Origin of the sequence: Yersinia sp. FDAARGOS_228, from assembly GCF_002073315.2 — a bacterium.
Classification (GTDB): Bacteria; Pseudomonadota; Gammaproteobacteria; order Enterobacterales; family Enterobacteriaceae; genus Yersinia; species Yersinia intermedia.
This window is the reverse complement of the sequence record NZ_CP020409.2, coordinates 4,667,552-4,782,894: the sequence shown is the minus strand read 5'-3', so window position 1 is coordinate 4,782,894 and position 115,343 is coordinate 4,667,552. Positions and strand designations below refer to the sequence as shown.

Sequence of the window (115,343 nt, the reverse complement as noted above, 5' to 3'; positions counted from 1 at the left end):
GCGGAATAGAGCTTAAACGAGCTTCCGTTATCTCCAACGGCCACAACTCGACATCCTGCCCACTGCGAAATTCACAACGGGTAGTTTCACCAGGGGCAATATGGGTAAAGAATGAACTGCCGCGTAAAACGTTATACCCTTGAGTAAGGTCGCCTTCTTTAAGATTAGGCTTGAGTTGAATCACTCCCATTGAAGGCGTTGGTGAGTTGTAGTTAGGGTAGACGATATCTAACAAGCGCTGAGTGAATTTCGGGAACTCAGCATCAAGCTTAATTTGTGTCCTGGCAGATAAAAAGCAGAAAGACTCAATCAGCCGCTCGACATAAGGATCTGCCACCTCAATTCCACGCATACCCAACCGCCCAGCGATTTTAGGATGCTTATCAGCGAACTCTTGCGCCATTTCGCGCATAAATGTCAGTTCTTTATTATAGTAGTCAAGAAATTTGTGGTCCATTTACAGCCTCAATGATTATGCCTTTGCTGTTTATCTCTATTAGTTAAAATACGTTTATTTATATTAACTTATTTGGATTTAACGTATTCAGCACAGGGTAGGTAACAGCCTTTTTAATTTCGTATGTCAGTATTTATCAGTTTCGCGTGTCAATATTTGTCAATTTCATGAGTCAGTATGATAATATTGTTTTTCTTGCGATGTGATGAAGAGGTTTTTTATGTTTCGTAAACCATAATTAATGAGATTATTATTGCATGCTATGATTCCGGGCTCAACTCCCTTTAAAAAATCACAATGTAAAATTGAAGTGTTATTTTATTTATTGTTATAAATCAATTGCTTGATTTTTTTGTCTGGTAAGAATTTAGGATTTTTGCCTGAATATCGTATCTAATGACTTTGTGGCGTTTATTTATTCATTTTTTATGGGAATACCTATTTGTGGGAAATTTCCTACTGCTTATTTCCATTTTGCTTACTGGTGTGGTGGCTATATTCTTAATGTATTTGATTTTGTGATATATAATATGGGCTAAAATCTTAAAAGTGATTAAATTGAATAATTACGCTTTCGTTTTCTAACTCTCGCTATTATTATAGGCCCCAAGAAAATACGTATTGCTATTATTATATAATACTCCGCGAATATTCGTGGTGCGCATGTAGATATGCAGGCATATACCTAAAATACATTAGATGTACATACTGTTAAAAGACCAGGATAAACAACGTGGCTATTACGAGGAAAAACCTTTTCGGCAAACTGGATGCCACTCTTTTCAAAGGTATTGAAAGTGCAACGACAATTTGTAAATTACGCGGTAATCCTTATGTAGAATTAATTCATTGGGTTAACCAGCTTTGGCATCAGGATGATAATGACCTTAAACAAATTGTTCGTTATTTTGCTTTAGATGTAGATGCTATTGAACGCGGCCTGGCACAAGCCTTGGCTCGCCTGCCCGCGGGCGCCACCAGTATCTCTGATTTTTCATACCATATTGAACTGGCGATTGAGCGGGCATGGGTCTATGCCAGCTTAGAGTATTTAGACACACGCATTCGTGGCAGCCATCTTTTACTGGCGATGCTAACTAATATGGAACTGCGTCGTGCATTTTTGGCTATTGCCCCAGAGATGGAAAAAATTCCGCTGGAGCAATTAACCAGCGACCTGAACTTTATTACACAGTCGTCGCCTGAGGCGAGTGAAGCGGCTACCGATGGTAGTCCTATGTATGACGGTGCATTACCTGGTGAAGCCAGTAATGCGATGGGCAATAAAAGTCATGGGACATTGGCCCAGTACACCATTGACCTGACGGCACTGGCGCGTGAAGGTAAGATAGACCCAGTGCTAGGGCGTAATCATGAAATCAGTACGATGGTGGATATTTTATTGCGCCGTCGACAAAACAACCCACTACTTACGGGTGAAGCAGGAGTGGGGAAAACCGCAGTAGTTGAAGGTCTGGCTTTGGCTATTGTGGAAAATAAGATGCCGCCAGCATTGAGCCAAGTAAGTTTATTGGCTCTGGATGTGGTCGCCCTTTCTGCAGGTGCCAGTATGAAGGGGGAGTTTGAAGCGCGCCTAAAGAACGTGCTGGATGAAGCGGTGGCTTCGGAAAATCCAGTCATTCTGTTTATTGATGAAGTACATACTCTGGTTGGCTCTGGGGGTAATGCGGGGACCGGTGATGCAGCTAACTTATTGAAGCCTGCATTGGCGCGTGGTCAGTTACGGACTATTGGTGCGACAACATGGAGCGAGTTTAAGCGGCATATTGAAAAGGATCCTGCACTAACTCGTCGTTTTCAGGTTCTCCAGATTGAAGAACCTGATGAGAATACTGCAATTTCCATGCTGCGTGGTCTGACTCCGGCATTAGAGAAGCACCACGGTGTGTGGATTATGGATGAAGCTTTACAGGCTGCGGTGCGTTTGTCTCATCGTTATATTCCAGCACGTCAGTTGCCGGATAAGGCGATTAGTCTGCTTGATACGGCTTGTGCTCGGGTTGCTGTCGCGCAATTCTCACCGCCCAAAGAATTGCAACAGCTTATATTCCAGAGCGAAACGGCGCAAACCGAGCTTTCATCACTGGAGAAAGCGCAGCATTTTGGTAAAGAGCAGGGTGACCGCACCCAGCAATTACTGGTTGAGATTGCTGAGCATTCAGCCGCAGCAAACCAACTCGACCAGCGTTGGCAGGCAGAGCGCGAACTGGTCATGGAGATAACGACAGCAAGAGCTGCACTGTATGAGCTGGTTTCTGAGCCAGCGCCTAATGAAGAGAAACGTCAAGGGCATCAGCAGCAATTGGCTAAGTTGGAAGAGCAACTGTCTCAAGTACGCAGTGCATTGCCGTTAGTACAGACTGAAGTTAACGCGGCTGTTATTGCCAGTATTGTTGCAGATTGGACGGGTATTCCCGTCGGACAAATGTTGAAAGATGATATACGTGCGGTGATGGAATTGCCGCAACGTCTTGAAGAGCGTGTTATTGGTCAGTCCCATGCGCTGGTGCAATTGGGTGAAAATATTATGACGGCGCGGGCGGGTTTATCTGACCCAAGAAAACCGCTGGGGGTCTTTATGTTGGTTGGCCCTTCCGGTGTGGGGAAAACAGAGACCGCGCTGGCAATAGCTGAAAGTATGTATGGTGGTGAACAGAATATGATCACTATCAACATGAGTGAATATCAGGAATCGCATACGGTTTCATCATTAAAAGGTTCACCTCCGGGTTATGTTGGTTATGGTGAAGGCGGCGTATTAACCGAAGCAGTGCGCCGTAAACCTTATAGTGTGGTGTTGTTAGACGAAATTGAAAAAGCGCACCCTGATGTGCATGAATTATTCTTCCAGGTATTTGATAAAGGTCAAATGGAAGATGGTGAAGGGCGATTTATCGATTTTAAAAATACCATTTTGCTATTAACCAGTAATGTCGGTAGCGAATTACTCAGTAATTTGCTTGCTGATCCAGATACTGCGCCGGAACAAGATGGAATACTGAGCGCATTACAACCTGAATTGCTAAAAGTTTTCCCAGCAGCATTTTTAGGGCGCGTAACGGTAATTCCTTACTTACCGTTACAACCAAGTGCATTACAGCATATTGTAAGGTTGCATTTGGAGCGTATTGGCGCGCGTTTGAGGTCCCAGCATCAACTGGTTTTACAATACAGTGATGCTGTGGTTGAGGATGTTGTTGATCATTGTTCGGTGGCTGAAACCGGTGCTCGGATGCTTATTCGCTATATTGAGCAGAATATTACACCAGCAATTAGTCAGTTTATTTTACGGGAACAAAATATGATGCCTAATCAGATTGTTTTCGTCGATAAAGTAGAAGGTAAATTTTCAGTCTCAGTACTGAATGAATGTTGTAAAGGATAAAAATATTCATCTTAATTATATTTTGATTGTATTTGTTATCCACCGAAATATTTGCTTTTTCATGTAAATATGAATAGTAAAAAATAATAGATAATATCTGCTCATAGGTGCAGGTATTAACTATCCTTGTGTTTTTTTTAATAAAAAATGTTCTGGAAAGTAATCTAAAGGATGAAAGTAATGCGTAAAGTAAATCTAGCTGTATGTGCTCTGGCTTTGGCTGTTTCTTCAACAACTGCTTTTGCTGCCACAAATGGTACTGTTACCTTCAACGGTTTGCTGCAAGATGATACTTGCCAGATTGAAACTGGTACAGAAAATGTGCAGGTAACTCTGCCAACTCTTGCTACTAGCTCTCTGGCGAACCCTGGTGATGAACAGGGTTCTAAAAACTTCACTATCTCTGTAGTGGATTGCCCAGCAGCCGTGACTAAAGTTTCTGCTCACTTCAACGCAATCAACAGCGATGGTGTTAACGCAACTACCGGTAACCTGACCAATAGCGCTACTACTGGCGGAGCAACTGGGGCTGAAGTTCGTCTGTATAACATGGATAGCTCACAAATCCGTGTGGGTGATACTGGTGCAGCATTTGAGGTGACCCCAGGTACTGGTGCAGATCCTAAAGGCACTACTACTCTGTCGTATGCCGGTGGTTACTATGCAACTAAAGCAACCACTCCAGGTGCCGTGACTGCTAAAGTTCAATACGTACTGTCTTATAATTAATCACCCGCTGGGTGATAGGTTTGCGACCCATCTATAATTGGGTCGTTATACCAAAGTAGTGATAACAACTTGCTGCTAACTAAGGTTACAACAGCATCCATTAGTGGCGAGTTGTTATATCACCAGCCTTACAGTTCTAACTCATTATTATTTGGTAACGTGATGTTTTATAAAACGATTATTTTAGTATTGTCGCTGATTGCTGGCAACATCCCAACGTATGCTGCTATGACCATCAGTGGTACACGTGTGATATTTCCTGCCGCTCAGAAAGAAGTTAACATACGTACTAATAATAAAGGTGCAGAACCAGCTTTAGTACAAGTATGGGTTGATGATGGAAGCAGTAATACCAAAATTAATGATGTAAAAATTCCCTTTATGGTTACACCACCTGTATTTCGTGTTGAAGGGGGGAAAGGGCAGAGTGTACGCATGATTTATAATGGTATGGCATTACCACAGGATAAAGAGTCCGTATTCTGGTTCAACATGTTAGAAATACCGGCAGTCCAAAAAGAGAATAGTGATAAAAATAAACTTGAATTAGCTTTTCGTACCCGGATTAAAATTTTCTATCGACCAACAACCTTAGACAGTAGTAGTGAACAACAAAAAGAAAAACTGCAATGGGAATTGGTTAACGATAGTCAAAAGGGGCAAGGTGTGAAAGTGACAAACCCGACGCCTTATTATTTTTCTTTTGACTCAGGCGATGTGACTGCGGGTGGAAAGAAAGTGGAACTGAATACAGAAATGTTGGCGCCACATTCAACATTGGTATTTTATCCTAAGAATAAAGTTTCTGGCATTTCAGCTATGAACTACAAATTATTAAATGATTACGGTGCAGCGATTGAAGAGAACTTGTCCTTTGTCCAAGGCAAAGGAGTGATAGTTACAAAACAATAAAAATCTCGTTCGCAAGGTGAGCATATCGGATAGGAATCTGAGGTTCTTGCTATCTAATAGATGGTAATCCGTCGGTATTACAGGGAGCTTTTGCTCATGAATTATTCATGTATGATGCGCTACTTACAAAATAGAATTAATAATTTATTGAATTTACTCTGTAAATATTTTCTGAAATTTGTTGTTACGATCATAAGTACGATTTTTTTCTTAAATAAGAGCGTGATAGCTGCACCATTAGTGAATGAAAATAGTGATCCTGAAATTACATCTGTTGAGTTTAATGCTGACTTTATTCACGGATCAGGGGTAGATGTCGCGCGGTTTATGAATGAAAACCCAGTGCCACCTGGTACTTACAATGTAACGGTTTTTATAAATGACAAGATACGTGGAAAGTATAATGTTCGCTTTGAATCTATTGCAGGTGAGTCGACCGCTGAACCCTGTTTTAAATTGGAACAGCTTGATGAATTAGGTCTGAAGTTTGAACTGGATGGTTCAACAAAAATATCTGATACAGTAAAAGAAGCTGCAAAAGATCAGTGCTACAACTTAAAAAATTTAATTAAAGACAGCACAACGCGTTATAACTCTGGAGATTTTGAACTATTAATCACGGTGCCACAGTTTAATTTAGTAAAAAATCCTCGCGGCTATATTAATCCTAACTTGTGGGATGCGGGGGAGCCGGTAGGTTTCCTGGATTATAACAGCAACATTTATGGCGTTTTTAACGGTAATAAGGATAACGGGCCAAAGTCAAATTCCTATAACGGCAACATTGGGTTGATTGCCGGTGTCAATCTTGGTGAGTGGCGGTTAAGAAAACGTCTTAATACCCGTTGGAACAATACTGATGGTACGCATACCCAGAATTTGTATGGTTTTGCTGCCACCGATGTGACCTCGTTGAAGAGTCAGTTAACCTTAGGTGACAGTGATACCCAAGGTAATTTGTTTGATAGTTTTGGCTTACGCGGTGCACAGTTGGCATCAGACAACCGGATGTTAGCCGAAGGGCTTCGAAATTATTCGCCGGTGATACGAGGGGTGGCGGAAACCAACGCCAGAGTCACGGTGACTCAGCGGGGGCAGACAATATATGAAACGGTTGTAACGCCGGGTGCATTTGAACTGGCTGATATCGGTACGATGTCTTACGGTGGTGATTTGGAGATGACGGTGACTGAATCTGATGGTCGCACCCGTAGCCAACGAATTCCGTTTTCAGCACCGCCTATGTTGCTTTACCAAGGTGTATCCCAGTTTGATATTGCCGTTGGCCAATTAAATGACAGTACGGTAAATGCGCATCCAGCGGTTGTTCAAGGGGCATATCATTACGGTCTGGGTAACACATATACGCTGTATGGTGGAGCTCAATTAGCAGAAAACTATAGTTCGGTAGGGGTAGGTAATGCATTTAATACCCCGATGGGGGGGATTTCATTTGATGTCACCCACGCGAGAAGTGAATTGGCAGATGACCAGCGTTCATCCGGCAATAGTTACAAAATTGACTATACAAAATATGTGGGTGAGACCGATACCAACCTCACTTTAGCGGCTTATCGATACTCATCTCACGGGTTTTATACTTTTAGAGAGGCGAGTCTGGATCACTATGGCAGCTCTAATGGTAACGACGATATTGGTTTCCGGACTCGTAACCGTCTGTCAGTGAGTGTTTCACAGCGTGTAGCCGACAATATGGCGGTTAACCTAAACAGTAGTTTTTACAGTTACTGGGGAAATGAAAATGCTTCGCAGCAATATGCAGTGACCTTTAACCATTCACTGCGTTATTTCTCTTATGCGCTGACAGCAATGCGAACCAGTAACAGCAGTAACATTAGCAACAATAGTAGTAGTGATTATCAAAACAGTTATATGGCCTCTATTAGTATCCCGCTGGGTGGAAGTATCGTGAAGCGGCCATTGTTTAACACATTGTATTCAATGGCTAGCCATGATGACGCAGGAAATACGCTAGTGCAGATGAATGCCAGTGGTAGTCAGGGTGACCAGAATGAGCTGGGTTATGGTGTCGGGACGTCGTATAGCAGTGGTAATGAAACTGCTGCGAGTAAGACGGTGACCGGTAACATGAGTTACAAGACTGGAGTAGGCCAGTACGGAATGACGGCGTCAGCAAATAACAGCGCATCTCGCCAGTTGTCTGCCTCGGCAAACGGGAGTTTGGTGGCTCATCAGGGTGGCTTAACTATCGGCCCACGGCTTGGCGATGCACCTTTTGCCATCGTACATGCTGAGGGTGCTGCTGGAGCTAAGTTGTTTAACGGCAGCGGAGCGAAAATTGATAGTCGTGGCTATGCCATTATGCCATCGATGACCGCATACCGTGAAAATACAGTTGCGATTGATTACAAAGACTTACCTGATTCTGTAGATGTGTTGGAGAGCCAAAAAGTCGTGATACCGAGAACAGGGGCAATGATCCCGGTCACGATGAAGACCATTACTGGCGCACCATTGATACTTATTGTCAGGGATGAAAATAAAGAGTTTCTCCCTATTGGTACGGATCTATTGGATGCAGATGGTGTGAGTCAGGGGGTTGTCGGGCAAGGTGGTATGGCATTTATTCGCGGCTGGGGAGCAGGTTCACCACCACTGAATGTCATCAGGAATGGCGGTAAAGACACATGCCGTATTCATTCGGGCACGGAAGCAAACACTAAAGCGAAGACAGAAAGCACTCAAATAACGCAATTGGAGGTGGTATGTCTTCGTGGTTAAAAAGTAATGTTGTAGTGATATTTATCTCGTTTTTGCTATTGCTGGTTGTGGCTTTTATAGCACGCCAGCCCGCTCAGGCAGCCAGTTCATGCGCTGGAATGGCAGATTGTAAAGTTCAGGTTTCATTTACCGGTGAGTATTTGGAAGATACCTGTGAAATCAGTATTAATGATGGTTCGTCTTCCGAGTCAGTTTCATTACCGACTTTGTCGACAGCCGAATTAAAAACTGACAAAGCAGAGGCGGGTAAACAGCAATTTCAAATTGCACTGAGGAAATGTCCGGTAAATAGAACGGTATCATTACGCTTTATCGGCGCAGGTGCCACGATGCCGGATGCAACAACCGGAAATTTACAAAATGAACTTGGTAACGATTTTAGCAAAAATACGCAAATAAGATTAAGTAAAGCTGCAGGGCAACAAATGGTAGTTGGCGATGAAAATAGTGTACAGGAATATGTTATTTCCAGTTCAGGTGAAGATGTTACCCACTATTTTTTAGCGGGTTATTATGCAAAAGGTACTAATACGGTAACCCCTGGGCAGGTTAGAACAACTGCAAGTATTGAGTTGGTTTATAAGTAGGGGGAATACGATTAAATATTACTTTTTACATTTGATCTCTCCAATAGCGATTCAGGGTGCTTATCATCCTGATGATATTTACAATATGTTTTGAATAAAAGGCACATATGGTTAGCAAAAGTAATTCCCAAAAATTTATTGCTCGAAACAGAGCACCACGCGTACAGATTGAATACGATGTGGAAATATATGGTAGTGAGAAAAAAGTTGAATTGCCATTTGTAATGGGGGTCCTGGCTGATTTATCAGGTAAACCTCTTGAACCTTTACCTTCAGTAGCGGATAGAAAGCTACTTGATATTGACATCGATAATTTCGATGAGCGTATGAAGGCAATGAAACCACGAGTTGCATTCGCTGTAAAAAATACGCTGACAGGTGAAGGGCAATTGATGGTAGATATTACTTTTGAGAGTCTTAATGACTTCTCTCCAGATGAAATCGCTAAGAAAGTTGATTCTCTGTCTCAATTGTTAGATGCCCGTACCCAGTTAGCTAACTTGCAAACCTATATGGATGGCAAGGCCGGTGCAGAAGAATTGGTAATGAAACTTCTAAAAGATAAATCATTACTGGCAACACTGGCATCCGCACCAAAAACAGAGCAACCTGCTGTTGATGCTCAGCAGTAAGATTGATTAAGAAGAGAAGAATAATGTCTACTTTAGAAGCAAAGAATAAATCAGCCAGCGTAGCTACTGCGGCTGAATATAGCGATTTTAATTCGCTTTTGACCAAAGAATTTAAAGCGAAGTCTGAGCAGACCAAAGCTGCCGTTGAAGGTGCAGTTAAAACGTTGGCAGAGCAGGCACTGGCTAACTCAGTAACAGTTTCAGATGATGCTTATAAGAGTATTGCCTCTATTATCGCTGAAATTGATAGCAAGTTGTCTGAACAGATTAACCTGATTCTGCATCATCAGGAGTTTCAGTCGCTGGAAAGTGCATGGCGTGGTCTGCACTACTTAGTGAATAACACTGAGACTGATGAGAAGTTAAGATTGCGTTTCCTTGACATCTCCAAAGATGAATTACGCCGTAACATGAAGCGTTATAAAGGTGTGGCTTGGGATCAGAGCCCATTATTCAAAAAAGTGTATGAAGAAGAGTATGGCCAATTAGGGGGTGAACCATATGGTTGCCTGGTTGCAGACTACTACTTTGATCACACGGCACCTGATGTTGATTTGCTGGCTTCAATTGGTAAGGTTGCAGCTTCTGCACACGTACCATTTATTACCGGTGCTGCGCCTTCTGTACTGCAAATGGAATCTTGGCAGGAGTTATCAAATCCGCGCGATTTAACCAAGATCTTCACGCAGAACCTGGAATATGCAGCGTGGAACTCATTGCGTCAGTCTGAAGACTCTCGCTATATTGGTCTGGCTATGCCGCGTTTCCTGGCACGTCTGCCCTATGGCATTCGTACTAATCCAGTAGATGCTTTCCACTTCGAAGAGACTACTGATGGCGCTGATCACAGCAAATATGTTTGGTCGAACGCGGCTTATGCAATGGCTGTTAACATCAACCGTTCTTTCAAAGAATACGGCTGGTGTACTCTGATTCGCGGTGTAGAAAGTGGTGGTGTTGTTGAAGGTCTACCTTGTCATACATTCCCGACCGATGATGGTGGGATTGACATAAAATGCCCAACAGAAATCGCAATTTCTGACCGCCGTGAAGCGGAACTGGCTAAGAATGGTTTTATTCCACTGGTTCACAGAAAAAATACTGATTATGCTGCTTTCATTGGCGCGCAATCATTGCAAAAACCAGCGGAATACTACGACGCTGATGCGACAGCTAACGCCAATTTATCTGCGCGTCTGCCGTACCTGTTTGCCTGTTCACGTTTCGCCCATTACTTGAAATGTATCGTGCGCGATAAAATCGGCTCTTTCAAAGAGCGTGACGAAATGCAGCGCTGGTTGAATGACTGGGTAATGAACTATGTTGATGGTGACCCAGCTAACTCTTCTATTGAAACTAAAGCACGTCGTCCTCTGGCGGCAGCTGAAGTGATTGTTGAAGATGTTGAAGGCAACCCAGGTTATTACCAGGCGAAATTCTTCCTACGCCCTCACTTCCAGTTGGAAGGTTTGACAGTATCACTGCGTATGGTTGCTAAATTGCCTTCACTGAAAGATGTCGCGTAATTTAAGGTATTAATCCCAATTTTGGTGCTGTGAAATAATATTTCCAGTACCTATACCATTGGCGTAAATATCATTAAATTTATCGTATCAACAGTGAGATTTAAATTTCGTGCAATACATCGCACGAGGTCTAACATCATCCAATTTATTGAATGATGTTAAAACGACCTTTATAGGTAAAGTATTGTAATAGTCAATAAAAACTATTTGTAATGCTTATTTTCTAGGAAATGGAAGTGCTTCCGTAAATATATTGCGTGGGCCCTCCTACACTTGATGTTCTGCATCGAGTGATATTAACAAAAGTGCTTGAGAGGAATATTATGGCGCAAGATATGTTTATTAAGATTGATGGTATCGAAGGCGAATCTTTAGATGCTAATCATAAAAACGAAATTCAGGTGTTGGCTTGGAAATGGGATGTTTCTCAGCACTCTAATATGCACAGTGGTTCAGGCGGTGGTTCAGGTAAAGCAACTGTTTCCGATTTCTGCTTTACACATTATATCGATAAAGCTAGCCCGAATTTATTAAGCTACTGCTTGCTCGGTAAGCACATTAAGAATATCCAATTCGTGCTGCGTAAAGCTGGTGGCGATCCATTGGAATACCTGACTATCAAATTTACTGATGTGATCATCACTCGTGTTGATATGGCTGGTTCTCTGGAAGATGAAACTCGTCCGCGTGAAGAAGTTCGTTTCTCATTCACTAAGATGACTCAAGACTACGTTATGCAGAATGCTGAAGGCCATAAGTCTGGCGTTATTTCTGCTAACTATGATGTTAAAGCTAACCAGCAAAGCTAAGTCGTTGCTGCCTTAGTTTAGATATTAAACTTGCCACTTTAAACGGTGGCAAGTTCTCTCAGTAACAGGCTTTATCCACAATAGATGTAAAAGATGGGACATGGTACGAGTCATTGGCCAAATAATTAACCCAGCAGTGACTATATTATTGTGGATAAAGCTTAATATTTTTATTTGATTAGGCTGAGTATGAAAGAGAGTATCCGTCGTTTTAATCGGATTACACAATATTTTGTTGTGGCGTTAGCCACTTTATTGGTCATGGCATGTAGCTCGAAGCCTCAACCAGAAACGGTTGATAAGCTGGTGGTTGAGCTGACTACGACAAAAAATATTAATCCTAATAATAAAGGTGTGGCTAATCCATTAAGGATTTCGGTTTACACCCTTAAAAGCATGGATGAATTTAAGTCGAGTGATTTCTTCACTATTACCGAAGAAAGCACACCATCACTAAAGGAACAGATGGAGAAAGTATATGACGGAATCATGCTACCCAATGAGACGAAAAAAATAGAGCTGACGCCAAACAGTGAAGTCACTGCAATCGGCGTTGTTGCTGCTTACCGTGAAATTGAACAGGCAGATTGGAAAGCGGTTATAAACCCGTTACCCAAGAAACGTGTGCAACCCTGGTACAAAAAATTATGGTCAGGGAAAACAGAACACGATCCGATCGTGGAAGTGCGCGTTGAGCGCCTGTCAATATCAATTAAAAAAATGGATTAAGTCGTGAGAACTAACAAAGTCGTTTGGAGTGAGGGGCTTTTTCTTCGCCCGCAGCTTTTTCAACAACAAGAGCGTTATCTGGAATATTATGCCCATAAAAGAGCGGCAACTATTACTCCATTTTTTTGGGGATTCGCACAATATGAAATTGATCGCGAAGCGCTCTCCTATGGCAAATTAGTATTGCGTTCTGGGAAGGGGGTATTACCGGATGGTACGCCTTTTGATATCCCAGGTCATGCTGAGTTGCCTGAGCCACTGACCATTACTCCAGACCATTTGGGTAAGCTTATCTATCTGGCAGTTCCACTGCGGTTAGATAACAGTGATGAAACTATTTTTGATGAACACGATATGAGTTCACTGGCACGTTTTTACGCGTATGAAGCTAACCTTAGCGATACCAATGCGATCCGCCAGGGACCTAAGCCAGTGCAACTGTCGCGCTTGCGTCTCAAATTAGTTTCTGAAAATGAAATGACCGAATCTTGGATCGGTTTGCCATTAACTAAAGTTCGAGCTATTCAACCCGATGGCAGCGTATTGCTACATCTGGAGGATTATATTCCTCCGGTTACCGGCTACGCGGCAAGTTCACTATTATCAGAGTGGCTGATGCATCTGAATGGTTTGGTCAAAATGCGTGCGGATATGTTGGCTAAACGCTTATCAAATAGTGATGGTAAAGCTAGTGCCAGCGCAGAAATTGTCGATTACTTACTGCTGCAAATTTTTAATAAATATGAGCCGATCCTCGATCATTTGCGCAATATTCCTGAGCTACCGCCGATCATGTTATATCAGGAGCTAGCCAAGTTTTCCGGTGAGCTATCTACTTTCATTCGCACTAAAACGCGTCGGTCACGCCCTGCACCTGGATATGACCACGGTAAACTTTACTCATCAATTCGCCCGTTGGTAGATGATGTGCATGAGTTGCTTAATCAGATATTGGTGCGTGCGGGGCAGATGATCCCGCTTGACCCTAAAGGAAATGGTGTGTGGTCAGCCTCTGTGCTGCCTAACGAATTACGTTCATTCTCCAATCTGGTATTGGCTGTTCATGCGCAATTACCAATGGATGTATTACAGCACCAATTTTCAGTGCAAACAAAAATCAGCGCACCACAACAATTACATGAACTGGTGCGTTCACACTTGCCTGGTTTGGAATTACAGCGTTTGCCTGTGCCACCGCGGCAAATTCCATATAGCGCAGGGTATGTCTATTTTGAATTAATAAAAAGTGGGCCGTTTTGGGACAAAATCTCCAATGCAGGAGCTATTGCACTGCATGTTGCCGGTGATTTCCCTGCATTAAAAATGGAGCTCTGGGGGATTAGAGATTCATGAGTAACAGCAGTGAATTGAATGGAGGGATCTCCATGTCCCCCTTTGATCAAAGCAGAGATGCGGACACTAATCCGCAGGCATTGGGCCACTTCTTACTTGATGATCAAGGTACCTATACGGGTAGCCACGACAGTACAGATAACACTGAACAAAGCACCGATTTCAATCACAAAGCTGCCGGTTCTCATAGCTTCCAGCATTATGATACAGCCCAGCTTCGAGGTGAGAGTGTACAGCAACGAGTAGCAAAAGCCGTGGCATCCTCTACACCGTTATTGGAAGCCGCGCAGCCGCTATTACGTGCCTTGAGTGAAATGCCAGAAACGATAGCAGATGTTTCGCAGGTTCAGATTTTAAAAGATGGGCTAAAAAATGAGCTCACCTTGTTTAGCGTTGTCTGTGATGAAGCGGATATCTCATGGAAAAAAATGGCAATTATCCGCTATTGCTTGTGTACTGCATTAGATGAAGCGGCTCATACCATGTCGTGGGGGGTGATGTCTGGTTGGTCGCAAAGTAACTTATTGAACCATTTTGAAGGCGATAACGACGGCGGCAATAAGTTTTTCCTGTTAGTGGGGCGTCTTTCAATGAGCCCACACGAATATGCAGATTGTTTAGAGATATTGTTGCGAATTTTAGGGCTAGGTTTTGAAGGTCGTTACAGCATTATTGAAGATGGTGATCGGCAGTTAACCAAAATTCGTCAGGGGTTATTAACGCTGCTGCAAAGTACCAGAGATACGGTACCGTCGGCAATTTCGCCTCATGGCTTGGTCTCGCAGAAATTTCGAAAACGTCGTGGGATTTTTATTCCGGTTCGTGTATCGATGTTGCTATGTGGCTTCTTAATTGCTTCCACTTTTATTGCGAGCAAATATTTTCTCTCCGTACCTGAAAGTGACTTATTGAAGAGAATGACAGCATTGCAGCGCCCGATTATTACACAACCGCCGGTTGCTGTGCAGAAATTACGCCTGGCAGTTTTATTAAAAGATGAAATTGCCAAGCAATTAGTCAGTGTTGATGAAAAAACCAGCCAAAGCAAAGTTATTTTCAAAGGCGATACGATGTTCCAGGTTGGCTCGGATAAGGTCAGGCCGGAAATTATTAGTGTCATTGAACGTGTTGCCCAGGAAGTACATCGTGTAGAAGGTGCTGTTCTGATTGTGGGGCACACCGACTCAATGCCAATCAATAAGCCTGGCTTCCCCAATAACCAGGTGCTTTCTGAAAAGCGTGCTGCCAATGTTGCGCATTTTATGGAGAAAGCCGGTATCCCAACGGACAAAATTCGGTTTGAGGGGAAAGGGGATATACAGCCTGTTGGTAGTAATGATGATGCAACTGGGCGCTCACAAAACCGCCGTGTAGAAATATTTGTTAATTATTGAGATACAGAATGTCTTATTTGAATCGATTTCTTTCTGGTTGGATCATGAAACGAATATTGCTGGTTGGCTGCTTTGTATTGCTAGCCGCAGTAATATGGTTTTTAGGGCCTTTCCTCGGGTTTGGCGAGGCGCGACCGCTCGAAGGTTATGAATCCAGAATTATTTTCTTATTGGTGGCACTGGCTCTGTTATTGGGTTTTTGGTTTAACGTGCCCCGATTTATTATTTTTGCGGTGATCGCTTGTGCCGCAGTTTGGGTTATTGCTCCCTTTATATTGATTGGCGATGGCCATCCGATGGATGACCCTTTGCGCCGTGGTGCAATTATCGCCTTTATCGCTTTTATCACTATTCTTTATGGTGTATGGCGTTTTATGCGGGCTTTAGCGCTTAATCCTGCGCTATTGGATAACTTTATTAATCCGAAGAAAAATCAGCCGGAAGCGGGACCTGATCTTTCCGAAATCAATGCGATGATTCGTAATGGCATAAATTATGTGCGTCGCATTCATAGTGGGATCCCAACCTGGAAACGTTTCTTTGTTTCTAGCCATTGGCGTTCCGAGTTGCCTTGGTTCATGGTAATGGGCACTAAGAGTGCCGGAAAAACCTCTCTGATCCTGTCCTCAGGACAAGATTTTCCTTTACCAGAACAGTTGAATCGCGTTGGTAAAGAAAATTTGCCTACGTCTCATTGCGAGTGTTTATTCTCCAATGATGCTCTGTTTTTAGATACTGCTGGTAAATACATTGATGAGGGTAAAGAGAACCAGATTGAATGGAATGGCATCTTAAAGGCGCTTAAAAAGTATCGTCCGGTCAAAGCAGTTAATGGTGTCATTGTGGCCATTTCTGTCACTGATTTTTTGGGCAAAAGCAAAGCTGAGTTACTTAATTTATCTGCAACATTACGTGCCCGTTTAGATGATGTACGCGGTGCTCTGGGGGTTCGTTTCCCTGTATATGTCGTGATGACAAAACTGGATCAACTCTCTGGTTTTGATGAGTATTTTCGTAATTTAACCGCTGAAGAACGTGAACAAATCTGGGGGGTTACTTTTCCTTATAATGAGGAGAAAGGGCGCGCGGATATGGAGCTTGAACAGCGGATTAGCAGTGAGTTGACGCTACTTGAGAATCGAATCAGTAGCAACATGCATGTCCGTCAGCAGGAAGAATATTCCGTCACTGACCGTAAAGGTATGTATGCGTTGCCTCAGGATTTCAGAATGTTATCCCAGCGGGTCACTGAAGTTTTGCAAAATGTTTTCTTTGCATCGCGCTTTGATGAAACGAAATTCCATACCACGTTGCGTGGGATTTATTTCGTTAGCAGTTGCCAGCCTGCGAATATTGCGCTGTTAAATAACAGTACCCTTATTCAGAAGTGGCGCAATGTTATAGGCCATAATAAACCAGTATCCCCGGCGTCTATTTCTCTGAAAAACGAAGACGAAGGTCAGTTAATTAGTGAAGCTGCTTATGGAAAGCAATATTTCCTTAAGCAACTGTTCCGTGATGTGATCACCAAAGATGGGGATTTGGTGAGTTATAACCTTAAAGTGCAATCCAAATACCGTTTCCAAAATCTGTTAGGGCATATTGTCTGTATCGGTTTGGCAGTCTGGTTGGTGTGGGCATTCTTAATCAGTTTTCAGCATAACGATGGTTATTTACAGGCGGTAGGAACCAAGCTTGAGCAGTTAGAAAGCTCAGTTGGTCGCTATGTTAAAACTACCAATGAACAGATGTTACCGGCGTTGTTGAATGCCACCCAGCAGTTACCTGAATACGGTACGCTGGATGTAGAAAGTCCAGATCTTGAATGGCGTTATGGTTTATACACCGGCGGGGTAATATCTCGTGGGGCGAACAGTTTGTATCAGTTCTTCCTGCAAAAATATTTATTCCCAATGGTTGAGCATGAATCGGAAGTCGCATTAAAGAGCGCCATCAGCTCAATGGACAACGAAGCGGTATATTCCGCGTTGAAGACCTATTTGATGCTTACTGATGAAGAGCATTTTGATCAAGATTTTGTGGTTGATCAAGTGACGAACGCTTGGCAGAAAAGTGGAAAAATTGAGCCATATGAAGAGAAAGGTATTTTTGCTTCTCATCTAAACAGGCTTTTTACCCAGCAAGGGTGGCGGCAATATGGGCAACCCGCAGATAGTGAACTAATTAAACGGGCGCGAGCAATGCTGGCGGAGAAAACAGTCACCGCCAGGCTTTGGGATCGAGTTCAATCTCGTTTACAGGCAGAAGCTCCAGCCAATCTGACATTGCGCAAAATGGTGGGTGAAAACGCAACACAGGTTTTCACCTTGTCAGATGATGAGCTACTGCATGAAGGCGTCCCTGGGCTGTATACCCATGCCGGTTATCATCAGGTGGTTAAAAAAAAACTTACGCCACTGCTGATGCGACTTCAGCAAGAGGATGGCTGGGTTATGGGGCAAGCAGCGTCTACCTCACTTGATCCCCTGGCGCTACAGCAAGATGTACTGACAGCGTATTTAAAAGAATATACCAATTACTGGAAACGCCTCCTCTCTAGTGTGCGCCTGATTTCTGTTGATGCTGACAGTGGAGAGTATGCCGAAGGGTTGTCGATGGATATCGCCTTATTGAGAACACTCGTGGCAGAAAACTCGCCTTTACTCAATCTGGCAAAGCACGCAGTAAAAGAAACTACGCTGGTGGAGAAGGCAAAAGAAAAAACGCTGCTTGATGATGTAACAATAAGGAATCAAGGAAACCTAATTAACCAAGCTAAAAAAGTGCAGGAAAAGATCGCTTTCCGCGAAAATAAGCTGGTTCATGAATTCGTTGATAGCCGTTTTGACTCTTTAAGAACATTCGTCAATGGCGAGCCGAGTGAGACAGGTCGAGACAGTAATCTTTCGATTCTTCAAGGGACACAAATGAGCCGGGTCATCGGTGCACTAAACGATCAATATACCCGTTTGGTGGTGCTCAACAGTGCTTTTGAATATGGCGACATTCCTCCGATGACGAATGGTGGGGAGCGCATGGCAATTGAGTCACAAACTTGGCCAGATCCGTTTAGCAATATTATTGCGCCCTTGTTAACTGGGTCATCGCAGAAGTTTGAAAATAAAGTGATTAGCCAAACCTCGAAAGCCATTGATACGGGGATTGGTGAGATATGCCGTAATACCTTACAAGGGCGTTATCCGTTTGCTGATAGCAAAAAAGTTGTCAGTTTGAATGATTTTGAGCGCTTTTTTGGCGCTGGCGGTGCTGTGGATACTTACTTTAAGAAGAACCTGGAAAGCAAAGTAGATACTACAACGACACCTTGGAGATATAAAGGAAGTGCAAGTAGTGAAGGCCTGGCATTCTTTGAACAGGCGGCAGTGATTAAAAATGCATTATTTAATGGCAGTGAAGGCAGAAAAGTCGCTTTGGACTTTTCGGTATCTGTACGCTATTTAGCACCTTCGATAACGCAGCTTATTATGAATTTTGATGGCAATGTGGTGCGTTATTCCCACGGTCCAATCACACCTTCTTTCTTTAAATGGCCGGGTGTCCGCCAAGGAACGATGGTGAGTTTAACGGCTCAGCGTCAACAAGCATCGGCGATGCCGGACATTATGCTGCGTGGCCCCTGGGCGCTACTGAAATGGGCCGACATGGCTGACGCAGTAGAACAAGAGGCTAATGGTACGCAGCTCCTGACGTTTTTCATGGGCAAAGACCGCGTTGAACTGGAAGTTTCTGGTTTAACTTACGGCAATGAAAGTATTAGCGAACTGCTCAGAAGTTTCCAATGCCCCAGTGTAGCGAACGATAGTCCCAATGATATTTGGTGATTTGACCGTAAGTTAAAAATTATGGCTTTTGGGGAATACAGGTATGAAAAGGTAATGGAGTAAACCGAGTCATCATTATAAACGGATAATTAAATTAAACGTGTAATTAACATTTTGCAATATTAACCAGATATTAGGTATTAGTATGTCAAGGACAATAAAGTTGAGCAGCCCAGCTATGCCCTATTTATTGGGTGAGCCTGCGCTGGTACTGTCAAAGTTAGAAGGAGAGGAAGCCTTTTCGACTTTGTATTCGTATACCATCACGGCAAAGACACCGGCTAATCCATCTATTCCTTGGCAAACAGCCTCTAATGTTGATCTCAAAGCCTTAATTGGTAAAGAGATGACCATTGAAATGGAATTGGATGGTAATGGCCTTGATTATGTAAAAGGTGTAGGTAAAGGCACTCGTGAGATTTCAGGTCTGGTTGAGAAAGCCAGATTCATTGGCCGTGACGCTAATCAGGCGATGTTTGAAATTGTTCTGAGGCCTTGGTTCTATCTAACCGATTTAACTTCTGACTTTAAAATTTTTCAGAACAAAAATGTGGTAGATATTATTGATGAAGTGCTGGCTGATTATAATTTCCCGTTTGAAAAACGACTGGCAACCGCATATCCGATACTTGATTTTCAAGTGCAATATGGTGAGACCGACTTTAACTTTCTCCAACGTTTGATGGAAGAATGGGGTATTTATTGGTTTTTTGAGCATGATGATCATAAACAAAAATTAATTCTGGTGGATCATGTTGGTGCCCATAAACGTTATTTCAGCGAAGCCTATCATACGATTGAATATTTATCAGATGAGCCAAAGGCTGGTGAAGAATATATTACCCAATTCCAGACTCAAGAAACTCTGACAACAGGGCGTTGGGTTTATAACGACTATGATTTTACCAAGTCGCGAGCTGACATTCTGACGATGGACAGCAAGCCGCGTAAAACCAGTTTTAATGATCTTGAAATTTATCAATGGCCTGGGGACTATGACCAACCCGATATTGGTGAGCACCTGGCACGTGTTCGTATCGAAGAGCGTGGGGCATTGGGCTCGCGAGCTATAGGCTCTGGCGAAATTCGTGGCATCGTTTGTGGTACTAACTTTGAACTGCAAGGATTCCCGGTTGATAAAGCTAACCGCGAATACATGGTTATCTCCAGCCGTTTATCTGTTTTTGAAGTGGCACAGTTATCCAACGGAGATGAGTTTCGCTACGAAACCTCCTTCGTGGTACAGCCTGTCACCAAGATTTATCGTCATCCGCAGTTGACACCAAAACCAAAAACCAGCGGACCACAGAACGCCATTGTTGTCGGCCCACCAGGGGAAGAGGTTTGGACCGATGAATATGGCCGGGTAAAGGTTCGTTTTGTCTGGGATCGTTACGGTAAGAATACCGAGTCAGACTCGTGCTGGTTGCGGGTTAGCCAGGCATGGGCAGGAAATAGTTTTGGTGGGATTTATATTCCGCGTATTGGCCAGGAGGTTTTGGTTGACTGTATTAATGGCGATCCTGACCGTCCGCTAGTGAGTGGTAGTCTCTACAATAACGTTACGCGCCCACCTTGGGATTTACCTGCCAATGCGACACAAAGTGGCATGGTCAGCCGCACTATTGGCGGAGGGTTAAACAACTATAACGGCGTGCGGTTTGAAGATAAACCCGGTCAGGAACAATACTGGGAGCAGGCTGAGCGCGATATGGCGCGTTTAACGAAAAATGATGAAAAACAGATTATTGGTGCTAATGCTGATTTAAGCATCGGTGCTAACCGTAGTGTCATCGTTGGTGCTAATTCGACATCAACGGTCCTCGGTGCATCAACGCAATCCATCGCGTTAGCTTCTTCTATACAAGTAGGATTGGCGCGAAGTGTAGTGGTTGGGGCGACTCATGCTTTGAATGTAGCTTTGGCCAATGCGACCAATGTGGGCGGTGCTAACCTGACTAACGTCGGGGGGTACAACGCACTTTCTGTGGGGGGCGCTCATCAGGTAGCCGCTGGCGGAGCTGCGACATTGGTTGCCGGTGGTGCAGTGGCGATCGGTGCGGGTGGTGAGTTAGTGCTCAGTGCTGATACCATCAAAATTATCGGTAAGAAGAAAGTTATCATTCAGGGAGGAGAGATTCATCTTAACTCTGATGATTGTTGTGGCGGCGGTGGTGGCGGTGCAGGTGGTGGTTTAGCCGCACTTTCAAGTTTGGCTGGGCTTTTGGTATTGGATGGAGGAATTGGGCTACCGTTGCCATTACCGCCATTGCCGATACCGCCGGTCGAAACGCCAGCGCCGACTGAGACGCCAGAGCCGACGTTGACGCCAGAGCCGACGTTGACGCCAGAGCCGACGTTGACGCCAGCGCCGACCGAGACGCCGGAGCCGACCGCGACGCCAGCGCCGACTGCGACGCCAGAGCCGACTGAGACGCCAGAGCCGACTGTGACGCCAGAGCCGACTGTGACGCCAGCGCCGACAGTGACGCCGGAGCCGACTGTGACACCAGCGCCGACAGTGACGCCAGCGCCGACAGTGACGCCGGAGCCGACTGTGACACCAGCGCCGACAGTGACGCCAGCACCGACTGCGACGCCAGAGCCGACCGAGACGCCAGAGCCGACTGAGACGCCAGAGCCGACTGAGACGCCAGCGCCGACCGAGACGACAGAGCCGACCGAAACGCCAGAGCCGACCGCGACGCCGGAGCCGACCGAGACGCCGGAGCCGACCGAAACGCCAGAGCCGACTGAGACGCCAGAGCCGACCGAGACGCCAGAGCCGACCGAAACGCCAGCGCCGACCGAGACGCCGGAGCCGACCGAGACGCCAGAGCCGACCGAGACGCCAGAGCCGACCGCGACGCCAGAGCCGACCGAGACGCCAGAGCCGACCGAAACACCGGAGCCGACCGAAACACCGGAGCCGACCGAGACGCCAGAGCCGACCGAGACGCCAGAGCCGACCGAAACGCCAGAGCCGACCGAAACGCCGGAGCCGACCGAGACGCCAGAGCCGACCGCGACGCCAGAGCCGACTGAGACGCCAGAGCCGACCGCGACGCCAGAGCCGACCGAAACGCCAGAGCCGACCGCGACGCCAGAGCCGACCGCGACGCCAGAGCCGACCGAGACGCCAGAGCCGACCGCGACGCCAGAGCCGACCGAAACGCCGGAGCCGACCGCGACGCCAGAGCCGACCGAAACGCCAGAGCCGACCGAGACGCCAGCGCCGACCGAAACGCCAGAGCCGACCGAGACGCCAGAGCCGACCGAAACGCCAGAGCCGACTGAGACGCCAGAGCCGACCGAGACGCCGGAGCCGACCGAGACGCCAGAGCCGACCGAGACGCCAGAGCCGACCGAAACGCCGGAGCCGACCGCGACGCCAGAGCCGACCGCGACACCAGAGCCGACCGAGACGCCAGAGCCGACCGCGACGCCAGAGCCGACGAGACGCCAGAGCCGACCGGACGCCAGAGCCGACGAGACGCCAGAGCCGACCGAGACGCCAGAGCCGACCGAGACGCCAGAGCCGACCGAGACGCCAGAGCCGACTGAGACGCCAGAGCCGACCGAGACGCCAGAGCCGACCGAGACGCCAGAGCCGACGAGACGCCAGAGCCGACTGAGACGCCAGAGCCGACCGAGACGCCAGAGCCGACCGAGACGCCAGAGCCGACTGAGACGCCAGAGCCGACCGAGACGCCAGAGCCGACCGAGACGCCAGAGCCGACTGAGACGCCAGAGCCGACCGAGACGCCAGAGCCGACCGAGACGCCAGAGCCGACTGAGACGCCAGAGCCGACTGAGACGCCAGAGCCGACTGAGACGCCAGAGCCGACTGAGACGCCAGAGCCGACGAGACGCCAGAGCCGACCGAGACGCCAGAGCCGACCGAGACGCCAGAGCCGACCGAGACGCCAGAGCCGACCGAAACGCCGGAGCCGACCGAGACGCCAGAGCCGACTGAGACGCCAGAGCCGACCGAGACGCCAGAGCCGACCGAGACGCCGGAGCCGACTGAGACGCCAGAGCCGACCGAGACGCCAGAGCCGACTGAGACGCCAGAGCCGACCGAGACGCCAGAGCCGACCGAGACGCCAGAGCCGACTGAGACGCCAGAGCCGACCGAAACGCCAGAGCCGACCGAGACGCCAGAGCCGACTGAGACGCCGGAGCCGACCGCGACGCCGGAGCCGACCGAGACGCCAGAGCCGACCGAAACGCCAGAGCCGACTGAGACGCCAGAGCCGACCGAAACGCCAGAGCCGACTGAGACGCCAGAGCCGACTGAGACGCCAGAGCCGACCGAGACGCCAGAGCCGACCGAGACGCCAGAGCCGACCGAGACGCCAGAGCCGACCGAGACGCCAGAGCCGACTGAGACGCCAGAGCCGACCGAGACGCCAGAGCCGACTGAGACGCCAGAGCCGACTGAGACGCCAGAGCCGACTGAGACGCCAGAGCCGACTGAGACGCCAGAGCCGACTGAGACGCCAGAGCCGACCGAGACGCCAGAGCCGACCGAGACGCCAGAGCCGACCGAGACGCCAGAGCCGACCGAGACGCCAGAGCCGACCGAGACGCCAGAGCCGACTGAGACGCCGGAGCCGACCGAGACGCCAGAGCCGACTGAGACGCCAGAGCCGACCGAGACGCCAGAGCCGACCGAAACGCCAGAGCCGACTGAGACGCCAGAGCCGACCGAAACGCCAGAGCCGACTGAGACGCCAGAGCCGACTGAGACGCCAGAGCCGACCGAGACGCCGGAGCCGACTGAGACGCCAGAGCCGACTGAGACGCCAGAGCCGACCGAGACGCCAGAGCCGACCGAGACGCCAGAGCCGACTGAGACGCCAGAGCCGACCGAGACGCCAGAGCCGACCGAGACGCCAGAGCCGACCGAAACGCCAGAGCCGACTGAGACGCCAGAGCCGACCGAGACGCCAGAGCCGACCGAGACGCCAGAGCCGACCGAGACGCCGGAGCCGACCGAAACGCCAGAGCCGACCGAAACGCCAGAGCCGACCGAGACGCCGGAGCCGACTGAGACGCCAGAGCCGACCGAGACGCCAGAGCCGACCGAGACGCCAGAGCCGACCGAGACGCCAGAGCCGACCGAGACGCCGGAGCCGACCGAGACGCCAGAGCCGACTGAGACGCCAGAGCCGACTGAGACGCCGGAGCCGACTGAGACGCCAGAGCCGACTGAGACGCCAGTGCCGACCGAGACGCCAGTGCCGACCGAGACACCTACGCCTACGCCGACGGATGAACAAACTCCGCCGCCGTGATTCTGAGATAAAAGGGGCTCAGCATATTCGGTGTGAAAATGATCAGTCACGACGCACCGATATGCTGAGAACGGAATAGTTGTTAAACGGTAATTCTGCTAAGCGAGAGAGAATATGTTATGTGCAGCAAGAATGGGTGATGCCACCAGTTGCGGTGCTATATGCAGCGGTTCACCCAACGTATTAATTAATGCGCTTCCCGGTGCTGTTGCGGGTGGAAGCGCAGCATCGTCCTCGTTGGTTGGAATGACCTCGATGGTGACAGGCTCTGCAACTGTATTTATTAATAAGCTACCGGCAGCCCGAGTGAGCGATTTAGCTGGGGACGGCGCAGCCGTTGTCAGTGGTTCGCCCAATGTATTTATAGGTGGTTAACCGTCATGTTACTCGTATTAACCTGGCCGCATATGCCACAACAGTTCCAGCTGAATGATGCTATTACAGAGAAAAATGCTATCTGTTTTAGTATGGAAAAAGGGGAGTTTACTCCCCATTCTGCGGGAGATGGCCAAAATGAAATAAGGTTTTATCGGCATTCGTTTGCATCAATGATTATTAATCACAGCAACGATTTTATCTGCATGGTCAATGGTAAAGAGTTGGCTCCAGGTGAACACCACCCATTGTCACTAGGTGCAGAGATTAAGTTTGGCCATTTTGCGATTACTGCGAAGAAGGCCTGCGGACAAATTGCGAGCCAGAGTTTTACCGACAATCAGTTAATACTGGAGCAAGAATCGGTACTAGAGGCGACTGATCTGCCTGAAATTGAAGATATTTTATCTCATGGCGGTCATTATATCTCTTATCTTGATGACGGTAATGAGACGCTAGCTCAAGGGCTACAGGATCAAGATGTCTTGAAAAACTTGGCGCTGGAATATAAGCGGTTTCTTATGTGGGGTGAGCAGGGGCGGAAGTTTTCTGAAAAAGAGCAACTGCAAACAACAAAATTGTCGGCCAACGACGGTTTCTTGGAAAATATTAGAGAATGTGTAAAGGATAAAACGCTGACGGAATGTATTTTAGATTCAGGTGGACTTATTGAAAAAATCACCAAGGAATTAAATGTCATTGATTATCTTGAAACATCTCAAGGTGAAGAAAAAGTAGATTTGTTAAAATTGCTGGCACCGGAACATATTATAACAAAAGAAAAAAGTAGTGTGCCGGCCCTGGTATTTCAGGAGCTCTACAAGTTAGGGCTTGATAGCCATTTATAAATTTAATTATGGATGTAACCAAATTATGAATACAACCAATTTAAGTAACCTATTGAAAAGTAGTTCGTTAGCGGAAATACAAAATGATGTTATTAGCAAGTTGAAAATTAATCCAACAGATACTGATACTCGAGAACTATTATTCAAGCTTTATTGTCTTAATGGATTATGGCAAAAAGCGCTCTTGCAACTTGAAACACTCATTAAGTTAGTTCCTGACATGACTAAGCAGGCGGAACTCTATAAGAACTTGGTGTTAAGTGAAAAGTTGCGTGAAGAAGTATTGGCTGGGAAACGCGCTCCCGGTTCGTTGAGTGACGCTCTTCCTGAGTGGGTCATATTGATGCAGCAAGCTAATCATTGCTTGCATAAGGGGGATTATTCGCAAAGTGAGGAACTACGTCAACTAGCATTATCACAAGTACCTGAAAGTATAGGTGAAAGTAGTTCTACTGAGCCGTTTTCCTGGATTAGTGATAGTGATGGGCGAATCGGACCAGTTTGTGAGTTTATTAGTGCAGGTGGCTACCGTTGGGTTCCTTTTTCCGAAGTGCAATTAATGACGGTTTCCAAACCTAAAAATATCCTCGACCTGGTTTGGGCACCAGCACAACTTACCGTAAATGATAAAGTTTGGTTCGGCTACGTACCGGCACGTTATCCATTAGCCGTTGATGCCGATAATAACATCAGACTCGGTCTTAAAACTGAATGGGAACAACTGGCAGATACTCTTTATATTGGTTCTGGGCGAAAAATGTTCATCACCGACCAAAATGAATACGCACTATTCGACATTGAAGAGTTTAGGCTTAACGGACAGATGAAGTAATGGAAAAGAAAAGGCAATTTTTGCCTACCCTGCTAGAGCGCTTGCTTGATGATGACCCTAAAAAATTGCTTGAGCCTCAAGATAAATTTTTTTATGACTCACGCACTATGCGAAAACTGGTACAGAGAAATATTGCAGAGATACTAAATAATGCCAATATTGATGATCAACTTGATGAGCAGCGCCATAAGTGGGTAGCAAAATCAGTCTTAAATTACGGTATTGCACCATTGGTTGGGCGCTATTCAACCCCCTACAACTGGATGACGATTGAGCGGATTATTCGTGAAGCAATAATCCGCTTTGAACCGCGAATTATTGCAGAATCTCTGGTGGTGAATAAATTGCACAATGCAAGAAATGGCATTGCGCAATTTGAAATTAGGGGGCTGATAGCATGGAATCCACACCCTATCGATCTATCGATCGAAGGTGCATATGATTTTGAAACCAGTCAAGCAGAGTTAAGATCGTTTTGATCGACGTATAATGAGGCGCCTCGTTTTTTTTGCCGGAATTTTGTTGTGTTCTAATTACTGTGAAGTGAGAAATCATTAGGCTAATAAATATCTTATGGTGAGTTTAACATTGATAAAATTTCAATAATCTTATTAAGATATTTTCATTTACAGTGAGTATTCGCATCATGCGAAGTTTCTATGACCAAGCTGAAACTGAATTTTGGGGGATGTTTCCCAGCTTAATTATTTAATCTATTGAGCTGGCAATCTTATCTTTGAGACATGTTGATTGAGTAATATTGAACATAAAAGAATAGATTGAGACTAATGTGTTAGACAGCTTTCCTAATTATGAGTAGGTCTGTTTTTATTTGTAAGTAATAATATTATATTTAATTTCTATTATAGGGGTAATATAAAATTTATGAGTAACATAGAGCTGGATTTATCTTTAGTTGAAAAAGTTATTTATATTAACCTTAAAACGCGTCCTGATCGGGATGCCAATATTCAAGAGCTCTTACAAAAGTTTAATATAGCAAAAGATAAAGTCATTCGCTTTGAGGCAATAGAAGAGAAGCCTGGCTACTTGATTCGCACTGACTTCCATTAATGGCAAAAGATAGATGGTTTGGTATATATCCGAATTTGGGTTATCAAAAGGCAGGGTATAGTGATGTCCAAGGTTATAATACAAATCACGAATCAGTATTTTTGAAACCCTTGGCAGATATTTATGTGGGTGTTTACGATCCATCATCTAATATATAGTTAATTTTCGTTTTCAGAAAAAATCCAGGTCTCTCAACATATAGATGAGGCCTAAATAAAATCGACGGTAAGTGGGCTAATTTGCACCGACTGTCGATTTTTATCTTTCTTTGTTGTGACTAACTGATAGATTAATAAAGATAAATTAAAATAAACGGTTTGAATATCGATATATAAAATAATTAACACCTGACATTGGAAATTAATATTTTATCCATGATGTTAATTTTTAATTCAAAACCGTTTATTTTAATATAGTCAACTGTGTAGTGAGGTTTTTTACGAGTGAATTATATAGTCAGTATCTGAAGTATACATTTGAATTTCGCTTGTAGCCATATTTATCCCGTATATTAGACATGTAATGACTCACCGTCTTTCGGGTTATATTAAGATGTTCTGAAATACTTTGATAGTCCATGCCAATAGAGGCAAGTTCTAAGACCTGCCGTTCTCGTTTTGATAGCATCGGATGTGATTGAAAATTTAAATTCAATGGTGTGTTATCATCATTGTGCTTCTTAATCCAAAGAAAAAGTTTATTAAATATTGATGCTATCTCTGCTATAGGCGTGGTTTTACTAACCACGAAACGCGTCACTTCATTTAAGGTTTGATAATAAAGTGAGTCCATCTCGTATTGACAAAAAACGATAAGTGGGACGTTGTTTTCTAGGTTGTTAATTTTATTAAAAATAATACTTTGATTTTCTTTTGCGATACCATCTATATCGAATATCACAATATTTCCTTTGTTTGTATCTAGCTGGTTCATAAATCTATCGAAAGAAGAAAACAAGTGAGTTGTTATCTTATCTTTATTCCCCCCCATGTCTAAATTGTTACGAATTATAATTTGCAGTGAAAAAATAAATAGTGAACTCTGACTGAAAATAATAACGTCACTCATATCCTCTCCGGTTTAAGTGAAAGTTTAATCGGTATCCATTCCAATGGAATGAAATATGATAATTTTATACTGTTGATATAAATTGCGTGTCCCTATTATCAGAGGGATATAGGGCATTATTGATATGCCTGTGTGTCTGTGCTTAGATGATTATATGCGATATTTAAGTTCGTTAAAGATGTTTGATTTAGATCAAGAGACTAAGTTAAATCATTTAATTAGAATATAATCTTTATTTATGTGTTAAAATTAGAATATAATATTGTTTATGGTGTGAAATTTGTTTAAATAAGGTGGTTTTTATATGTATATTAGTGAAAAATACTTATTTAGATAAAAGTAAATTAAGTATCCCCCTACGGGAGAAGTTAGATCTGCCTACAGACGCTGTAATCCTTCGCCCATAAAAATATATTTTTATAAATAGACCTCCTAATAAGGTGGTTATTGAAAATAATTAGGTAAGATAGTTTTACATAAGGGAAGAAGAGTTTGATGATAGAAGAACGTCAATATTGAAAAGGCAATTAATAGAGCCGTATCTTTTCAGCGCGTGTTCTTTATATTCATCATAGTATCACTAAGAATCAAACAGCCCTTTACTTATCTATTCATAGATTCAACCAATTTCTTAAAGGGATCATGCTCATGCTCATGCTCATGCTCATGCTCATGCCTTTGTCGTAGAGGCATTTCACGGGTCGGCAAGCATGTTGGCACTGAGAATATTTATCGTTGTCGAGTGAGAATCTCGGTGTATCGAACGATAATCATCCAGAAGTTTTTTCGACAACGAATTAGATATATTTACTTACAAACAAATCTTTGTGCGATTGTAAATTATTTGTTGCAAAAAAGTGTATCCAAGGCTAAAACGGGGTATTGCTTATCAATCTTTATGAGCCACACTGTCCATAACAAATTTAAATGGAAACATTTTGCGTCTGAGATCATTCTCTGGAGTAGAAAATGCAATATAGAATGAGGATCCCCAAATGAGTGCTATCATCGTTGATGACCATCCATTGGCTCGTCTTGCCATCTTAAATCTACTGGAAAATGAGGGTATAACCGTTTCATCTGAAGCGGCTGATGGTGCCGAAGCACTGAAATTGATTGAAAGTACCCAACCCGAGATTGTTATCCTGGATGTAGACATTCCTATACTGAGCGGAATAGAGGTCGTTGATACGCTCAGAAAACAACGTTATACCGGCATTATTATTGTTGTTTCAGCTAAAAATGATATTTTTTATGGTAAACGTAGTGTTGATGCGGGTGCAAATGCATTTGTCAGTAAAAAAGGAGGGATCACAAATATTATTTCCGCGATTAAAGCTGCCCAGAATGGTTATAGTTATTTCCCATTTTCTTTAAATGGGTTCGTCGGGAGTCTGTCTTCTGAACAGGAAAAGCTGGAATCACTCTCAGTGCAGGAAATAAAAGTTATGCGCTATATTCTCAATAGTGCGGACACTGCGAGTATTGCCGCCGAAATGAATATTAGCAGTAAAACGGTTAGCACCTACAAAAGCCGCTTAATGGAAAAATTGGAGTGCAAGACATTAATGGACTTATTTTCTTTTGCCAGTCGCAATGGTGTTGGTTAATATCATGCGACAGCGATTTATAAGCATTTTATTATTACTAACTATGGTGATGTCATATGCTCATGCCGAAGTAGTGGAGCCTGTCGCGTTGGAACTGGCGGGCCAAAATGATACGATCTCTCCGACTATAAGGCTGAGTAATGATGACCTGCTTTGGTTGGCGAAAAAAAGTAAGTTAACCGTTGCTGTTTACCCTCCCGAACTTCCTCCGCTGGCATTTAATAGTCTGACGGGGCGTTATCGGGGAATGAATGCCGATTATTTAGGACTCTTGCAGAAGACCCTTAATACCAATATCGAGGTAAAGCGTTATCCTGATCTAGAGCAAGCCCTTGCAGCAGTGAAATCGCACCAAGTGGACCTAATCCTCACCCAGCAAACTGATCAGATGACGATTGACAGCCCTTTTCTGGCTTCCGGGCCGATGTTCAGTTCTTATCCAATGCTAGTGACCCGGAATGATGAAGCGATGCAACCGCTGCATACGGATAATCCCGTCAGAATTGCTATCGCAGGGACGTTTCCTTCCGAAGCATTTATTAAACAGTCGTTTCCTCATGCTCATATTGTTTCATTTGACAGTGAATACTCTGCCCTGGCATCGGTTGTCGATGGGCAGAATGACTATTTTATGGGGAATAATCTCACCGGAAATATAGTGATGACGCGAGATTTCCCTTATGCGCTGAGTGTGGTTAAATTCTGGAAAAGCCCGCAAATCAGTAACCGTTTTATAACGCTGGATAGTGAAACCCCGCTAATTAATATCCTTAATACTTTTCTTAGCATGGCAAGCACTCAAATTCATCATCAAGAAACAGAATTCTGGGTTGATGGTGTCAGTCCCTCATTTCTGTCAAAACCATTATCACTGACACCTCAGGAAAAACGCTGGCTAGAAAAAAATCCTAAGTTGCGAGTATTAATTAATCCTTACTATGCACCGTTCACCATGGTGGATGCCAACTCAGACATTAGAGGGCTTATTGGCGATATTCTTAATCTTATCCATTTGAAAACGGGCCTGGAGTTCGAACCCGTGATCGTTAGCTCCAATTCCGAAATGGCGAAAATCATGCTCAAAGGGAATTGGGATATATTGCCGACTACCACCTATAGTGTAGAGCGTGAAGATTTTCTCTCTTTTACTCATCCTTTTATTACAACGCCATTTGTCGCGGTGGTAAAGGATACTCCTAATGCCATTACCAAGTTATCGGCGGGCATGAAAGTTGCCATACCGGCATACCATACGTTGTCTGAGCGGCTAAAAAGAAAATATCCCAATATTGAATGGATTAAAGTCGATAATACCAGTGTGGCCCTGAATATGGTGGACGATGGGCGCGTTGACGCTTCTATCTATAACCTGCTTTCTGCCCGATATATGATTGACCATTATTACCCCGGCCAGCTGAAATATTTCCGTGTTGCTGATGAAGCTCCCGCGCTGATCAGTTTTGCGATCCCCCGAGGGGATAAAGAACTGCAGCAAATACTCAATAAAGCTCTGGACGATATTCCGCAAAAAGAAATATTACGTCTTGCCGCTAAATGGGCAAAAATGCCCAATGTCCAAATTGATACTTGGAATTTGTATAACACGCAGTTTTATCTGGTGATTGCTCTGGCTGCACTGTTGGTTTTCAGTAGTTTGTTGTGGGGACTTTATCTTTCACGTGAAATTCGCATGAGAAAAAAGTCGCAATCAGAATTGGAAACTCAGTTAAGTTTTCGTCAAACACTCTCTAATGCGATGCCGATGCCGGTTTATGTCATATCATTGGACGGGGAGTTACAAGATTATAATCATGCCTTTACGACGTTCTTTTCTCCGGTTCGGGGCGAAAATATCCGACCATCATTGTTTGATAATCGTCATCCACTGGCTGATATTTTTTCAACCCTTCACCATGACATTGAAAAAGGTCTGGCGCCGGGCGATGTTGTCGCGCATCACCTCATATTGAATAATGGCCAGGAAGACCGGCATATTTTGCACTGGCTTACCCTGTGCAAAATGCCGACCGATGTGTCTCCGACCATCATTTGTGGCTGGCAAGACATCACCGAATCGAAGCAATTAATGAAAGAGCTTCAGATAGAAAAAGACAAAGCCATTCAAGCCAACCGGGCTAAAAGCACGTTTCTGGCCAGCATGAGCCATGAAATTCGCACCCCGATCAGCACTATAATGGGCTTCCTTGAGTTGCTCTCAACCAATAATCAGAGCCCCGATGAAGAGAAAGAATCCATCCAATTGGCGTATAGCACAGCACGGTACTTACTGGGTTTAATCGGGGACATTCTGGATATGGAGAAGATTGAATCGGGTAATTTCGAGCCTTCTCCTGAATGGGTTGATATGGGCTCATTGATAACGAACACATTGAGAACATTTGAAGGGCTGGCAAAACAGAAACAGCTCCAGCTGACTTTTGTTAATCGGCTAGTCGAGGGGGAGTATTTGTGGCTTGATCCACAGGCATTCAGGCAGGTGTTAAGTAATTTCTTGAGCAATGCCATTAAGTTCACTCAACAAGGTAGTATTGAAGTGTATGTCGAAACCCAGGCTAAGAGCGCTACTCAGGTCCAGTTAATATTGCGTGTCACTGATTCGGGGCCGGGTATCAGTCAGGAAGATCAACAACAGCTGTTTAAGCCATTTAGTCAGACTTCTCACGGCAAACAACAAACTGGGGCCGGTCTCGGACTGATGATTTGTCGCGAGTTAACCTTGCGCATGCAGGGTGAAATTGAAATGTTTAGCCAACCGGGTCAGGGAACAACGTTAACCGTGACGCTAACACCAGAAGTCTCTCGCGAGGCTGTTATGGCTGCGCACACTCCTGAGCAGTTAGACAGCCCGCCTAAAAATCTCAATATCCTGATTGCTGACGACCACCCCAATAATCGGCTGTTATTACGGCGTCAATTGGATAAGTTGGGATATCACATTGATGAAGCTATCGATGGTATTCAGGCGTTGGAGTTAGTGAAACGCAATACGTATGACTTGCTTATTACCGATATTAATATGCCGAATATGGATGGCATTACCCTCACTCTCTATATCCGGGGTTTCGATAATGATATTGTTATCTGGGGGCTTACCGCCAGTGCACAGCCCGAGGAGAAAGAGCGCTGTCTCGCCGTTGGGATGAATTTATGTCTGTTTAAACCAGTTAATTTGCAACAGCTGAGATCGTCATTACGCTTGATCGAGAGTCGCCAACCAGCTTCCCGGTTAGCGGAGCTTGTTGATCTTGATTTACTGAAGACATTGACGATGGGGGATGACAAATTAATGCAGCAGATGTTAACGACATCCCAACTGGAAAATGACAAAGATCTGGCATTCGCTAAAGAAGCCGCGCGTACAGGGGATCGAGTTGCCTTGCAAAGTCATCTGCACCGTATTAATGGTTCGGCTCAAATTTTAGGTGCCACGGCATTACTTGAACTTTGTGAGCAGTTGGAGAACTACCCATTTACTCAGGCTCCAGACCCTATTATCGAAGAAGGATTACACCAATTGGAGCAGCAACTGAAAGAGCTTAGTGATGTGTGTATGTCACTCAGGACCTCGGTTGACATTTGATCTTAAATGCCCAGTTTAGTTTTTAACACTTCATAAGGTGTTTTTCCACCATATGCTGAATGGGGGCGATGACAGTTATAAAATGCCTCCCACTCTGCCAATTTTTCATGGAGGTCAACATCATCCGTATAATCGATAAGCTGATAAAATTCCTGTTTATCGGTCAGATGAGAACATTCTACTTTTCCATTTAATCTCGGTGTCGCTGGTTTGATATAAACATGCTCCATGCCTAACTCATGCACATACCAGTTAAATTTCGCCTGGAATTCATGACCATTGTCTATCCTGATGGTTTTTATTCGGAAAGGAAACTTATTCACAACGTAATCAATAAAATCAATCGCATTGACGTGATTATGGCGCTCATAAATTTTTAAGGCACGTATCCGAGTCGCATCATCAATTGCGGTATATTGAAAACGCTTAATCCGTTGACCATTAGAACTATTAAAAAACAAGAAGTTAACATCAACCTGTACATGATGCCCAGGAACCTGTTTCTCATAGCGCTTGAACAACGGTTTAGAGCGTTATCGTTGATTTTGTGGAAGTTGATTTAGTCTATTTCGAAGAAGAACGTAATAACATCCAGAGCGAGATACCTTGATATTATGAAATCGTAACAAGTACCACGATATTATCTGAGGTCCAAAATGGTATGTTGTGCGCAAGTAAATTATTTGCATAGTTTAAGACTTTTGTTTTGAACGCTATATCTCGCTTCGCTTTAACATTCATCATATCCAGACCTCCGGCTACAGTTAGAAAATACTAACTGTTCACCGAGGTCCAGACTTTCATAATCTATTTGCTCACTCCCTTGTTTATGGGGCAATCTAACGAGGTATTGTATCTATAGATAGAACTTGTTCTTCTATGCATTCTATAATTTTAGGATTATTGCCCTATTTAAATAGGGTGTATTCAGATGTTTCTTAATAAATTTGGCGCTCTGTGGGAAAACCCAATCGCCTTGAACGGAGGAGGTGATAGGTCAAGCAGGTAATGGCGGATACGGAGGAAATGCAGGTCGGCCGATTTCAAATGCAGGTCACTATTTGAACGTGGCGCGCCTTTGGCGTGAACTCGGCTGCATAGCAGCCGAAGTACTTTTCCCCTGCATTTTCTCGTTTTATACACTACTCCATGTATATTCCTCGCCCCGCAAAGCTTTTATTTTAGCATGATGACGGCTGGAGTCGCCTGATCGGAAAATACGTGCCTGGACCAAGCACAATAGGCATTCTTTGGTCACCCCAGTGCTACAACACGTCACAAGTGTTATTTTCCCTTTTAAATTAGTTCAGTTAGAAATAGATATTCCGTGCGATTTTGTCGGATAAGTATATTTTCCAACAGTACTTTTTTGAAATCCCTAAATGATATTTCTAATGATTGATGTTATCAGTGCCGCGCATCTGCTCCAGTACAAAGGGTACAGAATCTCGCAACGACGGATTTACCGTGCCGCTATGATCAAGCCCCGGGTATTCCCGAACCACAGTGACAGTGCCAGAAGCTTTGACTGCAGAGGCAAAACGTTGTTGCATCGCAGTAGGAACATTAATATCGTCTCCACCGATGCCAATGAACACAGGGTGTTCAATATGTAACGTCGGATATAACATTGTTTCAATTTGCGTTTCGAGTAATGTTTGCATGGCTGGTTTGAGGGTGTTGGCCGCATTCAGCGAATATCTGTTCACTTGTTCAGTGAGGGGCGCAATACACATTTCTCGTGCCTGTTGAAGGAAAGGCAGGGCCATGGGCTGAAAATAATTTTCCGCCTTCAGGTGGGGGTTCGTATCCTCGGCAGACAGATATATGTAAAACGCATACGGAATTTTAGGGTCTGGGCCGGTGGTCTTGGATGTACCAAAAACTTGTTGGACGGACGTTGTCGCATTAAAATAAGGTGTCCCGGTCACAACAGTCGCCAAGATATTCAGTTTTGGCGCATATGTTTTCTGATAGCCTGCGCTGGCAAATGCTGCATGCGCTCCCTGTGATTGTCCCACAAGTACCAGCCTATTTTGTAGTGGAAAAGCGCTCAGTGCAGCGCGAGCACTGTCAAGTACACTCCAAGCCTCGGCTCTGGAGTTCATATAATGGTGCAGCCCCTCCGATCCAAGACCGGCATAATCTGGTGCTACGACGGCAAAACCAAGAGATAGCCAAGTATTCAGGTACTGACTATCGCGGGGAGTTCTGGGGTTAAGTGACGGTGCGCAGTGTGTGGCTATACCGACAGTACCATGTGCCCATATGACAACAGGCCAGCCACCTTGTGGCGTTACGCCTTTGGGCAGAAATACTGCCGCGGTGTCTTCTCGCGGAGTTTTACCATCGACTCCACTGATGGAACGGTAGCGTATCAGGTATTGTCCACCGGCTTCCGACAGGCCATTTCTGGGTGGTAAAACAATTTTTTCTGTCACATTTGCCACAATATTATATTGTGCTTGTTCGGCCATAACCGGCACTGCTACCAGAGTGATGAGCGAAAACAGCAGAGTTCTTCCAGCATGTAAAAATAAGGTTTTCAGATCCACGATAGAGGTTCCTTTATTGCATATTTTTGAATCAAAAAATTTTAATGGTGATGTTTAGCTTGGGAGCTCTGATTGGCAGAGTTCGGTTCACCAGAGAAGCATATTTAGCCTTCAAAAAACCGTTATGTTTCTATGTACTATGATTAATGTGCTTTCTATTGGCAAATATCTGGCTTAGAGAAGGGTAATTCCAGAAAATTCAATCAAATTATGGTGATATAATATAAAAAATAATATGCTACCTGAATACCACAGAAACATATTTATCACCTTGTTGGGAGCTCTATCTGGTGGCTGCCTAAAAAATCGGCAGCACACCATTTTCTGATTTACTGCATTGATACGATAAGCTTACTTAGCAAGGGGGTACAAAAAAACAGTTAACATTATTCGAAAAACTCAACCTTACCACCATTTAAATGGTACATGCTTCCAACTATTTTAACCTTACCTTCTTTCTCTAACTTTTTGATTATTTCACTATTTTTACGTATATCATTCATTGTATTTTTAACATTGCTGATAGCTACAGCATCGACATACTTTTCGTTTCTGCCGCTTTTTTCACCATCAAATTGAGTCAATTCAATAGCAGGTTTAATTCTATCAAGGAGCCCTGTTAGATTACCCATTTCAACACCGTCTATAGCCCCCCTTACGGCGCCACAAGCAGTATGCCCCATAACCAAAATCACTTTAGCGCCAGCAGCCGCACAGGCAAACTCCAAACTACCCAGTAAATCATCATTAGCAACATTACCCGCTATTCTTGCATTGAATGCTTCACCAATCCCGGTATCAAAAATTATCTCCGCAGGAGCTCTGGAATCTATACAACTTAATATGACTGCTGCAGGATATTGACCATCTGCACTAGATTGTTTTTGCGCGAGATAATCATGCTGTTGCATCTTACCGGAAATAAATCGCTTATTGCCTTCTTTTAATCCATTAATTATCTGATCTGGTGTTAGTTTATCCCTTTCTTCCTGACTTAAAGATGCGGCATAAGATATTGTGGGTAAGCTCAAACCTACGGCACCAATAACACTAGCGGCAGTAATGCCCAAAGCTGACTTCAATACACTGCGTCGACTCTCAGAATGCCCCTCTTCTGTACAGCAATGTTTTATCTCACTCATACATTCTCCTAATATTATAAATACTGCTCTGTTAACAACTATATAGTTGGAATTTATAATGTAGCTGAACTTAGTCACATCAACAAATAATGTATAGCTGCACAAACTCGTGAAATGAATAGATTGCCTCGCCGAATGTTTTCAACAATATAGTTTATTTGGCTGAGTTATCTATCTATATATCTATCTATCTATATATTTATCTATCTATTGACCTACCCCCAGGATTAGATACAACGCTCAGTTAGTAATGTCGGATCCTTCACTTTCAGAATTACTCTTTCTCCAACCCGCCGTAAATTCAGACGGCGTCTGATAATTCAGCGTGGAGTGCGGGCGACACTCATTATAATCTTTACGCCATTCACAGATGGCTTTTCTGGCATGACTGACATCGCGGGACCAATGTTCATTCAGGCATTCATCGCGAAAGCGTCCGTTAAAACTCTCAATAAATCCATTCAGTGTCGGCTTGCCGGGCTGGATAAGCCTGCGCTCCAGTGCCAGCTCAGTGATGCGCCCTGATAAATGCGCATCAGTAGCCGGACGCTGAGCGTCATAGCTGCAGGTCGACAGGGATAAACCTATAAGTCTGCAGGCGCAACGTTGCGACAGACCGGTCGCATCACACATCAACACCACGGCTTCCCGCTTCTGGTCTGTCGTCAGTATTTTCGCTCAAGAGCCACCTGAAGCACCTCCTGATCCAGCATGGCTTCGGCAAGCAGCTTCTTGAGTCTGGTGTTCTCTTCTTCAAGCGACTTCAGGCGCTTAACCTCAGGCACCTCCATACCACCATACTTCTTACGCCAGGTAATGGGATGGACTACCTCCTCCCTTTGCGCTTAACTGAACAAAATATGTTCAGTAGGAGAGTAAACATGAATATCGTCTATCTGGGTATCGATCTGGCTAAAAATGTTTTTCAACTCTGTGGTTTAAACCAGGCTGGAAAACCCCTTAACACGAAACGCGTTGACCAAAAAATACTGTTTCAGACAGTAGCCAATATTCCGGCCTGCCTGATTGATATAGAAGCCTCAACGGGAGCATTTTACTGGCAGCGTGAGTTTGAAAAACTGGGACATAAAGTAAAAGTTATCAGTCCCCAGTATGTTAAACCTTTTGTCCGCGGGCAAAAAATGACGGCAATGATGCGTTGGCGATCGCTATAGCGCTGATGCAGCCCACGATGAAATTTGTCCCGCCAAAAAGCCCGGAGCAGTAAGATATTCAGGCTTTACATCGTGCAAGACAACGGATCGTCAATCATCGTACTGCGACAGTCAGTCAGATACGAAGGTTGTTGCTTGATCGAGGGGTCCCCATTGGTATCGCTGTCACAAGGGCCCGTCGAGCTATTCCTTTGATCCTCGAAGATGCTGAAAATGGGCTCAGTGCACGTATGCGCAGAACGATTGCGGAGCTCTATGATCGCTTTTTAGATCTCGAACGGCGTATAGGATTTTTTGATAAAGAGATCGACACCGTTTTTAAACAGTCTGAAGCCTGCCAGCGTATTGCTAAAGTGAAAGGCATTGGCCCCAAAACTGCCACAGCCGTTATTGCGGCGATTGGTAAAGGGTCAGAATTTAAGAATGGCCGCCATTTTGCTGCGTGGCTTGGCGTCGTGCCGCGTCAACACTAGAGTGGAGATAGACAGGTGCTCATATGACGAAAAAAGGCGACAAGCATCTACGGACCCTGTTTATTCACGGTGCCCGTGCTGTCGTCTGAGTGGCTACAAACAATAACGATGGCTATTTAAACCAATGGGTTAATCAACTAAAAGAGCGGCGCGGATTTAACAAAACGACCGTTGCAGTTGCCAACAAGAATGCCCGGATTATCTGGTCAATTCTTCGTAACGAGACAGAATATCGACCAGCAGTAATATGATACTTACCTTAAAAGTTGCAGAGTATTGAAAAATGGTAACAGGTTGCACCTGCACAATCGGAACCTGATTTTTATACAGGCCTTCGAGGCCGTCTAGTTGTTGAGGCGATTGTGTGCGGATTACCCATTTGGGCACAGGTATTCCTGATGCCGGATAGATGTAAGCAACAACCTAAAACCTGATTCAGTGCTTGCAAAACGGAGGTAGTCTATAGATGTAAAACGTGGCATCGGAAATGGCGTGCTTGCGGCAGAGTTCACGGGCGGATACCCCGGCTTCAGCCTTGCGGAGAATACTGATGATCTGTTGGTCGGAAAAATGCTTGTTCATGGGGATGTCCTCATGTGGCTTATGAAGACATTACTAACATCGGGGTGTACTAATCAACGGGGGCAGGTCAGAGGCTGAGAGGTAGTATCTGTGGTCAAAGCGACCAGAAATCTACCGGAACCCAAAAAGCAAAAAACCAGCCGCTAAGCTGGTTTCTTTAAATAGTGGTGCCCGGACTCGGAATCGAACCAAGGACACGGGGATTTTCAATCCCCTGCTCTACCGACTGAGCTATCCGGGCAACGGGGCGCATTAAACCGTATTGGCGGCAAGCAGTCAATGAGTTTCTCTTATAAAGGCGATCGGTTGCTCTCTTTTCATGCAAAAATAGTGAGAAAACTGTTGAGCAGTTAATTTTTATAGTGCATGTGAATATTTCATCTGCTTGATTTATAGCTTTTTTATTTTTCAGTCTGTTAAATAACAATAGCTTAGATATTCACTAAAAGTGCATTTTTATTGACATGCAAGGTTGAACCGGCCAGCAAAACATGCAATTATTGCGAAAATTTAGCGTTACTATTCATCTCTCTAACCCATATCATTTGGATTACGTAAGCAGGAGGCGGTTATGACAGTAGTAGACTATTCAATGCATAATGAGCGCTTCTCATGCTATTTCTCCTGTTGTTCTGCTGTTAAGTTCCTTGTTACTTTCATGCGGTAAGGCTATCTGTCGCTCACTGTTAGATATTATTAAAAATAGAGTTAAATCTCTGATTTTACTGATGTCTATTGGTCGAAGCGAAGACCAGTTAACTCGTTATTATAGCTTCTATTTGAGCTGATTATCGTGTGCGTAATAGATATCAATTTGCCGGCATCACATAAAATCTGCACCTTATGCGATGTCATATACATGCCAAAATGGCAGCCTCATACCTGACCGTTTGAGAGTAAGTGACATGACACTATTAAAAATAGCAACAAGCGCTCGTTTGGCTTCTTATATAGAAAGCCAGCGGGGAATGGTATACCTCAATCAAACCGATTTTACTGATGTTGCCGCTGTCGTGATGTCGGTTGAAGATGCGAATGCCGGTATATTGTCAAAATTGCATGATCTGGGTTTTGCTATTCCTACTTTTGTTGCTGTCACGGCACAACAGACGGTTTCTGCTGATTATTTGCCCCTGATTAAGGGGATTATTACGCTCGGCGAGGCAAACAAAGCTTTTTACAATGCTCAGGTAGAAGCTGCTGCCAGTGAGTATCAAAAAAATCTATTACCGCCATTTTTCTCAACATTGAAAAAATATGTCGAGATGAATAATTCAACTTTTGCTTGTCCAGGGCATCAGGGCGGCGAGTTTTTCCGTAAGCATCCTGCCGGTCGCCAGTTTTTTGAATTTTATGGCGAGACCATTTTCCGTTCAGATATGTGCAATGCGGATGTTAAACTGGGTGATTTATTGATCCATGAAGGTGCTGCCAAGGATGCACAAAAATATGCGGCTAAGGTCTTCAATGCGGATAAAACTTATTTTGTTTTGAATGGTACGTCGGCTGCTAATAAGGTGGTAACTAACGCCTTATTGACTCGCGGTGATTTGGTTCTGTTCGATCGTAATAACCATAAATCTAACCATCATGGTGCGCTGATTCAGGCTGGGGCGACACCAATCTATTTGGAAACTGCCCGCAATCCGTTCGGTTTTATTGGTGGTATTGATGCTCATTGTTTTGACGAGCGTTATTTACGCCAGCAATTGCGTGAAGTTGCCCCCGAACGGGCAGAAGAGGAGCGGCCATTCAGATTGGCAATCATTCAGTTGGGTACCTACGATGGTACGGTGTATAACGCACGTCAGGTGGTTGATAGTATTGGCCATTTGTGTGATTACATTCTATTTGATTCTGCGTGGGTAGGTTACGAACAGTTTATTCCGATGATGAAGGATTTCTCACCGCTACTGCTGGATTTAAATGAAAATGATCCTGGGATTATCGTGACTCAGTCAGTGCACAAGCAGCAGGCTGGTTTCTCCCAAACCTCGCAGGTACATAAAAAAGATAATCATATCAAAGGGCAAAAACGGCACTGTAATCATAAACGTTTTAATAATGCATTTATGTTGCATGCTTCAACTAGCCCGTTCTACCCATTATTTGCCGCACTGGATATTAATGCCAAAATTCATTCTGGTGACAGTGGCCGCCGTATGTGGATGGATTGTGTCAAGTTGGGCATCGATACCCGTAAACTATTATTAGAGCGCTGCTCTATGTTGCGGCCATTTATTCCTCCCACTGTCGGCGGTAAAAATTGGCAAGATTACGATACGGATATCATTGCTAATGACGCACGTTTCTTTAATTTTGTGCCTAATGAACGTTGGCATGGATTTGAAGGGTATAACCAAGACCAATATCTGGTTGATCCTTGTAAGTTATTACTGACGACACCGGGTATCGATGCCAACAGCGGCCAATATACTGAGTTTGGTGTTCCGGCAGCAATATTGGCTACCTTCCTGCGTGAGAATGGTATTGTGCCGGAAAAATGCGATCTGAATTCGATTCTGTTCTTGCTAACTCCGGCAGAAAATCCAGCAAAAATGGCGCATCTGGTTGATATGCTGGCTCAGTTTGAGCGCTACGTGGAGCAAGATGCTTTACTGTGTGATGTATTACCGACGATATATCGTAAGAATGAAGAGCGCTATCGCGGCTATACTTTACGCCAACTATGCCAAGAAATGCATGACCTCTATGTCAGCTATGATGTTAAACAACTGCAAAAGGATATGTTCCGCAAAGCCAGCTTCCCACCGGTGTTAATGAACCCGCAAGATGCCAATATCCAGTTTATCCGCGATAATATCGAGCTTGTCCCTATTGCCGAGGCTGAAGGGCGCATTGCTGCTGAAGGTGCACTACCTTATCCGCCGGGCGTATTGTGCGTGGTTCCGGGTGAAATGTGGGGTGGGGCGGTACAGCGTTATTTCCTGGCGTTGGAAGAGGGAATTAATTTATTGCCGGGCTTCTCGCCAGAATTACAGGGCGTTTATATCGAAAAAGGTGATGTAGAGTGGCGGCGTATCTTTGGTTATGTCATTACGCCGTAAACTGAGGTATTGTTAGACAGCCGATGAAAGTATCGGCTGTCTAACAAAAAATCATTACAAATTAGGAATATCAGTAACCTAAATAGCGCGCGACTAAAACTGTACCGGAAATCAGCAATAGGATATTTATTAATCGAATAAGCTGGTCGCGGCTTATCCCTAAACTGATTTTATTGGCGATAGCCAAACCAACTAGCATCCCCGGCACCAGCAGTAGCACCATCCATAAAATAGATAGATCCATATAGACCCCTGCCAGCGTAAATAAAATAACTCGCGTGAGGGTACTTAGGCCGATAAGCGTGGTCTGGGTGATCCGTAAATTATCTTTGCTAGCTATCCTGCCAGATAAATAAATAGCATAGATAAATCCGCCACTGCCAAACAACGCACTGAAGACACCGCCAATCAAGCCAAAAGGAATGGCTGCAACAGGTTTGAATTGCCCTTGTGGTTTACGCCGGCTGAGGGCATAAATGGCATAGAAAATAACAAATATGCCGAGCGCCAGTAGCAAAATATCGGGGCGAGTACGTAGCAGTAACGTCGCGCCGATCAGACTACCAATAATCATTAGTGGGACTAATCGCTTAAGTTCAGCAAGGTCGGCATGACGGCTATGGCGGGCCACATTGGTAATGGCTGCGAACATATCGACAATTGCCAATAATGGGACAATCTTAGCGACAGGAATAAATAGCGCCAATATCGGGCTGGCAATTAATGCAGAACCAAAACCTGTAATACCAAAGATTATATAAGCGATGACCATAGTGGAGAAGATTACCACCATTTCAAACAGGGTAAGTCCAAAGTCCATTTGCTCAATCTGCCGATAGTAGAGATAGAATGATTATCCATACTATAAACATTTTATTGCGAATGGTTGTTATTCAAATGTGCACTTTTGTCAGGCGATCACACTTTAGATATAAAAATGGCACAGGGGTTAGCTGTGCTATTCCAATTGTCCTTAAGAATTGACGTTGCAGATGATTTGCCAGCTACCTGCAACGCCAATTTCTTTGGCTATAAAATCCACTATCAACAAAATTAGTGGCGGCGATAGCTCTTCTGCGCGCTGTTCACTTTCACCAGATAACGGCGAGATTCACCAGAAGGGTGTTTAGTGGTCAGCGTTTGGAATACATCTCCAGGCGCCATATTGTTAATAATATTCACTGCCTGGATCTTATCGCTGGAGAATACCCGCAATACGCTACCTGCACCGCCGTTATAAGAGGTAATAACAGCATAACGCCGTGAGGTGGCATTCTGAATTCCGCCTAAATAGGTATTTTGCAGAATTGACAGATATGCAGTACCTGCATCAATATTATTTTCTGGATCAAACAGATAGCTACGGCTTGGTTGGCCACTTTTACCTTTCATTTTGAACACATCTCGCCCGGCAGTATGCTGCACAACTTGCATCAGGCCCAACGCATCAGAGCCGCTGACCGCATATGGGTTGAAGCTAGATTCTGTTTGCATAATTGCCAAGATCAATGACTCTTCGACGCCATAACGCTCCGCTGATTGGCGCACCAGTGGTAGGTATTTATGGGCGCGTTGATCCAGATGGTTAGGAACCAATTGCAAGGTGACCGACCAGATAACATGCAGGCCGGAAGTGCGTTTTTGCATTCTGGTTTGTAGCAGGTAATCAGCAAAATGGGCCGCACGCCATTCCCAGCGGATCGGCTGACCATTGTTATCTAGCACCTGCCCATAGAGGAACGGTTCTTTACTGATCTGAATATCGTTAACATCCGAATAGAGGTCGATAGAGCCGGGATCATCACCCATTAAAAGTGTGGTGATAATGGCCTGACGCAAGTGAGCCGCCGGATCTGTCGTGGCAATGGTTTCAACCGTAATCGTACCGGCATCGAAGTTGATATGGCTGCGGGTTTGATATTGATCCGTATACTTAACGTAATCTTTTGGCCCCGCGATTAAGACTTCTTTTAATCCCCAAATATTTTCAATGTTATGAGCAAATTGGCCCATTAAAATCTCAAAACCGTTGGTGTCTTTGACATAGGCTTCGTTTTCTGTTTGATTCTTATTGCCTGAGCAAGACACTAACAATGGTGCAATTACCAACAAAGCTAAAATTTTCTTCATCTTACAAGCCATATCTTGATGAGGCATAACAGCGGGGCCAGCGCAGACCCCGTGTGGTTACTTACTCGGTGGAGTATAACCTTCAATATGAACATCCTGCCCTTCGAACAGGAAGTTAACCATCTCCTGCTCTAGCAGTTTTCGGTCTTCCACATTCATCATGCTCAGTTTTTTCTCGTTAATCAGCATGGTTTGCTTGGTTATCCATTGTGACCAAGCCTCTTTTGATATTTCGTTATAGATACGTTTGCCGATTTCACCTGGATAGAGCTGAAAATCCTGCCCCTCAGCATCTGTTTTTAAAAAAGTGCAAAAAATCGTTCTGCTCATGCTAAATCCTCTTCTATGTTGCTATACCCTTCATACTTGAAGTTGCAGGGGGGTTAGCTATGTTGGTTACTCGGCTGTTTTGCCAACTGATGTAATAAACGTTCAACTGGGGCAGCCAATCCTACTGCGGGTGGTTGTGCTAAGTTATACCAGAGACCTGCACCATCATCCATGCATCCGCGGGATGATGCCGCATTCAACCACATCGGGACAATATCCAGATGGAAGTGACTGAAGGTATGACGAAAAGCAGTTAACTGCTGCAAGCCGCTGCTGGCAATACTCTGTTGCTGCAACCAACGCTCCAGTTCGGCTTGTTCAGCAAATTGTGGGAAGCAGAACAGCCCACCCCATAGACCTACTGGGGGCCGCTGTTCGAGCCATACCTGCGAGCCGTTTTGCATCAACAAAAAGTAAGCTGTTTTCTCTGGCAATGTCTGCTTGGGTTTTTTGCCAGGGTAGCGTGCCCAACTGTGATTAGCATAAGCCATACAACCGGTATTTAGTGGGCAAAGCTCACACTTGGGTTTAGAACGAGTGCAAACGGTGGCACCTAAATCCATCATCGCCTGATTAAACTGACCTACACCTTGGGCTGGCGTAACATCTTCACTGATTTGCCACAGGTGACCTTCGACTTCTTTTTTACCGGGCCATCCCTCAACCGCGTAACAACGGGCCAGCACTCGTTTAACGTTACCATCTAAAATAGGAAAATGTTTGCCTAACGAGAGCGACAAAATAGCCCCTGCGGTGGAGCGCCCAATCCCCGGCAATGCGAGAATCTCGTCAAAGGTAGTAGGGAACTCGCCTTGATGGCATTCAACAACCGTTTGGGCGGCTTTATGCAGATTTCTGGCACGGGCGTAGTAACCCAGCCCGGTCCATAAATGCAGAACTTCATCCAACGGTGCCGCTGCCAGCGCGCGGATATCAGGGAAGCGCAACATAAAGCGTTGAAAATAGGGAATGACGGTCGCAACCTGAGTCTGTTGCAACATCACTTCTGATAACCATACCTGATAAGGTGTTTTATCCAATTGCCACGGCAAGGTTTTACGGCCAAAGCGTTGGTACCACTCAAGTACCTCGTGCGCGAATTGTTGCGCTTGCATCATAAGTTGGTACCAATATCCGGCAGGTAATGAATTAGGGCTGGATTGCAGCATAGAGTTCTCACCCTGTAAACCCCCTTCGTACTTGAATCTACAACTGTGTTAGCGGCACTCACCCACTCGAATCCGCACCCGAATCACTGACTTGAATCGGCCACTTTGGTTATATCTACGTTATTTACTGCTTAATTTTGTACTTATGACGCCCAGAGTTGATAAACTACCGTATCTTTGCATAATGCGCGTTCACATACGCAATCAACAGACAGAAAGCACCATGATAAATGACGTCATATCCCCGGAATTTGATGAAAACGGCCGAGTCATGCGCCGTATTCGTAGTTTTGTCCGTCGTCAGGGGCGGCTGACCAAAGGTCAACAACTGGCGCTAGATAGCTACTGGCCGGTGATGGGCGTGGAATATCAGGCAACGCCGGTTGACATAAACACCTTGTTTGGCCGCGAAGCTCCGGTGGTACTGGAAATTGGTTTCGGGATGGGGACTTCACTGGTGACTATGGCTGCCAGTAATCCACAGCAGAATTTTCTGGGAATAGAAGTACATTCTCCGGGAGTTGGTGCTTGTTTGGGGTCTGCTCACGAGGCTGGGCTAAGCAACTTGCGGATCATGTGCCATGATGCAGTTGAAGTGCTGGAAAATATGATTCCAGATGCTTCACTGGATATGGTACAGCTATTCTTCCCTGACCCATGGCACAAAGCACGCCATAATAAGCGTCGTATCGTCCAGACGCCTTTTGTTGAATTGGTGAGAAGTAAATTAAAAGTGGGTGGCGTGTTCCATATGGCGACCGACTGGCAACATTATGCGGAACATATGCTGGAAGTGATGTCAGGTGTAAACGGATACCGCAACCTTTCAGAACAGAATGATTATGTTCCTCGTCCGGATTCGCGTCCGCTGACAAAGTTTGAATTACGTGGCCAGCGTCTGGGACATGGCGTTTGGGATCTAATGTTTGAGAGGAAAGAATAATGGCTAACAATCGCAGTCGTCGTTTACGCAAGAAGATGCATATCGGCGAGTTTCAGGAATTGGGTTTTTCCGTACAATGGTCCTTCCCTGAAGGGACTGGTGTTGATGTAATTGATGAAACTGTCGATGCTTTTATCGATGAAGTCATTGAAGCAAATGGTCTGGCATTTGATGGTAGTGGCTATTTGCAGTGGGAAGGTCTGATTTGCCTGCAAGAGATCGGTCATTGCACTGATGAGCACCGTGCGTTGGTTACTAAATGGCTGGAAGCTCGTAAGTTGAAAAATGTAGAAACCAGTGAGCTGTTTGATATCTGGTGGGATTGATCTTCCAGTTTAACGGCAGATAATTAATAAGGGCGCCTAAGCAGGCGCCTTTGTTTTTATCGGGCACGGCTAGTGGAAACTGTTACTGGGTTCTATTGGGAGCATCTTTTTGGCAAAAATTTTAGAGGTAGCAACAATCTTAAATAATGCCTTGCTGGCAGACATCTTGCAGCAGGTTCGCCCGCTGATTGGTCAGGGGAAGGTTGCTGATTATATTCCAGCGTTGGCAGAGGTCTCGGCAGATAAGCTGGGTATTGCTGTGTGTACGTTGGATGGCGAGATTTTTCAAGCTGGGGATGCTGATGAGCGCTTCTCTATCCAATCGATTTCGAAAGTGTTAAGTCTGACTCTGGCATTATCCCGTTACGGTGAGCAAGAGGTGTGGCAGCGGGTGGGCAAAGAACCCTCCGGCCAACCCTTTAACTCATTGGTTCAGCTAGAGTTAGAAAAAGGTAAACCACGCAATCCTTTTATTAATCCAGGGGCGCTGGTGGTATGCGATATGTTACAAAGTCGCTTGAGTGCGCCGAAGCAGCGGATGTTGGAAGTGGTGCGCCAACTCGTGAGCGATGATAGCATCAGCTATGATCCTCGAGTGGCCCGCTCTGAGTTCGAACATTCAGATCGCAACGCGGCTATCGCTTATCTGATGAAGTCTTTTGATAATTTTGATAACGATGTACTGACGGTGCTTCAGACCTATTTTCACTACTGCGCTCTGCGTATGAGCTGTGTCGAACTGGCTCGCTGTTTTGTCTATCTGGCAAACCAGGGGCGCAGTATTGGTGGGCATAGCCCGCTGATTACGCCGATACAGGCACGGCAAATTAATGCCTTGATGATTACCAGTGGCATGTACGATGGGGCGGGCGAATTTGCCTTCCGCGTTGGTATGCCGGGCAAATCAGGGGTAGGTGGCGGCATTATCGCTATAGTGCCGGATGAGTTGTGTATTGCGGTGTGGTCACCAGAATTGGACCATGCGGGGAACTCTCTTGCCGGAACTGCTGCCTTAGAGCTATTGGCACAGCGGATTGGCCGCTCCATTTTTTAAAACAGCGCTTCAGGAGTCTTATGTTACATAAAATGAACGCATTACGAACGGCAGCTCTGGCGGTATTGATGCTGACTGCTGGACAGGTGCAAGCTGAATATCAGTGCAGTGTAAAACCGCAGGATGATGTGATCATCAGCCCGCAATCTGTGCGGATAGTGGGGGCCAGCGGTAATTTGCAGATTTCGCCGGATGGCGATGTTACCCGTAATGGTAAAACACTGACGCTGACTGATGCGCAGCGCCAACAGGCGTTCCGTTACCAGACTGCATTGCGCAAAGATTTGCCGTGGATAGATCAGGGCGCGCAGCAGCATCTTGAAAAAGCACGAGTTTCTTTGGATAAAGTGATTGTTCAGCAATTGGGGAGCAGCAGTAATGTGCGTAACCGGCTCACCACATTGAATGATCAACTCAAGCAACAGATGAACCGTATCATTGAGAAACGTAGCGATGGTTTAACCTTCCATCATCAGGCCATCGATCAAGTAGAAAAAGATGGTCGCCAGTTAGTGCAGCAAAGTATGGGCGGTGTGTTGCAAGATAGCTTGAACGAGATGGGGGTTAAGCAGGCGACCAGTGGTAGTGGCGGTAATAATCCGTTGCAAGCGATTATGGGCAATCTGGGTGGGTTACAACAGGCTATTCAGAACGAATGGAACAATCAGGAACAGGAGTTCCAGCAGTTTGGCCATGAAGTCTGTGGGCGGGTGACGACACTGGAACAGCAGCGTAAGGATTTACTTAAGGCGCTGAACTAAATCCTCCTTGAACTTGAAGCCGCAGGGGGGAGCTAAAGCAGGTTCAGGTTGTGGGCTTCACCTGAACCTGCTTTTTTACGCATCAAGTTTACAAAAACAGTTCTAGCAGTGAGTTAAGGAATAATTTTCCTTTCTCGGTAATCTGCCAGTACTCCTCTGTTTCGATTAAATATCCTTTGGCCAATGCCTCGTCTAACTGTGGGCGAATGGTGCTTTCAGCCAGACCAGTGAAGTGGTAGAAATCTGCACGCGGTGCGGCTTCTAATAACCGGAAACGGTTCATAAAGAACTCAAAAGGCCGGTCAGCCGTTTCCACTTCATACTGTTTATCCAGATATTTACCCTGCATAAAGCCACGAGGATGTTTGGTTTTTATCGTCCGTAAGATACGGCCATCGCTAAAAGTGACTTTACCGTGCGCCCCGCAACCAATGCCCAGATAATCACCAAAACGCCAGTAATTGAGGTTATGTTGACACTGGTAGCCCGGTTTGGCATAAGCCGAGGTTTCATATTGCTGATATCCGGCAGCAGTAAGTAATTGATGCCCCTGCTGGAAAATATCCCATAGTGCATCGTCATCTGGCAGAACCGGCGGGCGTGAACTGAAACCAGTATTAGGCTCAATCGTCAGTTGATACCAAGATAAATGCGGCGGATTCAGTGCGATAGCTTGGCGCAAATCGTCCAGCGCCTCTTCCAATGTTTGATCAGGCAAGCCATGCATTAAATCCAGATTAAAACTACGTAAATTCAGTGAGGTTGCCAGCTCCGCGGCTCGTTTAGCTTCATCTGGCCCATGAATCCGCCCAAGACGCGTTAATTTCTGTGCGCTAAAGCTTTGTACGCCGATGGAGATACGGTTAATACCGGCGCGTTGATAGCCGCTGAAGCGGTCAGCCTCGACCGCGCCTGGGTTTGCTTCCATGGTGATTTCAGCATCGGCTGCAAGGGGGAGTCTGGCACGCACACCATCAAGCAGTTGTTGCATCGCTGCGGCGCTGAGTAAACTCGGGGTGCCCCCACCAATAAAAATAGTGCTGATTTCACGACCACTGGTCAGTGGTACGTCGGCATCAAGATCCGCTAATAAGTGTTCTACATATTCCTGATGAGGAACATCACCTTTCAGTGCATGAGAGTTAAAGTCACAGTAAGGGCACTTCTGCACACACCAGGGAATATGAATATAGAGACTGAGCGGCGGTAACTTAAGCATTACGTAGTGCATCCAACATCAGTTTCAGCGCCTGACCACGGTGTGAGACTGCGTGCTTCTCTTCACGAGTTAATTCTGCGGCGGTTTTACTCAACGCCGGGATGTAGAAAATAGGATCATAACCAAATCCAGCCGCACCAGCAGGTTGATGGGCAATCACACCCGGCCATTGGCCGTGAAATACTAAAGGTGTTGGGTCTTCTGCATGGCGCATGTAAACCAGCACGCAGTGGAATTGGGCGCTGCGTTTTGCATCGGGGACATCTTTCAACGCCACTAGCAGTTTTTCGAGGTTATCTTGATCACTGGCATCAGTACCCGCGAAGCGTGCGGAGTAAATTCCTGGCGCGCCACCTAGCGCATCAACAGCAAGGCCTGAGTCATCTGCGATAGCCGGTAAACCGGTAATTTGTGCGGCATGGCGCGCTTTTAATATGGCATTTTCGATAAAAGTTAAGCCAGTTTCATCGGCGGATTCTACGCCTAGTTCGGTTTGTGCGACGACATCCAAACCAAAATCGGCCAGCAAATTTGCCAACTCACGCACTTTGCCGGGGTTACCGGTGGCTAATACTATTTTTTGCATGGAGGGGATCCTGAATTTTATTAGAGCTGACAGTTATTCTTGCGGGAAGTCCCATCACTCGAGCAGTGCCGCAACTTCTGGTGGGATCTGTTGCGGGTTAACAATTTTGATCTGTTTGTGCCGCCCCAGTTCACCTTTTTCAATAACTACCTGACTTTTGGCTACCCGAAATTGTTTAGCGATAAACTTGATCAAATGGGTATTAGCTTGACCATCTACGGGCGGGGCGGTAATGGCGACTTTTAGTTCATCGCCATGTAACCCGACTATCTGATCACGGCTGGCTTTGGGCTGAATATATAGCCTCAAAACCAGCCCGTCCAGCAAGGGTGTTACTGCACTCACAACATAACCCAAAGCTCGCCTAGCATATCCATACCTAAGAAGTTGATCAGATACAGGATAAGAATAACGATCATCGCCGAAAAATCGATACCACCCATGGCCGGTAAGATGCGGCGAATCGGAGCCATTAAAGGCTCAGTCAACTGATACAGCAGATAGTCCATCGGACTGCGGCCCTGACTCACCCAACTCATCAATGCACGGATAATCATCACCCAGAAAATCAGGTAACCCGCAGCTTTAAACAGTGCTATAACACCAAACAGCAGATTATAAGGGTTGAGTGAGATTGCACCGCTACCAATCAGCAGCAACAGTGGGAACTTGATGGTCATCAGCAAGTATGCCAGCAGCAGTGATGCGCTGTCGATTGGCCCCATTGAAGGAATAATCCGACGCAGTGGGCCAACAATCGGCTGGGTGATTTTCACCACAAATTGTGAGAATGGGTTGTAGAAATCGCCGTGAACCCACTGCATCCAGATACGCAACAGCAGTACCATCACATACAGGTCAATGACCGTTTTGGCCAAAAAAGTCAGCGTTAGCATGAGTTGCTTTAGTCCTTATCCTTAATTTTGGATATACGCAAATAGAGATTCTATCACGTACTTTATACACCCCTATCTTAACGAGAAAGCAATAAGGGTAGTGTCGGATTTTGTAAATTTTGTCGTGGTTAGAACAGCTTTTCCATTTCTTTCGCTCGTTTGATAGCGGCTTGCATGGCGCTGGCAACAGTTGCGGATAAATGCTGCTCGTTAAATACCCTAATTGCCTCGGCTGTAGTCCCTCCTTTCGAGGTTACCTGCTCCCGCAGCGCCGAGAGTGGCAATTGCGGGTTCGCTTCCACGAGTGCAGTCGCTCCAGAGGCGGCTTGTTGTACCAGCAGACGTGCAGTTTCACTATCAAAACCTAACCGTTCGGCTTCCTGTTGCATTGCTTCCATAAACAGGAAGAAATAGGCTGGTGCACTGCCTGCTGCAGCAATAACGTTGTTAATGTCGTCCTCGTCATTCACCCAACAGACTTTACCCACTGCCTTCATCAGCGAAGCGGTAAAGTTGCGATCGTTTTGCGAAACCTGCTCCGGTGCATATAGGCCGCTCATCCCTTTACCCACCAGCGATGGGGTATTAGGCATAATACGCACCAAATTGAGTTTATCCCCCAAGAGCGCATAGAAACGTGAGACCTGAACACCCGCAGCAATGGAAAGTACCAGTTTGTCAGTGAAATCGACATTGTTTCGCAATGCCTGGCATACATCGGCCATTAATTGCGGTTTAACCGCTAAAACGACCACCCCGGCTTTTTGTGCCTGAGAGTTATTATCATCACTACTGATGACACCAAATTCAGCGGCCAGAGCATCACGATTTTTAGCGGAAGGCGCGCAAACGCTGATCATTTTAGCGGGATAACCACCGGCAACCAAACCCGCGATAATTGCGCGTGCCATATTGCCAGCGCCAATGAATGTTATGTTGCGATGTTGCATCAATTTCTCCTATGCCCTTGGTACTTAAAGCCGCAGCCCGAAGGTGTTAATTAACATTAGCGGCTCTGACGCCAATGACTTTGGGGGTTAAGCGCGGGTACCAAAAATGGCAGTACCAATACGCACTAATGTACTTCCGGCACTAATAGCGGCCGCCATATCATCTGTCATGCCCATAGAAAGCGTATCCATCTGAGGGTAGCTGGCTTTTAAAGTCAAGAAAGCCTGATTCATTTGTTCAAATACAGCCAGTTGCCGCTGGTAATCGCTTTCCGGTGCAGGAATAGCCATCAACCCCCTTAAGCTCAGGTTAGGCAGTTCGCTAATACTGGCTGCTAATGCGGGTAGCTCTGTTAAGGCAATCCCTGACTTACTTTGCTCATCACTGATATTGACCTGAATCAGTATATTCAGCGCGGCCATCGCTGCCGGGCGCTGAGTGCTTAGGCGCTGGGCTATCTTTAGCCGATCGACGGTATGGCACCAGGCAAAATTTTCTGCCACTAACCGGCTTTTATTGGATTGCAGCGGGCCAATAAAGTGCCATTCAAGATCGGTACTATGGGCGTTATTGGCAAAATAGTGGATTTTATCGACCCCTTCCTGCACATAGTTTTCGCCAAAAGCATATTGCCCAGCCGCGATGGCTTCTTCGATAGCGCTCACAGGTTTGGTTTTACTGACTGCAAGCAATGTCACTTCTTGTGGAGAGCGTGCGCAATTGTGTGCAACTGTTGCGATCCGCGCTCTGACATCCTGTAGATTCTGCTCAATTGTGCTCATATGGACCCAGGAGTTTGATATGGATTTCACCGGTCTGGATGATAAAGACACCGACCTGGATAACCCTGTATTTAGCGGTGGCACAGCTAAATGCATTGATTTAGAAAGTCCTGAACATACCGATGATGTCTTTGACGAACAGGACTTCGCAAATAAGGTGGCGGCTAGTGTAAATCATAACGCATCGGATCTGCACCTTTGTACCGGTTATCATCCGGTATTACGTATCGATGGTGCACTGAAAACCTTCACGCATTGGCCACGGGTGAGTGCCAACTGGCTCAATAAGTTCTGTCGGCATTTATTAAGTGAGGAGCAATATCGTCGATTGTGGCAAATGGGGCAGGTGGACTGCGCTTACACAACAGTTACCGGGCAAAGGCTACGGGCTAATATTTTTCAGCAGCAGCAGGGGCAATCGGTAGCTTTTCGTATTATCTCTGCGGCTTGCCCATCACTGGAGGAATTGGATGTCCCACCGATTATTCACCAACTCATTGAGCAAGAGAATGGGTTGATTCTGGTTACCGGTGCAACGGGCAGTGGCAAGTCCACGACATTAAGCGCGATGATTAGTGCCATCAATCAGCATCAGGCGCGTCATATCATTACGCTTGAAGATCCGATTGAGTTTGTCCATAGCAGCCTTTCATGTTTGATCCAGCAGCGGGAACTGGGGAGCCATACCCCATCTTTTAGTCATGCCTTAACTGGGGCGCTGCGTCAGGATCCCGATATTATTTTGTTGGGTGAGTTACGTGATCTGGATACGATTCGTTTAGCCCTAACCGCCGCTGAAACGGGGCATTTGGTGCTGGCTACGTTACATACTCGCACTGCAACACAGGCAATTGATCGGTTGGTAGATGTTTTCCCTGCGGCAGAGAAAGCCACTATTCAGGCACAATTGGCAGCCAGTTTGCGTGCCGTTATCGCACAAAAATTGTGCCATAAGGTGGGCGGTGGGCGCATAGCTGTATTCGAGATCCTGACACAAACCACGGCAGTCAGTCATTTGATTCGCGAAGGTAAAACCTATCAGCTAGCGAATGTGATACAAGCTGGTGCGCAATGGGGGATGCAAACTTTTGAGCAAGGGATGGCACAGCGGGAGGAACAGGGCGTATTGGCTGAGCATCATATTAGTCAATTAAGATAGAGCCGCTAACACCGCCACGGCTCCAAGTACGAAGGGTAATTATGCTGAAGGGATCTGCTGAGTAATACAGTGAATATTCCCCCCACCGAGCAGGATCTCTCGGGCGGGAACACCGGTAATGGCAAAGTCTGGGAACATCTTTTGCAACAGATCTTGCGCCAGCCCATCGGTGCGCTCATCCAACAACGGGTAAATAATTTGTTGGTTACTGATCAAAAAGTTGACGTAAGAGCCAGCCAGTCGTTCACCTGCAGTACGCGGAACTGCATCGCTGGATAGCACGTCGAAAGTCTCTTCTTCGGTGTTATACAGCGGGCCGGGAGCGGGTAGTTTCCAGATTTTTAGCTTGCGGCCTTTGGCATCAACCGCGTTGGATAACACATCAAAAGCAGCAACTGATCGTGCGTACTGTGGATCCTGTTGATCGTCGGTCCAATGTAGAGCAACTTCACCTGGGCGAACAAAGCAGCACATATTGTCGATATGACCATCAGTTTCATCGTTATAAACGCCATCTTGCAACCAGATGAAGTGTGTAACACCCAGGTATTCACGCAATAACTGTTCAATCTGCGCTTGATTCAGATGCGGATTGCGGTTTGGATTCAGTAAACATTCAGCGGTGGTTAGCAGAGTACCTTCACCATCGGTGTGAATCGACCCACCTTCTAATACCAGAGGGGCGCTGTAATGGGCATTATGCAGGAAGTCACTTACCTGAACGGCAACTTTCTCATCTTGTTGCCAGTTGGCATACAGGCCACCGTTAAGGCCGCCCCATGCGTTGAATTGCCAATCCACCGCACGGCGTTCACCGCTACCGTTAATCACCATTGTCGGGCCGGTGTCACGCATCCAGGCATCATCACTGGCCATTTCGACCAGTGTTACGTTAGCTGGCAGGGTTGCTTTAGCCTGAGCCATAAATTCGGCGGGCACGCCCATAAATACGGGGGTTGTGCCGCTGATGGCCGCAGCGACTTTGGCAAACGTCTGCTGAGCGGGAGCACCCTTGCCACGCCAGTTATCTTGACGATATGGCCACAACATCCAGACCGCATCCTGCTTTGCCCATTCGGCAGGCATAAAGAAGCCATCCTGTTGCGGTGTGCCGGGTAGGGCTTGTGAAGCTGAAACTTGTAACATCGCGTCTTGTGCAGACATAAATTATCTCCGGGTCTTGCCGTCAGAAGTCGCTAAAGCCTGATACATTTCCGGGCGGCGATCGCGGAACAAGCCCCATGAAGCGCGCTGTGCCGCAATCTCTTGCAAATCAAACTCATGCACCAAAACAGCTTCGTCTGTTTTGTTAGCCTGAGCCAGCAGAGCGCCAGTTTGGTCAGCAATGAACGAAGATCCGTAGAAGGTCATTTCCAGGCCCGCTATAAATTTACTTTTCTCGGTACCGATACGGTTAGACGCAATTACGGGTACCAGGTTTGCAGCGGCGTGGCCCTGCTGCACTCGGGTCCAGTGTGGTTGGCTATCGATTTCAGGATAGGCCGGTTCGGAGCCAATTGCGGTCGGGTAGAAGATAATTTCCGCACCAAGCAGTGCCAGACTACGGGCCGTTTCTGGGAACCATTGATCCCAACAGATGCCGACGCCAACTTTGGCATAACGAGTTTGCCAGACTTTAAAACCGGTATCGCCCGGAATAAAGAATTGTTTTTCCTGATAAGCCGGGCCGTTAGGGATATGGGTTTTACGATACACATCCAGCACTGAGCCATCAGCATCAATCATAACCAGCGAGTTATAATAAGCGTTGTTGGCTTTCTCAAAGAAGCTCAGCGGTAACACCACTTCCAGCTCGGCGGCCAGTTTGGCGAAGTGCTTAATTAACGGGCTATTATCCAGCTCTTGGGCCAGTGCATAGTGTTCCGGGCTTTGATCAATACAGAAATAAGGTGCGGCAAACAGCTCCTGAATCAGGATGATCTGTGCGCCTTTGGCGTGCGCTTGACGCACCAGTTTCTCAGCATTTTCAATGTTCTTAGGCAGGTCCCAAGAGCAAGCCATTTGAGTCGCAGCAACAGTCACTTTTGTCATGAGAAAACCTCAATAAATGTAAAAAACACCCGCATGGGGTGTGCAATATTTTGAGCCGCTGATTGGCATAGGTTCAGTATACAATCCTGTGGGCGCAGGTGTCACGATATGCGGGGGATTGTCAAACCAGACGGTGGAAACACAATATGCAGAACAGTAACCGAAGCTGAATAAAATCCGATTCAACCCGCCTGTTCATCAAACCAACTTTCCAGAATAATGACCGCAGAGGCGGCATCGACACTGCCTTTATCCAACGCACGGTAACCACCACTGTCGAACAAGTTGGCGCGAGCTTCTACTGTGCTGAGGCGTTCATCCTGTAAGGCTATTTGTACACCAAAGCGGCCATGTAAGCGGTTGGCAAATCTACGCGCGCGCGCGGTTAGGGGTTGCTCGGTGCCATCCATATTCAGCGGCAGCCCGACGACAACTAAATCAGGTTGCCACTCTTTCAGCAGTTTTTCGACTTTCTGCCAGTCTGGTGTGCCATCTTGCGCTTTAAATGACGTTAGCGCGCGGGCAGTGCCGGTCACTTCTTGTCCAATGGCTACGCCGATACTTTTAGTCCCAAAATCAAAGGCAACAATTGTACGATTAGCCATTAAGCGTGTCCTGCTTGCGGAGCAATATTAAAGATATTGATACCCAACTTGTTGGCTGCAGCCTGCCAGCGTTCAGCAATTGGCGTGTGGAACAGAATGTTAGTGTCAGCCTCAATCGTCAACCAGGCGTTGTCCAGCAATTCCTGTTCTAGCTGCCCCTGTTGCCAGCCTGCATAACCCAATGCCACCAGTAAATTTTTAGGTTGTTCTGGTGTCCCTAGCGTCTCCAGTACATCTTTGGAGGTGGTTATCATCGTATCGGGTGAGATAGGAATACTGGAGCCGAAACCTTCACGGGGTGAATGCAGGATAAAACCCCGATCCTCTGCCAATGGCCCACCGGCTAATACCGGTTTATCCAGACGTATCGCCGGGTCTCGTGGTGAAGGATTGATTTTTAGTTTTTTCAGCACGGTTTCTACTGTGAACTGCTCCATAGGCTTGTTTATCACCAAACCCATTGCGCCCTCTTGGTTATGCTCGCAGATGTAAATAACCGAGCGCATAAATTGAGGGTCCTGAAGTGAAGGCATAGCGATAAGAAAATGATGCTGTAAATTCATTATGTTATATAGGGGATTCGCTGAGTTAAGGGGTGAACTTTTGTCAGTATGCGGATAAATGCCAATAAAGTCACGGATCCCCTTCGTCCTTGAAGCCGCAGGGGTGTTGGCTGCGTTCACGCACCCGAATCACTTACTTGAGTAAGCTCATCGGGATTTACTCTCTTGCCGCCTACCTGCAACTCCAATGACTTTGGGGAGGATCCTTCACCCTTGAAGCCGCAGGGGTGTTGGCTGCGTTCACGCACCCGAATCACTTGACTGCGTAAGCTCATCGGGATTTACTCTCTTGCCGCCTACCTGCAACGCCAATGACTTTGGGGAGGATCCTTCACCCTTGAAGCCGCAGGGGTGTTGGCTGCGTTCACGCACCCGAATCACTTACTTGAGTAAGCTCATCGGGATTAATGAGCCTCATCCTTGAGGCTCACCCTGCGGGCTAGCATAACTGCTGTTCAAATCGGTTCCCGACCAATTTGTTACTCTCTTGCCGCCTACCTGCAACTCCAATGACTTTGGGCGGGGTATCCGGTTTATTTATTAGCTAACCGCACTTCAATTGCATCCATCAGCATTTTGGTGATGGACACATCCGGGAAGGCAGCTTCAATTTCGCGGATGCAGGTCGGACTGGTGACGTTAATTTCAGTCAGACGATCGCCGATAATATCCAATCCGACAAAAATTAAGCCTTTTTGCTTCAGTACCGGTGCGACAGCGCGGGCAATGGCCCAGTCGCTCTCACTAAGTGGACGAGCTTCGCCTCGGCCGCCGGCCGCCAGATTACCACGGGTTTCACCTTGAGCCGGGATACGTGCCAGGCAGTAAGGTACCGGCTCGCCGTCAACCACCAAGACCCGTTTATCGCCTTCTTTAATGGCGGGCAGGAAGTTCTGCGCCATGCAGAATCGGCTGCCCAATTCGGTCAGCGTTTCAATAATCACCGACAGGTTAGGATCATCTTGTTTCACACGGAAGATTGAGGTCCCTCCCATTCCATCCAGTGGTTTCAGAATGATATCACCGTGTTTTTGATGGAATTTACGAATGCGGTCTTTATCGCGGCTGACCAGGGTATCCGGGGTTAATTCAGGGAACCAGGCGGTAAACAACTTCTCATTACAGTCACGCAGGCTCTGCGGCTTGTTCACGACCAGTGTGCCCTTATCTTCTGCGCGTTCGAGAATATAGGTGGCATAGATGAATTCAGTATCAAACGGCGGATCTTTGCGCATCAGGATGACATCAAGGTCGTGCAGGGGGATATCCTGTTCAGCGCCGAAATTGAACCAACTCTCTTTATCCTGTTTTACGCTGAGTAGACGGGTACTGGCTCTGCCTTCACCGCCCTGTAAGTACAGGTCGCCCATCTCCATGTAATGCAGTTCCCAACCACGGCGCTGTGCTTCCAACAGCATGGCGAAGCTGGAGTCTTTCTTGATATTAATGGACGAGATTGGGTCCATTACGATGCCGAGCTTGATCATTCTTCTCTCCTAGTGGGAACGAATTTTATCCCAGATCACCAAACCGCACCTGTAAAGCAGTGATTGCGGTAAGCGCTGTAGTTTCGGTACGTAGAACTCGCGGACCTAGCAGGATATCAGTAAATCCAAGGCGCGAGGTCATGGCAATTTCATCGGCAGAGAGGCCGCCCTCCGGGCCAATCAACAAACGCACGTTGTTGAGTGTAGGGGGAAGGGTATTGATGCTGTTGCTGGCGCGCGGATGCAGGTTCAGTTTCAGGCTATCATCCTGCTCAGCACACCAGTCTGATAGTTGCATGGCGCTACGGATTTCCGGGATCCTATTGCGGCCACACTGTTCGCAGGCAGCGATAGCAATTTTCTGCCATTGCTGGAGTTTCTTCGCTAAACGTTCGCCATCAAGCTTAACCCCACAACGTTCAGAAAACAGCGGAGTAATCACATTGACACCCAATTCAATGGATTTTTGCACCGTAAATTCCATTTTCTCGCCACGGGAAATCACCTGACCCAAATGTAAGTTCAGTGGTGATTCACGGTCTTCCAATTGCCCTTCACCAAGCCGAACCAGCAGGCTTTTTTTATCTGAGCGGACAATTTCGGCGGCAAAAACCTGGTTGCTGCCATCAAATAATTGCAGGCTTTGGCCTTCAGTCATCCGCAGTACACGGCCTACATGATTGGCAGCTTCATCACTGAGCGCCAATTCGGTATTTGCCTGTAAAGGCTGCGGATGATAAATGCGGGGGATGCGCATGAGTTGCTCTGAGTCCTGAAACGAAAACGTTGACCAGTATACTAGATTAGCCTTTTCGCTGCTGGCAAGCCCGTTGTACATAAGGGTTATGATTACCCTGAGCTTTAGCCACCCGCTCATCACGCTGGCATTCCCAGTCCGTGACGGGATACTGGCGGTTCCAGACCTCAAATAGCTTGCTTTGTTGGCTGGAAAGTCGCAGTTGATACTGGTCACGCATATAAAAATAGGTGCGTGCAATTGCTCCGCGAGCACGTACTGGCGGCTCTGCCAGTTTATTTTTAAAATCGATTTTCATATCACACTGGCCGTATTGGCCCTGGCCGCCATTCCATTGGGAATACATGAAGTTACTGCGGTCACCATTCACTTCGCCAATAGCCGGTTGCAGATTGTGTAAATCGGTCTCTATCTGGCGATAGATGGGATCTTTAGTGCAGTTTTTGCGGCCACCTTGTTGCCAGCATTGGCGCTGGTGGCCAAATTGCCACGCTGGAACCACATGCTCCCACTCAATCCTTGCCGCTCGCTGGGCGTTTTTTCTTGGTTGATAGCCGCAGCTTTTTAGGTCAGGAATACCTTTTTTGCCTTGCCAATCAATTTTGCATCCGCAGTAAAAACTGCCGGGTGCATCCTGATTAATTTTTGCAGCGACCGCTTTAGCCTGAGAAAAGTTATTAATGCTTTGACTGTGACTGACCAGAGGAAGCAACGAGGGGGATAAAACCAGCAGGAATAGAATATTGCGTAACATATCTCAAAACAGCCCGATGATGAAAAGCAGGCAGGTTATAGATAATACTGATGGATAGCAAATTAACATGCTGTTTTATAACAAGTAACGCTAATTCCTAATAACTTTTTAGTGCGCTAAATTGCAGCTTTTCGCCACAGTTGCGGCAGCGATATTCACTCTCGCCACGTTGCACTTTATTGTGGCGGCGAATGGTTAAAGCGTGTTGCTGGCATTTGCACTGATAATTGAAGGTCTTACTGCGCACTGAGGCCACTTCAAACTGATGGGTGCGGCTGGCAGGGACTTGCAATACCTGCTCCATCATCCAGCGCCATTCTTTACCATGGGGGGCAACCCGGCCAAATTGTCGATACACCAGTAAGTGAGCCAGTTCGTGCGGGACGACCTCCTCGATAAAATCCTGCTGATTTTCCAGTAACAATACGGGGTTAAGGCGAATTTCGAAGGATTGCAGGTAAGCACTACCCGCGCTAGTACCGCGTTGATGGTAGTTGATTTTCGGCTCCGAATAGGCGGTACCAAGATGCTGATTCGCTAACTGCAATTTGTGGCGCAGGCAGCGCATAACGGCTTGCTGTAACGCGATTGGGATTCTTTGTGTACTCATATCGCCGAAGAATAAAACGGCCGATAAGCAGATGCAAGCCAGTAGGCAGGACTATTTTTAGTAGATTATTATATAAAAACATATAATATAAAAATATATAATGAAATATGATCATCCGAAGGGCTTATGAATAACCATCAAACGATCAGCATGGATCTTATGAGGCAAGCGGCAGCAGCGGCTTGTGATGTATTACGCATACTGTCGAATGAGGATCGCTTGCTCTTACTGTGTCAATTGAGTCAGGGAGAAAAAGCAGTCGGTGAATTAGAAGCCGCATTGGGGATTCATCAACCGACGTTATCACAACAGCTTGGTGTGCTGCGTAGTGATGGGCTAGTGAACACTCGCCGTGAGGGTAAACGTATTTTTTACTCAATTGCCGATAGCAAAGTTTTAGCGCTGCTTGAGGTGCTTTATCAGCTTTATTGCCCACAAGAGAAGGAGGCAATATGACCATCGATTGGATTAACTTTACCCCTTACAGTGCACTGGCCGGAGGGGCAATATTGGGTGTTGCAGTAACGTTTCTATTGTTAGCTACTGGCCGGATTGCTGGTATTAGTGGCATTTTGGGGGGCTTACTTCCGCCAAAAGCAGGAGATAGCGGCTGGCGGCTGGCATTCATCATCGGTTTGGTTACTTCACCTTTGGTTTATTCGCTGTTTACTGCGTTACCGGCTATCCAAATTGATGCCGGTTTGCCCACTCTGATTTTAGCCGGATTGCTGGTAGGAATTGGGACGCGCTATGGTGCCGGATGTACCAGTGGGCATGGCGTCTGTGGGCTAGCACGTTTTTCGCCACGTTCACTGGTGGCGACATTGAGCTTTATGTTTACCGGCTTTATCACCGTGGGGCTGGTTCGCCATCTCTTTGCTTAGGAACAGAATATGAATCTATTTTTCTCGCTGTTGGCCGGGCTGATATTTGGTTTGGGCCTGATAGTGGCAGGTATGACGAACCCTGCCAAGGTACTCGGTTTTCTCGACATCGGCGGTTTATGGGATCCGTCACTGGCATTGGTGATGGCAGCCGCAGTGGCTATCGCGACACTCGGTTTTACCTGGGCCAAAAAACGTAAAGCCAGTTTGCTGGGGCAGCCCTTGCAATTGCCAACCTCTAATCGTATTGATCGGCGGTTAATTGGCGGTAGCCTGTTGTTTGGCGCCGGTTGGGGATTGGCGGGGATATGCCCTGGGCCGGCGCTGGTATTGCTGGGCGCTGGGATGTTCAAAGGGGTTATCTTTGTCGCCGCAATGGTGGCGGGGATGGCAATATTTAGCCTATTAGAACGTGCTCGTTAGTGATAAAAAAACCCCGCCAGGCGGGGTTTTTGCTGTTCAACGCTTAACGGTTGAAACTTATTTCAAGCCAGCAGCCTCACGCAGCAAGGCGGCTTTGTCGGTTTTTTCCCAAGGGAATTCTTCACGACCAAAGTGACCATAAGCGGCGGTTGCTTGATAGATCGGATGCAACAGATCCAGCATCTGAATCAAGCCATAAGGGCGCAGTTCGAAGAATTCACGCACCAAGGTAATCAATTGATCCTCAGAGACCTTACCCGTGCCGAATGTTTCCACCATGATGGAGGTGGGTTCTGCCACACCAATGGCGTATGAAACCTGAATCTCGCAACGGTCAGCCAGGCCAGCCGCAACGATATTTTTCGCCACATAACGGGCAGCATATGCCGCTGAGCGGTCAACTTTGGATGGATCTTTACCGGAGAATGCCCCACCACCATGACGAGCCATGCCGCCGTAGGTATCAACAATGATTTTACGCCCAGTCAGACCACAGTCGCCCATTGGGCCACCGATAACGAAACGGCCTGTCGGGTTGATATGATATTTGGTGGCTGCGGTGAGCCACTCAACAGGTAGAACCGGCTTGATAATCTCTTCCATCACCGCTTCTTGTAAATCTTTCAGACTGATATCTTCTGAATGCTGTGTTGACAGAACAACCGCATCAATACCGACAATCTTGCCGTCATCATATTGGAAGGTAATCTGGCTTTTTGCATCCGGGCGCAGCCACGGCAAGGTGCCATTTTTACGCACTTCAGCCTGACGCTTTACCAAACGGTGAGCATAGGTAATAGGTGCAGGCATTAAAACGTCGGTTTCATTAGTGGCATAGCCGAACATCAGGCCCTGATCACCCGCGCCTTGTTCTAAGGGGTCTGAACGGTCAACACCCTGATTAATATCAGGTGATTGCTTCCCAATCGCACTTAAAACGGCGCAAGAGTTAGCATCAAAACCCATCTCAGAATTAACATAACCGATTTCGCGCACGGTTTTACGGGTGATCTCTTCGATATCTACCCATGCGTTAGTGGTAACTTCACCGCCAACTAATACCATACCCGTTTTGACATAGGTCTCGCAGGCAACACGCGCTTTCGGATCTTGTGCAAGAATCGCGTCAAGAACCGCATCTGAAATCTGATCAGCAATTTTGTCTGGATGCCCTTCAGAAACAGATTCCGACGTAAATAAGTGTTTAGCCATTATTTTCTTTACCTTGAATACAAGTGAAAAGTCACTGCATAGCGTTGGGTGCCAGACAACAGAAGCCTACGTTTGGTTAGGTCTTCTGGTACGTTGACGTTTTACAACGCCTCTTTAGGCAAAGCCTTTAGCAGTCGATCCCATTCGTACTTGAAGCTGCCTAGTTGTTAGCTGCGAGCAGTCTCCCGAGCCACTTACCTGGGTAAGCTCATCGGGCTGGTTCGTTTGCTGTCTACAGGCAACGCCAAGTTTTTTGGGCGTATAAATTTAGAAGCCTTGCATGATTTGTCGCACACGTAGCATTCTAGCAATTAAAATGTTTGGATGTATTAACATCTGGACGTCTATTTTAGGTCAGCTTTTACTCTTAATGCCAGCCCTTTTTGCATCAAGATATTTCTTACTTTGGTTGTCATGGTGTTTATTTACCGCTTGATACAGTTATACCCGTCATCTTTCAAGCTGCATGTGCGTTGGCTACACTCAATAGCCCGAATCACTTACGACAGTAAGCTCATCGGGATTATCTTGCTTGCCGCCTTCCTGCAACTCGAATTATTTAGGGTCTGCGCGCTATTTTCATTTTGCATTTTGCTCGCGTTATAGGTATAAACTGCGCGCGCAGCTTATTTGATATGCAATGATGAAGATGGCAGAAGATGACATTAGCTCATTGTTAGATTTGCAGAGTTTTGCACTCAGGTGCTTAACCGTGAATGGGCACGAAAATAGCGGCGTCATCGAACTGTTACTTAATCTGTCTATACCCAATAGATTTCAATATGCAGCCAATACCCCTGCAACTTGAAAGATGACGGGTCTATTTAAAGTCTTGTCCGTTCAATCTGAGCGGCATGCGTGGAGGTGGTTGGATTAATGATCCGTTGTCAACTGGTTGCTGCACATCAACAGCTACGTCGTTCTGACGTTCAATCCCCCTTTGCAACCTTCCTTTCTTGTACTCCATCAAGGCGATGTTACACCCACATGGGTGCGTCTCAGGATTCGCGGGCGGGTTAATAACCGTCTGAAGCACTGAATCCGACTAGCTTGATCACTTTGCGGCTAATCCGATTCACAAAATCTCAATACGTATTTACAGTCGAACGTATTTTCCATTTAAACGTGTTTTACCCTTTTGGGTAATGAATAGCTGAGTGATAAACCGCTCGTGGATAGCGCTTTGCGGCGTAATATTCTGCCGATTCGGCGTCCACGTGGGTTGTCCTTGCTGGTTGTAGCTGCGATAGTGGCTGACTTTATCGTCAGTATCGCAATAGAGGCGAATTATGTCTGATGATAACTTGATTGGCCGTCCGTCAACTGCGGGCGCACATGTTTCTTTACGCTCCATGCAGGAGGTTGCCATGAATGACCGTAATGCCAGCAAGATGCTGAGCACGTATAACGTCGCCTACTGGGGTGGCAACTATTATGACGTCAACGAGTTGGGTCATATCAGCGTTTGCCCTGATCCAGATGTTCGTGAGGCGCGTGTCGATCTGGCGCAACTGGTCAAAGGAATGCAGCTCGAGCAGGGGCAACGTCTGCCTGCATTATTCTGTTTCCCACAAATTTTACAACATCGCCTGCGCTCAATTAACGGTGCATTTAAACGTGCGCGTGAGTCATTTGGCTATGAAGGCGATTACTTCCTGGTTTACCCGATTAAAGTAAACCAACATCGCCGGGTTATTGAGTCTTTAGTTAATTCTGGTGAGCCGTTGGGGCTGGAAGCTGGCTCTAAAGCTGAAATGATGGCGGTTTTGGCCCATGCAGGCATGACCCGTTCGGTCATCGTTTGTAACGGCTATAAAGATCGTGAATATATTCGTCTGGCATTAATCGGCGAAAAACTGGGCCATAAGGTTTATCTGGTCATCGAAAAGATGTCAGAAATCAAAATGGTACTGGAAGAAGCCGAGCGCTTGAATGTGGTACCGCGCTTAGGTGTTCGTGCGCGACTGGCATCCCAAGGCTCTGGTAAATGGCAGGCCAGCGGTGGTGAGAAATCCAAATTTGGTTTGTCTGCCACTCAGGTGCTGCAATTGGTTGATATGCTGCGTGACGCCAATAGCCTTGAGAGCCTGCAATTACTGCATTTCCATTTGGGATCTCAGCTATCCAACATCCGTGATATCTCCACCGGGGTTCGTGAGTCCGCACGTTTCTACGTGGAATTACATAAACTGGGTGTCAATATCCAGTGCTTCGATGTGGGTGGTGGTTTGGGTGTGGATTACGAAGGAACACGTTCCCAATCCGATTGCTCAGTTAACTATGGCCTGAATGAATATGCCAATAACGTTATCTGGGGGATCGGGGATGCCTGTAATGAACATGGCCTGCCGCATCCAACAGTGATTACCGAATCTGGCCGCGCAGTAACCGCACATCACACTGTGCTGGTATCCAATGTTATTGGTGTGGAACGTAACGAGTTCAACGAGCCGCAGCCACCGGCTACCGATGCGCCACGCGCACTGGAAAGCCTATGGGATACCTGGTTGGAAATGCAGGAGCCGGAAAACCGCCGCTCTCTGCGCGAATGGCTGCACGACAGTCAAATGGATTTACATGATGTGCATAGTCAATATGCCCATGGGATACTGGACCTGACACAACGTGCCTGGGCGGAACAGATGTACCTGAGTATCTGCAATGATATCCAGAAGCAACTGGACCCAAGCAACCGTGCACACCGGCCAATCATTGATGAGCTGCAAGAGCGTATGGCCGACAAGCTGTACGTGAATTTCTCGCTGTTCCAATCTATGCCGGATGCCTGGGGTATCGATCAGTTATTCCCAGTGTTGCCACTGGAAGGGTTAGATAAACCACCAGAACGCCGCGCGGTATTGCTGGATATTACTTGTGACTCTGACGGTACCATCGACCATTATATTGACGGTGATGGGGTAGCAACCACCATGCCGATGCCGCCATATGATGCTGAAAACCCGCCATTATTGGGCTTCTTTATGGTTGGTGCCTATCAAGAGATTCTGGGCAATATGCACAACTTGTTTGGTGATACCGCCGCGGTTGATGTGTATGTATTCCCAGACGGCACGGTTGAAGTTAACCAGACTGACGAAGGTGATACCGTCGCAGATATGCTGGAATATGTTCAGTTGAACCCAGAGAAATTGCTAAATCAATTCCGCGATCAGGTGAAAGACACGGATCTGGATACCGAGTTGCAGGCGCAGTTTATGGAAGAGTTCGAAGCAGGTCTGTACGGTTATACTTATCTCGAAGATGAGTAACAGCTAACGGCTGCTTTTTCAACGCAAGAAGTCTCTCTATATTAAGGGCAAACTCAGGTTTGCCCTTTTTGTTTGCCCCTGTCACTGGTGATTGCCCAAATATCAACCACACTAAGATTAGTTATTTATGATGCTTATCTGAGAGGTGCCTGAATGGGATGGGTCAGTGTTTGTAAGGTAAATTACGTCAAGCCCGATTTTCCTTTCTCAGCTCAGATTGATGATAAAAGGATTGGCATCTATATCATCGATGGTGAGTATTTTGCGATGCAGGATATCTGTCCTCATGCCAATGCATTGCTAAGTCAGGGCTTTATGGATGGCGAAACCGTTGAGTGCCCATTACACGGTGCATTGTTTGATGTGCGGACCGGCCAGTGTTTGCGTGAGCCGGGCGATAGGGATTTAGAAACCTATCCAGTGCGCATTAAAGGTGATCAGATTGAGGTAAATCTGGGTGTAGATAGTGGCGGGTGATATTCAGTAATAAGAGAGTAACGCCCGCAAAAATCACGGGCGTTATACAGTGATAATTGACGGGGTTTACTTCTCAGCAGCAATACGTTGGCGAATATGATCGGCCCGCGCTTGTGATGACGGATGATCGTCAAACATGCTGCTGGTACGGCCTGCTTCCATGGTTGCTAATTTTTCAAAGCTAGTGACTAAACCATTTGGATCGATACCGCGTTTTTTCAACAAATCGAATGAGTAATCATCCGCTTCGCTTTCTTGTTTTTGTGAAAATTGAGCGTTAACCAGTTTCTCGCCAATATCTGCTAACTGAGACTGAGATAACTGCCCGGCAATCCCACCAGCGGAACTGGCCGCAGTGCGCAGGGCCGTTGTGCCATAAGCCACTTGCATCGCTTTACGGGTATGCCCCAATGCCACATGGCCCATCTCATGACCGAGTACACCTTCCACTTCATTATCGGTCATCATATCCATCAGGCCGCTATAAACACGAATACAACCATTTGCCATGGCCCAGGCATTCACATCCTTTGTGACATACACCTTATAGTTAGCTGGCGTACCATTAATGTTATCGCCTAATGCGGCTGAAATTTTCGCCAACCGTTTGGCATAGGTACTGTCTGCGGGCGCTATCTGCGCTTTCTGATCCATTTCGGCGCAAGATTTCTCGCTGAGCATTTTTACATCAGCATCATTCAAGGTTGCCGCTTGAAATGCCTGTGCGCCTGACTGCATTAAGCCATCAGTATTCATATTTTGGCAGCCGCTAAGCAGCGCGGTAAGGCTCAGTGCAATCATTGAAGTACGAATTTTCATAACACTTTGTTCCTGTGGTTATGCCATTTTTATCATTGGAGAGGACCGTTCTCTTCGTGATGATAACGCATCAGTTGCAGTTATCTATCCACCATTACTTGCCAACAGTCACTGTCACATTCTTATTAACTATTGCATTAATCGCTGTTGAATCGACGACGGTTGTTCTACTCTGTCGGCAATAGGTCTTGCCCGAAATAGTCGTGGCAACGTATGGTTTATATCGGTTTGTTTGCAAAAACGAACACTGCCAGCCGACAGAGTGGTTAATACACTCATTGTGTGGCTAAAAACGCAGCGAGGGTAACGCGACTCAATCGTTACAGCTATAGCTTTATTCTGAAAATATGGAAGTTTTAGCTCATTTAGTTTTAGTGATTGCCGTTTCAATGCTGAGTCTGAGAAAATGGTAAACTTGAACGCTTTTTTTTAATCCGACCTGGAGTAAAACATGTCCTCTCGTAAAGAGCTTGCCAACGCGATCCGCGCACTAAGCATGGACGCAGTGCAGAAAGCGAATTCCGGCCATCCCGGTGCCCCAATGGGTATGGCAGATATCGCCGAAGTTTTGTGGCGTGACTATTTGAACCATAACCCAACCAACCCACACTGGGCTGATCGCGACCGTTTCGTGTTATCGAATGGTCACGGCTCCATGTTGATCTATAGCTTGCTGCATCTCACTGGCTATGATTTGCCGATGGAAGAGCTGAAAAACTTCCGTCAGTTACACTCTAAAACGCCTGGTCACCCTGAATATGGCTATACCGCTGGCGTAGAAACTACCACTGGCCCGCTGGGTCAGGGCATTGCGAATGCTGTTGGTTTCGCCATTGCAGAACGCACGCTGGCCGCACAGTTTAACCGTCCAAGCCATGACGTTGTTGATCATCACACCTACGCATTTATGGGTGATGGCTGCATGATGGAAGGTATCTCCCACGAGGTTTGCTCTCTGGCGGGTACCATGAAGCTGGGCAAACTGACCGCTTTCTATGACGACAACGGTATCTCTATCGATGGTCACGTTGAAGGCTGGTTCACTGACGACACTGCGGCCCGTTTCGAAGCTTACGGTTGGCATGTGGTTCGTGGTGTTGATGGTCATAATGCTGATTCAATCAAAGCGGCTATCGAAGAAGCTCACAAAGTTACCGACAAGCCTTCATTGCTGATGTGCAAAACCATTATCGGTTTTGGCTCACCGAAAAAAGCCGGTACGCATGACTCACACGGTGCGCCATTAGGTGCCGATGAAGTTGCTGCTACCCGTGAAGCATTGGGCTGGAAATACCCTGCGTTTGAAATCCCACAAGATATCTATGCTGCGTGGGATGCTAAAGAAGCGGGTCAGGCAAAAGAAGCCGCCTGGAACGAGAAGTTCGCAGCTTATGCTAAAGCATATCCAGAGCTGGCTGCTGAATTCAAACGTCGCATGAGTGGCGAATTACCGGCAAATTGGGCAACTGAATCCAAGAAATTCATCGAACAATTGCAAGCTAATCCTGCCAAGATTGCCAGCCGCAAAGCATCACAAAATGCGCTGGAAGCCTTCGGTAAAGTATTACCTGAATTCATGGGCGGCTCTGCTGACCTGGCACCAAGTAACCTGACTATCTGGTCTGGCTCTAAATCACTGAGCGACGATCTGGCGGGTAACTACATTCACTACGGTGTCCGTGAATTTGGTATGTCTGCCATCATGAACGGTATTGCTTTGCACGGTGGTTTCATTCCTTACGGCGCAACCTTCCTGATGTTTGTGGAATATGCCCGTAACGCAGTGCGTATGGCTGCTCTGATGAAAATCCGCAGCGTATTCGTTTACACCCATGACTCTATCGGTCTGGGCGAAGATGGCCCAACCCATCAGCCGGTTGAGCAGATGGCCAGCCTGCGTGTAACACCTAACATGAGCACCTGGCGTCCTTGTGACCAGGTTGAGTCTGCGGTGGCATGGCAGTATGCGCTGGAACGCAAAGATGGTCCGAGCGCACTGATCTTCTCCCGTCAGAACCTGGCACAACAGCCACGTACTGCTGAGCAATTAGCCAATATCGCCAAAGGCGCATATGTGCTGAAAGATTGTGCAGGCCAGCCTGAGCTGATCTTCATTGCTACCGGTTCTGAAGTTGAACTGGCAGTGGCAGCGGCAGATCAACTGACCGCCGCAGGTCGCAAAGTGCGTGTTGTTTCTATGCCATCAACGGATGCATTCGACAAACAAGACGCCGCTTACCGCGAATCTGTATTGCCAGCAGCAGTTAGTGCGCGCGTTGCCGTTGAAGCCGGTATTGCCGATTACTGGTACAAATACGTTGGCCTAAATGGCGCAGTGGTTGGTATGACCACCTTCGGTGAATCTGCACCAGCCGAATTGCTGTTCAAAGAGTTTGGTTTCACTGTTGAAAATGTAGTAGCAAAAGCTCAGGCGCTGTTGAAATAAGAGCACGTTACTCGTTAGTATGCCCAAAGAACTTGGCGGTGCAGCTAGCCATCCAAGTACAAAGGGTATATCGGGTGTAAACGGTGATGATACTCCCGGTAATACACCTGTTAAAAGACCGCTTCGGCGGTCTTTTTTTTCGCCAATTGATGGATGAATTGTGCCCTTTATCAGGCAGATATTCCTTTTATGATTAGTTTGGTTTATTCTGGCTGAAGCGTTTCAGTCATGATTAATTTTTAGCTTCAGTAAAATTCACTGAGGAAAAAGCCGGGAGTATTCTGGCTGAATTGTGATAAGACGATTAACATCTTAGGGTGCGGTGCAGTACGCTATGGGGTTGCATGATAATAACCAGAAACAGGGAGTAACATGACAATCCGTATAGCGATAAATGGCTTTGGTCGTATTGGCCGTAGCGTTTTACGCGCACTGTATGAATCGGGTCGCCGGGCAGAAATTTCAGTAGTTGCTATTAATGAGTTGGCTAATGCACAAGGGATGGCCCATTTATTGAAGTATGACTCCAGTCATGGCCGGTTTGCCTGGGATGTTCGTCAGGAATGTGACAATTTGTACGTCGGTGACGATATCATCCGGCTGATACATCAGCCAGAAATAGAGCAGTTACCTTGGGGTGAGTTAGGTGTTGATGTTGTTCTGGATTGTAGCGGCGTGTATGGCAGCCGTGCCGATGGCGAGGCTCATATTGCCTCCGGTGCCAAAAAGGTACTGTTTGCCCATCCCGGTGGCAATGATTTAGACGCCACGGTAGTCTATGGTGTAAACCATCAAGATTTACTGGCAGAGCATCGGATTGTTTCCAACGCTTCCTGTACCACGAACTGCATTATTCCTATTATTCAGTTGTTGGATATCGCTTATGGCATCGAATCTGGCACTGTTACCACCATTCATTCATCAATGAATGACCAGCCAGTTATCGACGCTTATCATCAGGATTTACGCCGTACCCGGGCAGCAAGTCAGTCGATTATCCCGGTTGATACTAAACTGGCGGCAGGGATTACCCGTATTTTTCCGAAGTTTTGTGACAGGTTTGAAGCTATCTCGGTACGGGTACCAACCATCAACGTGACCGCTATCGATTTAAGCGTTAGCGTGACCAACCCGGTTGGTGTAGCTGAGGTTAACCAGCTTTTTCAAAAGGCAGCAAGAGGTTCATTTCGTGGTATAGTTGACTATACGGAATTACCCTTGGTGTCGACCGATTTTAACCATGATCCGCACAGTGCAATTGTCGATTGCACGCAGACTCGGGTCAGTGGGCAGCACCTGATTAAGACGTTGGTATGGTGCGATAACGAATGGGGTTTCGCCAATAGAATGTTGGATACGACATTGGCGATGGCCCGAAGTGGTTTCTAGTATGGCATGCTAACGTCTTGTTTTTCCGTGGTTTTACTGCGGTTATATCAGCGTTGATGTGCAGCTTATGCAACTTTAAAGAGAATCAACAAGAGGATTCACCATGTCTGTAATTAAGATGACCGATCTGGATCTGGCTGGCAAACGCGTGCTGATCCGTGCGGACCTCAATGTTCCGATAAAAGATGGCAAAGTGACTTCTGATGCGCGTATCCGTGCATCTCTGCCGACGATTGAAGCGGCACTGAAGCAAGGCGCTAAAGTAATGGTTACCTCTCACTTGGGTCGCCCGACCGAAGGCGAGTACAACGAAGAGTTCTCCTTGCTGCCAGTAGTTAACTACCTGAAAGACAAACTGTCTTCTCCGGTACGTCTGGCGAAAGACTATCTGGACGGCGTTGAAATTGCAGCAGGCGAGTTGGTTGTGCTGGAAAACGTTCGCTTTAACAAAGGCGAGAAGAAAGACGACGAAACGCTGTCTAAGAAATATGCGGCACTGTGTGACGTCTATGTGATGGATGCGTTTGGTACTGCTCACCGTGCACAAGCTTCTACTCACGGTGTGGGTAAATTTGCCCCTATCGCCTGTGCCGGCCCGCTGTTGTCAGCAGAGCTGGAAGCACTGGGTAAAGCTTTGGGTAACCCAGCGCGCCCAATGGTTGCCATTGTGGGTGGTTCTAAAGTATCAACCAAACTGACCGTGCTTGGTGCATTGTCTAAAATCGCAGACCAACTGATTGTTGGTGGCGGTATCGCCAATACCTTCGTTGCAGCTCAAGGCAACAATGTGGGTAAATCTCTGTATGAAGCAGATCTGATTCCAGAAGCTAAACGTCTGCTGGAAACCTGTGATATCCCAGTACCTACCGATGTGCGTGTTGCAACTGAATTCTCTGAAACTGCCGTTGCGACACTGAAACCGGCTAACCAAATCAAAGATGACGAACAAATTCTTGATCTGGGCGACGAGTCTGCACAACGTCTGGCTGAGATCCTGAAAAATGCCAAAACCATTCTGTGGAATGGCCCAGTTGGTGTGTTCGAGTTCCCTAACTTCCGTAAAGGGACCGAGATAGTCGCTCGTGCCATTGCAGAGAGCGAAGCATTCTCTATCGCGGGCGGTGGTGACACTCTGGCAGCAATCGATCTGTTCGGTATTGCTGACCAAATCTCTTACATCTCTACCGGCGGCGGTGCATTCCTTGAATTCGTAGAAGGGAAAAAACTGCCAGCGGTGGTGATGCTGGAAGAGCGCGCTAAGCAGTAATTTAGATAACGGGGGGCGAAAGCCGCCCGTTTCGCTTTTAGCTAATGAAGCTCGCGGGCTTTATACCCTAAATAATTCGAGTTGCAGGAAGGCGGCAACGAAATGAACTCAAAGAGTTGAGATAACTCAATGACTTGAGTGAATGATGGCAGCCAACGCACATGCAGTTTGAAGTATGACGGGTATAGGCGATTTACATTTAGGGCCTATCCTCACCGGATAGCTGCTATCTTCAGTCGACGAAACAGGACAACGTACATGTCTAAAATTTTTGATTTCGTAAAACCAGGTGTCATCACAGGTGATGACGTTCAGAAAGTGTTCGCAGTAGCCAAAGAGAACAACTTTGCTCTGCCAGCAGTTAACTGTGTCGGCACCGACTCTATTAACGCAGTGCTGGAAACAGCAGCCAAAGTGCGTGCGCCAGTTATCGTTCAGTTCTCTAACGGTGGTGCAGCATTTATCGCAGGTAAAGGCGTTAAAGCAGAAGGTCAGGGTGCTGCAATTCTGGGCGCTATCTCTGGTGCACACCATGTTCATCAAATGGCTGAACACTATGGTGTTCCTGTTATTCTGCACACCGACCATTGCGCCAAGAAATTGCTGCCATGGTTAGACGGCTTGTTGGACGCAGGTGAGAAACACTTTGCGGCTACCGGCAAACCTCTGTTCTCTTCTCACATGATCGACCTGTCTGAAGAATCCCTGGAAGAAAACATCGAAATTTGTAGCAAATACCTGACTCGCATGGCGAAACTGGGTATGACGCTGGAAATTGAACTGGGTTGCACCGGTGGTGAAGAAGATGGCGTGGACAACAGCCATATGGACGCATCTTCCCTGTATACTCAGCCACAAGATGTTGATTACGCTTACGAAAAACTGAACGCTATCAGCCCACGTTTCACCATCGCTGCCTCTTTCGGTAACGTACACGGTGTTTACAAACCAGGTAACGTGAAACTGACCCCAACTATTCTGCGTGATTCTCAGGATTATGTTTCCAAGAAACACAATCTGCCGCACAACAGCTTGAACTTCGTATTCCACGGTGGTTCAGGTTCTACTGCTGCTGAAATCAAAGAAGCGGTTAGCTATGGCGTAGTTAAAATGAATATCGACACCGATACCCAATGGGCAACGTGGGAAGGTATTCTGGGCTACTACAAAAAGAACGAAGCTTATCTGCAAGGCCAACTGGGTAACCCAGAAGGTGCTGACAAGCCGAACAAGAAATTCTATGACCCACGTGCGTGGCTGCGTGCTGCACAGGTGACTATGGTTGCTCGTCTGGAAAAAGCTTTTGAAGAACTGAACGCCAAAGACGTTCTGTAATTCAATACTGCTTTAACCGACTTAAAAGGCCTTTCGGGGCCTTTTTTCTTTGTAAAAATCCGCATCTAACCTCATTCCCGCCGCCATGATTTACTGAGTTGTCTGATATTTCAGCGTAAATTTCGCTGCCAAAATTGGCAACAGGCTCCATTGTTGGTTACCCTGAACAGGCTGTCTGCTATAGCCGTCAGCATTTTGCGGTGATTTTTTGCGTAATCTCTCCCGCAGGGAGCTTTTTGTAGGATGATTCAAATGGAAGAATTAAATGTAGTTGATGGTATCAATGAAGCGAGTACCTGGTTGGTGGATAACCAAGATTTGCTGATTCAATACGCGGTTAATCTGGTCGCAGCATTATTGATCTTAACCGTCGGTTCAATCATCGCTAAAGTCGCGTCACGTATGCTCGGTCGGGTCATGAAGTTACGTGGCATTGATGTCACCGTAGCGGATTTCCTGGCAGCAATGGCGCGTTACAGCATTCTGGCTTTCACTATCGTTGCGGTGCTGGGGCGTTTAGGTGTGCAGACTGCATCGGTGATTGCCGTTATCGGTGCCGCTGGTTTAGCTGTTGGTTTGGCGCTACAAGGCTCGCTGTCGAACTTTGCCGCAGGTGTGCTGCTGGTAGCCTTTCGGCCATTTAAGGCGGGTGAATATGTCGATCTGGGCGGTGTCGCGGGCACAGTAGTTCAGGTGCAAATATTCTCAACGACCCTTCGCACGGTTGATGACAAAATCATCGTGGTACCCAACGGCAAAATTATTGCTAATAACATCATCAACACCAGCCGTGAACCGAATCGCCGTACCGATATGGTCATCGGCGTTGCCTATGATGCTGATATTGATGTAGTGAAGAAAGTGCTGGGTGACATCATTGCCGCAGATAAACGTATCATGCACGACAAAGGGGTTACCGTCCGTCTGAATGAAATGGCTGCTTCTTCTCTCAACTTCACGGTGCGCGTTTGGACTACCAATGGCGATGCGATGGAAGTGTATTGGGATTTGATGGAGAACTTCAAACGCGCGTTGGATGCTAACAAAATTGGTATTCCTTACCCGCAAATGGACGTGCATTTACATCAGGTAGCAAAAGCTGAGGCGGATCAGCCAGAGAGCCTGCGTACTTGACACTGTCGTGTTGCTTACAATTCCTTGGCTCTAGCCATGTCAAATCGGGTCGTTAGCGGCCCGTTTTTCCCTCTTGTTTAGCTATTATTAGTTTTACTTATTCTTGATAAGAAATATCAATTTCCTCTGATGCTCATCTCTCCGTAATATGCTGCTAATTCCTCTCCAATTCTCTCGGTCATTTTGAGTATTATTTAAAGGTAACAGTATGTTAGCTGTCTATTTACAGGGCTTTGCCCTCAGTGCTGCGATGATTTTACCCCTCGGGCCACAAAATGCTTTTGTGATGAATCAGGGGATTAAGCGTCAGCATCATTTGATGAGTGCCTCACTTTGTGCGCTAAGTGACATTATCTTGATTTGTGCAGGGATCTTTGGCGGCAGTGCCTTACTGAGCCGTTCGCCATTGCTACTGGCACTGGTCACTTGGGGGGGAGTGGCTTTTCTGTTGTGGTACGGTTGGGGCGCACTGATGGCCGCATGGCGTGGGGGTGGCTCCTCATCTGCCGCAGCAGCAGGTACGCAAGGGCGTTGGCCAATCGTCATAACCCTGCTGGCGGTAACCTGGCTTAATCCGCATGTCTATCTCGATACCTTTGTGGTGCTCGGTAGCCTTGGCAGCCAGTTATTACCCGACTCCCGGCCTTGGTTTGCTTTGGGTGCTGTGAGTGCCTCTGTTGCCTGGTTTTTTGCCCTCGCGCTACTGGCGGCGTGGTTATCGCCGTGGCTTAACCGCCCAACGTCGCAGCGGGTGATTAATCTGTTGGTCGGAGGGGTCATGTGGTTTATTGCTTTTCAGTTAGCGCAACAAGCACTAAATCTGTGAGTTTTTATCATTAATCCGAATCCCATGATTCATAAGATATGCTACGGTTGTCTTATACCCGTCATACTTCAAGCTGCATGTGCGTTGGCTGCCTTCGTTCACCCCAGTCACTGACTTGTGTAAGCTCCTGGGGACTCGCTCAGTTGCCGCCTTCATGCAACTCGAATTATTTAGTGTATAGTTTTATCATGATTATCTTAGGAGGCACCGTGAAGTTGAAGACATTGGCTTTGGCCGCAATGATGGGATTAGGGACGTTACCTTTGGCGCTACACGTTCAGGCAGCCGAACTGCCAGAAGGGCCGCATGTTGTCACCTCCGGGACCGCCAGTGTTGATGCGACACCGGATATCGCGACTATCGCTATTGAAGTTAGTGTATCAGCCAAAGATGCTGCTGATGCAAAAAAACAGGTTGATACGCGGGTCGCACAATATTTTGATTTCTTACGTAAAAGTGGCATTGAAAAGAAAGATATCAATGCTGCCAATATTCGTACCCAACCTGAATACGATTACCAGAAAAGCGGTGAAGCGGTATTGAAGGGATATCGTGCCGTGCGCCAGGTTCAGGTAACATTGCGCCAACTGGATAAGCTGAATGAGTTACTCGATGGTGCGCTGAAGTCTGGTCTAAACGAAATCCGCGCGGTGGAACTCGGGGTGGCAAACCCGGATACTTATCGTGAACAGGCGCGTAAAAAAGCTATTGAGAATGCCATTAGCCAGGCAGGATCACTGGCTGATGGATTTAAAGTTAAACTGGGGCCGGTCTACAGCATCCGTTATCACGTTGCTAACTACCAGCCAATGCCGGTAGCCCGCATGTTTAAAAGCGCTGAAGCGGCACCTGCCAATGATGCAGCGCAAACTTATGAGCAGCAGACCATCCATTTTGATGATCAGGTTGATGTCGTGTTTGAACTCCAAACTGCGACCAGTACCGCCAAATAAATTAGTCCTGCCGTAATACCTGACGCCCATAAGACAGCAGGGCGTCAGTCACCTTTCTCATGGTCCTGCTTTCCGGTGCAAACCGGTGCCAGAACAGCATCCGCCGTTGCAGCAATCCTGGGGTCAGATTGATCAATTCGCCTGACGCCAGTTCTTTCTCGATTTGCAGATGCGGGATCATACAACAGGTAGTTCCCTGCCGTGCTAACTGCACAAAAGCTTCGGAAGAGTTAACAATATGGCAGGGCACACTGCCCGGTGATAAATCAAAATTCTGCTGTAAAAACGCCTGATGCATATCATCCAGATGGTCAAATGCTACCGCTGGCGCTTTCAATAATGCTGAGCGGGTTACACCATTGGGGAAATAACGCTCAGCGAAAGGTTTGGAGGCGACAAACAAGTAATCCAGCGCACCGAGTTGATCAACCAGACAACTGGGTAGCGGTTGAGGTTGGATACTGACAGCACCCACGACCTCGCCGCGACGCAACCGTTCCTGAGTTCGAGTTTCATCCTCGACTTGTAAATTCAGCCGGATAGGGGAATCAGCCAGCACCGGTTTCAATGCCGGTAGCAACCAGGTAGCCAAACTGTCGGCGTTGACTGCCAGCGACAATAACAATGGCGTATCTCCGCCATTATCATTGCCCAGCCACTCTTCTTCCAGTAACTCAACCTGATGCAGTAACGCGAGCAGTTTTTGCCCTTGCTCGGTAGGCCGTGGTGGCACAGTGCGCACCAGCAGCGGTTGACCGAACAGATTCTCCAACTGCTTGATGCGTTGAGATACTGCCGATTGGGTGATACAAAGTTTTTGTGCAGCGCGTTCAAAACCGCGTTCACGGATCACCGCGTCCAGCGCTTGTAGCGTACGGTAGTCTGGGCGTTTCATCGGAGTCATCTCTCCAAATATTAAGTCGATACAGCACTATGCCACATTTTTGCCATTTTGTTACGACAGGATGCCAAGGTGCCAGCCACAAATAAACCGACATAACTGTGATCCGGCTAGAATTAACTACCACGCGAGTTGGCTTTATTCACACAATCACCACTGCGAATGCTCTATAATGACCTCAGGTTTTCTTTCACATCAAGGCGTGAACTTACCATGACTCAGGATGAACTTAAAAAAGCAGTAGGCTGGGCAGCATTAGATTATGTCAAACCTGGTACCATCGTTGGGGTCGGCACCGGCTCGACTGCGGCACATTTTATTGATGCACTTGGCTCCATTAAGGGCCAGATAGAAGGGGCGGTTTCCAGCTCTGATGCGTCTACTGCCAAACTGAAAAGTTACGGCATCCACGTATTTGATTGTAATGAAGTGGACGTATTGGATATCTATGTTGACGGTGCTGATGAAATTAACGGCCAGATGCAGATGATCAAAGGCGGTGGTGCTGCGCTGACCCGCGAGAAAATCATTGCTGCTATTGCTCGTCAGTTTATCTGCATCGCGGATGCATCCAAGCAGGTTGATATACTGGGCAAATTCCCGCTGCCAGTTGAAGTTATCCCAATGGCCCGTTCTTATGTGGCTCGTGAACTGGTTAAGCTGGGTGGCTTACCGGAGTATCGTCAGAACGTCCTGACTGATAACGGCAACGTTATTTTGGATGTCCACAATTTGAGTATTTTGGATGCCATTGCGTTAGAAAATAAAATTAATGGTATTGCCGGTGTCGTTACGGTTGGCCTATTTGCTAATCGGGGGGCTGATGTGGCACTGATTGGCACCGCCGACGGCGTTAAGACCATAAAATTAAAGTGATCAGTTAATTCTCTCTCAGGATGAGGTCTGGCCACTTCATCCTGAAAGTTTTTTTGCGTTTAAATATCTTTTCTTAAAATCGTTAAATTTGGTGATATATATCACATTTCTTCATTTCGTTTTATTAACCTGCCATTAACCCTCTTCGTGCCAGTTTTTTATTCCATAAATTAACATTGGCACTGATTGTTATGCTGACCGGCAGGCAATCGTTTGTATTGCTGCCCGCGTAATATTTGTTATGTTGACAGGGTGCTGACCGGATTCATTCGATAGCGGCAGCCACATCTGAAGTCTGAAAATAGGGTCGGGGACATGGCAAAAGTATCACTGGAGAAAGACAGAATTAAGTTTCTGTTAGTGGAAGGGGTGCACCAGAGCACAGTTGATAATCTGCGTGCAGCCGGTTATAGCAATATTGAATATCATAAAGGTGCCTTAGACACCGAAGCACTGAAAGCATCGATCAAAGATGCTCACTTCATCGGCATTCGATCGCGTACGCATCTGTCTGAAGAAGTTTTTGCGGCAGCAGAAAAATTAGTCGCAGTAGGTTGTTTCTGTATCGGTACCAATCAGGTTGATTTAAACGCGGCCACCAAACGCGGCGTGCCGGTATTCAATGCACCTTTCTCCAATACCCGTTCGGTAGCCGAAATGGTACTGGGCGAGTTACTGCTGATGTTCCGGGGCATTCCATCGGCTAACGCCAAAGCTCACCGTGGTGAGTGGAACAAGCTGGCGGTGGGTTCCTATGAAGCCCGTGGCAAGAAGCTGGGTATTATCGGTTATGGTCATATCGGCACCCAACTAGGGATTCTGGCAGAAAGTGTCGGGATGAAAGTATTCTTCTACGATATCGAAAATAAACTGTCGTTAGGGAATGCCCAGCAGGTACGTCACCTGTCCGATTTGCTGAATATGAGTGATGTGATTAGCCTGCATGTGCCGGAAAACCACTCCACTAAAAATATGATTGGCCCTGAGCAGTTGGCTCTGATGAAGCCGGGTGCGATGCTGATTAACGCCTCACGCGGTACTGTGGTCGATATCCCGGCCTTGTGTGATGCATTGGCCAGCAATCATTTGGCAGGAGCCGCAATCGACGTCTTCCCTGAAGAGCCAGCAACCAATAAGGACCCGTTCAATTCACCTTTGTGCGAGTTTGATAATGTGTTGCTAACACCACATATTGGGGGCTCCACTCAGGAAGCGCAGGAAAATATCGGTGATGAAGTGGCGGGTAAGCTGGCGAAGTATTCCGACAACGGTTCTACGCTGTCTGCGGTCAACTTCCCTGAGGTTTCTCTGCCTGCTCACGGCGATAATACCCGCCGTCTGTTGCATATCCATGAGAACCGCCCAGGTATTCTGACCAGCATTAACAAAATCTTTGCTGAACAAGACGTTAACATTGCAGCACAGTATCTGCAAACCAGCGCTGAAATCGGTTATGTCGTTATTGATGTTGAAACTGATGATGCGGAAAATGCAGAAAAAGCATTGCAGGCGATGAAGGCGATCCCAGGAACTATCCGTGCTCGTTTGCTTTACTAATAAATATTTGTATTGAATGACTAAACACCCGCTATCTATAAAATATCGGGTGTTTTTTTATTTTGCAGGATTATCGTTCACCACTGCCACACTTTTGTTGGTGTTACTATTTCTGGCAATGGCACGTCCCAAAGCTCACAGGGCAAGTGCTCGACCCATTGGCAATCATGGGCCAGGCCAATAGGATAAGGGCCACCTTGCTGCCAGTGTTGCAGCGTACGGTCATAAAAGCCACCGCCCATACCTAAACGTTGCCCGTGGCTATCAAATGCCACCAACGGGGTTATCACCATATCCAATTGGTTTAGTGGCAGAACTTCTCGCACATCTAATTGTGGTTCAAGGATTCTCAGGCGATTACGGACAAGCGTGCTATCGGGGCGATAACGCAGAAACAATAAATTCCCGGCGCTAAAAGGGTGCAGAACTGGCAGGTAAACCTGTTTTTGCTGCTGCCATAGCTGCTCAATAATGGGGCGGGTATTGAGTTCGCCATCGAAGGAGAGGAATACGGCAATGGTGTTAGCCTGACGAATTTTGTCATGCTCAGCGATATGCTGTGCCGCCAGATGCGCTGATTGATGCTGTTGCTCCGCAGTCAAAAGACGCCGACGTTCACGAATTTCACTACGAATCTTTTGTCGTTCAAGGGTATATTGCGCAGTCAAAGGCATATGATTGATTCAAAAATATGTTGTTGATTTGAAAGATATATTATTGATACAAATAGAAAGAAAACGACCAATATAAAACGAACGTGATAACCCAAAATGTGGGTTACCCGATAAAGAGGGGATCTCCGAGATGCCGCCGCAGGCTGTAACCCTTGAACCCATGGTTCAAGGTGAACGCAGCGTCGCAACCTTAAGGCTTCTCGGCGAACCGAGCATGCGCACCAGTTACGGAGGCACTACATTCTGTTGGTATTAAATATCGGCTCAGGGGACTGGCCCGCTGGCAAACACCTCAGAGAAATTTTTTACTCACTGCTGAATCTATCATTCAACAGAGATTTATTCAAACTGTGCATCCTGACGTTCAGAGATGCGACCTTGTTCAAGCAACGCCTGTTCAATGGTCTGTTGTAACATCCTAATACGTTGCTCCATATTGGATGCATAGTCACGCGTTTTCAACCTTTCCTGAGCTAATTCGTGACAGACGTTCAATGCCGCGATAAAAACTAACTGCTCAGTATTTGTGACTCTAGTGCGAACTTTGAGATCTTGCAACCGTTGGTTAAGATCTTCTGCTGCCATGTTCAACGCGTCTTGTTGTTCTGGCGGGCAATTTACTCTTAACGAGCGACCAAAAATTTGAATATCTACCGGTTGTGCAGACATGCCACCTTCCTGACTAATTTTCGCGCCAGCCTTGTAAACCAGAGGCAAAATGCTCGTAGTTGCAAAGCGGGCGTCACTATATATATCTCGATACCAAGATTCAACCCCTTTATACCCGTCATACTTCAAGCTGCATATGCGTTGGCTGCTCTCGCTCGCCCAAATCATTAACTGGCGTTAACTCATCAGGATTCACTCAATTGCCGCCTTCCTGCAACTCGAATTATTTAGGGTATATATCCATTATTTTTCAAGTGCCAAGAGGCTTTGCCGCTTTCTGTATCTTGAAATCTATAGGATATAGAGTATTGCGTTTTCTGGTATAGCGACCTTTCTTGGTGGTAGCATAACACGAACTTATCCTGCCAACGATGACCAATACGCATGTCTATAGAGAATACATTACCAACTTACCAATCACTTGCCTTGGCGTTGAGCCAGCAAGCGGTAGCATTAACCCCCGCAGAAATGCATGGCCTGATCAGCGGCATGCTCTGTGGGGGCAGTAAAGACAATGGCTGGCGCACGCTGGTACATGATTTGACTAATGAAGGTGTTGCCTTCTCACAGTCCTTGGGGTTGCCGTTACAACAGTTACATGAAGCAACACAAGAGGCACTGGAGAATGAAGGTTTTATGTTCCAGTTACTTATCCCTGAAGGTGATGATATTTCGGTTTTCGACCGTGCTGACGCATTATCAGGCTGGGTTAACCATTTCCTGTTAGGTTTGGGTATGTTGCAACCAAAACTGGCGCAGGTGAAAGATGAAGTGGGCGAGGCCATCGATGATTTACGTAATATTGCCCAATTAGGCTACGACGAAGATGAAGATCAGGAAGAACTGGCCCAATCATTAGAAGAAGTTATCGAGTATGTGCGTGTGGCTGCTATTTTGTGCCATATCGAATTTACTCAACAGAAGCCGACAGCGCCGGAGATGCGCAAGCCAACACTACATTAAATGATATGGTGTAATATGTTGAATTAAGTCGATTAAATCGGACGTTCCAGGAGGGTGTGATGACTCAGCAAGAATACCAGAACCGCCGTCAGGCGCTGTTGGCGAAGATGGCCCCAGGCAGTGCAGCACTGTTTTTCGCCGCACCGGAGGCCACACGCAGTGCAGATTCTGAATACCCTTATCGTCAGAATAGCGATTTTAGCTACCTGACGGGATTCAATGAGCCGGAAGCGGTGTTGATTCTGGTAAAAAGCGATGAGAACCATAACCACAGCGTGTTGTTTAACCGGGTGCGGGACTTAACTGCCGAGATCTGGTTTGGCCGCCGTTTAGGGCAAGATGCAGCCCCCCTCAAGTTGGGCGTTGACCGCGCATTACCTTTCGATGAAATCGACGAACACCTCTATTTGCTGCTCAATCGCCTTGATGTGATTTATCACGCGCAGGGGCAATATGCTTATGCAGATAAAATTGTTTTCACCGCGCTGGAAAGATTACGCAACGGTTTTCGTAAAAATCTGCGTGCGCCTGCCACGCTAACTGACTGGCGTCCATGGTTGCATGAAATGCGCCTGTTTAAGTCAGAAGAAGAAATTGCCGTGATGCGTCGTGCTGGTGAAATCAGTGCACTGGCCCATACTCGCGCGATGGAAAAATGCCGTCCAGGCATGTTTGAGTATCAGTTGGAAGGGGAAATTCTGCATGAGTTCACCCGCCATGGCGCGCGTTACCCGGCATATAACACTATCGTTGGCGGGGGTGAAAATGGCTGTATTCTGCATTACACCGAAAATGAGAGTGAATTGCGGGATGGTGAGTTAGTGCTGATTGATGCAGGTTGTGAATACCGTGGCTATGCCGGTGATATCACCCGCACTTTCCCGGTTAACGGCAAATTCACGCCAGCGCAACGCGAGATTTATGACATCGTTCTGGCCTCGATTAATAAATCATTAGAATTGTTCCGCCCTGGTACCAGCATTCGCGACGTCACCGAGCAGGTGGCGCGGATCATGATTACGGGTCTGGTTGATTTGGGCATTCTGAACGGTGATATCGAGCAATTGATCGCAGAAAAAGCGCATCGCCCCTTCTTTATGCACGGTCTAAGCCACTGGTTAGGGTTGGATGTGCATGATGTCGGTGATTACACCAACAGTGACCGTGGCCGCATTTTGGAACCGGGTATGGTGTTGACCATTGAACCGGGTCTCTATATCGCACCAGATGCTGATGTGCCACCAAAATACCGTGGTATTGGTATTCGTATCGAAGATGACATTGTGATTACCGCTGACGGCAATGAAAATCTGACCGCCAGTGTGGTGAAAGATCCTGATGCCATTGAAGCCCTGATGGCGGCAGCGAGATAACTGATGAGCGTAATCATTGTTGGTGGTGGTATGGCTGGAGCAACTCTGGCGCTGGCTATTTCATCCCTCACCAAAGGGCGGGTGCCGGTTGCTTTGGTTGAGGCACAACGTCCTGATAGCAAACAGCATCCGGGGTTTGATGCCAGAGCAATTGCCTTGGCACAAGGCACCTGCCAGCAACTGGAACGTATTGGTATCTGGGCGCATCTGGCTGATTGCGCCACCGCCATTGAACATGTTCATGTTAGTGATAGCGGTCATTCGGGTTTTGTTAACTTATGCGCCGCCGATTATGGTGTTCCGGCACTGGGCAATGTTATTGAGTTACATGACGCCGGTAAAAGGTTGTTTACCTTATTGCAGAACGCGCCGGGAGTGACGTTACACTGCCCGGCTACAGTGGTTGATGTGGTTCGTACTGCTGCATTAGCCAGTGTGACGTTGGATAACGGCCAGCAATTGAGTGCAAAGCTGCTAGTTGCTGCGGATGGATCTCATTCGGCACTGGCGCGAGCTTGTAATATTCAGTGGCAGCAACAGGATTATCAACAGATCGCAGTGATTGCTAATGTGACCACCTCCGAGTTACCGGCAGGCCGAGCCTTTGAGCGTTTTACTCGTAACGGGCCGCTGGCATTATTACCGATGTCCGAAGGGCGTAGCTCGCTGGTCTGGTGCCATGCTAAACACGAAAAGCAGCAGGTCGATAGTTGGGATGACGCCCGCTTTGTGGCGCAATTGCAGCAAGCTTTTGGTTGGCGGTTGGGTAAAATTCTTCATGCGGGTAAGCGCCACAGCTACCCGCTGCAATTATTGACGGCTTCGCGCCATATTAGCCACCGTCTGGCATTAGTGGGTAATGCGGCGCAAACACTGCATCCCATTGCCGGGCAGGGTTTCAATCTAGGGCTGCGCGATGTGATGTCGCTGGCTGAAACCATTGCTCAGGCGGGGGGAGATCCCGGTGATTATGCGGTGCTCAGCCAATATCAGCAGCGGCGGCAAGGGGACCAACAGGCGACTATTGGTGTAACTGATGGTTTAATTCGTCTGTTTGCCAATCGCTATGGGCCACTGGTGGTTGGGCGTAACCTTGCACTGATGGCGATGGAGCAGATGCCTGCAATACGTGATACTTTCGCCCGGCAGACATTGGGATGGGTAGAACGTTAGTATTTAATGGGAATATATTGGCATGCAATCATATGACGTGGTTATCGCCGGTGGCGGAATGGTCGGTCTGGCGCTGGCCTGTGGCTTACAGGGCAGTGGTTTGCGCATTGCTATTCTGGAGCATCAGCCTGCACCGGAGCCTCTCACCGCACCGTTGACTGATGAGTTGGCGCTACGCGTCTCGGCGATCAATGCCGCCAGTGAGCGCTTACTACAAAAAATAGGGGTGTGGGGCAGCATTTTGGCGCTACGGGCCAGTCCTTATGGCGGCATGGAAGTGTGGGACCAAGACAGTTTTGGCAAAATAGCGTTTCATGCTGATGAATATGGCTTTAGCCATCTCGGCCATATCATTGAGAACCGGGTGATTCAGCAGGCGTTATGGCAGCGTGCCAGCCAATTAGCTGAAGTTACGCTGTTGGCACCGGCCAGCCTCAAACAGGTGGCATGGGGTGAAAGCGAAGCTTTTATCACGCTGACTGATGGCCGTATGCTCAGTGCGCGGCTGGTGGTTGGAGCTGATGGCGCTAACTCATGGTTGCGCCAGCATGCGGATATCCCGCTGACCTTTTGGGATTACGCGCATCATGCATTGGTAGCGACCATCCGCACGGAAGAAGCACATCAGGCAACAGCGCGTCAGGTATTTCATGGTGACGGTATTCTGGCTTTCCTGCCGTTTAGCTCTCCACACTTGAGTTCGATAGTCTGGTCACTTCCTCCTGAGCGTGCTGCCGAGTTAGCTGCACTACCCGCTGAGCAATTCAACCGCGAACTGGGTATGGCGTTTGATATGCGTTTGGGGCAATGCCAACTTGAGAGTGAGCGGCAGACCTTCCCGCTGACAGGGCGCTATGCGCGTAGCTTCGCGGCACACCGGTTGGCGCTGGTGGGGGATGCTGCTCATACTGTGCATCCGTTGGCCGGGCAGGGCGTCAATCTGGGCTTTATGGATGCCGCGGAGTTGGTTTCTGAGCTGCGCCGTTTACAGCGCCAAGGCAAAGATATCGGTCAGCATCTCTATCTGCGGCGCTATGAACGTCGCCGCAAGCACAGTGCTGCGGTGATGCTTGCCAGTATGCAGGGTTTCCGTTCCCTGTTTGCGGGCAGTAATCCGGCCAAAAAGCTCCTGCGTGATATCGGATTAACGCTGGCTGATAACTTGCCGGGAGCAAAACCACCGTTAGTGCGGCAGGCGATGGGATTACATGATTTACCTGATTGGCTAGATGAGTAGCCTTGTGAGTCACCAGACCCTCTCAGTTGAAATAATCTAATTTCAGCCCTATTTTCGCATTAGTTTTTCTCACTAATAACCAAAGCCTGAAAAGTTGAAACTGACAGGGTTTTGGTTATTTAGTTATATAACATCGCAATTTTTACTGATTAATTGTTAATAATGTGCCTCTGTGCGCATTTTTTCAGTGGAAAACTCTGCACAATACCCCTGCCTTTTGTCCTCTTAGGGCGTGCTATTGCCTATTTTAGCTTATGGTTACCTGATGAGTTCGGTGATAACGTTGGGCAAAAGGTATCGTTTGCGTAACGGTATTCATGCCTGTTTATTAGGGGGGATGAAGCCGGTATAAAACACTCATGACATGTTATAGCCAAAGCAATTGGAGTTGTAGGTAGGCGGCAAGCGAATGAATTCCCGATGAGCTTACACCAGTAAGTGATTCGGGTGAATGAACGTAGCCAACGCCCCTACGGCTTTAAGTGCGAAGGGTATATTGAGGGAGAGTAGATGGCTAAGCAGACCCCGCTGTATGATCAGCACGTAGCGTGCGGTGCGCGCATGGTAGATTTTCATGGCTGGATGATGCCATTGCATTATGGTTCCCAAATCGACGAGCACCATATCGTGCGTCAAGATGCCGGTATGTTCGATGTCTCTCATATGACTATCGTTGATCTGCACGGTGCCCGTACCCGTGAGTTCCTGCGTTACCTGTTAGCCAACGATGTTGCCAAACTAACCCAACCGGGCAAAGCCCTTTACACCGGGATGCTGAATGCGTCCGGCGGTGTTATCGATGACTTGATTGTCTATTTCCTGCAAGAAGACTATTTCCGCTTAGTGGTTAACTCCGCTACCCGTGACAAAGATCTGGCCTGGATAATCCAGCATGCCGAACCTTATCAAGTTGAAGTGACGGTGCGTGACGATCTTGCCCTAGTGGCGGTACAAGGCCCAACGGCTCAACAGAAAGTGGCTACTTTACTGACCCCTGAACAGCAGCAAGCGGTTGCGGGTATGAAGCCATTCTTTGGTATTCAAACGGGTGATTTCTTTATCGCGACTACCGGCTATACCGGTGAATCAGGGTATGAAATTGCACTGCCAAAAGAGCAAGTTGTTGAATTTTGGCAGCAACTGCTCGCCGCTGGGGTGAAACCAGCAGGCCTTGGTGCGCGTGATACTTTGCGTCTGGAAGCGGGTATGAACCTTTACGGCCAGGAAATGGATGAAGGTGTTTCTCCGTTAGCCGCCAATATGGGCTGGACAGTCGCCTGGTTGCCGGAAGACCGTCAGTTTATCGGCCGTGAAGCGCTGGAAAAACAACGTGCGAGCGGAACTGAGCAACTGGTCGGTTTGATCATGACGGAAAAAGGCGTATTACGTAATGAGTTACCCGTGCATTTTTCTGATGCGTTGGGTCACTCACATGTTGGTGTAATAACCAGTGGTTCATTCTCGCCAACATTGGGTTTCAGCATTGCGCTGGCTCGTGTGCCTGCGGGGATTGGTGAGAGTGCGGTGGTACAAATCCGCAATCGTGAAATGCCGGTGCGGGTCACAAAACCTGGTTTTGTGCGGGCGGGTAAACCGGTTGCGCTGTAAGTATTCCGAATTATAAGAGCCTAAACTTTTGGTTCTATCTCTTTTAAGGAGCAGCAATGAGCAATGTACCAGCAGAGTTAAAATATGCGTCATCTCATGAGTGGGTTCGTGCCGATGGTGATGGCATCTATAGCATCGGTATCACTGAGCATGCGCAAGAGTTACTGGGCGATATGGTGTTTGTTGATTTGCCTGAAGTGGGCAGTGAAGTTTCAGCAGGCAGTGATTGTGCTGTTGCCGAATCAGTTAAAGCGGCTTCCGACATTTATGCACCGATCAGCGGCGAAATTGTTGCGGTTAATACAGAGCTGGAAAGCTCACCAGAGCTGGTCAACAGCGCACCTTATACCGATGGTTGGCTGTTCAGCATCAAAGCCTCTGATGAAGGTGAGCTGGCCGGTTTGCTAGATGCCGAGGCGTATCTGGCGACCATTGAAGAATAAATGAGAAAAAGCCTGAGGTGAGTGAAGTGCAATGAGCTAAGGGTTGACCACGTCTACGGGCGCTCCGGTGGTTTACGCCACTACGACCCGAACGACGTGTTTCCCCTTAGTTCGGTTTTGTGCGTATTTCTAAAACCTCTCCAAGGCGCGGTTAATCTCAAATATCTCCCGTCCCATGCCCTATTCAGGAATGTGTAGCAAATGACTCAGAATCTCAGCCAGCTTGAACATAACGATGCTTTTATTCAGCGCCACATTGGCCCCTCTGCTGAACAACAGCAACAGATGTTGGCCGCCATTGGTGCCAACTCGTTAAGTACATTGATCCAGCAGATTGTTCCGGCAGATATCCAATTGCCAAGCCCGCCACAAGTGGGTGATGCTGCCACTGAACACCAGGCGCTGGCGGAACTTAAAGGGATTGCCAGCCAGAATCAGTGCTATAAATCCTACATTGGCATGGGCTACAGCCCGGTACTGACCCCGCCGGTTATCTTGCGTAATATGCTGGAGAACCCAGGCTGGTACACCGCCTACACGCCTTATCAGCCAGAAGTTTCTCAGGGCCGTCTTGAGGCGCTGTTGAATTTCCAGCAATTGACACAAGACCTGACGGGGTTGGATCTGGCTTCTGCCTCTTTGCTGGATGAGGCTACTGCCGCAGCAGAATCGATGGCATTGGCTAAGCGAGCCAGTAAGCTGAAGGACGCTAATCGCTTCTTTGTGGCTGATGATGTTCATCCGCAAACGCTGGATGTGGTGCGAACTCGCGCTGAAACTTTTGGTTTTGAAGTGATTGTCGACCGCGCTGAAAAAGTGCTGGAGCTGGATGGTGTTTTTGGTGTGTTGCTGCAACAAGTAGGCACCACCGGTGAACTGCATGACTACAGCGCGCTGCTGTCTGAACTGAAAAAACGTAAAATCATTACCAGCGTGGCTGCCGATATTATGGCGCTGGTGCTGTTGACTGCGCCGGGTAAACAAGGTGCCGATGTGGTATTTGGCTCCGCCCAGCGCTTTGGTGTGCCGATGGGTTATGGCGGCCCACATGCTGCATTCTTTGCCTGCCGTGACGAATTTAAACGCTCGATGCCGGGCCGCATTATCGGGGTATCACGCGACGCTGCCGGTAATACTGCATTGCGTATGGCGATGCAGACCCGTGAGCAACATATTCGCCGCGAGAAAGCTAACTCCAACATCTGTACTTCACAGGTACTACTGGCCAATATTGCCAGCCTGTATGCGGTTTATCATGGCCCGCAGGGCTTGCAGCGTATCGCTGGCCGCATTCACCGTATGACCGATATTCTGGCTGCGGGTTTGCAACAAGCAGGCCTGAACCTTCGTTTCCAGCACTGGTTCGATACCCTGACAGTTGAAGTCAAAGACAAAGCTACGGTATTGGCTCGTGCATTAAGTTTTGGTATTAACCTGCGCACTGATATTCATGGCGCTGTGGGTATCACGCTGGATGAAACCACCTCCCGCGACGATATTCAGACCCTGTTTGCCCTGTTAGTCGGTGATAGCCATGGCCTGGATATTGACCAGCTTGATGCTAAAGTCAGCCAGAGCAGCCAGTCGATACAGGCTACGATGCAGCGCCAAGAGCCGATTCTGACCCATCCGGTATTCAATCGTTACCACAGCGAAACCGAAATGATGCGTTATATGCATCGTTTAGAGCGCAAAGATTTGGCGCTGAATCAGGCGATGATCCCGTTGGGTTCTTGTACCATGAAGTTGAACGCTGCCGCCGAGATGATCCCGATTACCTGGCCGGAATTCGCTGAGTTACACCCATTCTGCCCGCCAGAGCAAGCGGCTGGTTATCAGCAGATGATTGGTCAACTGTCACAATGGTTGGTGCAACTGACTGGCTATGACGCGGTGTGTATGCAACCAAACTCAGGTGCGCAGGGAGAGTATGCCGGTTTGCTGGCTATCCGCCGTTACCACGAAAGCCGTAATCAGGCGAATCGTCATATCTGCCTGATCCCAAGCTCAGCCCACGGCACTAACCCAGCTTCGGCACAAATGGCCGGTATGTCGGTGGTGGTTGTAGCCTGTGATAAGCAAGGCAATATCGACTTACATGACTTGCGCCAGAAGGCAGAAGAAGCGGGTGATGAGTTGTCTTGCATTATGGTGACTTACCCATCAACCCACGGCGTGTATGAAGAAACCATCCGTGAAGTTTGCCAAATCGTTCATCAGTTTGGTGGGCAAGTTTATCTGGATGGCGCGAACATGAATGCGCAGGTTGGCATCACTACGCCGGGTTATATCGGTGCCGATGTATCGCATCTTAACTTGCACAAAACCTTCTGTATCCCACATGGCGGTGGCGGTCCAGGCATGGGGCCAATTGGCGTCAAAGCCCATTTGGCACCTTTTGTACCCGGCCACAGTGTGGTGCAAATTGACGGCATGACCACTCAGCAAGGTGCAGTTTCAGCCGCGCCATTTGGTAGTGCATCGATCTTACCTATCAGTTGGATGTATATCCGCATGATGGGCGCTGATGGCTTGAAGCAAGCCAGTCAGGTGGCCATTTTGAATGCCAACTATATCGCTACCCGTCTGAAAGCCGCCTATCCGGTGTTGTATACCGGCCACGATGGCCGTGTGGCACATGAGTGTATTCTGGATATTCGTCCGCTGAAAGAGGCGACCGGTATCAGTGAAATGGATATCGCTAAACGACTGATTGATTTCGGTTTTCATGCGCCAACCATGTCATTCCCGGTTGCCGGAACACTGATGGTGGAGCCGACAGAATCAGAAAGCAAAGTGGAGCTGGACCGCTTTATCGATGCGATGTTAGCTATTCGTAGCGAGATTGACAAAGTGGCCCAAGGCGAATGGCCGCTGGAAGATAACCCGCTGGTGAATGCGCCTCATACTCAGGCGGAACTGGTGGGGGACTGGCAGCACCCTTACAGCCGTGAGCTGGCTGTGTTCCCGGTTGCAGGTGTGATGGAAAACAAATATTGGCCTGCGGTAAAACGTTTGGATGATGTGTATGGCGACCGTAATCTGTTCTGCTCATGTGTTCCAATTGCTGATTATGAGTAATTTAAAATAGAGATAAGTTGTGTATGAATCTGAGGGTCGCGTATGCGGCCCTTTTGCTATGTTGATTATCTCGCCAGTATTGGCATGCTAGTTTGGGAACTCTTCATCGCAGCACAGGGAGCAGGGATATGAATAAGAAAGTTGCATTAGTGACGGGCGGCAGCCGGGGAATTGGTCGTGCGACCGCATTGCTGTTGGCAAAACATGGCTATCGGGTGGCGGTCAATTATATCAATGACCAGCAAGCCGCGCGGCAGGTAGTGGCGGAGATAGCGGCTGCGGGAGGGTTGGCGATTGCGTTACAGGCGGATATTGCTGATGAATCACAGGTTGTGGCGCTGTTTGAACAAGTTGAAGCGCAACTGGGGCCAATCAGTGCATTAGTGAATAATGCCGGAATTCTGTTCCCACAAACCAGTATTGAAGGCTTGACCGCCGAACGTATTAACCGAGTGCTAGCGACCAATGTGACCGGGTATTTCTTGTGCAGCCGCGAAGCTGTTAAACGCATGGCTCTGCGCCATGGTGGTCATGGTGGGGCAATTGTTAATGTTTCTTCTGCCGCGGCCCGCCTTGGTGCGCCGGGGGAGTATTTAGATTATGCGGCCTCCAAAGGGGCTATTGATACGCTGACCATCGGATTATCGCTGGAGGTGGCGGCTGAGGGGATTAGGGTTAACGGGGTACGGCCAGGTGTTATCTATACCGATATCCATGCCAGTGGTGGTGAACCGGGGCGGGTTGATCGGATCCAAAGTTTGTTACCCATGAAGCGTGGTGGTCACCCACATGAAGTTGCTGAGGCGATTGTTTGGTTGCTATCAGACTGTGCCTCTTATGTCACGGGCAGTGTATTGGACCTGGCTGGCGGAAAATAAAACAGATGCGGTTTGCCAGTCGATTGAGATAGCTGGCCTAACCGCATGGACTTCAACATGATTATTTCAACCAGCCCTTTTGCTGCGCGGCCTGTAACTGGGGCAGTAAATATTGCCAGATCTGAGGATAGCGCTCAGCGACCCGTTGGTTGCGATCCAGCACTTGTTGCAGACGAATACCATTTTCTATCCAGCTTTGCCCCTCGGTATGCAGGTTAATCAGCATTGGCAAAATGCGGTCCAGCATGGTCGCAAAGCACGCATCAGCGGTTTCTTCTGCTTCATACTCGTCCCACAGTGCGGTAAATTGCGCGTTTAAAGCGGGGGGAAGCATACCGAATAACCGTTTAGCCGCAGCCACTTCTTGTTCATGAATGGCGGCTCTGGCGGCCAAATCATAAACGATGACATCACCGGCATCTATTTCAACAATATCGTGCAGCAGTGCCATTTGAATTACACGGTTGATATCAACATCCGGGCTTGCATAGGGGGCCAGACTCATCGCCGCCACCGCAAAATGCCAACTGTGCTCAGCGGAGTTTTCCTGCCGTAAGCTGGCAATCACTTTGGTGCGGCGCTGTATATCTTTTAGCTTATCAACTTCCATCAGAAACTGGACAGTCTCTGTCAGGGGGCCAAAATCCAGAACCGGCAGTGCTAGTGACATAACAAACAACCCTCACATCAGATAAAAATAAACCGGTAATACGTTACCTGATTATCTGCCTTTACTCTGTTCTTTTTGCTTCATCTGGCGATAGACATGGCGAGTTACATGTATTGACAGAATATTTAAGCTTACACGTGTACACTGGAATCATTCTCAGTTAACCTGAGTACAGTATATTTGCGCAATTGGCTACCCACCGTACCGCTCATCGGGATTGATTACCTTGCAGCCTGACTGCAACGCCAATGTCTTTGGCCATACAACAGCTAATATTCAGGATAATAAGTATTGAATAATAAATCAGTTACACCCTCTGCTACAGTTACGCCACCTACCTCTGCGGCTCCCTCGATGTTGTCACCAGCCGCAACGCCGCCGGCCTATCCATGGGCAGAAGAGATAGCTAACAGCATTAGCCATGGTATTGGTGTTGTTTTTGGGATCATCGGGCTGGTGTTGCTTTTGGTGCAGGCAGTAGACAGTGGTGCTGATACCAAAGCGCTAACCAGCTATAGCTTGTATGGCGGCAGTATCATTTTGCTTTTTCTGGCATCAACACTGTATCACGCCGTGCCACACCGTAAAGCGAAGCTCTGGCTACAGAAGTTTGACCACTGTGCCATTTATATTTTGATTGCTGGCACTTACACCCCCTTTCTGCTGGTGGGATTGGATTCGCCTCTGGCCAGAGGGTTAATGGCGGTCATTTGGGGGTTGGCGCTATTCGGGGTGATATTTAAGCTGGCTTTCGCACATCGGTTTGAAGTGCTATCGCTTGTGACTTACCTGACGATGGGCTGGTTATCACTGATTGTGATTTATCAGTTGGCGGTGAAACTTGAAATTGGCGGGTTGGCATTACTGACTATTGGCGGCTTGCTTTACACTTTGGGGGTGGTTTTCTATGCCTCTAAACGTATCCGCTTCGGTCATGCTATTTGGCATGGTTTTGTGTTGGGTGGCAGTGTCTGCCACTTTATGGCGATCTATTTGTACGTTTGATGCTTTAGCCGCATGCATAAATTGAGGCCGGATAACCGGCCTCTGGTTCGAATAATGCTACTTTTCTTCAGTCAATGAGTAGGGCAACGGTTGAATAGCCAGCACACTACCAACATCATCGCGCACCCGTAGTACACTGTCTGCTGCCAGATCGTTGTTCAACACCGCCTGCACCCACACAGTGCCATCACTGAGTTGAATCGCGGCTAATACGGAACCGGTACGACGCCAATTTTCACCTAATTGCCACTCTAAATCTTCACCGGCTGCCGGTACACGGCTGGCAACCCCCGCTAACCAGTACAGCGCGCGCTTATTGGCTCCTCGGTATTTGGCTCTGGCTACCATCTCCTGCCCGGTGTAACAACCTTTACTGAAGCTAATGCCATTCAGCGCCTGAATATTAGTGGCTTGTGGAATAAACTGCGCGCTGCTGTCAGTATCAATAATTGGTAAACCTGCTTCGATATCCAGCGCCAGCCACTGTTTGCTGTTGTTAAACTGCGCGCGGTCAGCCAGTGTTGCCACCAGTTGCTGGGCTTGCTCGGCATCAGTTACCAGTAGAAAACGCTCGGCGGGGAGTGAGAAATGCAACAGTGTGCTATTACCTTGCTGGGTAACCGGGTGCTCAGCACTCGGTAATTCGGCAAAAACCTCAGCCAACGCAGCTTTAGCCTGTGCCCCTGCAATACCTAACAGAACGGCGTCAGGCTGTGCAGCAATCGTCACTTTAGAGAACACGGCATATTTCTTGAGTTCGCTTAACTGGTTATCCAGCAGGCTGCGGCGCTCAATAAATGCCAGCCCCTCGCCACGATAAAATAGCCGCAGGTTGCTCCACATCTTCCCTTTAGCATCACAATGGGCGCAAAGGACATGCTGGTCAGCGGGCAGAGCATCGATATCTGCAGTAACTTGCCCTTGCAGATATTTCACCCGATCAGCGCCAGTTAAGGTAACGAGTGCCCAGTCATCGAGCGACATGAGTGTTAATGGCAGCCCGGAAGAGGCGACCGGTGGTTGTGCAGAGAACGGAGTGTTATGTGCCATGCTTACCTGCAAATGAAAAGTATCTGCCAATGAATAGCACCAGCCAAGGCGGTGCTGTGAGCTTATGCTCCAATGGTAAAATAGCGGGGTAGCTTTGCAAGCAGTTATTCCATGGATTGGTCATTATTATCCAATATCTAAATTAACTGCCATCTGAGGTACAATAGCCACAGATTCTGCGGCAGAATACTGAAGGTGTTTGAAAAAACAGCACTTGCTGAGCATTTAGCATCTTAAGCTTACAATTCAACGGTGATAATCTTCCCGTTGGGTGTATCAAATTGTTACTCTAGTCACTCACCGAGTCAGGCACTTATTGGTTGCCGGATTTGGATAATATCCTTCACTGAGGAGTCAATCAGGACATGGAAATCGATAATAAAGCCCGTATTCACTGGGCGTGCCGTCGTGGTATGCGTGAACTTGATATCTCTATCATGCCGTTTTTTGAACATGAGTATGATGGCTTGAGTGATAACGAGAAGCAGGCATTTATTCGCTTACTTGAGTGTGATGACCCAGACTTATTCAATTGGCTGATGAATCACGGGGAGCCGCAGGACAGCGAACTGCGCCAGATGGTCAAACTGATTCAAACACGAAATAAAGCCCGTGGCCCAGTGGCGATGTGACTTGCGGGTATCCTGGCACACTCAACTCTTCTCTTTATTGTCTCATGGTGTTTTGGTCATACTCACCTTGGTTGCACCCTGGCCCCAGGGGTATACCGCACTGTGGTTGGTATTGCTGACGCTGGTAGTGTTTGAGTGTATCCGCAGCCAGAAAAATATTACGTCCTGTCAAGGCGAGATCCGGCTGAAACCCGGTAACCTGGTTCTATGGAAAAGGCTCGAATGGATCGTGGTCAAACAGCCATGGATCACCCGTTATGGCGTGTTATTAAATCTACAGCAGTCGAGCAGCCGTTCAGCCCGTAAGCGGTTGTGGCTGGCCGCCGACAGTATGTCAGAAGATGAGTGGCGGCAATTATGTCTGCTATTGCGGCATTCATTTGGCTCAGATAAAGGTATGAATCAATGAAACCTTTAATCTGGCTGGTAGAGGATGAGCCGAGTATCGCTGATACGCTGATTTATACCTTGGAAAGCGAAGGTTTTACCCTCCGGTGGTTTGACCGGGGGGAACCGGCGCTGGCAGCATTGGCTGATGGCCCACCCGCCTTAGCGATAGTGGATGTTGGCTTGCCTGATATCAATGGTTTTGACCTGTGCCGCCGCCTATTGGCGCGGGAACCCGCGCTGCCGGTGGTATTTCTTACCGCCCGTAGTGAAGAGCTGGATCGCATTGTCGGGCTGGAAATTGGTGCCGATGATTATATTGCTAAACCTTTCTCGCCCCGTGAAGTGAGTGCCCGCGTGCGCACGGTATTGCGGCGCTTACAAAAATCACACATTCTGGCTGCCTCTGCTGCGGTGCATCAATTCGGTGATTTCACTCTGGATGAGGCCGGCGCACGGGTGACCTATCATCAGCAGCCTCTCTGGCTCACCCGCTATGAATATCTGTTACTGAAAACCTTATTACTGGCCCCAGAGCGCATATTTTCACGTCAGCAACTGATGGATATTGTTTGGGCACAGGCAGAAGAGAGCCAAGACCGCACTGTCGATACCCACATTAAAACCCTGCGTTCAAAATTGCGCATGGCTTACGATGAGGAGTCACCCATTCGCACTCATCGTGGGTTGGGCTATAGCTTGAGTTACCGATGATGAGCTGCGAGCTATGAAGGATCAGCGATGAAAATCGGCGTGCGCTTACTGCTAGGTTACTTTCTGATCGTGGCCATTGCCGGTTATTTTGTCATTCGTATTTTCGTACAAGAAGTGAAACCTGGCGTCCGGCGTGCCACCGAAGGCACATTAGTGGATACCGCCACACTACTGGCTCAGTTTGCCCGGCAAGATATGCTGCTGGATAACGTTGCCAGTGGTCAATTGGCACAAGCGTTTGCTTCGCTAAATTTGCGGCCAATAGGTGCCAATATTGAAGGTATTCGCAAGGATCGTAACGAATATCGCGTTTATTTGACGGATGCCGACGGACGGGTGGTTTTTGATTCATCCGGTAAAGCGGTAGGGCAAGATTATTCGCGCTGGAATGATGTCTGGCTGACGCTACGCGGTGAATATGGTGCTCGCAGCACCCGTACCAACCCCGCAGATGAACAAAGTTCGGTCATGTATGTAGCAGCACCAGTCATGGCTGAAAACAAAATCATCGGGGTGCTCAGTGTGGGTAAACCCAATATTTCCATGGCACCCGTTATCAAACGCAGTGAGCGTAAGATCTTGTTAGCTGGTGGGGTCTTGCTCGGTATTGCCCTGTTGATTGGCTTGGGCTTCGTATGGTGGATAAACCGCTCTATCGGCAAATTGGTAGATTACGCTGAGCGGGTTGCCGAGGGGCAGGTTGTGGCGCTGCCAGCGATGGGCAGTAGCGAGTTGCATGATTTGGCCCGCGCACTGGAGAGTATGCGTCTTAAATTGGATGGCAAAGCCTACATTGAACAATATGTTCACACTATGACTCATGAGCTGAAAAGCCCATTGGCGGCCATTACCGGTGCGGCTGAACTGTTACGTGAGTCGCCCCCGCCAGCCACGGCACAGCGGTTTATTGTTAATATTGAGCAGCAAAGTGCACGCATCCGGCAACTGGTAGATAAAATGTTGGTGCAGGCGCGGCTCGAAAGTCGGGTCGATTTACAGTTTTCTCCATTGGATATCAGTCACATACTTAAACAAACCTTCAGTGCGAAAGAGGCACAGGCTGTCAGCCGCGGTATTTGCCTGCAACTGAAACGCGCCGATAGCGCAATATTAACCGGGGATGGGTTATTACTCAGCCAGGCGCTGACCAATCTGATTGATAATGCACTGGATTTCACGCCTTTGGGCGGGGCCGTGATACTTAGTGGCGAGCGGCATGAGGGGGAGTATCTGATAACGGTTGAAGATAATGGCAGCGGTATTCCCGATTACGCTCAAGAGAAGATTTTCGATCGTTTTTATTCGCTGCCAAGGGCCGATAGCCCGAAAAGTACCGGGTTGGGGCTGAATTTTGTGCGCGAGGTTGCCGCTATTCATCGTGGGCGGATTTCGCTGGAAAACCGCTTGCCACAAGGGGTGAGTGCCTATTTAGCGCTACCGCTGGAGGCAGCATGATTGGCTGACTTCACGTTCACTTCACATAGCCTCATTCTGCTTTCACTTCACTGACTTAAGCTGCTCCCCTGACCTTAAAAGGAGCGCAAGTCATGTTCAAGTCCGTACTATTTTGGAAAATAGCCACATTGCTGGGCTTAATTCTATTGATGATGATCCCGAAAGAGATGTTACTGAACGTTATCTCTGAACGCAGTGGTTATCGGCAAAGTGTTATCGATAAAGTCAGTGACAGCACCAGCCGATCGCAGAAGATCCTTGGTCCGCTAATTGTGGTGCCTTACAGCGAATGGGTAGAAAGCGAAGTTGATGGCAAGAAAAAGAGAGAGCGGATTAATCGTAGCCGCTACATACTGCCAGAGGTCATGACTGTTAGCGGTGCGCCAGATGTTGATGTGCGGCGATTGGGTATTTATAAAGCGCAAGTCTATCAAGGGGCGCTTAATTTCAACGCGCAATTTGACGCAACTGCATTGGACGACTTGATACATGACGGCGTCACTATCGGCAGACCGTCACTGGTGGTGGCGCTGAGCGATTCGCGGGGTATACAGCAAATTTCGCCACTCACGATGGGCAGCCAAAAAATCAACTTCGAACCCGGTGCTTTCCTGGGGCGGACTGCGAACGGTGTGCATGCCGAGCTATCATTGGCGCAGCTTCAACAGAAAAAATTTGATATTAGTTTTACACTGACGCTGACTGGCACCAATAGCCTGTCGGTAGTCCCTATCGGGCGTAGCAGTGAGTTAACCTTGCAAAGCAATTGGCCGCATCCTAATTTTGTCGGCGAGTTTTTACCGTTGCAGCGCAAGGTGGACGAAAAAGGCTTTCGTGCCCACTGGAGCACTAACTGGCTGGCTAACAACATAAATATCAACTTTGCGAGTGATGACCCACATGTCGATTTCAATGCTTTACCCGCTTTTAGCACCAGCTTGATTGAACCGGTCGATCACTACCAATTAACCGAACGAGCCATTAAGTATGCCATTCTGTTTATTGGTCTCACTTTCTTCAGCTTCTTCCTGTTCGAAAGCCTGACCTCACTGCGTGTGCATCCGATTCAATATCTATTGGTGGGGGCGGCTCTGGTGCTGTTCTACCTAATGTTACTGGCGTTCTCTGAACACCTTGGTTTCACGCTGGCTTACACTATCGCCAGCTTGAGTTGTAGCTTGTTGATCGCTATCTACCTGAGTGCGGTGCTGGGCGGGTGGCTGCGCGGTGGGTTGTTTGCTGGTGGTTTATTGCTGTTGTACGGGGTTTTGTTTGGCTTACTGCAATCGGAAGACAATGCATTGTTACTCGGCGCAGGGTTGCTGTTTATTATTCTGGCTGCAGTGATGGTACTAACACGGCGTTTAGACTGGTATCAAGTGGCTAACCCACAGCTATTAACTGGGCAGAAATCGAGCGAAACCAATACCGATAAGACAGTGGATAAACCGGTAGCAGTAGGGGGGAGCAATACCGACGCGTTCCGCTTATGGGATTAATATAACGCAAGGGATACAGAAGCGGGCACATCAAGTGCCCGTTTGGCTGACTACAGCAGTGCGTCCATCTCTAAGAGAATTTGATCACACCACTGCTCGATGCGCTCTTCGCTCAACTCGTATTGATTGACCTCATCCAATGCTAAACCAACAAAGTGTTTACCATCGGCGCTGAGTGGTTTTGGGCTAGTAAATTCAAACCCTTCTGTCGGCCAAAAACCGATAAACTTCACGCCCAGTGGGGCGATATGATCGTGCAACATACCAAGAGCATCCAGGAACCATTCGCTATATCCGAATTGATCGCCCATGCCATACATGGCGACAATCTTCCCCTTCAGATTAAGCTGTGTTAACTGTGGCCAGATGGCTTCCCAATCTTCCTGTAACTCGCCGAAATCCCAGGTAGGGATGCCTAAAATCAGGATGGAGTAGGCTTCCATCAGTTGGGGGCTGGCATCCTTCAGGTTGTGCAAATCAACCAAATCTTCGCCAAGAATATCGCGGATTTTTTCTGCTACCATTTCGGTATAGCAGGTGCTGGAGCCGTAAAAGAGACCAATCTTCATGATGTATAGCCATAGCATTACTAATAAGGAATAGCATCGAGTGTACCAGATTTGTCTCGTCATCAGGCATAATGGCGCTTGAGTTCAATCAAAGAGAGAAACAGTAATGCAGCAGCAAAATAACCCGCTGATTGAACAGTTTCTTGATGCCTTATGGCTGGAAAGAAACCTGGCCGAGAATACACTGGCGTCATACCGTCTGGATTTACATGCTTTAACCGGATGGTTAGAACATCACGGCAGTGATTTATTGCGTGCAGGTTCGCAGGACTTACAATCCTTCCTTGCTGAGCGCATTGAAGGCGGCTATAAAGCCACCAGTTCGGCACGCTTACTCAGTGCGATGCGTCGCCTGTTCCAATATTTATACCGCGAAAAGCTGCGTGAAGATGACCCAACAGCACTGCTCTCATCACCTAAACTGCCGCAGCGCTTGCCTAAAGATTTAAGTGAAGCGCAGGTTGATAGGTTGCTCAACTCACCCAATGTTGATATCCCGCTAGAATTGCGCGATAAAGCCATGCTGGAAGTGCTCTATGCCACCGGCTTGCGAGTCTCTGAACTGGTCGGGTTGACCATCAGTGATGTTAGCTTGCGTCAGGGGGTGGTGCGGGTCATTGGTAAAGGAAATAAAGAGCGGCTGGTGCCATTGGGCGAAGAAGCGGTGTACTGGATTGAAAACTACATGGAGCACGGGCGTCCATGGTTGATTAATGGTCAATCGCTAGATGTGCTGTTCCCTAGCAATCGTAGCCAACAAATGACCCGACAGACTTTCTGGCATCGCATCAAACACTATGCGATCCTTGCAGGTATCGATAGTGAACGGCTTTCACCCCATGTTTTGCGGCACGCTTTTGCCACGCACCTACTGAATCACGGTGCAGACCTGCGTGTGGTACAAATGTTACTGGGCCACAGTGATTTGTCGACAACCCAGATTTATACCCATGTAGCTACGGAACGTTTGAAACAGCTACATCAACAGCATCATCCACGCGCATGATTGTTTTGAAGAAAAACGATGTTGCGTGGAAAGAGATAGGATTCATAAATGAGAAAAAGTTTATTGTTACTGCCGGTGTTAATCGCCGCATTCGCCAGCCCGGTTAACGCAGATGATGCCGCTATCCAGCAGACGCTAAAAAAATTAGATATTCAGCAAGCTGATGTCCAACCTTCGCCGATCCCAGGTTTGAGCACGGTGATGACCGAAAGCGGGGTGCTTTATATCTCGGCCGACGGTAAACATCTGTTGCAAGGCCCGCTGTATGATGTGAGCGGTAGCCAGCCCGTTAATATAACCAATCAGATGCTGGTGAAAAAGCTTGAAGCATTGAGCAGTGAAATGATTGTGTATAAAGCACCACAGGAAAAACATGTTGTTACGGTGTTTACCGATATCACCTGTGGGTACTGCCATAAGTTGCATGAGCAGATGAAAGACTATAACGCGCTGGGTATTACCGTGCGTTATCTGGCGTTCCCACGTCAGGGCTTAAGCTCTCAGGCAGAAAAAGATATGGGATCCATCTGGTGTATGGCTGATCGTAATAAAGCTTTCGATGATGCAATGAAAGGCACTGAGGTATCACCGGCTACCTGTAAAACAGACATTAGCAAGCATTACCAGCTCGGCGTACAGTTTGGTATTCAGGGCACGCCTGCAATTGTGCTGCAAAATGGCACTATCGTTCCGGGGTATCTGGAGCCGAAAGAGATGTTGGCAATGCTGAATAAGCATCAGGCTTCCTTAAAAGCGGCGGGTTAATCACCCGTGACACTCAAAACTCAACTTCGTCGTCGTGAGGCGGCGGATGACAGCCATTTACCCGCGCAATTGCACCCGTTACTGCGCCGTCTCTATGCCAGTCGTGGAGTTAAAACTGCGACAGAACTGGAACGGGGCGTGAAAGGTCTATTGCCCTGGCAGCAACTCGATGGCATTGACGCAGGGGTTACCCTGTTACAGCAAGCGCTGGCTGACAAACGGCGTATCGTGATTGTCGGCGATTTTGATGCCGACGGTGCCACCAGCACTGCATTGGCAGTACTGGCTTTGCGCAGCATGGGTGGCAGTAATGTTGATTACCTGGTGCCCAATCGCTTTGACGATGGCTACGGGCTTAGCCCGGAAGTGGTTGAACAGGTCGCTGCCCGTGGTGCGGAATTGATTGTCACGGTCGATAACGGCATTTCTTCTCATGCCGGGGTGGATTTGGCCCATGCCTTGGGCATTCAGGTACTGGTTACCGATCACCATCTGCCGGGTGAAACCTTGCCAGCGGCTGAAGCTATCATTAATCCGAACCTGGTTGGTTGTGATTTTCTCTCCAAATCACTGGCTGGGGTGGGTGTTACCTTCTATCTGATGTTGGCATTGCGCGCCCGTTTGCGCGCGAGCGGGTGGTTTGAGCAACGTGCTTTAGCGGAGCCAAATCTGGCAGAACTGCTGGATTTAGTGGCGCTGGGGACGGTGGCTGATGTGGTGCCACTGGATGCCAATAACCGGATTCTGGTCCATCAAGGATTAAGCCGAATTCGTGCGGGTAAATGCCGTCCAGGGGTCCGCGCACTATTGGAAGTCGCCAACCGCGATGCCCGTCAATTGGCTGCCAACGATCTGGGCTTCTCCCTTGGCCCACGGCTTAACGCTGCCGGTCGCCTTGATGACATGTCTATTGGGGTCGCACTTCTTCTCACTGACGATATCGCTCAGGCCAGAGCTTTAGCAATCGATCTGGATGCCCTTAATCAAGCGCGCCGAGAGATAGAGCAGGGGATGCAGGTTGAGGCGTTGCAACTGTGCGACCAACTGGAACGTACCAGCACTGAATTGCCCTATGGCATTGCGATGTATCATCCAGAATGGCATCAGGGTGTGGTAGGGATTTTGGCCTCGCGCATCAAAGAACGTTTTCATCGGCCAGTCATTGCTTTCGCCCCTGCGGGTGAGGGGTTACTGAAGGGCTCGGGCCGCAGCGTAGCTGGGTTACATATGCGCGATGCGCTTGAGCGCCTGGATACATTGAACCCAGGGTTGATGCTGAAGTTTGGCGGCCATGCGATGGCGGCGGGATTATCATTGGAACAAGATAAATTCGATGAGTTCCGTCAGCGTTTTGCCGATTTAGTCGGTGAATGGATGGATGCCTCACAATTGGAAGGCGTTATTTGGTCCGATGGTGAACTGAAAGGCAACGAACTATCGCTGGAAACAGCGGAGTTGTTGCGCGATGGCGGCCCATGGGGGCAGTCCTTCCCTGAGCCAACATTTGATGGCAAATTCCGTATTTTGCAGCAACGGTTGGTGGGGGAACGCCATCTAAAACTGATGATTGAGCCGCTGAATGGCGGGCCGCTACTCGATGGTATTGCGTTTAATATCGATACCACCTTATGGCCGGACAGCAGCGTGCGTGAAGTTAAGCTGGCTTACAAACTCGATATTAATGAATATCGCGGTAATCGTAGTGTCCAGTTGTTGGTCCAGCATTTGTGGCCTTATTAGGCAACATTCAAATAAAACCCGATGAGCTGGCTTAGGCCAGTGATTCGGGTGAATAAGTCAGGTTAACGCCACTGTAATTTCAAGTAAGCAGGAAATATAGTCAACGAGCTATAAACCGCCGAACAGATCCGTTAGAATTACCAATTCTGTGCCCTAAATAATTCGAGTTGTAGGAACGCGGCAACTGAGTAAATTTCGAAGGATTGACGTCAGTCAATGATTCGGGTGAACGAAGACAGCCAACACTCATGCAGCTTGAAGTATGACGGGTATAATGACATTCCGTCATCTACGACTCAACGTAAGACTCAAAACCATGTTTGAAATAAACCCGGTAAAAAATCGAATTCAGGACCTGTCTGATCGGACAGACATTCTCAGGGGGTATCTTTGACTATGATGCCAAGAAAGAGCGACTGGAAGAAGTAAACGCCGAGCTGGAACAGCCCGACGTCTGGAATGAACCTGAGCGTGCGCAAGCGCTGGGTAAAGAGCGTTCTGCGCTAGAAGAGATTGTCTCGACCATTGATCAATTGGATCAAGGTATGGAAGACGTTTCCGGCTTGCTGGAATTGGCGATTGAAGCTGACGATGAAGAGACCTTTAACGAAGCCATTGCTGAGTTAGATATCCTTGACGGCAAGCTGGGCCAGCTCGAATTCCGCCGCATGTTTTCTGGTGAATATGATAGCGCCAACTGCTACCTGGATTTACAAGCGGGTTCTGGCGGCACAGAAGCCCAGGACTGGGCCAGCATGCTGCTGCGTATGTACCTGCGCTGGGCTGAATCAAAAGGCTTCAAAACTGAAATCATCGAAGAATCTGATGGTGATGTTGCTGGCCTAAAGTCAGCCACCATTAAGATCATCGGCGATTACGCCTTTGGCTGGTTACGTACTGAAACTGGCGTTCATCGTCTGGTTCGTAAAAGCCCGTTTGACTCCGGTGGCCGTCGTCATACCTCTTTCAGTTCTGCTTTTGTCTATCCAGAAGTTGATGATGATATTGATATCGAAATCAACCCGGCAGATCTGCGTATTGACGTTTACCGCGCATCCGGTGCGGGTGGTCAGCACGTCAACAAAACGGAATCTGCGGTACGTATTACCCACCTTCCAACCAATATCGTGACTCAATGCCAGAATGACCGTTCTCAGCATAAGAACAAAGATCAAGCGATGAAGCAGTTGAAGGCGAAGCTGTATGAGTTTGAGATGCAAAAGAAAAATGCTGATAAACAGGTTTTGGAAGACAATAAGTCTGATATCGGTTGGGGTAGCCAGATCCGTTCTTATGTACTGGATGATTCCCGTATCAAAGATTTGCGTACTGGCGTGGAAACACGTAACACGCAAGCGGTACTGGATGGTGATCTGGACAAATTCATTGAAGCAAGTTTGAAAGCCGGGCTATGAGGAACTGAGATGTCAGAGCAAAAACCACAAGTCGCTGAGCAAGCGCAAGAACCAGAACTCAATAGTGAGTTACAAGCTCGTCGGGAAAAGCTGGCCTTGCTGCGGGAAAAGGGAATTGCGTTCCCTAATGATTTCCGTCGTGAGCACCTCTCTGACCAGCTACATGCTGAGTACGGCAGTAAAGAGAATGAAGAGTTAGAAGCACTGAATATCGAAGTCACCGTTGCTGGTCGTATGATGACCCGCCGTATTATGGGTAAAGCATCATTCGTCACACTGCAAGATGTCGGTGGCCGCATTCAGTTGTACGTTTCCCGCGATGATCTGCCGGAAGGCATTTATAACGAAGAATTCAAAAAGTGGGATCTGGGCGATATTCTGGGTGCTCGTGGCAAGCTGTTTAAAACTAAAACCGGTGAGTTGTCTATCCACTGTAGCGAACTGCGCCTGTTGACTAAAGCGCTGCGTCCGCTGCCGGATAAATTCCACGGCTTGGCTGATCAGGAAACCCGTTACCGCCAGCGTTATTTGGATCTGATCGCTAACGATGAATCTCGCCATACGTTCAAAGTTCGTTCGCAGGTGATGTCTGGTATTCGTAGTTTCATGGTGGAAAAAGGCTTCATGGAAGTCGAAACCCCTATGATGCAAGTGATCCCTGGTGGTGCCTCAGCGCGTCCGTTTGTGACTCATCACAATGCGCTGGATATCGATATGTACTTGCGCATCGCGCCAGAACTGTATCTGAAACGCCTGGTCGTTGGTGGTTTTGAACGTGTATTCGAAATCAACCGTAACTTCCGTAATGAGGGCGTTTCCCCGCGTCATAACCCAGAGTTCACCATGATGGAACTCTATATGGCGTATGCGGATTACAAAGATCTGATCGTGCTGACGGAAGAACTGTTCCGCACTCTGACTGAAACCGTATTGGGTAGCAGTGTGGTGCAGTATGGCGAGCAGACATTCGATTTCGGTAAGCCTTTTGCCAAATTGACCATGAAAGAAGCCATTTGCAAATATCGCCCTGAAACCAATGTGGCAGATTTGGACGATATGGACAAAGCTTTGGCCATTGCTGAGTCATTAGGCATTAAAGTTGAGAAGAGCTGGGGTCTGGGCCGCGTTCAATGCGAAATCTTCGAGGAGACCGCAGAGAGCCATCTGATTCAGCCAACTTTCATTACTGAATATCCAGCAGAAGTTTCTCCGCTGGCACGTCGTAATGATGATAATCCGTTTATCACTGACCGCTTTGAGTTCTTTATCGGTGGCCGTGAGATTGGTAACGGTTTCTCAGAGTTGAATGATGCTGAAGATCAGGCTCAGCGTTTTGCTGATCAGGTTAGCGCTAAAGAAGCTGGCGATGATGAAGCGATGTTCTACGATGAAGACTACGTCACCGCGCTGGAACATGGTTTGCCGCCAACTGCTGGTTTGGGCATCGGTATCGACCGTATGGTGATGTTGTTTACCAACAGCCACACCATCCGTGACGTTATCTTGTTCCCGGCTATGCGCCCGGTTAAATAAGTTATTGTGGTCACGGTAATCTATAAGGGTGCTGTAGCACCCTTTTTACTAAGCAAAATAGCCATAGTGATACTTGGTTTAATCTAATCGCTTAAAATACCGGCGCTTAGACCATATCTTCGCTTGCCCACGAGGAAGAACCGGTTATAATGCAAACCGCACACCGAAGCGGGTGTAGTTCAATGGTAGAACGAGAGCTTCCCAAGCTCTATACGAGGGTTCGATTCCCTTCACCCGCTCCAATCTTATGTCTCGCAGTATCTCCCGAAGTACATCAAACCCAGTAAATCCGCACTTCTCAGGCTAATCTAGTTATTCCTATATACATGTTCGTCTATTGAAATCTACTTATAGCGGGGGGGTATATATGGGGATATTAAATTGTACCCACCTAAAAGGTACCCCCAGATAATCTAACTTTATGCCTACATTTAATCACTATGGCTTAGCACTGTTAAACCCCAGTTTCGCTTACCACTGGTTCGCCCAGTTGTTTCATACCAGCTATCGTCAATGCACTTCGCAGACATAAACCATGAAGTGCAGCAAACACCGCTGGGAGCTACCCTGGTGCGTTTTTAATTCCAGGCAATGAAAAGTCATAGTGTGGCGTTAAGGTGAGCTCTGAGTGCGCCAGGTGAAACCTTGCACCTATGCTTTCAGCTAAAATAGATATAAGCCATCACAGCCAAGATAACTATTGCGGCATAACGCAAAATTCGCTCGCGGTTCCTGATGAACCATGTTCGTTCGTAACGTAGTGGTGTGCAAAAAGGTGTTACCCATTTGAGATATTCTGCGTTGATGCTACTCAATACCTCTTTGGATTCATTCAGGTTACTACCGAAAACATACTGACGTTGTAGTAAATCAGCCCGACAATGACTAATCGTCTCTTTGTCACTCACTAATTTATCTTCATTAATAAAATCAAAGTGATCGATAACGATTTGGTATGAGGCTTGTATATTTTTACTGGTTACAAAAGCATCACAGGTGATCAGATCATTTTTAGCCAGGTATTTCAGGAGATCAATCTTCTGAGTTACCTGCAAATTATCAACCAGTTGCTGCCTGAGCGCTTTATCAAATGGCCGGATATATCCAAGTTTCGGATCAATTTCAGCGTCAAGCGACTCATATAGGTAAAACTCCCCTTCCATAGGTTTGCCGCGCCAGTCAAAGCGCACATAACCATCTGGTTGAGTCTGGTAACAATTGGATATTGGCATAAACATCCTTGATAAAAGGCGATGATGACATTCGTAAGCAGTTCATTGAACTAGGTAGGTGCGGATTTTGCAACACAGTTTGTCGTGCAGAGATAAGGATTGATTTTCCGTCGCCGCCGCTATACCTGAGAGGGAGCTACCAAACCCATGAGATCCACTTTCCGCGCCCAATTCTCCCGGCAGCTTCCCTCATAGCTTGAGGTTGTTTTCCTTTGCCCACTTTCTTAACCTGCCGCAGGCATTGGAGTAGGGGGAAGATGTATTGAAAGAAATCATCCTTCCCATTGTCCATTTGCCATACCACGCTTTTCCATACAGGTCATTGTCAGATCGCTGATTGATCAATTCAACGATTTCGCTTTTAGCGTTCTGTAGTTGGCTGCTTAGCGAGCGTAAATCCAAATCGCTATAGTCGCGATAAAACTTTTGGGCGAGAAGACCCAGTTGGTTCCATTTATAACCCGTTTCCGGGAAATCAACAGGCTTTCCCTCTTCATCAAGCGTTATCCATTTGATAACTAAATTGTTCCAGCCAAGTAAGTAGGAGACAAGATTGCAAACACTCATTACAGTGTCTTTTGCATGTCCTTCCATTGATTCATCTAATGCTAATTCGGGTGGAATTGATGCGAGGTAACCTGACAATTTATTGAAGTTTTTGTCTATTGCCAACAGGAGTTCTGATTTGGTTTGTGGCACACCCATGAGAATTCCCTCCCTAGTTGTTGGGATATTCAGCGAGTTTGGCAACAGAGGGGGGCTTACGCGAGCACTTTCTGGAAAAGATGTGAGAGAAAACGCATTATTAATCTGATTAGATTGTATTTTTTCTTTTTAACTTATTGTTTTACTTTGTAAACCTCTTCTCTGAACATGAAATTATGCTCGATACCCTGAGCACGTTAACGCATATATCGGCATACTGAAAGGAGCGATCTTCATGCTCCTCACTTCAAAACCAGCCAAAACACCAGGAACGATAAAACACCCGATACGTTAGGTTCTGTTGGCAATAGCTGGCGACGAATCAGGTGCTTAAAGATCATATTCACTCGCTATTTACGGCTAGAAGGTGATTGTTTTTACGCTGAATAACCTGCAAAAGAAGGAAGAGTGATTCTCTCTGATCTGTTTGTTTATTCGCAGTTAAAAAGTAATGAAACCAAAGTAATTAACTGTATTCTGTTCTTATGCCAAATATCTATCGGTATTCCCTATGTTGATAGCCTACTTAGATGCGTTAAATATTTTGAGCACGCCTGTTTGGCTCGTTTTACCCAAAAATCAGGAAATAGTTTTTGCTAATAAGGAAGCCCGAGCAATTGCAGGTGATAGCCCACTCCAGTTACTGCGCAATGGCCGGTTTTCAGCACATGCGCAGCAGCATCTGGATGCATACCTGCCCGCTTTGGCAGATGAAGATCAAATCGTTGAAATTTGGACTATTCAAACAGAAGGCAATAGCTTTCCCCTAAGTTGTCGGCTCTCTTTGACACAACTGGAACCGCACGGAGACGTTATTGTTTTCGAAGGGCTTTATATTGCCGGAGCGGAGGTCACTCGCCCCAATGTCGGTCGGCTGTGCTCGAAGCCCTACTGCCGCGACGAACGGGGTTTCTATGAGCAATTTTTCGATACCAATACGGCCCCGATGTTATTGATTGATCCATCGGACGATGGCCAAATTGTAGATGCTAATCAAGCGGCAACCCGTTTCTATGGTTATTCCCGGGATGAGATGTGTATGAAACATACTTGGGAAATTAATACCATGGGTAAGGATGTATTGCCCGTAATGCGTGAGGTAGCTAAGCTGCCCGGTGGGCACAAGCCTCTTAATTTCATCCATAAATTAGCCGATGGAAATACCCGCCATGTGCAAACTTATGCCGGCCCCGTTGAGTTGGATGGTATGCGGCTAATGCTTTGTATTATTCATGATATTACTGAACAAAAGCGCCTGGAACAGGCATTAGAAGATGCGGCCTTACGGGATCCACTGACCGGCTTGGGGAATCGGCGGCAATTCTTTAATCTTGTCGAGCATGCTAATGCACAAAGCCAACGTTATGCACAAGGCTTCAGCTTGATGTTGGTTGATGCAGACCATTTCAAGCAAGTTAATGATCAGTTCGGGCATCATAAGGGTGACGAAGTCCTGATATTGCTGGCAAGAACCCTGGAATCCCGAATTCGTGAAAGTGACATGATTTTCCGTTGGGGAGGCGAAGAGTTTGCCATTTTGCTCCCTTCAACCAATTTAGCTGGCGCATTACAAGTGGCGGAGTCTATTCGTGAGGCCGTTCAGTTAGTGTGTCAACCCAATCTACCGCAACTCACTGTCAGTATCGGTGTGGCACAGCATCAGGTTGGTGAGGATTCCGATAGCTTATTCAAACGTATGGATGAGGCCCTTTACCGCGCTAAGGCGGCAGGGCGCAATAGAGTGCTGGTGGCATAGGCCGGAGGGGGATTAGCTGACCTCCCTTTACCAATAACTCACCGCTCTATGAACAGAGTAGTTTTGCCGTTGTATTTATCTATTCCAGCGGCAAATGATCGAGTGGTTTTACCTCGCGCAGGACGAAGGTGGTTTGCATCTCTTTAATGCCCGATAATCGGCGGATGACGGACATGGCGAAAGTGGAGAAGCTATCGAGGTCTTCCGCGACCACTTGCAGCAGGAAGTCAGCATCTCCGGCGACAGCATAGCAAGCGATAACCGGCTTTAACTCCCCCACCTGCATTTCAAATAGCTTGGCTTCTTCCTCACTGTGGCTGTCAATTTTCACCCGAATAAATGCCAAAATACCCAAACCAATTTTTCGTCGATCGATATTGGCCTGATAGCCGGTAATAACGCCGCTTTCTTCTAATTGTTTCACCCGCCGCCAGCAGGGGGAGGTTGCCATTCCCACTTTATCGGCTAGCTCTTGGTTAGTCATACGGCCAGCATGCTGTAACTGTTTCAGTATTTTAATATCTGCCGGTGTTATGAGTGATGATGGCATTTTCTACCTGATTATTATTTTATTTGGGAATGTATTACCAATATTAGCTGAATCCAGGTGATAAAAGAAAGCACTTACCTGCCAGCGAGGGATATGATTATTGATATACATTATCGGTAAAAGGACAGTGGCTGTGGCAGAGCAAATGCGGATCGCGATTATGGTTAACCCTGAACTCCCTATTGGTTTAATTGCCAATACCACCAGCGCGGTAGGTATTGGGTTAGCGGCAAAATTTCCGCAACTGGCAGGGGCAATGTTGTCCGATTCAGGGGGGAAAGAAATTGATGTTAGCTCAAAATTACCGGTACCTATTTTACAAGCAAATGCTTTGCAGATGAGAGAGGTGCTGTTGAAAGCATTGACGGCTAGCCATGAACGGGCAATTGTGCCTTTTCCGGCATTTGCGCGCGCAATGCACAGTTTTCAGGATTATGCCGATGCATTCCCGCTACGTTCTCTTTGTGATGAGCCGCTAGACGGTTTGGGATTGGTCGGGCCGGAGAAATGGGTTCGCTCATTGACTGGCGCGTTAAAACTGCTGCGCTAGTCAGGCCGGTTATCGATGGAAAAGAAACGGGTTCTGACATGGAACCCGTTTCTATGTTGACTATCAGTGGGTTAAGTTAACTGACTTAATTGTAAGACGTTACCGGCGATGCCGTTGATATACAATTTGCGATGTTCATTCGCGGGCAGATTAACGGATAATTCACGCCAAGCCGGTTGATAGCTGCCAGTGCGCGCAAAGGTGATATCAATGCGGTGGTTATCGGTAGTCACCTGCCAACTCAGCCATAATGCATAGCCTTGCTGCCAGCGGTGGCTTTCGCCATCATCTTCAAACAGCATTCCACTCGATCGCCCCGCGCCTTTAGTGGGGTAGAGTGCCAACTCGCGTTGCGAGTCCAACTTGGCATTAACAAAAGCGATGCGTCGTGACAGCGGCAGCGCTGCACCGGCTCGGACCAATAGTGGCAAACGTTCCAGTGGCGCATCAAGGGTGATCATCTGCCCACCGCCATACCATTGGCCACTGTGGAAGCAATACCAGCCACCATTATTATCAGGCTGGCTATTATCAGGTAAGTACACTTCTCGCTGGCGTTGTCCGGCCTCTACCACACTGGCAACCAGCAAGTCGCGGCCCAGCATAAAGTCGTCATTTTCTGTAAACGTGCCGCTATCGTGTTCATGATCGAGGAAAGTAGGGCGTAACATAGGCTCATCATCATGGGTGGCCTGCCACTGTAAGGTGTAAAAATAGGGCAGTAACCGATAACGTAGCGCCATAGCATCACGGATCATCGGCGTGGCGGCAGGGTACATCCAGGGCTCATTTACTGTGTGATCGTCATTCCATGAGTGAATAGTAAATCGTGGATGCATCACGCCGTTTTGTACCCAGCGGATAAATAGCTCTGCTTCTGGTTTATCACCCGAAAAACCGCCGACATCATGACCGAGATTGTATAACCCTGACAGGCTCATCCCCAGCCCCATGCGGATGTTATAGCGCAGCGTTTGCCAACTGGTCCGGTTGTCACCACTCCAGGTCTGGGCGTAGCGTTGCATACCGGCACAACCAGAACGTGATATCAAATACGGGCGTATATCTGGTGCAAATGCTTGTTGAGCCTCCATTGAGGCCCGCATCATCAGCAAAGGCATTACCGGTCTGATATGTTTGATAGCGATAGATTTACCGAATCCATTGCAGCGCGCTTCACCATCCCACACTTCATATTCATTATTATCATTCCAGGTTGAGCCGATCCCCATCTCCAGCAGTTGTTTGGTTACATTCTCCTGCCACCAGTCCACGGTTGCAGGATTGGTGAAATCAAGGTGAGAGCCTTCATCATCCCAGAATGAAGAGCGCTCTGGTAACCCGGTTTCACCATCACGAATAAATAATCCGCGTTCGGCAACATGCTGATATTGTGGGTGATCTTGTAATAGGCACGGTTTGATATTGGCAGCTAACTTAATGCCCGCTTGCAGAAAAGCCTGACTCATTACCTTAGGCTGCGGTACTTTGTCGTAATTCCAGTTAAAAACATAACGCTTATTGTTGATTGAGGTATAGCCAGATGAGAGCTGGAAAGAGTCGCAGGGAATATCATGCTGCTGACATAGCGTAATGAATTTTTGCAACTGCACCTGTGCATCGGGAGCATCGGTGTAATGCATGGTCGAACCACTGTAACCAAGGCTCCATTTGGGGCCAAACTTGGTTTTGCCGGTCAGGCGGACAAAGGCTTTGGTAACATCCAGCACTTTCGGGCCGAGGAACATATAGTAATCAAGATCGCCAGCTTCAGCCTGATAGCGACGATAGGCCAGATGGTAGTTATCAATCTCATTCCCTAAATCTAACCAGCAACTGCTTAAATTGTCATAAAAAAGACCAAAGCTGACATCATCACGGCGAGTGATGGTAAACGGGATATGTTTGTAGAGTGGGTCAGTACTGGCGGCGTTGTAACCCATGGCGTCTAGATTGCGCATTTCAAAGCGGCGACCTGCACGGTTAAGATCACCCGCTTTTTCACCTAATCCGTAATATTGCTCATTGGGATATCGCCGCTGATAGTGAGCAATAGCTTCTCCTTTGGGGCTGAGTAAATAAGCGCTGGTGGGCCGATCCGCCGCCAGTGGCTGCCACTCGCCGTGCTGATTTTTATATTCCCATGCCAGATACAGTGGTTGATAAATGGTGACCCGCAAACATTCAGTGGTGACTATCAAGTGTTGTTCATGGTGTTCTAATTGATAACCTGGAATGGAGAAACCTTCCAGGCTAAGTCGATCGCG

The 115,343-nt window shown here is 47.3% G+C and carries 94 protein-coding genes, 2 tRNA genes, 1 other RNA gene and 5 pseudogenes (2 of these 102 running past the window's edge); 63 read left to right on the top strand and 39 right to left on the bottom strand.

Going from position 1 to position 115,343, the window contains the following annotated elements:
* Nucleotides 1–457, bottom strand: the 5' portion of a protein-coding gene (gene tssF / locus A6J67_RS22370; RefSeq protein ID WP_042569153.1) for a type VI secretion system baseplate subunit TssF. The gene continues 1,424 nt to the left of window position 1, outside the view; only the first 457 of its 1,881 coding nucleotides appear in the window; it begins with the start codon at nucleotides 455–457; the stop codon falls past the left edge of the window.
* Between the two features lie 733 nt (nucleotides 458–1,190).
* Between tssF and tssH the strand changes: the two genes are divergently transcribed.
* From tssH to A6J67_RS23745, 18 genes and pseudogenes are all read left to right on the top strand, one after another.
* On the top strand, nucleotides 1,191–3,863 hold the full coding sequence (gene tssH, locus A6J67_RS22365) for a type VI secretion system ATPase TssH (RefSeq protein WP_042569154.1): 2,673 nt from the start codon (nucleotides 1,191–1,193) through the stop codon (nucleotides 3,861–3,863).
* Nucleotides 3,864–4,043: 180 nt separating this feature from the next.
* On the top strand, nucleotides 4,044–4,592 hold the full coding sequence (locus A6J67_RS22360; RefSeq protein ID WP_050088411.1) for a fimbrial protein: 549 nt from the start codon (nucleotides 4,044–4,046) through the stop codon (nucleotides 4,590–4,592).
* A 162-nt stretch (nucleotides 4,593–4,754) separates the two neighbouring features.
* Nucleotides 4,755–5,504, top strand: coding sequence for a fimbria/pilus periplasmic chaperone (locus A6J67_RS22355; RefSeq protein ID WP_042569156.1), 750 nt, complete (start codon nucleotides 4,755–4,757; stop codon nucleotides 5,502–5,504).
* Nucleotides 5,505–5,831: 327 nt separating this feature from the next.
* Nucleotides 5,832–8,267: a fimbria/pilus outer membrane usher protein gene (locus tag A6J67_RS22350; RefSeq protein ID WP_404810566.1), complete on the top strand. Its 2,436-nt coding sequence runs from the start codon at nucleotides 5,832–5,834 to the stop codon at nucleotides 8,265–8,267.
* Nucleotides 8,252–8,854, top strand: a complete 603-nt coding sequence (locus A6J67_RS22345; RefSeq protein ID WP_042569157.1) for a fimbrial protein — start codon at nucleotides 8,252–8,254, stop codon at nucleotides 8,852–8,854. The genes A6J67_RS22350 and A6J67_RS22345 overlap by 16 nt, the downstream gene beginning before the upstream one ends.
* A 107-nt stretch (nucleotides 8,855–8,961) precedes the next feature.
* Nucleotides 8,962–9,486: a type VI secretion system contractile sheath small subunit gene (gene tssB / locus A6J67_RS22340; protein ID WP_042569158.1), complete on the top strand. Its 525-nt coding sequence runs from the start codon at nucleotides 8,962–8,964 to the stop codon at nucleotides 9,484–9,486.
* 23 nt (nucleotides 9,487–9,509) lie between these two features.
* Nucleotides 9,510–11,012: a type VI secretion system contractile sheath large subunit gene (gene tssC, locus A6J67_RS22335; protein ID WP_042569159.1), complete on the top strand. Its 1,503-nt coding sequence runs from the start codon at nucleotides 9,510–9,512 to the stop codon at nucleotides 11,010–11,012.
* 323 nt (nucleotides 11,013–11,335) lie between these two features.
* On the top strand, nucleotides 11,336–11,821 hold the full coding sequence (locus tag A6J67_RS22330; protein ID WP_042569160.1) for an Hcp family type VI secretion system effector: 486 nt from the start codon (nucleotides 11,336–11,338) through the stop codon (nucleotides 11,819–11,821).
* 189 nt (nucleotides 11,822–12,010) lie between these two features.
* Nucleotides 12,011–12,550 (top strand): type VI secretion system lipoprotein TssJ, encoded by a 540-nt coding sequence (gene tssJ / locus A6J67_RS22325; protein WP_042569161.1) that lies wholly within the window; start codon nucleotides 12,011–12,013, stop codon nucleotides 12,548–12,550.
* 3 nt (nucleotides 12,551–12,553) lie between these two features.
* Nucleotides 12,554–13,903 carry a type VI secretion system baseplate subunit TssK gene (tssK, locus tag A6J67_RS22320; RefSeq protein WP_042569162.1) on the top strand — a complete coding sequence of 450 codons (1,350 nt, stop codon included), beginning with the start codon at nucleotides 12,554–12,556 and terminating at the stop codon, nucleotides 13,901–13,903.
* The gene (gene tssL, locus A6J67_RS22315; RefSeq protein ID WP_042569163.1) at nucleotides 13,900–15,297 is read left to right on the top strand and encodes a type VI secretion system protein TssL, long form; all 1,398 of its coding nucleotides are present in this window, start codon (nucleotides 13,900–13,902) and stop codon (nucleotides 15,295–15,297) included. The genes tssK and tssL overlap by 4 nt, the downstream gene beginning before the upstream one ends.
* A gap of 8 nt (nucleotides 15,298–15,305) precedes the next feature.
* Nucleotides 15,306–19,139 (top strand): type VI secretion system membrane subunit TssM, encoded by a 3,834-nt coding sequence (gene tssM / locus A6J67_RS22310; RefSeq protein ID WP_080608432.1) that lies wholly within the window; start codon nucleotides 15,306–15,308, stop codon nucleotides 19,137–19,139.
* Between the two features lie 178 nt (nucleotides 19,140–19,317).
* Nucleotides 19,318–22,155, top strand: a pseudogene (gene tssI, locus A6J67_RS23835) (type VI secretion system tip protein TssI/VgrG); the annotation flags it as partial.
* 2,398 nt (nucleotides 22,156–24,553) lie between these two features.
* Nucleotides 24,554–24,814: a PAAR domain-containing protein gene (locus A6J67_RS22295; RefSeq protein WP_042569165.1), complete on the top strand. Its 261-nt coding sequence runs from the start codon at nucleotides 24,554–24,556 to the stop codon at nucleotides 24,812–24,814.
* Between the two features lie 5 nt (nucleotides 24,815–24,819).
* Nucleotides 24,820–25,662: a TagK domain-containing protein gene (locus A6J67_RS22290; RefSeq protein WP_042569166.1), complete on the top strand. Its 843-nt coding sequence runs from the start codon at nucleotides 24,820–24,822 to the stop codon at nucleotides 25,660–25,662.
* 25 nt (nucleotides 25,663–25,687) lie between these two features.
* The gene (locus A6J67_RS22285; RefSeq protein ID WP_042569167.1) at nucleotides 25,688–26,494 is read left to right on the top strand and encodes a type VI secretion system accessory protein TagJ; all 807 of its coding nucleotides are present in this window, start codon (nucleotides 25,688–25,690) and stop codon (nucleotides 26,492–26,494) included.
* Nucleotides 26,494–26,973: a type VI secretion system baseplate subunit TssE gene (locus A6J67_RS22280; protein ID WP_050090046.1), complete on the top strand. Its 480-nt coding sequence runs from the start codon at nucleotides 26,494–26,496 to the stop codon at nucleotides 26,971–26,973. The genes A6J67_RS22285 and A6J67_RS22280 overlap by 1 nt, the downstream gene beginning before the upstream one ends.
* A gap of 406 nt (nucleotides 26,974–27,379) precedes the next feature.
* Entirely contained in the window at nucleotides 27,380–27,568 is a 189-nt protein-coding gene (locus A6J67_RS23745; protein ID WP_226967867.1) for a hypothetical protein, read from the top strand.
* 456 nt (nucleotides 27,569–28,024) lie between these two features.
* Here A6J67_RS23745 and A6J67_RS22270 read toward each other — a convergent pair whose 3' ends face one another.
* Nucleotides 28,025–28,636 (bottom strand): helix-turn-helix transcriptional regulator, encoded by a 612-nt coding sequence (locus tag A6J67_RS22270; RefSeq protein ID WP_050288587.1) that lies wholly within the window; start codon nucleotides 28,634–28,636, stop codon nucleotides 28,025–28,027.
* Nucleotides 28,637–29,631: 995 nt separating this feature from the next.
* Between A6J67_RS22270 and evgA the strand changes: the two genes are divergently transcribed.
* A complete protein-coding gene (gene evgA / locus A6J67_RS22265; protein WP_042569171.1) occupies nucleotides 29,632–30,246 on the top strand; it encodes an acid-sensing system DNA-binding response regulator EvgA in 615 nt (204 codons plus the stop codon).
* 4 nt (nucleotides 30,247–30,250) lie between these two features.
* The gene (locus tag A6J67_RS22260) at nucleotides 30,251–33,847 is read left to right on the top strand and encodes a response regulator (protein ID WP_050288590.1); all 3,597 of its coding nucleotides are present in this window, start codon (nucleotides 30,251–30,253) and stop codon (nucleotides 33,845–33,847) included.
* A gap of 2 nt (nucleotides 33,848–33,849) precedes the next feature.
* Here the strand turns inward: A6J67_RS22260 and A6J67_RS22255 are convergent.
* The 4 genes and pseudogenes from A6J67_RS22255 to A6J67_RS22240 form a co-directional block, all read right to left on the bottom strand.
* Nucleotides 33,850–34,479: pseudogene (locus tag A6J67_RS22255) on the bottom strand (integrase core domain-containing protein); the annotation flags it as partial.
* A 759-nt stretch (nucleotides 34,480–35,238) separates the two neighbouring features.
* Nucleotides 35,239–36,324, bottom strand: a complete 1,086-nt coding sequence (locus A6J67_RS22250) for an alpha/beta fold hydrolase (protein ID WP_080608514.1) — start codon at nucleotides 36,322–36,324, stop codon at nucleotides 35,239–35,241.
* Between the two features lie 464 nt (nucleotides 36,325–36,788).
* Nucleotides 36,789–37,544, bottom strand: a complete 756-nt coding sequence (locus tag A6J67_RS22245; protein WP_042569173.1) for a carbonic anhydrase — start codon at nucleotides 37,542–37,544, stop codon at nucleotides 36,789–36,791.
* Between the two features lie 240 nt (nucleotides 37,545–37,784).
* Nucleotides 37,785–38,359, bottom strand: a pseudogene (locus A6J67_RS22240) (integrase core domain-containing protein); the annotation flags it as partial.
* A gap of 66 nt (nucleotides 38,360–38,425) precedes the next feature.
* Here A6J67_RS22240 and A6J67_RS22235 point away from each other — a divergent pair.
* A pseudogene (locus tag A6J67_RS22235) lies at nucleotides 38,426–39,443 on the top strand (IS110 family transposase).
* Between the two features lie 208 nt (nucleotides 39,444–39,651).
* On the opposite strand, the pseudogene A6J67_RS22230 reads toward A6J67_RS22235, so the two are convergent.
* Nucleotides 39,652–39,774, bottom strand: a pseudogene (locus A6J67_RS22230) (transposase); the annotation flags it as partial.
* 165 nt (nucleotides 39,775–39,939) lie between these two features.
* Nucleotides 39,940–40,015, bottom strand: a tRNA-Phe gene (locus A6J67_RS22225).
* Between the two features lie 664 nt (nucleotides 40,016–40,679).
* On the opposite strand from A6J67_RS22225, the gene speF reads away from it, so the two are divergent.
* Complete coding sequence (speF, locus tag A6J67_RS22220) at nucleotides 40,680–42,842, top strand: ornithine decarboxylase SpeF (protein ID WP_005192575.1); 2,163 nt, start codon at nucleotides 40,680–40,682, stop codon at nucleotides 42,840–42,842.
* A 70-nt stretch (nucleotides 42,843–42,912) separates the two neighbouring features.
* Here the strand turns inward: speF and A6J67_RS22215 are convergent, their stop codons facing one another.
* The 4 genes from A6J67_RS22215 to mutY all read right to left on the bottom strand — a co-directional run bounded on the left by A6J67_RS22215 (nucleotide 42,913) and on the right by mutY (nucleotide 46,471).
* Nucleotides 42,913–43,662 carry a sulfite exporter TauE/SafE family protein gene (locus tag A6J67_RS22215; protein ID WP_042569178.1) on the bottom strand — a complete coding sequence of 250 codons (750 nt, stop codon included), beginning with the start codon at nucleotides 43,660–43,662 and terminating at the stop codon, nucleotides 42,913–42,915.
* 233 nt (nucleotides 43,663–43,895) lie between these two features.
* The gene (gene mltC, locus A6J67_RS22210) at nucleotides 43,896–44,972 is read right to left on the bottom strand and encodes a membrane-bound lytic murein transglycosylase MltC (protein WP_032907938.1); all 1,077 of its coding nucleotides are present in this window, start codon (nucleotides 44,970–44,972) and stop codon (nucleotides 43,896–43,898) included.
* 57 nt (nucleotides 44,973–45,029) lie between these two features.
* On the bottom strand, nucleotides 45,030–45,302 hold the full coding sequence (locus A6J67_RS22205; RefSeq protein ID WP_005192570.1) for an oxidative damage protection protein: 273 nt from the start codon (nucleotides 45,300–45,302) through the stop codon (nucleotides 45,030–45,032).
* Between the two features lie 53 nt (nucleotides 45,303–45,355).
* A complete protein-coding gene (gene mutY, locus A6J67_RS22200; RefSeq protein WP_050297290.1) occupies nucleotides 45,356–46,471 on the bottom strand; it encodes an A/G-specific adenine glycosylase in 1,116 nt (371 codons plus the stop codon).
* A gap of 223 nt (nucleotides 46,472–46,694) precedes the next feature.
* Here mutY and trmB point away from each other — a divergent pair, with 223 nt between their 5' ends.
* The 4 genes from trmB (at nucleotide 46,695) to A6J67_RS22180 (ending at nucleotide 49,555) form a co-directional block, all read left to right on the top strand.
* Complete coding sequence (gene trmB, locus A6J67_RS22195) at nucleotides 46,695–47,414, top strand: tRNA (guanosine(46)-N7)-methyltransferase TrmB (RefSeq protein WP_005192556.1); 720 nt, start codon at nucleotides 46,695–46,697, stop codon at nucleotides 47,412–47,414.
* Complete coding sequence (locus A6J67_RS22190; RefSeq protein ID WP_032907936.1) at nucleotides 47,414–47,740, top strand: YggL family protein; 327 nt, start codon at nucleotides 47,414–47,416, stop codon at nucleotides 47,738–47,740. The genes trmB and A6J67_RS22190 overlap by 1 nt, the downstream gene beginning before the upstream one ends.
* Nucleotides 47,741–47,849: 109 nt before the next feature.
* A complete protein-coding gene (gene glsB, locus A6J67_RS22185; protein WP_005192553.1) occupies nucleotides 47,850–48,794 on the top strand; it encodes a glutaminase B in 945 nt (314 codons plus the stop codon).
* Nucleotides 48,795–48,814: 20 nt separating this feature from the next.
* On the top strand, nucleotides 48,815–49,555 hold the full coding sequence (locus tag A6J67_RS22180) for a DUF2884 domain-containing protein (RefSeq protein WP_050089092.1): 741 nt from the start codon (nucleotides 48,815–48,817) through the stop codon (nucleotides 49,553–49,555).
* 88 nt (nucleotides 49,556–49,643) lie between these two features.
* Here the strand turns inward: A6J67_RS22180 and hemW are convergent, their stop codons facing one another.
* From hemW to A6J67_RS22150, 6 genes are all read right to left on the bottom strand, one after another.
* Nucleotides 49,644–50,774 carry a radical SAM family heme chaperone HemW gene (gene hemW, locus A6J67_RS22175; RefSeq protein WP_042569182.1) on the bottom strand — a complete coding sequence of 377 codons (1,131 nt, stop codon included), beginning with the start codon at nucleotides 50,772–50,774 and terminating at the stop codon, nucleotides 49,644–49,646.
* Entirely contained in the window at nucleotides 50,767–51,360 is a 594-nt protein-coding gene (locus tag A6J67_RS22170) for an XTP/dITP diphosphatase (RefSeq protein ID WP_005192535.1), read from the bottom strand. The genes hemW and A6J67_RS22170 overlap by 8 nt, the downstream gene beginning before the upstream one ends.
* Before the next feature lie 54 nt (nucleotides 51,361–51,414).
* Nucleotides 51,415–51,705, bottom strand: a complete 291-nt coding sequence (gene yggU, locus A6J67_RS22165) for a DUF167 family protein YggU (RefSeq protein WP_032907933.1) — start codon at nucleotides 51,703–51,705, stop codon at nucleotides 51,415–51,417.
* On the bottom strand, nucleotides 51,702–52,256 hold the full coding sequence (locus A6J67_RS22160; RefSeq protein WP_080608431.1) for a YggT family protein: 555 nt from the start codon (nucleotides 52,254–52,256) through the stop codon (nucleotides 51,702–51,704). The genes yggU and A6J67_RS22160 overlap by 4 nt, the downstream gene beginning before the upstream one ends.
* Before the next feature lie 128 nt (nucleotides 52,257–52,384).
* Nucleotides 52,385–53,206, bottom strand: coding sequence for a pyrroline-5-carboxylate reductase (gene proC, locus A6J67_RS22155; protein ID WP_050073572.1), 822 nt, complete (start codon nucleotides 53,204–53,206; stop codon nucleotides 52,385–52,387).
* An 87-nt stretch (nucleotides 53,207–53,293) separates the two neighbouring features.
* A complete protein-coding gene (locus tag A6J67_RS22150; protein ID WP_050073573.1) occupies nucleotides 53,294–53,989 on the bottom strand; it encodes a YggS family pyridoxal phosphate-dependent enzyme in 696 nt (231 codons plus the stop codon).
* Between the two features lie 19 nt (nucleotides 53,990–54,008).
* Between A6J67_RS22150 and A6J67_RS22145 the strand changes: the two genes are divergently transcribed.
* Nucleotides 54,009–55,148 carry a type IV pilus twitching motility protein PilT gene (locus tag A6J67_RS22145; protein WP_050297291.1) on the top strand — a complete coding sequence of 380 codons (1,140 nt, stop codon included), beginning with the start codon at nucleotides 54,009–54,011 and terminating at the stop codon, nucleotides 55,146–55,148.
* Between the two features lie 39 nt (nucleotides 55,149–55,187).
* On the opposite strand, the gene aguA is transcribed toward A6J67_RS22145, so the two are convergent.
* From aguA to A6J67_RS22105, 8 genes are all read right to left on the bottom strand, one after another.
* Nucleotides 55,188–56,312: an agmatine deiminase gene (gene aguA, locus A6J67_RS22140; protein ID WP_050297292.1), complete on the bottom strand. Its 1,125-nt coding sequence runs from the start codon at nucleotides 56,310–56,312 to the stop codon at nucleotides 55,188–55,190.
* Between the two features lie 3 nt (nucleotides 56,313–56,315).
* The gene (aguB, locus tag A6J67_RS22135) at nucleotides 56,316–57,200 is read right to left on the bottom strand and encodes an N-carbamoylputrescine amidase (protein ID WP_005192514.1); all 885 of its coding nucleotides are present in this window, start codon (nucleotides 57,198–57,200) and stop codon (nucleotides 56,316–56,318) included.
* A 182-nt stretch (nucleotides 57,201–57,382) separates the two neighbouring features.
* On the bottom strand, nucleotides 57,383–57,805 hold the full coding sequence (ruvX, locus tag A6J67_RS22130) for a Holliday junction resolvase RuvX (protein WP_005157116.1): 423 nt from the start codon (nucleotides 57,803–57,805) through the stop codon (nucleotides 57,383–57,385).
* A complete protein-coding gene (locus tag A6J67_RS22125) occupies nucleotides 57,805–58,368 on the bottom strand; it encodes a YqgE/AlgH family protein (protein ID WP_005192513.1) in 564 nt (187 codons plus the stop codon). The genes ruvX and A6J67_RS22125 overlap by 1 nt, the downstream gene beginning before the upstream one ends.
* Nucleotides 58,369–58,901: 533 nt before the next feature.
* The gene (gene gshB, locus A6J67_RS22120; RefSeq protein WP_005192828.1) at nucleotides 58,902–59,855 is read right to left on the bottom strand and encodes a glutathione synthase; all 954 of its coding nucleotides are present in this window, start codon (nucleotides 59,853–59,855) and stop codon (nucleotides 58,902–58,904) included.
* A 25-nt stretch (nucleotides 59,856–59,880) separates the two neighbouring features.
* Nucleotides 59,881–60,612: a 16S rRNA (uracil(1498)-N(3))-methyltransferase gene (gene rsmE / locus A6J67_RS22115; protein WP_005192827.1), complete on the bottom strand. Its 732-nt coding sequence runs from the start codon at nucleotides 60,610–60,612 to the stop codon at nucleotides 59,881–59,883.
* Between the two features lie 46 nt (nucleotides 60,613–60,658).
* A complete protein-coding gene (endA, locus tag A6J67_RS22110; protein ID WP_005192825.1) occupies nucleotides 60,659–61,366 on the bottom strand; it encodes a deoxyribonuclease I in 708 nt (235 codons plus the stop codon).
* A 97-nt stretch (nucleotides 61,367–61,463) separates the two neighbouring features.
* Nucleotides 61,464–61,976, bottom strand: coding sequence for a SprT family zinc-dependent metalloprotease (locus A6J67_RS22105; protein WP_050073576.1), 513 nt, complete (start codon nucleotides 61,974–61,976; stop codon nucleotides 61,464–61,466).
* A 126-nt stretch (nucleotides 61,977–62,102) separates the two neighbouring features.
* Between A6J67_RS22105 and A6J67_RS22100 the strand changes: the two genes are divergently transcribed.
* From A6J67_RS22100 to A6J67_RS22090, 3 genes are read left to right on the top strand one after another with little or no spacing between them, the layout of a single operon-like run.
* Complete coding sequence (locus tag A6J67_RS22100; RefSeq protein WP_032907974.1) at nucleotides 62,103–62,432, top strand: ArsR/SmtB family transcription factor; 330 nt, start codon at nucleotides 62,103–62,105, stop codon at nucleotides 62,430–62,432.
* Nucleotides 62,429–62,860: a YeeE/YedE family protein gene (locus tag A6J67_RS22095; RefSeq protein WP_032907973.1), complete on the top strand. Its 432-nt coding sequence runs from the start codon at nucleotides 62,429–62,431 to the stop codon at nucleotides 62,858–62,860. The genes A6J67_RS22100 and A6J67_RS22095 overlap by 4 nt, the downstream gene beginning before the upstream one ends.
* Nucleotides 62,861–62,869: 9 nt before the next feature.
* Nucleotides 62,870–63,283: a DUF6691 family protein gene (locus A6J67_RS22090; RefSeq protein WP_050297293.1), complete on the top strand. Its 414-nt coding sequence runs from the start codon at nucleotides 62,870–62,872 to the stop codon at nucleotides 63,281–63,283.
* Between the two features lie 57 nt (nucleotides 63,284–63,340).
* Here the strand turns inward: A6J67_RS22090 and metK are convergent, their stop codons facing one another.
* Nucleotides 63,341–64,495: a methionine adenosyltransferase gene (gene metK / locus A6J67_RS22085; RefSeq protein ID WP_005192816.1), complete on the bottom strand. Its 1,155-nt coding sequence runs from the start codon at nucleotides 64,493–64,495 to the stop codon at nucleotides 63,341–63,343.
* 1,289 nt (nucleotides 64,496–65,784) lie between these two features.
* Between metK and speA the strand changes: the two genes are divergently transcribed.
* Together speA and A6J67_RS22070 are read left to right on the top strand one after the other, a co-directional pair.
* Entirely contained in the window at nucleotides 65,785–67,764 is a 1,980-nt protein-coding gene (gene speA, locus A6J67_RS22075; protein WP_032907971.1) for a biosynthetic arginine decarboxylase, read from the top strand.
* A gap of 153 nt (nucleotides 67,765–67,917) precedes the next feature.
* Nucleotides 67,918–68,241, top strand: a complete 324-nt coding sequence (locus A6J67_RS22070; RefSeq protein ID WP_042569188.1) for a non-heme iron oxygenase ferredoxin subunit — start codon at nucleotides 67,918–67,920, stop codon at nucleotides 68,239–68,241.
* A 66-nt stretch (nucleotides 68,242–68,307) separates the two neighbouring features.
* Here A6J67_RS22070 and A6J67_RS22065 read toward each other — a convergent pair whose 3' ends face one another.
* Nucleotides 68,308–69,060: a M48 family metallopeptidase gene (locus A6J67_RS22065; RefSeq protein WP_005192806.1), complete on the bottom strand. Its 753-nt coding sequence runs from the start codon at nucleotides 69,058–69,060 to the stop codon at nucleotides 68,308–68,310.
* 451 nt (nucleotides 69,061–69,511) lie between these two features.
* Here A6J67_RS22065 and tkt point away from each other — a divergent pair, with 451 nt between their 5' ends.
* The 7 genes from tkt (at nucleotide 69,512) to A6J67_RS22030 (ending at nucleotide 78,410) form a co-directional block, all read left to right on the top strand.
* Nucleotides 69,512–71,506 (top strand): transketolase, encoded by a 1,995-nt coding sequence (tkt, locus tag A6J67_RS22060; protein ID WP_005192805.1) that lies wholly within the window; start codon nucleotides 69,512–69,514, stop codon nucleotides 71,504–71,506.
* A 372-nt stretch (nucleotides 71,507–71,878) separates the two neighbouring features.
* Nucleotides 71,879–72,895 (top strand): erythrose-4-phosphate dehydrogenase, encoded by a 1,017-nt coding sequence (gene epd / locus A6J67_RS22055; RefSeq protein ID WP_005192804.1) that lies wholly within the window; start codon nucleotides 71,879–71,881, stop codon nucleotides 72,893–72,895.
* A 103-nt stretch (nucleotides 72,896–72,998) separates the two neighbouring features.
* Nucleotides 72,999–74,162 (top strand): phosphoglycerate kinase, encoded by a 1,164-nt coding sequence (gene pgk, locus A6J67_RS22050; protein ID WP_032907970.1) that lies wholly within the window; start codon nucleotides 72,999–73,001, stop codon nucleotides 74,160–74,162.
* 258 nt (nucleotides 74,163–74,420) lie between these two features.
* Nucleotides 74,421–75,497 carry a class II fructose-bisphosphate aldolase gene (fbaA, locus tag A6J67_RS22045; protein ID WP_005192802.1) on the top strand — a complete coding sequence of 359 codons (1,077 nt, stop codon included), beginning with the start codon at nucleotides 74,421–74,423 and terminating at the stop codon, nucleotides 75,495–75,497.
* A gap of 252 nt (nucleotides 75,498–75,749) precedes the next feature.
* A complete protein-coding gene (gene mscS / locus A6J67_RS22040; protein ID WP_032907969.1) occupies nucleotides 75,750–76,631 on the top strand; it encodes a small-conductance mechanosensitive channel MscS in 882 nt (293 codons plus the stop codon).
* A gap of 208 nt (nucleotides 76,632–76,839) precedes the next feature.
* The gene (gene argO / locus A6J67_RS22035) at nucleotides 76,840–77,457 is read left to right on the top strand and encodes an arginine exporter ArgO (protein ID WP_005192800.1); all 618 of its coding nucleotides are present in this window, start codon (nucleotides 76,840–76,842) and stop codon (nucleotides 77,455–77,457) included.
* A gap of 209 nt (nucleotides 77,458–77,666) precedes the next feature.
* Nucleotides 77,667–78,410, top strand: coding sequence for an oxidative stress defense protein (locus A6J67_RS22030; protein WP_005192798.1), 744 nt, complete (start codon nucleotides 77,667–77,669; stop codon nucleotides 78,408–78,410).
* Nucleotide 78,411: 1 nt separating this feature from the next.
* Here A6J67_RS22030 and A6J67_RS22025 read toward each other — a convergent pair whose 3' ends face one another.
* On the bottom strand, nucleotides 78,412–79,305 hold the full coding sequence (locus tag A6J67_RS22025) for a LysR family transcriptional regulator ArgP (RefSeq protein ID WP_005163344.1): 894 nt from the start codon (nucleotides 79,303–79,305) through the stop codon (nucleotides 78,412–78,414).
* 219 nt (nucleotides 79,306–79,524) lie between these two features.
* Here A6J67_RS22025 and rpiA point away from each other — a divergent pair, with 219 nt between their 5' ends.
* Together rpiA and serA are read left to right on the top strand one after the other, a co-directional pair.
* Nucleotides 79,525–80,187, top strand: coding sequence for a ribose-5-phosphate isomerase RpiA (rpiA, locus tag A6J67_RS22020; RefSeq protein ID WP_005192795.1), 663 nt, complete (start codon nucleotides 79,525–79,527; stop codon nucleotides 80,185–80,187).
* Between the two features lie 315 nt (nucleotides 80,188–80,502).
* Entirely contained in the window at nucleotides 80,503–81,744 is a 1,242-nt protein-coding gene (gene serA / locus A6J67_RS22015; protein ID WP_005192792.1) for a phosphoglycerate dehydrogenase, read from the top strand.
* A 77-nt stretch (nucleotides 81,745–81,821) separates the two neighbouring features.
* On the opposite strand, the gene A6J67_RS22010 is transcribed toward serA, so the two are convergent.
* The 3 genes from A6J67_RS22010 to zapA form a co-directional block, all read right to left on the bottom strand.
* Nucleotides 81,822–82,418, bottom strand: coding sequence for a 5-formyltetrahydrofolate cyclo-ligase (locus tag A6J67_RS22010; protein WP_050297295.1), 597 nt, complete (start codon nucleotides 82,416–82,418; stop codon nucleotides 81,822–81,824).
* Nucleotides 82,419–82,536: 118 nt separating this feature from the next.
* Nucleotides 82,537–82,720, bottom strand: a non-coding RNA gene (gene ssrS, locus A6J67_RS22005) — 6S RNA.
* Between the two features lie 37 nt (nucleotides 82,721–82,757).
* A complete protein-coding gene (gene zapA, locus A6J67_RS22000) occupies nucleotides 82,758–83,087 on the bottom strand; it encodes a cell division protein ZapA (RefSeq protein ID WP_004706812.1) in 330 nt (109 codons plus the stop codon).
* Between the two features lie 384 nt (nucleotides 83,088–83,471).
* On the opposite strand from zapA, the gene A6J67_RS21990 reads away from it, so the two are divergent.
* The 8 genes from A6J67_RS21990 to A6J67_RS21955 all read left to right on the top strand — a co-directional run bounded on the left by A6J67_RS21990 (nucleotide 83,472) and on the right by A6J67_RS21955 (nucleotide 93,843).
* On the top strand, nucleotides 83,472–84,050 hold the full coding sequence (locus A6J67_RS21990) for a YecA family protein (protein ID WP_005193128.1): 579 nt from the start codon (nucleotides 83,472–83,474) through the stop codon (nucleotides 84,048–84,050).
* Nucleotides 84,051–84,109: 59 nt separating this feature from the next.
* Nucleotides 84,110–85,423, top strand: coding sequence for a Xaa-Pro aminopeptidase (pepP, locus tag A6J67_RS21985; protein ID WP_005193125.1), 1,314 nt, complete (start codon nucleotides 84,110–84,112; stop codon nucleotides 85,421–85,423).
* A 3-nt stretch (nucleotides 85,424–85,426) separates the two neighbouring features.
* A complete protein-coding gene (gene ubiH, locus A6J67_RS21980; protein ID WP_050297296.1) occupies nucleotides 85,427–86,596 on the top strand; it encodes a 2-octaprenyl-6-methoxyphenyl hydroxylase in 1,170 nt (389 codons plus the stop codon).
* Between the two features lie 22 nt (nucleotides 86,597–86,618).
* Complete coding sequence (gene ubiI, locus A6J67_RS21975) at nucleotides 86,619–87,833, top strand: FAD-dependent 2-octaprenylphenol hydroxylase (RefSeq protein WP_005193120.1); 1,215 nt, start codon at nucleotides 86,619–86,621, stop codon at nucleotides 87,831–87,833.
* Between the two features lie 510 nt (nucleotides 87,834–88,343).
* Complete coding sequence (gene gcvT / locus A6J67_RS21970; RefSeq protein ID WP_032908007.1) at nucleotides 88,344–89,441, top strand: glycine cleavage system aminomethyltransferase GcvT; 1,098 nt, start codon at nucleotides 88,344–88,346, stop codon at nucleotides 89,439–89,441.
* A gap of 56 nt (nucleotides 89,442–89,497) precedes the next feature.
* Nucleotides 89,498–89,884 carry a glycine cleavage system protein GcvH gene (gene gcvH, locus A6J67_RS21965; RefSeq protein ID WP_005193111.1) on the top strand — a complete coding sequence of 129 codons (387 nt, stop codon included), beginning with the start codon at nucleotides 89,498–89,500 and terminating at the stop codon, nucleotides 89,882–89,884.
* 201 nt (nucleotides 89,885–90,085) lie between these two features.
* Complete coding sequence (gene gcvP, locus A6J67_RS21960) at nucleotides 90,086–92,965, top strand: aminomethyl-transferring glycine dehydrogenase (RefSeq protein ID WP_050297297.1); 2,880 nt, start codon at nucleotides 90,086–90,088, stop codon at nucleotides 92,963–92,965.
* A 128-nt stretch (nucleotides 92,966–93,093) separates the two neighbouring features.
* Entirely contained in the window at nucleotides 93,094–93,843 is a 750-nt protein-coding gene (locus A6J67_RS21955; RefSeq protein WP_005193105.1) for an SDR family oxidoreductase, read from the top strand.
* Nucleotides 93,844–93,904: 61 nt separating this feature from the next.
* On the opposite strand, the gene A6J67_RS21950 is transcribed toward A6J67_RS21955, so the two are convergent.
* A complete protein-coding gene (locus tag A6J67_RS21950; protein WP_050297299.1) occupies nucleotides 93,905–94,513 on the bottom strand; it encodes an HD domain-containing protein in 609 nt (202 codons plus the stop codon).
* Between the two features lie 291 nt (nucleotides 94,514–94,804).
* On the opposite strand from A6J67_RS21950, the gene trhA reads away from it, so the two are divergent.
* Nucleotides 94,805–95,518 carry a PAQR family membrane homeostasis protein TrhA gene (gene trhA, locus A6J67_RS21945; RefSeq protein ID WP_371112947.1) on the top strand — a complete coding sequence of 238 codons (714 nt, stop codon included), beginning with the start codon at nucleotides 94,805–94,807 and terminating at the stop codon, nucleotides 95,516–95,518.
* 57 nt (nucleotides 95,519–95,575) lie between these two features.
* Here trhA and ygfZ read toward each other — a convergent pair whose 3' ends face one another.
* Nucleotides 95,576–96,568, bottom strand: a complete 993-nt coding sequence (ygfZ, locus tag A6J67_RS21940) for a tRNA-modifying protein YgfZ (protein ID WP_050297300.1) — start codon at nucleotides 96,566–96,568, stop codon at nucleotides 95,576–95,578.
* Nucleotides 96,569–96,933: 365 nt separating this feature from the next.
* On the opposite strand from ygfZ, the gene sdhE reads away from it, so the two are divergent.
* The 5 genes from sdhE (at nucleotide 96,934) to creD (ending at nucleotide 101,255) form a co-directional block, all read left to right on the top strand.
* The gene (gene sdhE / locus A6J67_RS21935; protein WP_005193092.1) at nucleotides 96,934–97,200 is read left to right on the top strand and encodes an FAD assembly factor SdhE; all 267 of its coding nucleotides are present in this window, start codon (nucleotides 96,934–96,936) and stop codon (nucleotides 97,198–97,200) included.
* The gene (locus A6J67_RS21930) at nucleotides 97,181–97,609 is read left to right on the top strand and encodes a protein YgfX (protein WP_032908006.1); all 429 of its coding nucleotides are present in this window, start codon (nucleotides 97,181–97,183) and stop codon (nucleotides 97,607–97,609) included. The genes sdhE and A6J67_RS21930 overlap by 20 nt, the downstream gene beginning before the upstream one ends.
* A complete protein-coding gene (creB, locus tag A6J67_RS21925; protein ID WP_032908003.1) occupies nucleotides 97,606–98,301 on the top strand; it encodes a two-component system response regulator CreB in 696 nt (231 codons plus the stop codon). The genes A6J67_RS21930 and creB overlap by 4 nt, the downstream gene beginning before the upstream one ends.
* A gap of 27 nt (nucleotides 98,302–98,328) precedes the next feature.
* Complete coding sequence (creC, locus tag A6J67_RS21920) at nucleotides 98,329–99,756, top strand: two-component system sensor histidine kinase CreC (RefSeq protein WP_050089078.1); 1,428 nt, start codon at nucleotides 98,329–98,331, stop codon at nucleotides 99,754–99,756.
* Between the two features lie 92 nt (nucleotides 99,757–99,848).
* Nucleotides 99,849–101,255 (top strand): cell envelope integrity protein CreD, encoded by a 1,407-nt coding sequence (gene creD / locus A6J67_RS21915; RefSeq protein ID WP_005185995.1) that lies wholly within the window; start codon nucleotides 99,849–99,851, stop codon nucleotides 101,253–101,255.
* Nucleotides 101,256–101,305: 50 nt separating this feature from the next.
* On the opposite strand, the gene fldB is transcribed toward creD, so the two are convergent.
* On the bottom strand, nucleotides 101,306–101,824 hold the full coding sequence (gene fldB, locus A6J67_RS21910; protein ID WP_042569196.1) for a flavodoxin FldB: 519 nt from the start codon (nucleotides 101,822–101,824) through the stop codon (nucleotides 101,306–101,308).
* Nucleotides 101,825–101,930: 106 nt separating this feature from the next.
* Here fldB and xerD point away from each other — a divergent pair, with 106 nt between their 5' ends.
* The 6 genes from xerD to A6J67_RS21880 all read left to right on the top strand — a co-directional run bounded on the left by xerD (nucleotide 101,931) and on the right by A6J67_RS21880 (nucleotide 108,525).
* The gene (gene xerD, locus A6J67_RS21905) at nucleotides 101,931–102,830 is read left to right on the top strand and encodes a site-specific tyrosine recombinase XerD (RefSeq protein ID WP_005185989.1); all 900 of its coding nucleotides are present in this window, start codon (nucleotides 101,931–101,933) and stop codon (nucleotides 102,828–102,830) included.
* A 48-nt stretch (nucleotides 102,831–102,878) separates the two neighbouring features.
* Entirely contained in the window at nucleotides 102,879–103,595 is a 717-nt protein-coding gene (gene dsbC / locus A6J67_RS21900; protein ID WP_050297301.1) for a bifunctional protein-disulfide isomerase/oxidoreductase DsbC, read from the top strand.
* Nucleotides 103,596–103,601: 6 nt separating this feature from the next.
* Nucleotides 103,602–105,335: a single-stranded-DNA-specific exonuclease RecJ gene (recJ, locus tag A6J67_RS21895; RefSeq protein WP_050073594.1), complete on the top strand. Its 1,734-nt coding sequence runs from the start codon at nucleotides 103,602–103,604 to the stop codon at nucleotides 105,333–105,335.
* A 316-nt stretch (nucleotides 105,336–105,651) separates the two neighbouring features.
* A protein-coding gene (gene prfB, locus A6J67_RS21890) for a peptide chain release factor 2 (protein ID WP_105165864.1) occupies nucleotides 105,652–106,750 on the top strand; the annotation gives its coding sequence in 2 pieces (ribosomal slippage) (nucleotides 105,652–105,726 and nucleotides 105,728–106,750; 1,098 coding nt in all).
* A 9-nt stretch (nucleotides 106,751–106,759) separates the two neighbouring features.
* Nucleotides 106,760–108,283: a lysine--tRNA ligase gene (gene lysS / locus A6J67_RS21885; RefSeq protein ID WP_005185985.1), complete on the top strand. Its 1,524-nt coding sequence runs from the start codon at nucleotides 106,760–106,762 to the stop codon at nucleotides 108,281–108,283.
* Nucleotides 108,284–108,451: 168 nt separating this feature from the next.
* Nucleotides 108,452–108,525 (top strand) — tRNA-Gly (locus A6J67_RS21880).
* A 417-nt stretch (nucleotides 108,526–108,942) separates the two neighbouring features.
* Here the strand turns inward: A6J67_RS21880 and A6J67_RS21875 are convergent.
* Both A6J67_RS21875 and A6J67_RS21870 read right to left on the bottom strand, forming a co-directional pair.
* A complete protein-coding gene (locus tag A6J67_RS21875) occupies nucleotides 108,943–109,515 on the bottom strand; it encodes a hypothetical protein (protein ID WP_042569200.1) in 573 nt (190 codons plus the stop codon).
* A 189-nt stretch (nucleotides 109,516–109,704) separates the two neighbouring features.
* Nucleotides 109,705–110,220 (bottom strand): ClbS/DfsB family four-helix bundle protein, encoded by a 516-nt coding sequence (locus A6J67_RS21870; protein WP_042569201.1) that lies wholly within the window; start codon nucleotides 110,218–110,220, stop codon nucleotides 109,705–109,707.
* Between the two features lie 511 nt (nucleotides 110,221–110,731).
* On the opposite strand from A6J67_RS21870, the gene A6J67_RS21865 reads away from it, so the two are divergent.
* Complete coding sequence (locus A6J67_RS21865; protein WP_050297302.1) at nucleotides 110,732–111,976, top strand: sensor domain-containing diguanylate cyclase; 1,245 nt, start codon at nucleotides 110,732–110,734, stop codon at nucleotides 111,974–111,976.
* A gap of 79 nt (nucleotides 111,977–112,055) precedes the next feature.
* On the opposite strand, the gene A6J67_RS21860 is transcribed toward A6J67_RS21865, so the two are convergent.
* Nucleotides 112,056–112,526: an Lrp/AsnC family transcriptional regulator gene (locus A6J67_RS21860; protein WP_005185944.1), complete on the bottom strand. Its 471-nt coding sequence runs from the start codon at nucleotides 112,524–112,526 to the stop codon at nucleotides 112,056–112,058.
* Nucleotides 112,527–112,653: 127 nt separating this feature from the next.
* Here A6J67_RS21860 and A6J67_RS21855 point away from each other — a divergent pair, with 127 nt between their 5' ends.
* On the top strand, nucleotides 112,654–113,076 hold the full coding sequence (locus A6J67_RS21855) for a DUF2000 domain-containing protein (protein WP_172668577.1): 423 nt from the start codon (nucleotides 112,654–112,656) through the stop codon (nucleotides 113,074–113,076).
* Nucleotides 113,077–113,147: 71 nt separating this feature from the next.
* Here A6J67_RS21855 and A6J67_RS21850 read toward each other — a convergent pair whose 3' ends face one another.
* On the bottom strand, nucleotides 113,148–115,343 hold the 3' portion of the coding sequence (locus tag A6J67_RS21850) for a glycoside hydrolase family 31 protein (RefSeq protein WP_050073604.1). 195 nt of this gene lie beyond the right edge of the window; the window shows 2,196 of its 2,391 coding nt (coding positions 196–2,391); its start codon lies beyond the right edge, outside the window; the stop codon is at nucleotides 113,148–113,150.

Bases quoted from the DNA above. Each gene is read 5' to 3' on its own strand.
- A6J67_RS22360 (WP_050088411.1), top strand. From the start codon at position 4,044: ATGCGTAAAGTAAATCTAGCTGTATGTGCTCTGGCTTTGGCTGTTTCT.
- A6J67_RS22355 (WP_042569156.1), top strand. From the start codon at position 4,755: ATGTTTTATAAAACGATTATTTTAGTATTGTCGCTGATTGCTGGCAAC.
- A6J67_RS22350 (WP_404810566.1), top strand. From the start codon at position 5,832: ATGAATGAAAACCCAGTGCCACCTGGTACTTACAATGTAACGGTTTTT.
- A6J67_RS22345 (WP_042569157.1), top strand. From the start codon at position 8,252: ATGTCTTCGTGGTTAAAAAGTAATGTTGTAGTGATATTTATCTCGTTT.
- tssB (WP_042569158.1), top strand. From the start codon at position 8,962: ATGGTTAGCAAAAGTAATTCCCAAAAATTTATTGCTCGAAACAGAGCA.
- tssC (WP_042569159.1), top strand. From the start codon at position 9,510: ATGTCTACTTTAGAAGCAAAGAATAAATCAGCCAGCGTAGCTACTGCG.
- A6J67_RS22330 (WP_042569160.1), top strand. From the start codon at position 11,336: ATGGCGCAAGATATGTTTATTAAGATTGATGGTATCGAAGGCGAATCT.
- tssJ (WP_042569161.1), top strand. From the start codon at position 12,011: ATGAAAGAGAGTATCCGTCGTTTTAATCGGATTACACAATATTTTGTT.
- tssL (WP_042569163.1), top strand. From the start codon at position 13,900: ATGAGTAACAGCAGTGAATTGAATGGAGGGATCTCCATGTCCCCCTTT.
- tssM (WP_080608432.1), top strand. From the start codon at position 15,306: ATGTCTTATTTGAATCGATTTCTTTCTGGTTGGATCATGAAACGAATA.
- A6J67_RS22295 (WP_042569165.1), top strand. From the start codon at position 24,554: ATGTTATGTGCAGCAAGAATGGGTGATGCCACCAGTTGCGGTGCTATA.
- A6J67_RS22290 (WP_042569166.1), top strand. From the start codon at position 24,820: ATGTTACTCGTATTAACCTGGCCGCATATGCCACAACAGTTCCAGCTG.
- A6J67_RS22285 (WP_042569167.1), top strand. From the start codon at position 25,688: ATGAATACAACCAATTTAAGTAACCTATTGAAAAGTAGTTCGTTAGCG.
- A6J67_RS22280 (WP_050090046.1), top strand. From the start codon at position 26,494: ATGGAAAAGAAAAGGCAATTTTTGCCTACCCTGCTAGAGCGCTTGCTT.
- A6J67_RS23745 (WP_226967867.1), top strand. From the start codon at position 27,380: ATGAGTAACATAGAGCTGGATTTATCTTTAGTTGAAAAAGTTATTTAT.
- A6J67_RS22270 (WP_050288587.1), bottom strand. From the start codon at position 28,636: ATGAGTGACGTTATTATTTTCAGTCAGAGTTCACTATTTATTTTTTCA.
- evgA (WP_042569171.1), top strand. From the start codon at position 29,632: ATGAGTGCTATCATCGTTGATGACCATCCATTGGCTCGTCTTGCCATC.
- A6J67_RS22260 (WP_050288590.1), top strand. From the start codon at position 30,251: ATGCGACAGCGATTTATAAGCATTTTATTATTACTAACTATGGTGATG.
- A6J67_RS22250 (WP_080608514.1), bottom strand. From the start codon at position 36,324: ATGGCCGAACAAGCACAATATAATATTGTGGCAAATGTGACAGAAAAA.
- A6J67_RS22245 (WP_042569173.1), bottom strand. From the start codon at position 37,544: ATGAGTGAGATAAAACATTGCTGTACAGAAGAGGGGCATTCTGAGAGT.
- speF (WP_005192575.1), top strand. From the start codon at position 40,680: ATGACACTATTAAAAATAGCAACAAGCGCTCGTTTGGCTTCTTATATA.
- A6J67_RS22215 (WP_042569178.1), bottom strand. From the start codon at position 43,662: ATGGACTTTGGACTTACCCTGTTTGAAATGGTGGTAATCTTCTCCACT.
- mltC (WP_032907938.1), bottom strand. From the start codon at position 44,972: ATGAAGAAAATTTTAGCTTTGTTGGTAATTGCACCATTGTTAGTGTCT.
- A6J67_RS22205 (WP_005192570.1), bottom strand. From the start codon at position 45,302: ATGAGCAGAACGATTTTTTGCACTTTTTTAAAAACAGATGCTGAGGGG.
- mutY (WP_050297290.1), bottom strand. From the start codon at position 46,471: ATGCTGCAATCCAGCCCTAATTCATTACCTGCCGGATATTGGTACCAA.
- trmB (WP_005192556.1), top strand. From the start codon at position 46,695: ATGATAAATGACGTCATATCCCCGGAATTTGATGAAAACGGCCGAGTC.
- A6J67_RS22190 (WP_032907936.1), top strand. From the start codon at position 47,414: ATGGCTAACAATCGCAGTCGTCGTTTACGCAAGAAGATGCATATCGGC.
- A6J67_RS22180 (WP_050089092.1), top strand. From the start codon at position 48,815: ATGTTACATAAAATGAACGCATTACGAACGGCAGCTCTGGCGGTATTG.
- hemW (WP_042569182.1), bottom strand. From the start codon at position 50,774: ATGCTTAAGTTACCGCCGCTCAGTCTCTATATTCATATTCCCTGGTGT.
- A6J67_RS22170 (WP_005192535.1), bottom strand. From the start codon at position 51,360: ATGCAAAAAATAGTATTAGCCACCGGTAACCCCGGCAAAGTGCGTGAG.
- A6J67_RS22160 (WP_080608431.1), bottom strand. From the start codon at position 52,256: ATGCTAACGCTGACTTTTTTGGCCAAAACGGTCATTGACCTGTATGTG.
- proC (WP_050073572.1), bottom strand. From the start codon at position 53,206: ATGCAACATCGCAACATAACATTCATTGGCGCTGGCAATATGGCACGC.
- A6J67_RS22150 (WP_050073573.1), bottom strand. From the start codon at position 53,989: ATGAGCACAATTGAGCAGAATCTACAGGATGTCAGAGCGCGGATCGCA.
- A6J67_RS22145 (WP_050297291.1), top strand. From the start codon at position 54,009: ATGGATTTCACCGGTCTGGATGATAAAGACACCGACCTGGATAACCCT.
- aguA (WP_050297292.1), bottom strand. From the start codon at position 56,312: ATGTCTGCACAAGACGCGATGTTACAAGTTTCAGCTTCACAAGCCCTA.
- aguB (WP_005192514.1), bottom strand. From the start codon at position 57,200: ATGACAAAAGTGACTGTTGCTGCGACTCAAATGGCTTGCTCTTGGGAC.
- ruvX (WP_005157116.1), bottom strand. From the start codon at position 57,805: ATGGCTAATCGTACAATTGTTGCCTTTGATTTTGGGACTAAAAGTATC.
- A6J67_RS22125 (WP_005192513.1), bottom strand. From the start codon at position 58,368: ATGAATTTACAGCATCATTTTCTTATCGCTATGCCTTCACTTCAGGAC.
- gshB (WP_005192828.1), bottom strand. From the start codon at position 59,855: ATGATCAAGCTCGGCATCGTAATGGACCCAATCTCGTCCATTAATATC.
- rsmE (WP_005192827.1), bottom strand. From the start codon at position 60,612: ATGCGCATCCCCCGCATTTATCATCCGCAGCCTTTACAGGCAAATACC.
- endA (WP_005192825.1), bottom strand. From the start codon at position 61,366: ATGTTACGCAATATTCTATTCCTGCTGGTTTTATCCCCCTCGTTGCTT.
- A6J67_RS22105 (WP_050073576.1), bottom strand. From the start codon at position 61,976: ATGAGTACACAAAGAATCCCAATCGCGTTACAGCAAGCCGTTATGCGC.
- A6J67_RS22100 (WP_032907974.1), top strand. From the start codon at position 62,103: ATGAATAACCATCAAACGATCAGCATGGATCTTATGAGGCAAGCGGCA.
- A6J67_RS22095 (WP_032907973.1), top strand. From the start codon at position 62,429: ATGACCATCGATTGGATTAACTTTACCCCTTACAGTGCACTGGCCGGA.
- A6J67_RS22090 (WP_050297293.1), top strand. From the start codon at position 62,870: ATGAATCTATTTTTCTCGCTGTTGGCCGGGCTGATATTTGGTTTGGGC.
- metK (WP_005192816.1), bottom strand. From the start codon at position 64,495: ATGGCTAAACACTTATTTACGTCGGAATCTGTTTCTGAAGGGCATCCA.
- speA (WP_032907971.1), top strand. From the start codon at position 65,785: ATGTCTGATGATAACTTGATTGGCCGTCCGTCAACTGCGGGCGCACAT.
- A6J67_RS22070 (WP_042569188.1), top strand. From the start codon at position 67,918: ATGGGATGGGTCAGTGTTTGTAAGGTAAATTACGTCAAGCCCGATTTT.
- A6J67_RS22065 (WP_005192806.1), bottom strand. From the start codon at position 69,060: ATGAAAATTCGTACTTCAATGATTGCACTGAGCCTTACCGCGCTGCTT.
- tkt (WP_005192805.1), top strand. From the start codon at position 69,512: ATGTCCTCTCGTAAAGAGCTTGCCAACGCGATCCGCGCACTAAGCATG.
- epd (WP_005192804.1), top strand. From the start codon at position 71,879: ATGACAATCCGTATAGCGATAAATGGCTTTGGTCGTATTGGCCGTAGC.
- pgk (WP_032907970.1), top strand. From the start codon at position 72,999: ATGTCTGTAATTAAGATGACCGATCTGGATCTGGCTGGCAAACGCGTG.
- fbaA (WP_005192802.1), top strand. From the start codon at position 74,421: ATGTCTAAAATTTTTGATTTCGTAAAACCAGGTGTCATCACAGGTGAT.
- mscS (WP_032907969.1), top strand. From the start codon at position 75,750: ATGGAAGAATTAAATGTAGTTGATGGTATCAATGAAGCGAGTACCTGG.
- argO (WP_005192800.1), top strand. From the start codon at position 76,840: ATGTTAGCTGTCTATTTACAGGGCTTTGCCCTCAGTGCTGCGATGATT.
- A6J67_RS22025 (WP_005163344.1), bottom strand. From the start codon at position 79,305: ATGAAACGCCCAGACTACCGTACGCTACAAGCGCTGGACGCGGTGATC.
- rpiA (WP_005192795.1), top strand. From the start codon at position 79,525: ATGACTCAGGATGAACTTAAAAAAGCAGTAGGCTGGGCAGCATTAGAT.
- serA (WP_005192792.1), top strand. From the start codon at position 80,503: ATGGCAAAAGTATCACTGGAGAAAGACAGAATTAAGTTTCTGTTAGTG.
- A6J67_RS22010 (WP_050297295.1), bottom strand. From the start codon at position 82,418: ATGCCTTTGACTGCGCAATATACCCTTGAACGACAAAAGATTCGTAGT.
- zapA (WP_004706812.1), bottom strand. From the start codon at position 83,087: ATGTCTGCACAACCGGTAGATATTCAAATTTTTGGTCGCTCGTTAAGA.
- A6J67_RS21990 (WP_005193128.1), top strand. From the start codon at position 83,472: ATGTCTATAGAGAATACATTACCAACTTACCAATCACTTGCCTTGGCG.
- pepP (WP_005193125.1), top strand. From the start codon at position 84,110: ATGACTCAGCAAGAATACCAGAACCGCCGTCAGGCGCTGTTGGCGAAG.
- ubiH (WP_050297296.1), top strand. From the start codon at position 85,427: ATGAGCGTAATCATTGTTGGTGGTGGTATGGCTGGAGCAACTCTGGCG.
- ubiI (WP_005193120.1), top strand. From the start codon at position 86,619: ATGCAATCATATGACGTGGTTATCGCCGGTGGCGGAATGGTCGGTCTG.
- gcvT (WP_032908007.1), top strand. From the start codon at position 88,344: ATGGCTAAGCAGACCCCGCTGTATGATCAGCACGTAGCGTGCGGTGCG.
- gcvH (WP_005193111.1), top strand. From the start codon at position 89,498: ATGAGCAATGTACCAGCAGAGTTAAAATATGCGTCATCTCATGAGTGG.
- gcvP (WP_050297297.1), top strand. From the start codon at position 90,086: ATGACTCAGAATCTCAGCCAGCTTGAACATAACGATGCTTTTATTCAG.
- A6J67_RS21955 (WP_005193105.1), top strand. From the start codon at position 93,094: ATGAATAAGAAAGTTGCATTAGTGACGGGCGGCAGCCGGGGAATTGGT.
- A6J67_RS21950 (WP_050297299.1), bottom strand. From the start codon at position 94,513: ATGTCACTAGCACTGCCGGTTCTGGATTTTGGCCCCCTGACAGAGACT.
- ygfZ (WP_050297300.1), bottom strand. From the start codon at position 96,568: ATGGCACATAACACTCCGTTCTCTGCACAACCACCGGTCGCCTCTTCC.
- sdhE (WP_005193092.1), top strand. From the start codon at position 96,934: ATGGAAATCGATAATAAAGCCCGTATTCACTGGGCGTGCCGTCGTGGT.
- creB (WP_032908003.1), top strand. From the start codon at position 97,606: ATGAAACCTTTAATCTGGCTGGTAGAGGATGAGCCGAGTATCGCTGAT.
- creC (WP_050089078.1), top strand. From the start codon at position 98,329: ATGAAAATCGGCGTGCGCTTACTGCTAGGTTACTTTCTGATCGTGGCC.
- creD (WP_005185995.1), top strand. From the start codon at position 99,849: ATGTTCAAGTCCGTACTATTTTGGAAAATAGCCACATTGCTGGGCTTA.
- fldB (WP_042569196.1), bottom strand. From the start codon at position 101,824: ATGAAGATTGGTCTCTTTTACGGCTCCAGCACCTGCTATACCGAAATG.
- xerD (WP_005185989.1), top strand. From the start codon at position 101,931: ATGCAGCAGCAAAATAACCCGCTGATTGAACAGTTTCTTGATGCCTTA.
- dsbC (WP_050297301.1), top strand. From the start codon at position 102,879: ATGAGAAAAAGTTTATTGTTACTGCCGGTGTTAATCGCCGCATTCGCC.
- lysS (WP_005185985.1), top strand. From the start codon at position 106,760: ATGTCAGAGCAAAAACCACAAGTCGCTGAGCAAGCGCAAGAACCAGAA.
- A6J67_RS21875 (WP_042569200.1), bottom strand. From the start codon at position 109,515: ATGCCAATATCCAATTGTTACCAGACTCAACCAGATGGTTATGTGCGC.
- A6J67_RS21870 (WP_042569201.1), bottom strand. From the start codon at position 110,220: ATGGGTGTGCCACAAACCAAATCAGAACTCCTGTTGGCAATAGACAAA.
- A6J67_RS21865 (WP_050297302.1), top strand. From the start codon at position 110,732: ATGTTGATAGCCTACTTAGATGCGTTAAATATTTTGAGCACGCCTGTT.
- A6J67_RS21860 (WP_005185944.1), bottom strand. From the start codon at position 112,526: ATGCCATCATCACTCATAACACCGGCAGATATTAAAATACTGAAACAG.